The 115,343-nt window shown below is 47.7% G+C and carries 92 protein-coding genes and 5 pseudogenes (2 of these 97 only partly in view); 31 read left to right on the forward strand and 66 right to left on the reverse strand.

Features of this window, described 5'->3' with window-relative positions:
• Nucleotides 1-3,214 carry the 5' portion of a non-ribosomal peptide synthetase gene (locus tag BN2762_RS17320; protein WP_083484984.1) on the reverse strand. Its footprint begins 5,324 nt before the window's first position, so only the first 3,214 of its 8,538 coding nucleotides appear in the window; the start codon lies at nt 3,212-3,214; its stop codon lies beyond the left edge, outside the window.
• Nucleotides 3,215-3,715: 501 nt separating this feature from the next.
• Between BN2762_RS17320 and BN2762_RS17325 the strand changes: the two genes are divergently transcribed.
• The 4 genes from BN2762_RS17325 to map all read left to right on the forward strand — a co-directional run bounded on the left by BN2762_RS17325 (nt 3,716) and on the right by map (nt 6,775).
• Nucleotides 3,716-4,198, forward strand: a complete 483-nt coding sequence (locus tag BN2762_RS17325) for a MarR family transcriptional regulator (protein ID WP_055108156.1) — start codon at nt 3,716-3,718, stop codon at nt 4,196-4,198.
• A gap of 55 nt (nt 4,199-4,253) precedes the next feature.
• Nucleotides 4,254-5,285, forward strand: a complete 1,032-nt coding sequence (locus BN2762_RS17330) for a nitroreductase family protein (RefSeq protein ID WP_083484986.1) — start codon at nt 4,254-4,256, stop codon at nt 5,283-5,285.
• Nucleotides 5,286-5,420: 135 nt separating this feature from the next.
• Nucleotides 5,421-6,023, forward strand: coding sequence for a TetR/AcrR family transcriptional regulator (locus tag BN2762_RS17335; RefSeq protein ID WP_055108158.1), 603 nt, complete (start codon nt 5,421-5,423; stop codon nt 6,021-6,023).
• Between the two features lie 5 nt (nt 6,024-6,028).
• Entirely contained in the window at nt 6,029-6,775 is a 747-nt protein-coding gene (map, locus tag BN2762_RS17340) for a type I methionyl aminopeptidase (RefSeq protein WP_055108159.1), read from the forward strand.
• 81 nt (nt 6,776-6,856) lie between these two features.
• On the opposite strand, the gene BN2762_RS17345 is transcribed toward map, so the two are convergent.
• Nucleotides 6,857-8,029: a phospholipase D family protein gene (locus BN2762_RS17345; protein WP_055108160.1), complete on the reverse strand. Its 1,173-nt coding sequence runs from the start codon at nt 8,027-8,029 to the stop codon at nt 6,857-6,859.
• Between the two features lie 197 nt (nt 8,030-8,226).
• Nucleotides 8,227-8,391, reverse strand: coding sequence for a hypothetical protein (locus tag BN2762_RS26550; RefSeq protein WP_230202533.1), 165 nt, complete (start codon nt 8,389-8,391; stop codon nt 8,227-8,229).
• A 393-nt stretch (nt 8,392-8,784) separates the two neighbouring features.
• Here BN2762_RS26550 and BN2762_RS17350 point away from each other — a divergent pair, with 393 nt between their 5' ends.
• Nucleotides 8,785-9,597 (forward strand): class I SAM-dependent methyltransferase, encoded by an 813-nt coding sequence (locus tag BN2762_RS17350; protein ID WP_055108161.1) that lies wholly within the window; start codon nt 8,785-8,787, stop codon nt 9,595-9,597.
• 464 nt (nt 9,598-10,061) lie between these two features.
• On the opposite strand, the gene BN2762_RS17355 is transcribed toward BN2762_RS17350, so the two are convergent.
• The 5 genes and pseudogenes from BN2762_RS17355 to BN2762_RS17375 all read right to left on the reverse strand — a co-directional run.
• Complete coding sequence (locus BN2762_RS17355) at nt 10,062-10,358, reverse strand: putative quinol monooxygenase (protein ID WP_055108162.1); 297 nt, start codon at nt 10,356-10,358, stop codon at nt 10,062-10,064.
• Between the two features lie 10 nt (nt 10,359-10,368).
• Nucleotides 10,369-11,007, reverse strand: coding sequence for a nitroreductase family protein (locus BN2762_RS17360; protein ID WP_055108163.1), 639 nt, complete (start codon nt 11,005-11,007; stop codon nt 10,369-10,371).
• Between the two features lie 27 nt (nt 11,008-11,034).
• Nucleotides 11,035-11,493 (reverse strand): MarR family winged helix-turn-helix transcriptional regulator, encoded by a 459-nt coding sequence (locus BN2762_RS17365; protein ID WP_055108164.1) that lies wholly within the window; start codon nt 11,491-11,493, stop codon nt 11,035-11,037.
• 163 nt (nt 11,494-11,656) lie between these two features.
• Nucleotides 11,657-12,292: a Vat family streptogramin A O-acetyltransferase gene (locus tag BN2762_RS17370; protein WP_055108165.1), complete on the reverse strand. Its 636-nt coding sequence runs from the start codon at nt 12,290-12,292 to the stop codon at nt 11,657-11,659.
• Between the two features lie 223 nt (nt 12,293-12,515).
• Nucleotides 12,516-12,878, reverse strand: a pseudogene (locus tag BN2762_RS17375) (chromosome condensation regulator); the annotation flags it as partial.
• A gap of 529 nt (nt 12,879-13,407) precedes the next feature.
• Here BN2762_RS17375 and BN2762_RS17380 point away from each other — a divergent pair.
• Nucleotides 13,408-14,316, forward strand: coding sequence for an NAD-dependent epimerase/dehydratase family protein (locus tag BN2762_RS17380; RefSeq protein ID WP_230202630.1), 909 nt, complete (start codon nt 13,408-13,410; stop codon nt 14,314-14,316).
• A 462-nt stretch (nt 14,317-14,778) separates the two neighbouring features.
• Here BN2762_RS17380 and BN2762_RS17385 read toward each other — a convergent pair whose 3' ends face one another.
• Both BN2762_RS17385 and BN2762_RS17390 read right to left on the reverse strand, forming a co-directional pair.
• On the reverse strand, nt 14,779-15,729 hold the full coding sequence (locus BN2762_RS17385) for a LacI family DNA-binding transcriptional regulator (protein ID WP_055108168.1): 951 nt from the start codon (nt 15,727-15,729) through the stop codon (nt 14,779-14,781).
• A 184-nt stretch (nt 15,730-15,913) separates the two neighbouring features.
• Nucleotides 15,914-16,264 (reverse strand): DUF2200 domain-containing protein, encoded by a 351-nt coding sequence (locus BN2762_RS17390; RefSeq protein WP_055108169.1) that lies wholly within the window; start codon nt 16,262-16,264, stop codon nt 15,914-15,916.
• Between the two features lie 99 nt (nt 16,265-16,363).
• On the opposite strand from BN2762_RS17390, the gene BN2762_RS17395 reads away from it, so the two are divergent.
• Nucleotides 16,364-16,936 (forward strand): SDR family NAD(P)-dependent oxidoreductase, encoded by a 573-nt coding sequence (locus BN2762_RS17395; protein WP_083484990.1) that lies wholly within the window; start codon nt 16,364-16,366, stop codon nt 16,934-16,936.
• Between the two features lie 100 nt (nt 16,937-17,036).
• On the opposite strand, the gene ppsA is transcribed toward BN2762_RS17395, so the two are convergent.
• The 3 genes from ppsA to BN2762_RS17410 form a co-directional block, all read right to left on the reverse strand.
• Entirely contained in the window at nt 17,037-19,655 is a 2,619-nt protein-coding gene (ppsA, locus tag BN2762_RS17400) for a phosphoenolpyruvate synthase (RefSeq protein WP_055108170.1), read from the reverse strand.
• Between the two features lie 270 nt (nt 19,656-19,925).
• On the reverse strand, nt 19,926-20,390 hold the full coding sequence (locus BN2762_RS17405; protein ID WP_055108171.1) for a hypothetical protein: 465 nt from the start codon (nt 20,388-20,390) through the stop codon (nt 19,926-19,928).
• 147 nt (nt 20,391-20,537) lie between these two features.
• Nucleotides 20,538-21,017, reverse strand: coding sequence for a GyrI-like domain-containing protein (locus tag BN2762_RS17410; protein ID WP_055108172.1), 480 nt, complete (start codon nt 21,015-21,017; stop codon nt 20,538-20,540).
• Between the two features lie 110 nt (nt 21,018-21,127).
• Between BN2762_RS17410 and BN2762_RS17415 the strand changes: the two genes are divergently transcribed.
• Together BN2762_RS17415 and BN2762_RS17420 are read left to right on the forward strand one after the other, a co-directional pair.
• The gene (locus BN2762_RS17415) at nt 21,128-22,093 is read left to right on the forward strand and encodes a helix-turn-helix transcriptional regulator (RefSeq protein ID WP_055108173.1); all 966 of its coding nucleotides are present in this window, start codon (nt 21,128-21,130) and stop codon (nt 22,091-22,093) included.
• Between the two features lie 111 nt (nt 22,094-22,204).
• Entirely contained in the window at nt 22,205-23,023 is an 819-nt protein-coding gene (locus tag BN2762_RS17420) for a MurR/RpiR family transcriptional regulator (protein WP_230202534.1), read from the forward strand.
• Between the two features lie 44 nt (nt 23,024-23,067).
• Here the strand turns inward: BN2762_RS17420 and BN2762_RS17425 are convergent, their stop codons facing one another.
• The gene (locus BN2762_RS17425; protein WP_055108175.1) at nt 23,068-23,784 is read right to left on the reverse strand and encodes an N-acetylmannosamine-6-phosphate 2-epimerase; all 717 of its coding nucleotides are present in this window, start codon (nt 23,782-23,784) and stop codon (nt 23,068-23,070) included.
• 5 nt (nt 23,785-23,789) lie between these two features.
• The gene (gene ptsG / locus BN2762_RS17430) at nt 23,790-25,358 is read right to left on the reverse strand and encodes a glucose-specific PTS transporter subunit IIBC (RefSeq protein WP_074048648.1); all 1,569 of its coding nucleotides are present in this window, start codon (nt 25,356-25,358) and stop codon (nt 23,790-23,792) included.
• Nucleotides 25,359-25,581: 223 nt separating this feature from the next.
• Here ptsG and BN2762_RS17435 point away from each other — a divergent pair, with 223 nt between their 5' ends.
• Nucleotides 25,582-26,331, forward strand: coding sequence for an EcsC family protein (locus BN2762_RS17435; RefSeq protein ID WP_055108176.1), 750 nt, complete (start codon nt 25,582-25,584; stop codon nt 26,329-26,331).
• Between the two features lie 93 nt (nt 26,332-26,424).
• Here the strand turns inward: BN2762_RS17435 and BN2762_RS17440 are convergent, their stop codons facing one another.
• The 4 genes and pseudogenes from BN2762_RS17440 to BN2762_RS17455 all read right to left on the reverse strand — a co-directional run.
• Complete coding sequence (locus BN2762_RS17440) at nt 26,425-27,009, reverse strand: YdhK family protein (RefSeq protein ID WP_055108177.1); 585 nt, start codon at nt 27,007-27,009, stop codon at nt 26,425-26,427.
• Between the two features lie 109 nt (nt 27,010-27,118).
• Nucleotides 27,119-27,637 (reverse strand): spermidine/spermine N(1)-acetyltransferase, encoded by a 519-nt coding sequence (locus tag BN2762_RS17445; RefSeq protein WP_055108178.1) that lies wholly within the window; start codon nt 27,635-27,637, stop codon nt 27,119-27,121.
• A gap of 23 nt (nt 27,638-27,660) precedes the next feature.
• The gene (locus BN2762_RS17450; RefSeq protein ID WP_055108179.1) at nt 27,661-28,113 is read right to left on the reverse strand and encodes a MarR family winged helix-turn-helix transcriptional regulator; all 453 of its coding nucleotides are present in this window, start codon (nt 28,111-28,113) and stop codon (nt 27,661-27,663) included.
• Nucleotides 28,114-28,242: 129 nt separating this feature from the next.
• A pseudogene (locus BN2762_RS17455) lies at nt 28,243-28,797 on the reverse strand (radical SAM protein); the annotation flags it as partial.
• An 89-nt stretch (nt 28,798-28,886) separates the two neighbouring features.
• On the opposite strand from BN2762_RS17455, the gene BN2762_RS17460 reads away from it, so the two are divergent.
• From BN2762_RS17460 to arsC, 3 genes are read left to right on the forward strand one after another with little or no spacing between them, the layout of a single operon-like run.
• Nucleotides 28,887-29,213, forward strand: a complete 327-nt coding sequence (locus BN2762_RS17460; RefSeq protein ID WP_055108180.1) for an ArsR/SmtB family transcription factor — start codon at nt 28,887-28,889, stop codon at nt 29,211-29,213.
• Nucleotides 29,214-29,227: 14 nt separating this feature from the next.
• Nucleotides 29,228-30,520 carry an arsenic transporter gene (locus tag BN2762_RS17465; RefSeq protein WP_055108181.1) on the forward strand — a complete coding sequence of 431 codons (1,293 nt, stop codon included), beginning with the start codon at nt 29,228-29,230 and terminating at the stop codon, nt 30,518-30,520.
• Between the two features lie 29 nt (nt 30,521-30,549).
• Nucleotides 30,550-30,975 carry an arsenate reductase (thioredoxin) gene (gene arsC / locus BN2762_RS17470; RefSeq protein WP_055108182.1) on the forward strand — a complete coding sequence of 142 codons (426 nt, stop codon included), beginning with the start codon at nt 30,550-30,552 and terminating at the stop codon, nt 30,973-30,975.
• A gap of 43 nt (nt 30,976-31,018) precedes the next feature.
• Here the strand turns inward: arsC and BN2762_RS17475 are convergent, their stop codons facing one another.
• The 11 genes and pseudogenes from BN2762_RS17475 to BN2762_RS17525 form a co-directional block, all read right to left on the reverse strand.
• The gene (locus tag BN2762_RS17475) at nt 31,019-32,440 is read right to left on the reverse strand and encodes a sensor histidine kinase (RefSeq protein WP_055108183.1); all 1,422 of its coding nucleotides are present in this window, start codon (nt 32,438-32,440) and stop codon (nt 31,019-31,021) included.
• Nucleotides 32,437-33,147 (reverse strand): response regulator transcription factor, encoded by a 711-nt coding sequence (locus tag BN2762_RS17480; protein WP_055108184.1) that lies wholly within the window; start codon nt 33,145-33,147, stop codon nt 32,437-32,439. Before BN2762_RS17480 ends, BN2762_RS17475 begins: the two co-directional genes overlap by 4 nt.
• Nucleotides 33,148-33,282: 135 nt before the next feature.
• A complete protein-coding gene (locus BN2762_RS17485) occupies nt 33,283-35,484 on the reverse strand; it encodes a M1 family metallopeptidase (RefSeq protein ID WP_055108185.1) in 2,202 nt (733 codons plus the stop codon).
• A gap of 61 nt (nt 35,485-35,545) precedes the next feature.
• Nucleotides 35,546-35,917, reverse strand: coding sequence for a YxeA family protein (locus tag BN2762_RS17490; protein ID WP_055108186.1), 372 nt, complete (start codon nt 35,915-35,917; stop codon nt 35,546-35,548).
• Nucleotides 35,918-35,932: 15 nt separating this feature from the next.
• Nucleotides 35,933-37,864: an FtsX-like permease family protein gene (locus BN2762_RS17495; RefSeq protein ID WP_055108187.1), complete on the reverse strand. Its 1,932-nt coding sequence runs from the start codon at nt 37,862-37,864 to the stop codon at nt 35,933-35,935.
• Complete coding sequence (locus BN2762_RS17500; protein WP_055108188.1) at nt 37,851-38,618, reverse strand: ABC transporter ATP-binding protein; 768 nt, start codon at nt 38,616-38,618, stop codon at nt 37,851-37,853. Before BN2762_RS17500 ends, BN2762_RS17495 begins: the two co-directional genes overlap by 14 nt.
• A 313-nt stretch (nt 38,619-38,931) precedes the next feature.
• Nucleotides 38,932-40,101, reverse strand: coding sequence for a DUF4179 domain-containing protein (locus BN2762_RS17505; protein ID WP_055108189.1), 1,170 nt, complete (start codon nt 40,099-40,101; stop codon nt 38,932-38,934).
• Nucleotides 40,098-40,622 (reverse strand): RNA polymerase sigma factor, encoded by a 525-nt coding sequence (locus BN2762_RS17510; RefSeq protein ID WP_055108190.1) that lies wholly within the window; start codon nt 40,620-40,622, stop codon nt 40,098-40,100. Before BN2762_RS17510 ends, BN2762_RS17505 begins: the two co-directional genes overlap by 4 nt.
• A 203-nt stretch (nt 40,623-40,825) precedes the next feature.
• Complete coding sequence (locus tag BN2762_RS17515; RefSeq protein ID WP_055108191.1) at nt 40,826-41,887, reverse strand: suppressor of fused domain protein; 1,062 nt, start codon at nt 41,885-41,887, stop codon at nt 40,826-40,828.
• Between the two features lie 476 nt (nt 41,888-42,363).
• On the reverse strand, nt 42,364-43,158 hold the full coding sequence (locus tag BN2762_RS17520) for a DUF2935 domain-containing protein (protein ID WP_055108192.1): 795 nt from the start codon (nt 43,156-43,158) through the stop codon (nt 42,364-42,366).
• Between the two features lie 129 nt (nt 43,159-43,287).
• Nucleotides 43,288-43,689, reverse strand: a pseudogene (locus BN2762_RS17525) (MFS transporter); the annotation flags it as partial.
• A 361-nt stretch (nt 43,690-44,050) separates the two neighbouring features.
• Here BN2762_RS17525 and BN2762_RS17530 point away from each other — a divergent pair.
• Nucleotides 44,051-44,230 (forward strand): H-type small acid-soluble spore protein, encoded by a 180-nt coding sequence (locus BN2762_RS17530; protein ID WP_055108194.1) that lies wholly within the window; start codon nt 44,051-44,053, stop codon nt 44,228-44,230.
• Between the two features lie 402 nt (nt 44,231-44,632).
• Here BN2762_RS17530 and BN2762_RS17535 read toward each other — a convergent pair whose 3' ends face one another.
• Nucleotides 44,633-45,151: a GNAT family N-acetyltransferase gene (locus tag BN2762_RS17535; protein ID WP_055108195.1), complete on the reverse strand. Its 519-nt coding sequence runs from the start codon at nt 45,149-45,151 to the stop codon at nt 44,633-44,635.
• Nucleotides 45,152-45,646: 495 nt separating this feature from the next.
• Here BN2762_RS17535 and BN2762_RS17540 point away from each other — a divergent pair.
• A pseudogene (locus tag BN2762_RS17540) lies at nt 45,647-46,319 on the forward strand (SOS response-associated peptidase).
• 33 nt (nt 46,320-46,352) lie between these two features.
• Here the strand turns inward: BN2762_RS17540 and BN2762_RS17545 are convergent.
• The 4 genes from BN2762_RS17545 to BN2762_RS17560 all read right to left on the reverse strand — a co-directional run bounded on the left by BN2762_RS17545 (nt 46,353) and on the right by BN2762_RS17560 (nt 49,870).
• Nucleotides 46,353-46,622 (reverse strand): HIT family protein, encoded by a 270-nt coding sequence (locus tag BN2762_RS17545; protein ID WP_230202632.1) that lies wholly within the window; start codon nt 46,620-46,622, stop codon nt 46,353-46,355.
• Between the two features lie 104 nt (nt 46,623-46,726).
• A complete protein-coding gene (locus BN2762_RS17550; protein WP_055108196.1) occupies nt 46,727-47,521 on the reverse strand; it encodes an SDR family NAD(P)-dependent oxidoreductase in 795 nt (264 codons plus the stop codon).
• A gap of 110 nt (nt 47,522-47,631) precedes the next feature.
• Nucleotides 47,632-48,642, reverse strand: coding sequence for a helix-turn-helix transcriptional regulator (locus tag BN2762_RS17555; protein ID WP_055108197.1), 1,011 nt, complete (start codon nt 48,640-48,642; stop codon nt 47,632-47,634).
• 19 nt (nt 48,643-48,661) lie between these two features.
• Nucleotides 48,662-49,870 (reverse strand): MFS transporter, encoded by a 1,209-nt coding sequence (locus BN2762_RS17560; RefSeq protein WP_055110167.1) that lies wholly within the window; start codon nt 49,868-49,870, stop codon nt 48,662-48,664.
• A 175-nt stretch (nt 49,871-50,045) separates the two neighbouring features.
• On the opposite strand from BN2762_RS17560, the gene BN2762_RS17565 reads away from it, so the two are divergent.
• From BN2762_RS17565 to BN2762_RS17575, 3 genes are read left to right on the forward strand one after another with little or no spacing between them, the layout of a single operon-like run.
• Nucleotides 50,046-51,485, forward strand: coding sequence for a spore germination protein (locus tag BN2762_RS17565; RefSeq protein ID WP_055108198.1), 1,440 nt, complete (start codon nt 50,046-50,048; stop codon nt 51,483-51,485).
• Nucleotides 51,486-51,488: 3 nt separating this feature from the next.
• On the forward strand, nt 51,489-52,643 hold the full coding sequence (locus tag BN2762_RS17570; protein WP_055108199.1) for a Ger(x)C family spore germination protein: 1,155 nt from the start codon (nt 51,489-51,491) through the stop codon (nt 52,641-52,643).
• 19 nt (nt 52,644-52,662) lie between these two features.
• On the forward strand, nt 52,663-53,754 hold the full coding sequence (locus tag BN2762_RS17575; protein ID WP_055108200.1) for a GerAB/ArcD/ProY family transporter: 1,092 nt from the start codon (nt 52,663-52,665) through the stop codon (nt 53,752-53,754).
• A gap of 174 nt (nt 53,755-53,928) precedes the next feature.
• Here BN2762_RS17575 and BN2762_RS17580 read toward each other — a convergent pair whose 3' ends face one another.
• Nucleotides 53,929-54,636, reverse strand: a complete 708-nt coding sequence (locus BN2762_RS17580) for a sensor histidine kinase (protein WP_055108201.1) — start codon at nt 54,634-54,636, stop codon at nt 53,929-53,931.
• Between the two features lie 36 nt (nt 54,637-54,672).
• Here BN2762_RS17580 and BN2762_RS26960 point away from each other — a divergent pair.
• Nucleotides 54,673-54,768 (forward strand): annotated as a pseudogene (locus BN2762_RS26960) (DUF2306 domain-containing protein); the annotation flags it as partial.
• A 249-nt stretch (nt 54,769-55,017) separates the two neighbouring features.
• Nucleotides 55,018-56,376, forward strand: coding sequence for an MATE family efflux transporter (locus BN2762_RS17585; protein WP_055108202.1), 1,359 nt, complete (start codon nt 55,018-55,020; stop codon nt 56,374-56,376).
• A gap of 172 nt (nt 56,377-56,548) precedes the next feature.
• On the opposite strand, the gene BN2762_RS17590 is transcribed toward BN2762_RS17585, so the two are convergent.
• Together BN2762_RS17590 and BN2762_RS17595 are read right to left on the reverse strand one after the other, a co-directional pair.
• Nucleotides 56,549-57,364 carry an undecaprenyl-diphosphate phosphatase gene (locus BN2762_RS17590; protein ID WP_055108203.1) on the reverse strand — a complete coding sequence of 272 codons (816 nt, stop codon included), beginning with the start codon at nt 57,362-57,364 and terminating at the stop codon, nt 56,549-56,551.
• Between the two features lie 145 nt (nt 57,365-57,509).
• A complete protein-coding gene (locus tag BN2762_RS17595; RefSeq protein WP_055108204.1) occupies nt 57,510-59,033 on the reverse strand; it encodes a hypothetical protein in 1,524 nt (507 codons plus the stop codon).
• 219 nt (nt 59,034-59,252) lie between these two features.
• On the opposite strand from BN2762_RS17595, the gene BN2762_RS17600 reads away from it, so the two are divergent.
• From BN2762_RS17600 to BN2762_RS17610, 3 genes are all read left to right on the forward strand, one after another.
• Nucleotides 59,253-60,590: an outer membrane protein assembly factor BamB family protein gene (locus tag BN2762_RS17600; protein WP_055108205.1), complete on the forward strand. Its 1,338-nt coding sequence runs from the start codon at nt 59,253-59,255 to the stop codon at nt 60,588-60,590.
• A 268-nt stretch (nt 60,591-60,858) separates the two neighbouring features.
• On the forward strand, nt 60,859-62,490 hold the full coding sequence (locus tag BN2762_RS17605; RefSeq protein ID WP_148500032.1) for a catalase: 1,632 nt from the start codon (nt 60,859-60,861) through the stop codon (nt 62,488-62,490).
• Nucleotides 62,491-62,703: 213 nt separating this feature from the next.
• Nucleotides 62,704-63,798 (forward strand): glycerol dehydrogenase, encoded by a 1,095-nt coding sequence (locus BN2762_RS17610; protein ID WP_055110169.1) that lies wholly within the window; start codon nt 62,704-62,706, stop codon nt 63,796-63,798.
• 151 nt (nt 63,799-63,949) lie between these two features.
• Here the strand turns inward: BN2762_RS17610 and BN2762_RS17615 are convergent, their stop codons facing one another.
• The 5 genes from BN2762_RS17615 to BN2762_RS17635 form a co-directional block, all read right to left on the reverse strand.
• Nucleotides 63,950-64,171, reverse strand: a complete 222-nt coding sequence (locus tag BN2762_RS17615) for a hypothetical protein (RefSeq protein WP_055108207.1) — start codon at nt 64,169-64,171, stop codon at nt 63,950-63,952.
• On the reverse strand, nt 64,155-64,574 hold the full coding sequence (locus tag BN2762_RS17620) for a MerR family transcriptional regulator (RefSeq protein ID WP_055108208.1): 420 nt from the start codon (nt 64,572-64,574) through the stop codon (nt 64,155-64,157). Before BN2762_RS17620 ends, BN2762_RS17615 begins: the two co-directional genes overlap by 17 nt.
• Before the next feature lie 268 nt (nt 64,575-64,842).
• Nucleotides 64,843-65,733: a hypothetical protein gene (locus BN2762_RS17625; protein WP_055108209.1), complete on the reverse strand. Its 891-nt coding sequence runs from the start codon at nt 65,731-65,733 to the stop codon at nt 64,843-64,845.
• 245 nt (nt 65,734-65,978) lie between these two features.
• Entirely contained in the window at nt 65,979-66,560 is a 582-nt protein-coding gene (locus BN2762_RS17630; RefSeq protein WP_316246808.1) for a GNAT family N-acetyltransferase, read from the reverse strand.
• A 123-nt stretch (nt 66,561-66,683) separates the two neighbouring features.
• Nucleotides 66,684-69,866, reverse strand: a complete 3,183-nt coding sequence (locus BN2762_RS17635; protein WP_055108211.1) for a bifunctional cytochrome P450/NADPH--P450 reductase — start codon at nt 69,864-69,866, stop codon at nt 66,684-66,686.
• 362 nt (nt 69,867-70,228) lie between these two features.
• Here BN2762_RS17635 and BN2762_RS28185 point away from each other — a divergent pair, with 362 nt between their 5' ends.
• Nucleotides 70,229-71,056 carry a hypothetical protein gene (locus BN2762_RS28185; protein WP_055108212.1) on the forward strand — a complete coding sequence of 276 codons (828 nt, stop codon included), beginning with the start codon at nt 70,229-70,231 and terminating at the stop codon, nt 71,054-71,056.
• A gap of 13 nt (nt 71,057-71,069) precedes the next feature.
• Here the strand turns inward: BN2762_RS28185 and BN2762_RS17645 are convergent, their stop codons facing one another.
• Nucleotides 71,070-72,158, reverse strand: coding sequence for a tetratricopeptide repeat-containing glycosyltransferase family 2 protein (locus BN2762_RS17645; RefSeq protein WP_148500033.1), 1,089 nt, complete (start codon nt 72,156-72,158; stop codon nt 71,070-71,072).
• Between the two features lie 1,118 nt (nt 72,159-73,276).
• Between BN2762_RS17645 and BN2762_RS17650 the strand changes: the two genes are divergently transcribed.
• Both BN2762_RS17650 and cdaS read left to right on the forward strand, forming a co-directional pair.
• Nucleotides 73,277-73,465 (forward strand): hypothetical protein, encoded by a 189-nt coding sequence (locus tag BN2762_RS17650; RefSeq protein ID WP_055108214.1) that lies wholly within the window; start codon nt 73,277-73,279, stop codon nt 73,463-73,465.
• A 318-nt stretch (nt 73,466-73,783) separates the two neighbouring features.
• On the forward strand, nt 73,784-74,413 hold the full coding sequence (gene cdaS, locus BN2762_RS17660; protein ID WP_055108216.1) for a sporulation-specific diadenylate cyclase CdaS: 630 nt from the start codon (nt 73,784-73,786) through the stop codon (nt 74,411-74,413).
• 105 nt (nt 74,414-74,518) lie between these two features.
• Here cdaS and BN2762_RS17665 read toward each other — a convergent pair whose 3' ends face one another.
• Nucleotides 74,519-77,971 carry a glycoside hydrolase family 2 TIM barrel-domain containing protein gene (locus tag BN2762_RS17665; RefSeq protein ID WP_055110171.1) on the reverse strand — a complete coding sequence of 1,151 codons (3,453 nt, stop codon included), beginning with the start codon at nt 77,969-77,971 and terminating at the stop codon, nt 74,519-74,521.
• A gap of 268 nt (nt 77,972-78,239) precedes the next feature.
• Between BN2762_RS17665 and BN2762_RS17670 the strand changes: the two genes are divergently transcribed.
• Entirely contained in the window at nt 78,240-78,614 is a 375-nt protein-coding gene (locus BN2762_RS17670; protein ID WP_055108217.1) for a hypothetical protein, read from the forward strand.
• A gap of 57 nt (nt 78,615-78,671) precedes the next feature.
• Here BN2762_RS17670 and treR read toward each other — a convergent pair whose 3' ends face one another.
• The 15 genes from treR to BN2762_RS17745 all read right to left on the reverse strand — a co-directional run bounded on the left by treR (nt 78,672) and on the right by BN2762_RS17745 (nt 102,187).
• Nucleotides 78,672-79,400: a trehalose operon repressor gene (gene treR / locus BN2762_RS17675; RefSeq protein ID WP_055108218.1), complete on the reverse strand. Its 729-nt coding sequence runs from the start codon at nt 79,398-79,400 to the stop codon at nt 78,672-78,674.
• Nucleotides 79,401-79,445: 45 nt separating this feature from the next.
• Nucleotides 79,446-81,473: a PTS system trehalose-specific EIIBC component gene (gene treP, locus BN2762_RS17680; protein WP_055108219.1), complete on the reverse strand. Its 2,028-nt coding sequence runs from the start codon at nt 81,471-81,473 to the stop codon at nt 79,446-79,448.
• 48 nt (nt 81,474-81,521) lie between these two features.
• The gene (gene treC, locus BN2762_RS17685) at nt 81,522-83,243 is read right to left on the reverse strand and encodes an alpha,alpha-phosphotrehalase (protein WP_055108220.1); all 1,722 of its coding nucleotides are present in this window, start codon (nt 83,241-83,243) and stop codon (nt 81,522-81,524) included.
• A 272-nt stretch (nt 83,244-83,515) separates the two neighbouring features.
• The gene (locus BN2762_RS17690; protein ID WP_055108221.1) at nt 83,516-85,348 is read right to left on the reverse strand and encodes a glycoside hydrolase family 35 protein; all 1,833 of its coding nucleotides are present in this window, start codon (nt 85,346-85,348) and stop codon (nt 83,516-83,518) included.
• Nucleotides 85,349-85,414: 66 nt separating this feature from the next.
• Nucleotides 85,415-86,587 carry an alpha-L-fucosidase gene (locus tag BN2762_RS17695; RefSeq protein ID WP_230202633.1) on the reverse strand — a complete coding sequence of 391 codons (1,173 nt, stop codon included), beginning with the start codon at nt 86,585-86,587 and terminating at the stop codon, nt 85,415-85,417.
• Between the two features lie 95 nt (nt 86,588-86,682).
• A complete protein-coding gene (locus BN2762_RS17700) occupies nt 86,683-89,025 on the reverse strand; it encodes a glycoside hydrolase family 95 protein (RefSeq protein ID WP_055108223.1) in 2,343 nt (780 codons plus the stop codon).
• Nucleotides 89,026-89,148: 123 nt separating this feature from the next.
• On the reverse strand, nt 89,149-90,528 hold the full coding sequence (locus tag BN2762_RS17705) for an ABC transporter substrate-binding protein (protein ID WP_055108224.1): 1,380 nt from the start codon (nt 90,526-90,528) through the stop codon (nt 89,149-89,151).
• A 144-nt stretch (nt 90,529-90,672) separates the two neighbouring features.
• Nucleotides 90,673-91,509: a carbohydrate ABC transporter permease gene (locus tag BN2762_RS17710; protein ID WP_055108225.1), complete on the reverse strand. Its 837-nt coding sequence runs from the start codon at nt 91,507-91,509 to the stop codon at nt 90,673-90,675.
• 13 nt (nt 91,510-91,522) lie between these two features.
• A complete protein-coding gene (locus BN2762_RS17715) occupies nt 91,523-92,455 on the reverse strand; it encodes a carbohydrate ABC transporter permease (RefSeq protein ID WP_055108226.1) in 933 nt (310 codons plus the stop codon).
• 204 nt (nt 92,456-92,659) lie between these two features.
• A complete protein-coding gene (locus tag BN2762_RS17720; RefSeq protein WP_055108227.1) occupies nt 92,660-94,246 on the reverse strand; it encodes a response regulator transcription factor in 1,587 nt (528 codons plus the stop codon).
• Nucleotides 94,247-95,962, reverse strand: a complete 1,716-nt coding sequence (locus BN2762_RS17725) for a sensor histidine kinase (RefSeq protein WP_055108228.1) — start codon at nt 95,960-95,962, stop codon at nt 94,247-94,249.
• Nucleotides 95,963-96,028: 66 nt separating this feature from the next.
• Nucleotides 96,029-98,278 carry an alginate lyase family protein gene (locus BN2762_RS17730; RefSeq protein WP_083484999.1) on the reverse strand — a complete coding sequence of 750 codons (2,250 nt, stop codon included), beginning with the start codon at nt 98,276-98,278 and terminating at the stop codon, nt 96,029-96,031.
• A complete protein-coding gene (locus BN2762_RS17735; RefSeq protein ID WP_055108229.1) occupies nt 98,268-99,389 on the reverse strand; it encodes a glycoside hydrolase family 88 protein in 1,122 nt (373 codons plus the stop codon). The genes BN2762_RS17730 and BN2762_RS17735 overlap by 11 nt, the downstream gene beginning before the upstream one ends.
• Before the next feature lie 132 nt (nt 99,390-99,521).
• Entirely contained in the window at nt 99,522-100,145 is a 624-nt protein-coding gene (locus BN2762_RS17740; RefSeq protein WP_055108230.1) for a DUF1796 family putative cysteine peptidase, read from the reverse strand.
• A gap of 203 nt (nt 100,146-100,348) precedes the next feature.
• Nucleotides 100,349-102,187: a UbiD family decarboxylase gene (locus BN2762_RS17745; protein ID WP_055108231.1), complete on the reverse strand. Its 1,839-nt coding sequence runs from the start codon at nt 102,185-102,187 to the stop codon at nt 100,349-100,351.
• 334 nt (nt 102,188-102,521) lie between these two features.
• Here BN2762_RS17745 and BN2762_RS17750 point away from each other — a divergent pair, with 334 nt between their 5' ends.
• Nucleotides 102,522-103,910 (forward strand): MFS transporter, encoded by a 1,389-nt coding sequence (locus tag BN2762_RS17750; protein ID WP_055108232.1) that lies wholly within the window; start codon nt 102,522-102,524, stop codon nt 103,908-103,910.
• Between the two features lie 165 nt (nt 103,911-104,075).
• On the opposite strand, the gene BN2762_RS17755 is transcribed toward BN2762_RS17750, so the two are convergent.
• Nucleotides 104,076-104,795, reverse strand: coding sequence for a YebC/PmpR family DNA-binding transcriptional regulator (locus tag BN2762_RS17755; protein ID WP_055108233.1), 720 nt, complete (start codon nt 104,793-104,795; stop codon nt 104,076-104,078).
• 1,097 nt (nt 104,796-105,892) lie between these two features.
• Nucleotides 105,893-107,083: a cytochrome P450 family protein gene (locus tag BN2762_RS17760; RefSeq protein WP_055108234.1), complete on the reverse strand. Its 1,191-nt coding sequence runs from the start codon at nt 107,081-107,083 to the stop codon at nt 105,893-105,895.
• Between the two features lie 360 nt (nt 107,084-107,443).
• On the opposite strand from BN2762_RS17760, the gene BN2762_RS17765 reads away from it, so the two are divergent.
• From BN2762_RS17765 to BN2762_RS17780, 3 genes are all read left to right on the forward strand, one after another.
• Nucleotides 107,444-108,433 carry a Gfo/Idh/MocA family protein gene (locus tag BN2762_RS17765; RefSeq protein WP_055108235.1) on the forward strand — a complete coding sequence of 330 codons (990 nt, stop codon included), beginning with the start codon at nt 107,444-107,446 and terminating at the stop codon, nt 108,431-108,433.
• A gap of 496 nt (nt 108,434-108,929) precedes the next feature.
• A complete protein-coding gene (locus BN2762_RS17770; protein ID WP_055108236.1) occupies nt 108,930-110,378 on the forward strand; it encodes a glycosyltransferase in 1,449 nt (482 codons plus the stop codon).
• Between the two features lie 18 nt (nt 110,379-110,396).
• Entirely contained in the window at nt 110,397-111,452 is a 1,056-nt protein-coding gene (locus BN2762_RS17780; protein WP_083485001.1) for a glycosyltransferase, read from the forward strand.
• 69 nt (nt 111,453-111,521) lie between these two features.
• Here BN2762_RS17780 and BN2762_RS17785 read toward each other — a convergent pair whose 3' ends face one another.
• The 4 genes in view from BN2762_RS17785 to BN2762_RS17800 are tightly spaced (at most 15 nt apart) and all read right to left on the reverse strand, a layout consistent with a single transcriptional unit that may run on beyond the window.
• Nucleotides 111,522-112,196, reverse strand: coding sequence for an acetyltransferase (locus BN2762_RS17785; RefSeq protein ID WP_074048649.1), 675 nt, complete (start codon nt 112,194-112,196; stop codon nt 111,522-111,524).
• Nucleotides 112,193-113,299 (reverse strand): DegT/DnrJ/EryC1/StrS family aminotransferase, encoded by a 1,107-nt coding sequence (locus tag BN2762_RS17790; RefSeq protein ID WP_055108237.1) that lies wholly within the window; start codon nt 113,297-113,299, stop codon nt 112,193-112,195. Before BN2762_RS17790 ends, BN2762_RS17785 begins: the two co-directional genes overlap by 4 nt.
• 15 nt (nt 113,300-113,314) lie before the next feature.
• Nucleotides 113,315-114,001: a glycosyltransferase family 2 protein gene (locus tag BN2762_RS17795; RefSeq protein ID WP_055108238.1), complete on the reverse strand. Its 687-nt coding sequence runs from the start codon at nt 113,999-114,001 to the stop codon at nt 113,315-113,317.
• A protein-coding gene (locus BN2762_RS17800; protein ID WP_222861094.1) for a glycosyltransferase crosses the window boundary here: on the reverse strand, nt 113,967-115,343 show its 3' portion. It continues 1,125 nt past the right edge of the window; the window shows 1,377 of its 2,502 coding nt (coding positions 1,126-2,502); its start codon lies beyond the right edge, outside the window; the stop codon is at nt 113,967-113,969. Before BN2762_RS17800 ends, BN2762_RS17795 begins: the two co-directional genes overlap by 35 nt.

A 115,343-nucleotide genomic window follows, 5' to 3' on the forward strand; every position in this document is an offset into this window, starting at 1 on the left:
GCGGCAGCGTTGCAATTAGCTCTGCGGATTCGGCGCTGCTTCTATTATCTGCTGAGCGGTCTACGGGTAACTGGAATGCGGCAGAACTGGCCAGCACCTCGGTCCAATTCCTGATATGGTCGCGTAGATCCTCTTTTTGCGCATAGTCCGTGATTGCAGCCTGCCACTTTTTATACGGGCTTGGAACCGGGGGCAGCTCAGCGCCGTGATACAACTGATACAGCTCTTGAAGCAGAATCCTCCAGGAAACCCCGTCGATGACCAGATGATGAACGGCGAGGAACAGACGAGTTTTGCCGTCAGGGTGGCCTTGGATCAACCCGGCGCGAAGCATCGTTCCCGTCTCGTAGTTCAGTTGACCCTGCCACATTGCGCAAACGGCGGCAATTTCCGGATCAGGGCGCTCTGTGTCCCGAATGGAGTGGGAAGCGAGCTGCACGACGGCGTCCGTTCGGTAGCGCTGTACATAGGTTTGCCCCCGTTTTACGAATTCCGTCGCAAGCTCCAGATGCAGCCGGACCAGCCGGTTGATGGCATCCTCCAGTCTCACAGGGTCGCAGTGGTTGAGCAGCAGCATATGCGATTGATTGAAATAGTTAGGTTCTTCGAACTGCTGCTCGAAAAACCAGTGCTGAATCGGCGTCAGCCCGAATTCGCCCGCCAAATCGACGGCCTGCTCCTTTTGCTTCTCACCGGAAACCCAAGCGGCCACGGCCGCCAAATCCTTCACGGTCGGATGGTCCGCTACTTGTCTGGGTGTCACGACAATTCCGTGATCCCTGGCCATGGATACCATCTGAATGGCGAGGATGGAATCTCCCCCAACGGCATAGAAATGATCGTTGACTCCGATATTTTGCCGTTTAAGCAGGTGCCGCCAAATGCGAAGCAGCCGTGTTTCCATTTCGTCTTCGCCCGTTTCCGGCGCCTTATCGGCCGAGTGCTGCCACATCGTATTCGGATGAGGAAGCGCCAAACGGTCCACTTTGCCATTTGTATTCAATGGAAACGATTCAAGTCGGCAGAAGTAAGACGGAACCATGTAAGACGGTAGCACGGAGGACAGGTGCTGCGCCAATTCTGCCTCTTCCGGCTCCTGGGAAGAGGTATAATAAGCCGCCAGCTTCTGATAATGCCCGTCGTGCCAAGCCCGGACCAGGCATTGACGAATGCCCGGATACTGACGAAGCTGATGCTCGATTTCCCCAAGCTCGATGCGGTAGCCTCTAATCTTGACCTGATCGTCGCTGCGTCCGATAAATAATAATTCCCCGCCCGGCGTCCACCTAACGATATCCCCGGTTTTATATAACCGCTCGGTTTGCGGAGCATGTCCGTCGCCCATGACAAGCTCTTTGTAAACGAACCGTTCCCTGGTTAGCTCTTCGCGGTTCAGGTAGCCTCTGGCCAGCCCGACGCCGCCTACCCACAGCTCGCCGGGAACGCCTACCGGAACCGGCTGGCCGAACGGATTCAGGACAAAGAGCCGTTTGTTATAAACAGGCCGCCCGATCGTCACTTTTTTACCCGGTCGGCAGGTTCCCACAGAACAAATAATGGTCACTTCCGTTGGACCGTAGGCGTTTAGGAATATCCGTTCTTGTCCCCAATCCTCCACAATATCCGGCGTACAAGCCTCCCCAGCTGACACGATCGTCTGCAAATCGGGCAAGCCGCGCTTTTTCATCGTTTTTAATACGGATGGAGGCAGCATAGCGAGATTAATATTCTTTCGTTCGAGTACGTCCGAAATATCAGCATACGGGGGCAATTCCTCTTCCGACAAAACAACAAGCGTGCCACCGACCGTTAATGTTCCGATCCATTCGTAAACCGATGCATCAAAGCTGATGGAAGCAAACTGCAGTACTCGCGTATCCGGAGTCAGCCCAAACCTGTCAATAAGATAAGGAATTAAAGCAACAAGTCCGGCATGTTCAATAAGCGCGCCCTTCGGGTTTCCGGTGGAGCCGGACGTATAGATGACGTATGCCAGATCGTCGGGCTTGACCTCAACGTTCAAATTGTTAACGGAATCGCAGGGCTCTGCAAGCCAGTCGTCGATACAAATAACCGCCGGCTCCTTCATGCCGGCTTGAGAAATCACCGAATTCAGCTTCACGGCCAATTGGCTCGTTGTCACGATGATTTGGGCTTGAGCGTCCTGCAGAATAAACCGGATGCGTTCCTCTGGATATTGGGGATCAATCGGAAGGTAAGCCCCTCCCGTCTTTAACACTCCCAGCATGGCCGGGAGCACATCTGCGCTTCGTTCCATCATGATAGGAATCAGCGTCCCTCGCGGTAAAACGCCCTGCTCGTTCTTCAGATATGTATCCACAATGACGTGCGCGATTCGATTAGCCCTGCGGTTTAATTCAGAGTAGGTCAGCTTCTGCTGACGAAACTCCAAGGCGACCGCCTCCGGCGTCTTGGCCGCCTGTTCTTCTACCAAGTGATAAACGGTTTTATGCATGGGATACGACCTGTCCGTATCGTTCCATCGAATGAACTGATCCCCTTCCTTCCAAGTCAGGAAAGGGTGAAAAAGCACGGGCTGCTCTGGATCTTTCAATGCGTTGGTCAATAGTACTCCGAAATGTCCTGCAAGCCTGGTGATCTGCGTTTTGCTAAAGCGACTGCTATCATATTGAAGCGAACATTCGAGTTTGTTGAGTCTGTATCGATATACGAGTGCGATCACCGGGTGATCCATTTCGTGCATAGTAACAGATGACTTCATGCTGTCAAACGGAATCATTTCCTCTGTCTCTGCAAGGCCGAAATTGAGAAGTTTTCCGGGTTCCAACGCTATGGAACCTTCTTCGGCTTGCTTGGTCAACGTTTCGCTCCATACACCGCCGCTTCTTCTATCGATCTGCAGCTCGACCTTATGAATTAAATCAATAAGGCGGTCTTCTTTGCGTATGTCTATTAGAAGTGGGTAGCCCTGGCTGCAGTCCCCGGCTTCCTCGCGCATGATGGAATATACAACGGATACCTCGTATTGGTCAGCGTAATGGGATAGTAACACGGACCATATTGCCGTTAAACAAGTAGACATGCAAAGATGGTGCCTGCGGACGAATTCCGTCATTGCTTGTACATGTCTATCCTCTAAACAAATCTTCCGAAAAGCGTAACCACTTACAGGCCCATCTTCCGCCTTTTGATTTGCAAGTACCTGCATTCTCTTTTCAGGTGCCATCGTCATATCAGCCCCTCTTATTTGTTTTTATTCTACATGCCTCAAAAAGGCGGCTACGAGATTGTTTTGTCGAGAAAGTGGGACAGCTTAGATCTCAAACGCTGTAGAAGGCCTAATAGGGACTTCTCCTGGCTTGTTCAATTTGTCTTCGGGGTAGTCATGAGGGGATTTAAGTCTAGGACATCGCTTAGTCTATATTTTTCTGCTTGAGTAATAGGAATTAGGCCTATACCGATGGATCATCTATTAACCATTTATGGCTATATTTTACATTGACACTGTGTGTTATGCAATCTATTAAATTCAATGATCTTTTATACTCCAGAAAATCCCTCGTTCAAGTATTCGACGCTTAAATTCCGGGTTCATTTCCAGTGTCTGCATACTTGCTTTCTATCATTCGCACAAATTTGATCCACGAGATTTCCTGTTGCGGCAATTGCTGAATCCGACAAACTGTGATATTTTAGTTTCTAAGTAAACAATATGGAGTGTGATTCCGGATCAATGAATTATCCTGACAGCATCAAGGCGTTAATTTATGAACAGTTGCTCCACTTCTCTCATCTGCATGAACAGCGAATGGAACTGGAACTTAAAGAAATCAAAGAGATGGTGCAGCTTCATCAACTGAAAAGCGTACCTGGGAATTTATCGACCATCCATGTTCTGGATTGCATCGGACATCATGAACCGATTAACCATTCCGCGATTGCCGAAAAATTAAAATTGTCGAAGGCGAGCATTACCAAGATCAGCAAGAAGCTGCTTGATCTTGACCTAATTCGTCGAACACAGCTAAACGACAATCGCAAAGAAGTATATTTTCGTCTAACGCCCTATGGGAAGCAGCTGTTCGAATTGCATCGGGATATGCACGAAGCAGAGGAGCAGCGCTTTATGCGATTTTTGGACAATTATTCCGAAAGTGAGCTGCAGACGATTTTTAAGTTTTTTCAAGGGATGGCCCGGTATGTAGGCGAGAGATAAGCTAATTTTTTAATCACTTTGTTTACTAGTAAACAAAAATCAAGGAGGAGTCATATTGAATTTTCCCCAAACGATCAAAGAACGCAGAACCATCCGGAGATTCAACACAACACCGGTAGAGCCGGAACTGGTCGTATCCTTGCTGAACGATGCGGCCAGACTGTACGAAGCCGAAGGTACGCCGCGCTGGCGCTGCCTTATCGCAGGCACGCCTGAGTCGCGTCACAGGTTAGTTGAGAGCATGATGGCTAAGCTGAAGGTAAGCCGATTCGGCAAACTTCTTCCCGCTAAAATGATCGATTTTTTCATAAAACGAATAACGGATATTCCCGTTCACCTGATCTTCATCGCGGAATCCGCCTCCGATCGGCGGCAGAGCGACGAAAATTACGCTGCAGTCTGCAGTGTGATGCAGAATTTTCAACTGCTTGGCTGGGATCGCGGCCTGGGCGCGCTGTGGGACACGGACCCTATCTTTCAAAGCGAGTCGTTTCTTGCAGAAATCGGTTTGCAGGAAGGTGAAAGGTTTGCCGGCATTTTGCATATAGGATATTTCGATAAAGCGCCGAGAGCCCGAGGAAGAACGCCGGCACAGCAGAAATGGACCGCCATCGGCGGAGGCGGGATAGCGGATGGGCTTCATTCGGATCAGGCCCAGATTTCGGCGCACAGCATTCTCGAAGTGCTGAATGACGCCGTCTGGGCGCCGAACGACGGACTAAGGGAGCCGTGGCGCTTTATCTATATGACGGGCACCGAAGCGGCCGCTAAACTCCCTGATTATTCTGAAAATCCATCGTCGGCTTTCCTTCTGATTGCAGCCAAGCAAGAGGCTGATCCCCACAAGCAGGAGGAGGATTACGCGGCGGTATGCTGTTTGATCCAGAACGTTCAACTGTTGGTTAAATCCAGACCGTGGTACGTACGCCGATCGATACCGGATTGGATTTATGACCGGGATCAGTGCAAGCCGTTCGGCATTTTGCCGGAGGAGCGGATCGTAGCGCTGCTGGAGCTCGGAGTAAACGATCGATCGCCGCAGCCGGAGCCATCTCCTCCCCCACTCGTTAACATCACGTATCTATGATGAACGGAATTCAAAATGCCAATCATGATGGTCAACATCACGAACGTAAAACGAATCGAAGTCCTTGATCCTTACTTGCAAACGGAGTATATTATTTTATATCGACATTACAGCAGGTCAAAAAAAGGAGGGGCCATGTCACCACGTACCAAAGAACAGAATGAGGCGATCCGCGAGATGCGCATGAACCAAATTATGCAAGCGGCTGCGGAAGTATATTTAGAGAAGGGCATTCAATTAGAAATACGCGATGTTGCGGCCAAGGCAGAGCTCGGCTACGGAACCGTGTATCATTACTACAAAAACAAGCACATGCTTTTGGAAGATTTACTATGGGATGCCCTGTATCGAACGGAGTCGGCAGTACTGCCCGCTTTGACGGCGGACGGCGGCAGTTTGCTTAAAGCTGAGTCATTCTCCAGGCTGCTCCTGCAGAAGTGCATCGAGGACCCCTCCGTATTTATTTTGCTTAAAACGGTTGCGGATAATTTTCATCACTTCCCGGGAAACCGGTTCAGCAAGCTGTTTGCCGAATTTCAGGAACGGGTCTATTTGCCGTTTGTGGAAATGATTCGTGAAGGAGTTGGTTCCAAATCACCGGAGCAAACAGCTAATCTGATATTTGGCTCTCTTGTTGGCTGCGCAGCATTGAACATTCATCACGATCTGCGGAACGAGATGGATGTGGATGGGATTGTCGATATGATTTTTTCAGGTATTCAATCAAAGGAGAGATAAACGGAATGGTCATCCTGAAGTCTAGAGCAGAAATTGAAGAAATGAGAAAAGCCGGCCGAATTGTCGCTGCTTTTCATCAAGTAATCGCAGGTATGATCCGGCCGGGAGTCACGACGCTCGATATCGAGTCGTTCGCGGTGCAGTTCCTGAAGGAGAATGGCGCCAAGGCTTATACCATAGGCTACAACGGTTATCCGTTTGCGACATGTGCGTCTGTCAACGACGTCATAGCACATGGCTTTCCAAACCGGAAGCCGCTCAAGGAAGGTGACATCGTCACCATCGACATCGTCGCGGAGGCGGATGGCTGGGTCGGCGATTCAGCTTGGAGTTATGCGGTCGGCGAGGTGTCGGAAGAAGCCCGTAATCTAATGCGGGTAACGAAGGAGTGCTTATATCTTGGGATCGAAAAAGCTGTCGTCGGAAACCGGATCGGCGATGTCATGCACGCGGTTCAAACGCATGCCGAGCGAAACGGATTCTCGGTGGTGCGCGATTTGCTCGGTCATGGCGTAGGAAGGGAGATGCACGAGGAGCCTAATTATCCCCACGTTGGGAATCCGGGCAAAGGGTTCCGTTTGAAGGAAGGGATGGTTCTTACGATCGAGCCGATGCTAAATGCCGGAAAAGCGTTAATGATGATCGATTCCGACGGATGGACCGCCAGAACCGCTGACGGATCGCTTTCTGCGCAGTACGAGCATACGATCGCCATTACTGCGGATGGCCCAATGATATTGACCGAACAATAGCATTCAATCCCTTTATGTTCCCATTAATATACCCTTTAATCTAGTAGCGATTTCGCCAAACTATTTCTATTCACCCGCCTTTTATTCGTTAAATGTTCCAACGATAGCAGCACCGTGTTTCGTGAAAACCTTTTCTAGGTTACTCAAAATGATGTCTTTACCCCTCTCCGATAATCTCAGGTGTGATTGTCTTTGGTGAGTCGAATACGCATCCTTAAATGACTTTTTAGGTTCAGGATATAAATCAGCATAATAATTGCGACAAAGCTCCTTTAAGGAAACACCGTATTTTATTGGAGCCCTTGCGAAGCGGGTTTCTTGAAGTCTTATGTAGTATGGGTACTTTCCTTTGGTCCGAATGTAAAAAGGGTCATCCGGGCCAATAGTATGAATCTTCCCTTCTGCTCTTCCATATCCCACGATAATCGGTGTTTCTTCTTTTCCGTTATCGCTGTGAACGGCAATAAAAACAAGGTCGCCTTTCTTTATACCCCTCGGTTTATTTCCGAAAAAGGTAACGTCTTTGTGCGGGTATAGCTTGTTTTTTCTTACCAAGTAGACATCGCTAGATGAAACTCTTTCGTTCCCATTGCCTTCAAACTTGATCCAAATACCGGTCTCATTAAACCACTCTTCCACGAAATCTAGTTTTTCTTGGCCATTTGGTGGTTTGGTAGGAGCTTCCTGGTCTATTTCTGCCCCCCACCTATAGGCGTTAAACGTTTCTTTCTTTTGTACGGTCTTTTTGGATTGTTTTATGGCTTGAATCTCATTCTCCAGCTGAGTTAAAGTGATTAACCAATTGCCACTTTCTGAATTTTCCATACTGGATAACAAGCCATAAAAGTAACTCTTACATTCTTGTGTGAAGTCTGGTTCGTCCTCCATGAAAATACCAAATTCGTGGTTCTTGTAAAAACCATTAAAGGTAAAATTAAAAGATCCTGTAATCACAGAATGAGTATCAAAAACGTACAATTTAGAGTGCAGATCCTGGAGTGCATATATCTCTGCGCCTGCAGTAATTAATCTTCTCAGGCCTGAAATGCTGCTAGCTCCCTTTATAAAATCTTCACGGTAAAATCGTGTGATAACAGTGCATTTAAGTCCTTTAGTGGTTTTCATATGCTGAGCAAGAGCTATTGCAACCTTATTTCCGATGTACGGGGAAACAATAAGGAGCTGCTCAGATGTTCGCTTGAGAAGAGTGCGAAATTTATTTCCGAAGCCTTTGTCTGCTATTTTTACGCTCATAGATGATCTCACCCCAATTATATTTGAAAAAAATTATACCATGTGGCAGCCCCAGAAGAGAGATGTTTGCATACATACATATGTGAGTATAACGTTATTATTCCTGGCGCTGTCTTAACACAAAGCTTATTGCCTGAAAGCTTCTGGACGAGAAACAGGGACCCCATACTCATCGGGCGGGTCCCTGATTCATTTTCTTAAGGCTTGGCGGTTCCGTTAATCTTCTCGAAGTACGGGGCCAGCTTGGAGACGAGCTGCTCAAACCGCTGCTGTTCTTCTTTGGTCAGCTTCTCCTCATGTTTGATTCCTTTTTCATCGGTCATCTTCAGCTTTAATTGGACCATCTGCTTGAACAGCTCCATACAACTCGGGTGGGCAGCGCATCGAATCTGCCACCTGGCGAAGCTCTTCACGCAATTCCCTGTCAATGGACATACGCGTCTCCTCCCGTCATTTCAAATCGTTTCCGAAGCTCCTTCAGTGCCAGGTGATGCCTGGATTTCATATTGCTCAAGTTATACCAGACAAAGATCAACCTGAAAGACTAATTCGCCTTACATTAGAATTATTAGAGCATAAATACGGAGACCTGAAGATCATTTCTAAATGGAATATTTTAGATTGATTCGTTCGTAGTATAATGTTACATTATGAATGCGAAAGTGTGTTCGCGTTTCATGTGTATTATTCAGGATAGCGCACAAGTCAGAATACACTTTCAGACTCGTCTTATTATATCTTGGGAAGGCTTCGGCATGGACAAGAACTCTGTGTATAGAACAAACATTATAGGTGCTGGTGAGGTTGGCAGCGCCATCTCGGTCGAGATGGATAAGAATTCTATTCATAAAACAAACAGCATCTTTTGGGACACAAAAGGAAATGACATCTTAGGGGCAACCGCGCTTCCTTTCTATGGATCATATGTCTCAGAAGAAAAATGCCAGCTTTTCGGCGATGTCTCAGGGAAAAAGATGCTGGAAATAGGCTGTGGAACCGGTCATTCCTTGCAATATCAAGGGAAACGCAAAGCATCTGAACTATGGGCTCTGGATCTATCAGAAAAACAAATCGAAAAAGCAAAGCAACATTTAACGGCATGCGGCCTTTCAGCAAAATTTATCTGCGCTCCCATGGAAGAAGAATGTGGCATACCCGTGAATTATTTTGACTTTGTTTACTCGATTTATGCCATTGGCTGGACCACTGACCTTGAGGGTACTTTTTGCCGGATCGCCTCTTACCTTAAAAAAGGCGGTGTATTTATTTTCAGTTGGTCTCACCCTATACATAAATGTGTTGCTGTAGAAAATAATATGCTTGCTTTTAAAAAATGTTATTTCGATGAATCCTGGTATTCGGTATCTCTTGGTGAAGGCACGCTAAACTTATCGGATCGTAAGCTATCAACCTATGTGAATGCGCTCTCAAAAGCCGGATTTGTAATTGAGCAAATGGTTGAGGAATCCGATGATGAAATTATGAAGTCGCGGGACGATAATAGCGATTTTGCAAAAAAAGCAAAGATGCTTCCTGCAACGTTTGTAATCAAAGCAAGAAAACTATAGTGGCCCGGAGTGAAACTCAATGTGGATGCAACCTTTCGTAACGTAATCAGTTGGCGCAATTTCATCACACGATCCCCTTTAAATGGCGATCGTAAATGACAGCCTGGAAAAAAGATCGGTTCTGGATCACTTAGAGTGACTCGAAACCGATTTTTTTTGCATTAGAAGATTAGTTTACTTGCGGAGCAAAAGTAACAGATAAGGTTTCGCAACCTAAAACGCTTGTTGGCGCTTAATACAGAAGCATAGACCATCACTGAGGTCACCAGACTTACTTGTTGACCTCCTTTTTATGTAGTCGTGCTTGCTGAGCAGTTCTGCCCCGTTAGCCAAATGCGGTCGTCAGTCTAAGAGGATAGGATCGCCACATTTCAGTAAATATAAATGGAGCAGTAGGTAGATAAGCAAAGCAAAAAAAGGTCAACTCAATTATGAGTGGCCTTTCATTACTTGTAGATCGTTAATTATTTGTTGATAAGTTGACCTGAAAAAGCTTGAACCTGTAACGGGGCTGTCAAGTATTTTGGAGCTTTAGCTACAAACGCCTGAAAATGGGTGCTCGCATTGTGAGCCACTACTGCTTCTTGGTCTTTCCACTGTTCGACCATGAGATATGTGTCATCCTTATCTGTTTCCTTCAGGAGCTTATACGACACGTTCCCTGCTTCTGCACGGGATGCCTCAATCAGTTCTTTTACGGCTTCCAAAAATTCTGCCTCTAACTCACTGGTTACATTCATTTCTGCATGGATAATAATCATCGCTGTTACCTCACTTCCATTCCGCAATGCGATCTATAGGGAGACGAGTCGTCAAACGCGCTTCTTTGGCAGCTTTACCTACAGAGATGAGCATTACCGGTACATAACGGTCTTTCTCCATACCAAATGCTTCTGCAATTCGGGATTTATCGTATCCGCCGATTGGGTTTGTGTCATATCCACGGGCACGAGCAGCAAGCATAAGTTGCATGGAAACCAATCCGCTATCGATAAGGATCATTTCACGGAAAGCCTGGGCTGGAATACGTCCGAACAGATCGGTATAGTTTGCCATCATCTGATCCTTAACCTCTTGTGACATATATCCGCGTTCCACTGCACTCCCCATAATTTCATCTGCATAGTCGAATGCGTTCATATCTCCAAATACAGCAATTACTGCGGAAGAAGTAGAAACTTGTGTTTTGTTGCCTGGTGCAAGCTCTTCAAGCGTTGCTTTTCCTTCTGGGCTATCAACGACAAGAAACCTCCAAGGCTGAAGATTAACGGATGATGGAGCCAAAGTCGCTTCTTCCAAAATTTCAGTCATTTCTTCATGGCTGATTTTGACCAATGGGTCATATACCCGCACAGAGCGACGGGAAGTAATAATTTCTTTATAATTATTGTTTAGGGATGTTACAGTCATGATATTCTCTCCTTTAATCTCTATAAGTTAATTGGTCTTACTTGGTTCTTTCATCTGTTGAATCTGGCTGTTCAACTTCTGCAACACTTGAACAAACGCAAGTCGTTCTGATTCTGTAAGGTCTGCCTGCAGTTCCTCCATAAATCGATCTTTCTCCCTTCTAAACCTTGCTACTTTACATTTGCCCACTTCGGTTAACTGAACTAATGTAATCCGGTTGTCATTCTCACATCTGGTTCGCAGAAGCATTCCTTCCGCTTCCAACTGCTGAACATGACGGGTTACAGCAGCTGGATCAATAGACACTGCCTTCTGCAGATCCGACTGGCTAATTTCGCCACCCGTCAGTTTGCAGAGGAGTTCCAACCGATTGGGACTTACTCCAGCACATCGCTCAAACCGAGTCGCAATATGCTTATTCAGATGCATTAGCAAGTACAGCAGGTCTTCTGTATGACATGCAGAGATGATATAGACCCCCTTCAATTCATTGACTCATCAATGGTTGATGGGTCAATCATATACTTTTGTTTTCTAGAAATCAAGTCTTTTGAATAAAAGATAAAGCCCTTCATCCTGTATAAGGACGAAAGGTTGGGTTCCGTGTAACGGGATTTCCCCGAGAATGCCCTATTTTGCTAATAATGAGCTAATAAATTCTCTTGATTTTTGTCAGATCCCCGCTGCATAGTGTTTCAAGATTATCAAATATCTTACGAGCAGGCCAATCCCACCATTTAATGAGAAGGAGATAATCGATGAGTTCATCGTCAAATCTTTTCTTAATGACTTTGCAAGGATTCCCGCCTGCAATATGGTAAGGGGGAACATCCTTTACAACAACAGAATTGGCTGCAATAATTGCCCCATCTCCAATATGTACACCGGGCATTACGGTCACATTTTGACCGATCCATACATCGTTTCCAATCACAGTATCACCTTTAAGGGGTAAGTTTGCCAGTGTCGGAGTCGCTTTCTCCCAACCATGGCCCATAATATTAAATGGATAGGTAGTGACACTGCACATTCTATGGTTTGCCCCATTCATTACAAATTCAATACCCTTTGCTATTGCGCAAAATTTTCCGATAATCAGCTTATCTCCTATAAATTCATAATGATGTGTAACATGCTCTTCAAACTTTTCAGCCCCGTTGATGTCGTCATAATATGTGTAGTCACCGACAATAATATTTGAGCGTGTTACAACGTTTTTAATATAGCATATACTTTTAATTGCCTCATTTGGGTAGATTGCATTAGGATCAGGTCCATATTGCATATAAAAATCCCTCCTTCGTCATTCTTTGACCAATATATATAAAGAAAACTCTGTAGTTAGAGCTTTCTTTTCTTAGATTCAAATTATTCACTTTCTATTTTTCTAAATTCATTACTGTCAATAACTGGCGGCTCTTCATCTTTCTCTTTCAATTTCCAACACTGGATTGAATCATACCAACAGATTTTAATGCTTTGAGTAATGCATTTGTATCAATGAATTCTTACCACTCCTTACCGCCGGGTAGTTGGATACTGGCCCAACTGCTTACATCGCATTGGCCATATTCATTATCACCCACAGCCATCACCGTGCCGTCTGATTTAAGGCCGATGGTATGAGCGCAACCTGCCGCAACTGCTACAATATCGCACCAATCACTCACATTGCATTGACCATACTCATTCCAGCCCACAGCTGCCACCGTACCGTCCGATTTAAGCCCGATGGTATGATGACTACCCACCGCTATCGCCATAATACCGCTCCAGTCGCTCACATCGCATTGACCTACCTTATTTTGACCAACAGCCGTCACCGTGCCATCCGATTTAAGACCAACAGTATGACGACGACCTGCCGCTATGGTATTTTTGGGAGTTGCCCATATCTTGTTGAACTCAAGATTCCCCATTTCTATTCTCCCCCTTGTTTTTTCTTTCCAACTTAGACCATACAACATTCATGCAAGTGCTAAGGTATCCCCAACTTGGCCCCATCAATCACGCCCGGATATGGATTAAAAACGCTCGAATATTTCGTATTATACTATTCTCATTTGGATAATCTACCAATCATCAGTACGTTCTCCCGCTACCACTATCTTAATGCACCTAAGCAACTCATGAATACGAGCAATTATTATGCTGTTCCACTCGCAACAATGTTTGCAACCAGTACAAAATCCTCAATGGCGGACGTCATAGCCCAAAATAATGTTTTCAGCAAAACCCAGTCTTGTCCCCGGTTCAGGGCAAGACTGGGTTTTAAAAACATGAAGGCCGAGAATATCGCATGCTGCGTAAATGCAGAGTAATAAAACCATATTGTAACGGGAAGTATAACAGCGATTTAAGATGAGCTTGCTTTGCCGGAAATATGAATAAGGGGTGGAAATGATGAAGGTAGTGGTGACAGGAGCAGCCGGAAAAATCGGCCGTTGGGCGGTAAGAACCCTATTGGAAGCTGGTCATGATGTTATAGCCACAGATCGATTATTACGCGAAGAATCTGCATCAAAAAATTTTATTCAAGCGGAGCTACGTGATTATGGTCAAGTCTGTCAGCTTTTAATGGGAAGTGATGCCGTTGTCCATCTTGGGAATATCCCAACTGATGTAAGGAATACGCCCCAGGCGATATTCGAGAATAATATGCTAGTTAATTTTAACATTCTTGAAGCATGTAAAGATTTTAAAATCCCAAAGCTGGTATGGGCTTCAAGCGAAACGGTTTTGGGCTATCCGTTTGTCCCGGAACAACTGGATTACCTACCTGTTGATGAAGAGCATCCAACTACTGCAAAGTCATCCTATGCCATGGCTAAACTGCTAACAGAACACCTAACAGGCATGTATCATAAACTTACGAATCAACAGCTCGTCACTCTTCGTTTCGCGAATATGTATGAACCTGATGAGTATGAAAAAATCCCTATTATGCATTGGAATGAAGAACAAAAGAATATTCAAAAGAAAAACGCCTGGGCCTATTGCGATGTTAGAGATGCAGCTAATGCCTGTCTTCTTGCAATAGAGAAGGACAATTTAGGTAATCAGGTATTCCATATCACTGCCCCGGATACCATCATGCCGGATCTTAGCCAGGATTTAGTCAAACGATTTTTTCCAAATGTGCCCTTAAAGAGAGAGGTTCAGGGACATGAGACGCTGATGGCAATAGATAAGGCAAGGGATATACTTGGATATGAACCGCGTTATTCATGGAGGAGTGTTCTTCATAACGATGGTTCATCGAAGGCTCTGCCTGAAGATCAACTTGCTTTATCGAAAACAAACATATAAGTGGAGATATTGAAAAATACACCGCTTCAAAGAAAATGAGCTCAGGCAATGAAGTCCTAGCTCATTTTTCTTTGACTTGGGATAGAACCAGATTGAAGTCGTGGAGCGATAATAGCTATTTGTCCCTCCAACCAAGATAAATCCACAAAGATTTAAATTAAGCGGCTCGCGGTCTCTTCGCCGTTGTTCCGTGTGGATGGAATCGTTTGCCCCCTAGCGTTCTCATCAGACAGACATTAGGCTTATCGTAATCTTTAAAACACAAAAAGCCGCTGATATGCAGCTTTTTAAGCATATATGCTCTTTACATCTTGCTCATCTAGAAACTCTTGTTTTGTCTTGGACGTTACTACCCCTGTCTTCAATACCTAGTTGGCGCAAGGAGACAGCCCCTGGTATCCCCAGCACTAACACGAGATCCTGCCCGGTCAGTTCCCGCTGAAATCCATTTCAGGTCAATAGCTATATCGATTGGCGCACAATAATGTGATAAGGAATCTCTACCTTATCCCTTGACTTCCCAATGGCAAGGTCAAAGGCCGATTCACCCACTTTAACCAATTGATGATCAACCGTGGAGAGGCGCAGCCCAATTCCAACCGGCTGATTCTCTTGGCCAATAATCGCCAAATCCTTTGGCACCTCCAATTGTAAGCTTCTAGCATACTGATAAATACCTGCTGCAACCTCGTCACCGTTCGCATAGACTGCAGTCGGTCTATGATCCATATTAAGCAGTTGCTGAGCCGCTCTTACCCCGTCATCAATGCTATAGCAATCCCTAATATGGTATGCGGGCGGCAGTTCGCCAAATATGTGCTTATATGCTTTTATCGTCAGTTGAGTACTGTTGCTCTCTTCTCCCCTTGCAGTCGTAAAAGCAACCCGGGAATGTCCTTTATCCTTTAGCAGTTGAAAAGTGTCTATGAATGAAGCAAATCGATCCATATATGCACAGCCAATCTCAGGATGCTCCGTAAATTCGCATGCGACGATCGTTCCATACTTTGTATATGGAATAATGCGTTCCCAGGTGTTGGACCGTGAGGTAATGATGATCCCATCCAACTGTTTATTTTTCAGCATGTTAAAATAGCTAAGCTCTTTGTCCGGGTCATACTTTGTAGGCAGGACCACCGTGGTATAATCCCGTTCAACCGATCGGTTAAGCACACCATAAAGAAGTTGATCAAAGGCTTGATTGTTGTTGTAAGGCATGATCACACCGATACTTCTTGTTTCCTTGCGAATCAAGTCTATAGCTGAACGGTTGGGCGTATAGTCCAATTCATCAATCACACGCTGTACAGCTGCGCGCTTCGTTTCAGAAACATAAGGATGGTTATTAAGCACCCTGGATACTGTCGATACGGAAACTCCTGCACGGGACGCTATATCATTGATATTTGCCATTGTCACCTTCCCCAAATCATATTCTTCATCTTTAGTCTTACACCTTATCCGCGTGTAAAGCAACAATAGGCCGCTAGTCCTGAACGCACTTCGTTCATCGCCAAATTGTCAAACTTGACGCCGGCAAACAAATAGGAGCGCTCTTCGCAAGACCGCATGGCCGCTCGGAACACTCCCTCTTTTATTATTTACGCAAAATTTTCTCCATTGCTTTTCCCTTTGCAAGCTCATCGATCAGCTTATCTAAATAACGAATTTCCTGCATCAAAGGTTCTTCAATGTCTTCCACTCGGACACCGCAGACCACACCTTTGATTAAAGCCCGCGAAGGATTCAGTTGGGGAGCTTCCGCAAAGAATGTCTCAAAGTCTGTCTTTTGCTCCAGTTGCGCTTCTAACTCTTCCTGGCTATATCCTGTCAACCAACAAATGATTTCATCGACTTCTGTTTTCGTACGCCCCTTTTTCTCCGCCTTCGTAACATAATGCGGGTAGACACTTGCGACACTCGTTGTATAAATCCGATGTTTGGTCATGATACATCCTCGCTTGTATGTTTTTCTTTATTTTTATTATAGTAAAAATACAGTCGGTTTTAAACTTGATGCAAGATTTAACAACAGGAAGAAGTCCAGATCTGCCTTCAGCAGTACTCTGAAATAGACATTCTTATTAACAATCTTGGCATTTTTGAGCCTGTAGAATACTTTGCTATTTCTGATGAAGATTGGTTCAAGCTATTTGAAGTCAACATTATGAGTGGAGTCCGATTGACTCGCCATTACCTAAAACAAATGATTCACAAAAAAGAAGGCAGAGTCATCTTTATCGCTAGCGAAGCAGCAATTATTCCATCTCAAGAAATGGCTCATTATAGCGCCACTAAAACGATGCAGCTCTCGCTCTCCCGCAGTTTAGCCGAGTTGACTACAGGAACAAATGTGACTGTCAATACGGTTATGCCTGGCTCCACTTTAACAGAAGGAGTAGAAACGATGTTAAATACCCTTTATCCCAACGAGAAATTGACATTAGAAGAAGCCGAAAAGCGATTTATGAAAGAGAACCGGCCAACCTCCATTATTCAAAGGCTTATTCAGCCAGAGGAAATTGCACATTTTGTTACCTTTTTAAGCAGTCCACTCTCTTCGGCCATTAATGGTTCTGCGTTAAGAATAGACGGAGGACTAGTACGCAGTGTGTTCTAATTAACAGTTTTAGCAGCCCTGCTTTGTAAAGAGGCATGAACAGGTCCCCGCTATGACAGCATAGGGGGACCTGTTCACCATTACATATTAATATTAGTCATTACAACAATATTTCGACATACCCTTCTGTTCCATGCACGCGAATACGCTGCCCGTCCTTGATCAGATGGGTGGCATTTTCTACACCAACAACAGCCGGTATGCCATACTCACGCGCAATAACTGCTCCATGCGTCATCAATCCACCTACTTCGGTGACCAGGCCTTTGATGGATACGAACAATGGTGTCCAGCTAGGATCTGTAAAGGGGGTGACTAATATATCTCCCTCTTCTAAATCTGCATCCTCCATGTTTAAGATGACCCGTGCCCGCCCCTCGATCATTCCGGAAGAAACAGGCAGACCTGCAATCGCTTCGGCTGGAAGATTGTCTCGTTTGTACTCCCCTGCAATGATTTCACCATCAGACGTGATCACACGCGGCGGAGTTAGTTTTTCAAAAAAATTGTATTCGTCTTTTCGTTTATTGATAATCTGGTAATCCAGTTCATGGGTGCGGACGGCTTCGTGAAGTTCGTCAAAAGTGAGGTAGTATATATCTTCCTTGTCATGAATAACGCCAGCTTGTACAAGTCGATCGGCCTCTTTCAGTAAAGCCTGTTTATAAACGAAGTAGCGTTGAACCATGCCGTATTTGGGATATTCCCTAAACCCGCTGAAATTCCGGATGAGGTCGATTCTTTGTTTGGTTTCGCAGGCTTTTTGTTCGCCATCTGAACATTGCATTAATCGATTTAATAAGTCTTGTTCTTTGGCCAAAGCTTCCTGTCGCCCTTGCTCAAATCTACGGCGGCTTTCATGAGGCTCAAATTTTTTGATGTTAGCAAGAATGAACGGGACAAGCGCAACTGGTTTTTCGCTCCAACGGGTTCTGGTAATATCAATTTCACCGGTACATCGCATGCCATATTTGTCCAGATAAGCATCGATCGCATTTTTGGTTTCCTGCCCTCCCTCCAACTGAAGCAGCTCATCCCTAAAGTCATCCTCTTTGACCTGTTGCAAATATTCAATGACTTCCGGATAAGGACGGATCACATCTGCGACATCTAATAATGCCAAGCCCATCTCAGATGTAATATTGCCCGGTACTGATTGGGAAATCGTGTCAGCTGCGTTTTTTTCACCCAACCACTTGTTCATGTTATCATTAATCCATGTTGAAGCATCCATAGCAGCCATGATTACAGCCAAACTTTGCGGGTCAAATAAAATCCTCTTTAATTCCTGGATATCCTTGAGGATAAAATCGAACAAATCCACTCCGGATTTCGTTTGGATTTGCTGTTTTAACGTTTCAATCGAGGTTTGACTCTGCTTCATCAAATCAGAAACCATGGACGGATCGGGTTCGATTGGTGCTTGAAAATCCGCTGATGATGTACCGTTATTACTTGGGCCGGGGCTCCGGTCTTTGTTCTCATCCGGCAACATTTTTATAAAATCCCCCCGCTCTATGAGGGTTACAAGCGCATCTTTAATGAGCGGATCGGACTGGCCCAGGGAATCTAGTATGGCTTCACTGCTGGCTGGCGAAGCCAGCAGAGGTGTCACATCGACAAACAGCCTTCCGCCAGCTTCACGCATGGGTGCAGGAGTCGTTAACAGATAAAAAGACAACCCCAATGGCTTTATGGGGTCCGTCATCATTTGCTGATGACCAACGGATACATAGACGTGGTTCTCTTGATCATTCGCTTCAGGGATCGGGAATAACGTCGTGATCGGCCGGCTTTGGACAATGTGGAATGTATCGTTAACCCAACACCATTCGATATCTTGCGGCTGGCCGAAATAAGCTTCGATCTGTTTTCCGATGCGTGCCAGTTGTAAAATTTGCTCATCAGTAAGTGCTTGCGTCTTTTGCTGATTAGGATCGATCTGCTGTGTTTCGGTTCCGCCTCTTTTTTGGCCATAGACGGCCAATGTTTTGGTTGCTATCCTCTTCTCGACAATTTCCCCATCCCGTACTTTATAACCATCGGCGGAAACCAAGCCCGAGACCAGCGCTTCTCCAAGTCCGAAGCTTGCATCGATGGATAGGAGCTTTCGGTTAGAAGTGACCGGATCAGCGGTAAATAAAATTCCCGAAGCCTGCGGGAAAACCATCCTTTGAATGATCACGGACAAGCAAACCTGACGGTGGTCGAATCCATTTTGCATACGGTAGATCACCGCACGATCCGTAAACAGGGAAGCCCAGCATTTGCGAATATGCCGCAGAATGGCTTCTGTGCCGACGACATTCAAATAAGTATCTTGTTGGCCCGCAAAAGAGGCATGTGGCAAATCCTCCGCTGTCGCACTAGAACGGACAGCATAAGCCTGCTCCTTGCCAAGCCGGGAGAGATGCTCCGTCACTGCTTCCACAACATCAGAAGGAATTTCTGCTTCCATAACGGTTTGCCTGATCTTCTTGCAGATTTCCGCAAGTTGGTCTCGATCATCTACGTTTAGCATGGTTAGTTGATCCAATAAAGCATGATACGTAACGTTTTGTGCGATGGCTTGCTGATATCCCACGGTGGTCACACAAAATCCTTCAGGTACATGTATTCCTTCCATTTTTGATAATATGCCTAAATTTAATCCTTTCCCGCCAACGAGCATAAGCTGATTTTTTTCGATTTCCTGGAAACCGAGAACCAGAGAACCCATTCCACATCTCCCCTAACCATTGGATTGAGAAAAAATCTTTGACAAGAGCTTCTCGGGCATGGTATACTCGAGTTGTAAGATGCGACAATTATGCCCGCATTACAGCAGCAATGACGATTTAATTATATCATCGTGCTTCTTTATGAGCAATCACAAAAGAACCTGGCAACATTGCCCAGGTTCTTTTTTATTTTGTAAATAATTCCAGCGTCATGTTCTTGCGCTGCTTTTTTTGACTCATTCATAGGTTATAGATTATTTAACGGCAGCTCAATACTCTCCCTTAATTACGAAAAACGAGCCCCGGATTGTCCCAGCTAATTTAGATTTTTGCCTGGCAAACTTGAACTTCCCTTCCAGCTCCTTGGGAACTTCCATCCCTTCAGAAAGCTTGAAGCCAACGGCCCGCTTCTTAGGGTCATCGATCGTATACAGGACGTTAACCCCTAGACCATCCTCATAAAAAACGAAGGTCCATTTGATATTTTCCACTTGGAAACGCGACGTTTCTAATGGTTTGGCCGCAAACTCAATACCTCGTTCTTCTTTTAAAATCCGGTTCACATAATCAAGCGTCTCCTGGCTTTCACTAGCGGGTACCACCGTAAATTCATGTTTGTATTTGTTCATAAAATAACGGGCTTCATTAGCTCGTAAACCAGCAAGCGCTTCTGCTACGGGTGAAGACTCTAGACCAGCCGTAGATACGTTTTTAAAGTCAACGATATAGGACATGTTCATCTCTCCTAAAAGTTTTGTGAGCGTTACTTCTTTGAACCTACTTCGAGCAAAACTTGCATCGGAAGCATTCACTTAGTTTTGTGAGCGTTACTTCCTCGAACCTGCTTCGATTAACTCGCAGCGGAAGCACCACTGATCATTTTATTTTCGAACCACAGGAATCCATATTTCACCAAATACGAGGCCATTTCGCTGCCCCATTTCAACCGTTGCATTTGGCCCGCCAACATAGGCGAAATTTTGTGCTTCCGGCAAGACTTGTCCAAAGGCAATGCCAGTAAGCATATTGCTCAACTCCTCAGCCGTGTTCCCTTCCCCTTGTACCACTAGATATTCCCCTTTAGGAAATTGAATAACTCTGGTAGCTTCTGGTAGCGTGGCCTCTGTCATGACGCCAGCATAATACATCATTTTGTTATTCACCGCTTCGTTGACGGCAAAAATGTAGTCATTTATAGCTACGGCCTTTAGTGCGTCAAGCCTTCCATCTTGTTTGGCAGCCTCCCAGAAGTCTGCCTTCTCCTTGTTTATGCCAGCATAGTCTGTATAATCGCTCTTAAGCTCAATTCCAATACCTACAACGATAAAGCTGTCCTTTTCCTCAAGCATATAATTTGCCATATTTAAAACCTTCCTCTTATCTAAATTTATCAAATGATTTGTCTTTTCACTTGATGGGTTTATAATAACCTTAAATCATGTCAAAAAATGATACTGTTTAGGGGGGCCCGATGAAAAAAGTTGAAAGGATTAATACCATCATGCGGTATATCAACAACCGCGCCCACTTTACCATTTCTGAAATCATGCGGGAATTTAACATCTCTCGTTCGACAGCGGTTCGAGATATCCGAGAAATTGAGGCGATGGGGATGCCGCTTGTCGCTGAAGTGGGAAGGGATGGCGGTTATTTTGTCATGAGCAACTCTGTCCTCCCCACCGTCCGTTTTACCGATAATGAGATTAAAGCTCTGTTTATTGCCTTCATGGCCACAAGAAATCAACAGCTCCCTTATCTCAAGAGTCGTCAGTCTTTAGCAGAAAAATTGTTAGGCCTCATCTCGGAGAACCAGCAGGATGACCTTGTGCTCTTGAATCAAATATTGCTTTTTGAAGGGACCAACCCCCATAACCCAGATCTTCTTGATCTGTCTGACCTGCCCCATCCGATGTTAGAAAAACTGATCCAAATTCTTCTTGTGGACAGGTATTTATTGCTTTCTATCAAAGAAGACACGGAAATAAAATCTTATCCCGTTTACCTCCTGCATCTTTATCGTGAAAAAAGCCTATGGCAAATTGAAGGCTTTGACTTGGTGGAAGAGAAGAGACGGATTATTCCTGTCGACAATCTCACCAGCGTAGAACCCTACGCAGCGAAAAGAAGATTAAGTAAGAAAAAGATTTTAGAGCGGCTAAGCAAGCAGGAAGAAGTCAGCAACCTTGTCCTTGATCTTGGTCCAAAGGCGATTGCTCAGTACAAAAAATACCATCCTTTAAAATTTTCAATTTCATATACGAACCCGTATCAAACTACAGCCACCTTAAAAACTTTTATCCATGTTCATCATTCCGAAGAATTAACCGAAGTAATCAATTGGCTGCTTTTCCTAGGCGGAGATATCAGAATCAGGGAGATCCCTGAAGAAGTCTTGGCAGGTTTACAAGAGAGAGTCAACCTATACCGCCAACCATAAAAAACCTATCGTGCTGCTGATCCTAAATACTCTCTTTGCATGACAAAATCATCTGTCTTTTTACTTCAAGGCAGCTGGCTGGTAGAATAGAACATATACTAACATAATGAAATGGGGCTTTTTGCGATGTCGTCCAGTGTTATTGATATCCTGCAGCTTGAATATCAACGTTTTTCTGCTAAGGAAAAGGAAATTGCTGATTACATCATGCGAAATCGGTTATCCATTAACAATATCAATATTAAAGATTTGGCTGCGCACACGAATGCTTCCACATCGACGATCACTCGCTTTTGCAAAAAAGCTGGATGTAATACATTTGTCGAATTTAAAATCCGACTGAATCGGGAGGTTCAAAAACCTCGTAATGATGCGGACTTTTTTGTCAAAACACAAAATCTATACAACGATATCATCAATGCTACGGCCGAAATGCTGGATACCGCAAAAATTGAAGAAGTCGTTGAGCTTATTAAGGTATCCCGAAAAATCTACATTTACGGGCTGGGCAGCTCTGGGCTTTCCGCCTTGGAATTTAAATACAGACTCACCCGGATGAATATCATAGCGGATGCCATAACGGATTCGCATATGATGATCATGAGTGCTTCCCTTCTGGGAAAAGACGACCTTGTCATTGGACTATCCAACTCCGGACTGACAACGGAGGTAAGTCAGGCAATGAAGGGCGCCAAACAAAGAGGAGCCACCATTATTGGAGTCACAAATTTTGACCATACTCCCCTATCTGAGGCTTCGGATATTTGTCTATTCACCCCGGATATCGGGCGATCGGGAGACGGGAATTTCATCAATAGCCAGCTGGCTATCATTTATATCCTGGACATCCTGTCCCTTCTCTTGCTTGAAGATGAGAAATTATTACAAGCACGGCAACAAACCCTGCAGGCCTTGTACTCGGCAGAATAACAAAGAGCCAACTTCATCAAGTTGGCTCTTTGTTATTTATGAATTTATTTTTCGGAAGATGCCGGATTTAGCTTCGAGATCTCTGACACAAAACGTTCTGTTATTTGCTGCGGGCGAGTGATTGCTCCACCAACAACGACGCAATAAACGCCTGCTTTAAGACAATCCGCCGCCATCTCCGGTGTCATAACGTTCCCTTCTGCAACAACCGGGGTCTTTACATGCGACACAATGTCCTTGAGTATCGCAAAATCCTGATCATAGATTTTCTGCCCCGCTGTCTCCTCTGTATAACCAACGAGCGTGGAGGAAATCAAATCGAAACCGAGCTGTTCTGCATAAACGGCTTCCTCTCTTGTTGAGATGTCTGCCATCAAATAAAGATGAGGATATTTGTTGCGAATCTCGCTGACGAACTCCTTCAATGTCTTGCCGTCGGGTCTGGTACGCAGTGTTGCATCAACAGCCACAATTTCCGCACCTGTCTCGGCAAGCTCATCGATTTCCCGCATCGTCGGCGTGATAAATACCGGATTGGTTCCGTAGTTTCTTTTTACAATCCCAATTACGGGAAGGTCAACCTGGTTTTTAATTTCTTTGATATCCTGTGCCGTATTGGCTCGGATCCCAACTGCACCGCCTTCTGCAGCTGCAACAGCCATTCTGCTCATGATATACGGACTGTGCAGCGGTTCATGCTCCAATGCTTGGCATGATACAACAAGGCCGCCTTTTAAGCCTAATTGGTCTATATCCTTCATTGTAACTACTCCGTTTCCAAATATTCTTCAATTTCATTCTTGATCACGGTTACCTGAGGTCCGTAAATCACTTGCACGCCATTCCCGACAAAAACGACCCCTTTGGCTCCAGTTTCCGTAAATGCCTCTTTCTGTACCTTATCTTTATCGACAACGGAGACCCGAAGCCGGGTAGCGCAGCAGTCCAATTCCGTAATATTGTCCTTTCCGCCCAACGCGTTCAATATGGCAACTGATCTAGCATGTCCGGTTTGCACAGACGCACCGCTATCCTCTTGTGCACCTGACTCTTGATCAGATACGGCTTCATCCTCGCGTCCGCTCGTCTTCAGATTCAACTTGACGATCAAGACCCTGAACGTGAAGTAGTACAGCAGGAACCATATGACTCCGATGATCGGCACAAATATCCAGTTCGTTTTATCATTGCCCTGCAAAATGCCGAACAGGATAAAGTCGATGAGCCCGCCGGAGAACGTCTGGCCGATCGTAATCTCAAAGATATGAGACAGCATGAACGCCAGCCCATCGAAAATAGCATGGATAACATACAAGAGCGGAGCTACGAACAAGAAGGAGAATTCAAGCGGCTCTGTAATCCCGGTTAAAAATGAAGTCAGAGCGGCAGACAGCATAAGCCCGCCAACGACTTTTTTGCGTTCCGGCTTCGCGGTGTGGTAAATAGCAAGTGCCGCACCCAGAAGGCCAAACATCATCGTAATAAAACGACCTGACATAAATCTCGATGTACCAATGAAGAATTTCTGGGTTGAAGGATCCCCTAGCTGCGCAAAAAAGATATTCTGCGTTCCTTCATAGACCTTACCCGCAATCTCCATGGTGCCGCCGATCCCGGTTTGCCAAAAAGGAAGATAGAAGATATGATGCAGTCCAAGAGGACCAAGCATCCGTAAGAAGAACCCGTAAAACAAAGTACCGATATAACCGGTTTTGTCGACCAGGCTGCCGAGCCCTGATATTCCGGATTGGATCGTCGGCCAGATCAAAAATAGAGCAATGCCGATAAAAATAGCGGCAAAGGACGAAATAATCGGTATAAATCGAGAACCGCCAAAAAATCCGAGAAACTGAGGCAGTTCTATTTTGTTATACCGATTATGCAGCCACGCCGTCACCAATCCGACGACGATTCCCCCTAATACGCCTGTCTGCAGTGTTTGAATCCCTAGGACCATTCCTTGTCCCGCTCCGGCCAGATTGTCCTCGGCAAGCTGACCGGTATTGACCAGCATGGCATTGATGGATGCATTCATGACAAGATAGGACAAACCTGCAGCCAAACCAGCCGTTCCTTTATCGGCTCTTGCCATCCCTACTGCAACGCCAATGGCAAAAATCAGAGCGAGATTATCAAATACAATGCTACCGGCGCTGCTCATCACAGTAAAGACTTGCTGCAGCCAGTCTATTTGCAGGAATGGATACGATTTGATTGTATTCGCATTCGATAAAGCCCCGCCGATCCCTAATAATAGGCCCGCAGCCGGCAGTACGGCAATCGGAAGCATGAAGGACTTACCAAATTTTTGAGCCTTCTCAAAGTATCGTTTCACTTAGGCGACCACCTTCCAATAATCATTTTCACAACAATAATAAATATGAAAACGGTTTTCGTCAAGAAAAATCTTGAATGCCTTTGAGTTAAACGTTCCCATCTTATTTAATCTTTATGCGAGGCTGGACTTTGGTCGAGGTTCAATACCTGCTGAGGACGGTTTTTGAATCGCAAACATTTTCGTTAAAATATAGTTAAGTCTTTTGAAGGAGCGATTGATCATGAATTACGAACGTAAAGTACTGAGGGAAATTGCCGACTGGGAACAAAACATGTTCAAAACGCCGGGGTGGCTGGAAAAAACATCAAAAACCATAGGTACTCGAATTAATCATTTGATTCCCCCGAAGGTGCACAGCGTCATTACGACCACCATACGATCAATCGTTCGGACGGCCCTGTTCGGTGCGGAATATACGCCTAGCCGTCAGGTGGAATATGCTCTGGATCTGGAATCTGCCGATCAAGAAGCGCAAGAGCTGTTTACCCTGTACCAAAAAATCGCGGTTGCCGAAGGTGCTGGAACGGGAGCTGGCGGAATTATGCTTAGCATGGTAGACTTTCCGGCTTTAATTGCGATCAAGATGAAATTTCTGTTCGAGCTGGCACATGTTTATGGTTATGACACCAAGCACTTCTCCGAGCGGGTATTCATTCTCAAGGTATTTCAGATGACATTTGCGGGGCAAGAAAACCGTGCGAGGCTGCTCTATTCCATCCAGAATTGGCATATTGAAAGGGAACAATGGCTTTCTGACGCCGAATACTCCCGCAATATGGACTGGGAGACATTTCAGATCGAGTATCGGGATGCCATCGACTTCCGGAAAATGCTGCAGATGGTGCCGGGAATCGGAGCTTTTGCAGGCGCGTGGGCGAATTACACGATCCTTGAGGAGCTGCGAGAATTTGCCATGAACGCTTACCGCCTGCGCAGATTGCATGATCTTTTTGAGGCTCAGACATGGTAGACTGCATTTTTTAGTTAGAATATTTCATCTGCCCATTAACAGATTACAAAGGCTGCCGGATCCGATAGGATACGCTGGCAGCCTCTATTGTCGTTACTTATTCGAAAGTTCGTCTTCTGTCACCCATTTATGATTTTTCACATCTTCACCGGTTGCCGATGTATAATCAACCATATAAACAGTCGTTTGCTGCGCTGAGTCAATTACTGCCTTTGCCCCCTTCATACCTTCCATGTGGTTCGCTTCTACGATCACTTCATCCCCCGGCCGGTATGCTTTGTCGCTGGCATCCTTGATTTCTTCATGTATAATCCATTTATGATTCGTTACCTTTTCTCCGCCAGTGGCCGGGGTGTACGAAATGGTATATGCGATAGTGTCGAAGGCGCCGACAATGGTTGCTTCAGCCCCATTCATTCCCTCCATGTGAGCAGAGTTCATGACGGCTTTACTTCCTACTTTAAATTTGGGATTTGCCGCTTTTTTTATTCCTACCGGCAGTTCACCGGAACTTGAATGATTCATGTGATTATGGTTCATGCCATTCGTCCCTTCCTGGTTACTATTATTCTGATTCAAATCAGCAGGTTGGTTTTCCCTCTCCACCCGGGTGCAAGCCGCTAAAAATACGGCAAGAACCAAAGTGAAAATTATTAATGTTATTCGCTTAGTATTCATCTGGCCTTCTCCATTCAGTCATTTTTATTAACTTTCCCATTCGATTTAGAAGACATTCCCTCTCTAATACTTTACCCCTGTACCCTATATTTTAATCCAGAACGGATTATTATCCGATTATTTTGGTCATTATATAGTCCTTTTGTTCTTCATCACCCATGTAAAAAGAGTGGGCTCCAGTTTGGACAAAGCCCATTTTCTTATAAAAAGCAATAGCATTTTTGTTTTGTTCCCATACACCTAACCAGACTTTCTTTTTATTATGCTCCTTTGCAATTTCCACAGCTTTATCCAGCAAGAGTTTGCCAAGCCCATGTTGTTGAAATTTGCTTACTATATAAATCCTCTCGATTTCAAGCGAATCATTGCCCATCTGTTCAGACTGTGCATCATTAATGTTTACCTTTAAGTACCCGGCAATTTCCTCATTGGCATAAATTAGATAAAATTCTGATGAGAGATTGGATAGTTCTTCTTCTAGTCGTTTTAAATTAAATGCTCTTTCCATGTAGGCTTTTAGATTTTCAGGTGAATTTTGACTTTTAAATGTCTCATTAAATGTTTTAACACTGATTTCTTGAAGTAAGCCTAGATCTGCAAGCGTGCCCTTTTTTATATTCACAGTCATTGATTATCTCTCCTTTTAATAAATCAATAATTTCTCTGGTTCCCCTTTTTCACAAACTCCCAATCTTTTTCTACATTTTTTCTCACTCTCTGCAGCAAGTTAAAGATCATTTCTGCTTCATCTTCAGAGAATCCAGATAGTGCAACCCTGTTGGAATAATCGTTTTCTCTTTGTATAAAAGGATAAACAGTCTTCCCTTTCTCTGTAGGAAATAGTTTTTTAATTTTTTTGTTATATTGGTCATCCCGCTTTTCAATAAATCCATTCATCTCAAGTTTTTGAATAGCCCGAGCAGCTGTTGTTCGGTCTACCTTTATCATGTCAGCTAACTTTTCTTGAATAATTCCTGGATTTTCACATATTCGCACGAGGTATAAGTACTGTCCTTTTGTAAGATCATATTTTTTAAACTCTATATTACTTATAGAATCCAATGACCTGGCGATCATGCCAATTTCACGTAGAATTTCCTTCATAATTCATCTCCATTCCTATGCCTTTTTCAAATACAGTAAGAGAATGATACATTATTTTTGTTGCAAATACAACAAAAAGCCCAAGTTCTTGTCGTTGAATTGGAACAAGAATTTGGGTTTATAACTTTCTTACGTATTTGGAAAAGCTTCATTTTTTGAAACATGTATCATCTCTTGGGGGAAATACTTCTTAAAATATTTCTCGACTCGAGTATGGATATCTCTTCGGAACCATTCCGATAGTCCATGTGCTTCAAATAATTGAGGCATTCCAAGCCGCTCTGAACATTTACCCATCGAGCCATCCCCGATATTCATTGTATCGATCCAAATACGATCCACGTTTCCTTCCAGCAAGCGAGGAAAACCAGGGGTAAACGGCAATACAGGTGATACAGCAGCCTGCGTGGCTAACCCGGCCTCATGAAGATCTTTTAAGGCTTTTATTCGTAGCTGAATTCCAGGGGCATGAGGAGCAAATATTTGCTTCATATCCTCGCGGTCTGTTTCGATGGTCATGGATACTAAGACTTCACAGCTCACTTGCAGGGCGACTAACAAATCGAGGTCCCTAGTCACGAGCGGGCTGCGTGTCTGGATTTGAAGCAAATCCGGAGGATTCTTAATCATAGCTTCCAATATGCCACGTGTAATATTGGCCTTCCGTTCGATCGGCTGATAAGGGCCAATATATAAGCACTTGATGATATAAGCAACTGATTATATAATGATTTAGTCAATGCTTACTGTTGAAATGAAAAAGGAGTGAGAGAATGATTCAGGTCGAAATATCCATTACTGAAATGGCAGAGACGCTGAAGTTGCTTTCTGACAAGACTCGACTGAAGATCGTTGCCCTGCTCAAGGAGCGTGAAATGTGTGTGTGCGACATAGTGGACATTCTGGAGGCAACTCAGCCTAATATTAGTCAGCATCTTAAGAAGCTGAAGACCGGTGGAATCGTCAACGAGACTCGCCGCAGCCAATGGATTTACTATTCCCTTAATATGAGCGACAAGCCTTATTTAAACGGTATTTTTGACCAACTTCCTTCAATGAGGGAAGTCATCGATGCTCATAAACCAAATAGCTGTTGTTAAAAACTGGAGGTACTATGCTCGTCCTTGCTTTTATTATCTTTCTTGTTACTTTGGTATTTGTTATTTGGCAGCCGAGAGGGCTCGGCATCGGATGGTCCGCTTGCGGTGGTGCCATCATCGCTTTGATATGCGGGGTAGTCCATTTTCAAGACGTCTGGGACGTGACCCAGATCGTCTGGAATGCCACGCTCGCATTTGTTGCAGTGATTTTGATCTCTCTCATTCTGGATGAAATCGGTTTTTTTGAGTGGGCCGCCCTTCATGTGGCTCGTATGGCCCGTGGCCATGGAAACCTCATGTTTCTCTATGTCATTCTGCTCGGGGCGATTGTCGCCTTCTTCTTCGCAAATGATGGAGCTGCGCTCATCTTAACGCCAATCGTCCTGTCTATGGTCAGAGCCCTCAAATTTGATGACCGGATGATTCTCCCCTTCGTCATGGCGAGTGGATTTATTTCCGACACGGCGTCTTTACCGCTCGTTGTAAGCAACCTGGTGAATATTGTGTCGTCTGATTTCTTTGGTGTTGGTTTCATAGAGTATGCACACTACATGATCGTACCTACACTCTTCTCGGTAGCGGCCAGTCTGCTTGTCCTGTATTTATTCTACCGGAAGAGCATTCCACATCATTATGACTTATCGCAGTTGAAGAAGCCCATCGATGCCATCAGAGATATACGAATGTTCAAAATTTCTTGGATCATCTTAACTGTCCTGCTGATTGCTTATTTAATAAGCGAGTTCATCGAAGTTCCGGTGTCCATTATTGCCGGTGCCGCAGCGATCGTCTTTCTGCTTCTGGCAAACCAAAGCCGGCAGATCCAAACTTGGAAGCTTGTCAAAAACGCTCCCTGGTCCATTGTTGTCTTCTCCATCGGCATGTATGTTGTCGTCTATGGTCTTAAAAATGTAGGTTTGACGGATCAGCTTAGCGTTGTCTTTAACTGGGCAGGAGAACAAGGCTTGTTCATTGCAACCGTCGGTACCGGATTCATAGCGGCCATCCTCTCCTCGGTGATGAACAATATGCCTACGGTTATGATTAATGCATTAGCGATTGACGCCACAAATTCGGTGGGCACCCTGCAGAATGCTTTCATATACGCAAACGTGATTGGTTCGGATCTGGGACCCAAAATAACACCCATCGGTTCGCTCGCAACCCTGCTCTGGCTCCATGTTCTGTCTAGCAAAGGGGTTAAAATTTCATGGGGAGCTTACTTCAAGACCGGGATGGTTCTGACCATTCCCGTGCTGCTCGCAACACTCTGCGGCTTGTATTTATGGCTTATGATCGCAGGCTAATATAAAAAAACATAAAGGAGTAATCGAAAATGAGCAAAAAACCGCTTGTCTATTTTTTATGTACAGGGAATTCCTGCCGCAGCCAAATCGCTGACGGTTTTCTAAACGCTCTTGGAGGAGAATATTACGAAGTTAAAAGCGCAGGTCTAGAAGCACACGGACTGAACCCGCGCGCTGTTCAAGTGATGGCAGAAGCCGGTATTGATATTAGCGGCAACAGCTCTGATGTGATCGATAAGGATATCCTAAACCGCGCAGCCTATGTCATTACGTTATGTGGACATGCAGATGAGCATTGCCCCACTATCCAGAATCCGAATGTAATCAAATGGCATTGGGGCTTCGACGATCCGGCGAAGGCCACCGGTACCGAAGAAGAGATCCTGGCACAGTTTCGAGGCGTACGGGATGCGATCAAAGGCCGTATCGAACTATTTGTACAGCAAGGCCGCTAACAACAAAAGAGAGGTTCCATCCGGTCGGGAGGAACTTCTCTTTTTATGTCTGCTGAAGCTTAATTTCGATTCTTGTTCCCCGATGAAGCTCGCTCGCCACATCAATTTCCCCGCCATGCGCCTTCACGATATCATGCGCAATGGCCATGCCAAGCCCTGATCCTTTATGCAGCTCGCCCGTGTTGGTTCCCCGATAATACCGGTCAAAAATCCGTTCCAGCTCTTCTTTCTTAATTCCTTTTCCATGATCCTCGACAACGATTTGAACGAAATTCCCTTGCTTCCGAACACTGACCTGAACCGCCACACCCTCATCATTATGGACGACCGCATTATAGATCAAATTGCTAACTGCACGGCGGATTAGAATTTCATCGACATCCATTTTGATCACCTCGTCGCTGTACCGAAAGTCGATATTGCGATTACCGTAACGGGCATCATTTAGCATGTCAATGACGGCATTGCGGACAAGGCTTACAATATTAAGGTTCTTCAGATTTAGCGTCAGCTTCTTGTTTTTTAGACGCGTAGACAGGTTTAAATCCTCGATCACGTGCTTCAAATAGTGCGACTTCTGTTCAATGATTCCCGCATAATCGCGCATTTCTTCGACCGTGAAATCATAATCCTTGTCCTTCATCATTTCCGCGTACCCCTGAATCGAAGCGAGCGGCGTTTTAATATCATGCGTAATATTCGCGATCCATTCTTCCTTCATCCGATCCAGCTTTTTTCGTTCTGCCTCGCTGGCCTGCAGCTCCTCGCTCAGTACGTTCACGTTATGAAACACATCCTTATAGACCCCCTTGGTTTCATATCGGACGTTGTATTTTTTATGAGCCAGCTGCTTAATCCCGTCAATAAGGCCATGAAGCGGCCGGGTTAATCTTTTGCTGAACAAATAGGCGATGCACAGCGCGATAAAGCCGTCAACGCAAATGACGGTCACAATTCCGATTTGCAGGAACCTCCCGACCGTCCGGATATCATAGGTAAATATATTCCGCTCCAGATAAGGGTTCTCAAAGCCGATCAAATAACTGTAGCGCTCGCCGTTTCCCGAACTTTCCCCGACAAAAACGGTCGACATTAGTTCTTTCTCCATATATTTGTAGGCCTGAACGATATCTATCGGCGTATATTTGGTTTTGGCGCCCACAGGTACGCGGTATCCATACACCTCTCTGCCGTCCTCGTCCAAGATTTGAATCCAGGCTTCATTTCGCTCCAGCGTCTCCTTCCCCTCCTCGGTAATGGCTGCGCCAGATTCGGACACTATAATCTCTTTGCTGAACGAGCGGGTTAGGGACACAACCGAATCATCTTCAGGATAAAGCGGATATTTGGGTGAGTTATTCTGATATAAATACAACCCGGTCACCACCAGGATGTTAATAAAAATGACGATGACGACAATCAGGACGACGGACGCCAGATATCTGCCGGTCAGCCGCCACTTCATTGCGCAGACTCCTTCAGGGCAAGCTTGTACCCAAGTCCCTTTACGGTCACCAAATATTGCGGATTCGACGGATCCTCCTCGATTTTTTCCCTCAGCCGCCGGATATGAACCATGACCGTATTGTCGTAACCGAAGGATTCCTCCCCCCATACGTGGTCGTACAGGCTTTCCTTGCTTATGATCCGGTTCGGGTGCTTCAGGAAATGGGTAAGAAGGCCAAGCTCCTTCGGCTTCAGCTCAATGATATCGCCATTTTTCTTGAGCTCGACTTTTTGTTGATCAAGCTCAAAAGGTCCGGCCCTCAGGATATGCTCTTTCTTCTTATCCGGGCGGTGATCCGTTCTTCTAAATCGGGCCTTAATCCGGTAAGCTACTTCCTTCGGACTAAACGGCTTGGTAATATAGTCGTCGCCGCCGATCGCAAATCCCAGGATTTTATCGATTTCCTCCGTCTTGGCAGACAAAAAGAAGATCGGCACATTCGAAACACTGCGGATTTGTTTGCATACATCGTAGCCTTCGCCGTCCGGAAGCATGATATCCAAAATGACGAGATCGGGCTGCTTGTCCTGAAACAAAGTCCAGCCTTCTTCCGCGCTGCCGGCCGTGAACACATGCTCAAAGCCCTCCTTAATCAGCACGGTTCTCAGAAGCTTTACGATATCTTCCTCATCATCGACGATCAGTATTTTTTGATCTAGCAGCAATTTGGGCGGAGCCCCCTTTCTACAGGCGGGAAAGAAACGGGCGCTGCCCGTATGCTTACCATGAGCCTTTTCCCCCCGCTCTGCCATTTTACTATAACCATATTTAAAAAGCTTGCTCTCAACCGAAAGCTTGCCTCACTCCTCGGCGAAAAACTTCGCCATCGGATTGGTCGTCTTATTCTCGGCAATAATGCTGCCAGCTTGATCCCAAACATAATATTGATAGTAATCCGCGCTGATCCCGAGCACGTTTATAATCTGTCCCGTATACCGGTCGATCATGTCAGGACTCCATGCATCCCCATTCCAGAAAAAATGCAGGAGCAGACGGTTTTGATTATACGGATGCTTGATAATATAAGCGCCTGAAGCTTCTTTCAGGTTCATGATGCTTTTCCAATCGAAGCCGATGGCCTTTGTTTTTTGGATGATGCCGGGTTTTAACGCCTGAATAATTCCGCTGCTTCTGGCGCTGCCGATTACGATGATGTTACTGCTCGCCAGTTCCTTTTCCAGCTTGTTCTTTATCGCCTGGCGCTCCGTTATGACATCGGCTGAAATACCCATGATCCCGAGCATTCCTTGAAGCTGCTCCAGCATCGCCTGCTGCTGCGTCTTCGCCGTCCCGGCGGCCTGATCGCCCAGCACGATCGTCAACGGCTCGCCCTGCAGCGCTTTGTCCATGATCCGGCTCATCGTTTCCGCCGGAAGATCAGGAACCTGGGTCATGAAGGACTGGTATACGTTCTTGAACTGTTCATGCCAATATTCAATTTCTTCCGCTTCGGACAACCGGTATTCGGGCTTCAGAGCAAACTTCGGATCATGCAGCGCCTTATCCATCTCCGTACGCGCTTCTTTTCCGAGCGTATCCTCAATTGTTTGCAGCAGCCCGTCGATCGTCGCATTTTTATGAACGTAACGCTTGAAATACTCTCTCATGAACCGGTCAAATGGATCCTCGCCTACCCTACGGTACAGCTGGTAAATGGCCTGGCGCCCTTTTTTATAAAAAATCGCATCTGCTTCCCCTTCCGCTTCGGCATTCGCTGAAGCGATCGGCTTGTCTACAAAAGACATGTCCTCAATTTGAATCGCTTGGAACCCGTTCAAGATATCGCCTTGCTTTTCGGCAAAATATACTTTTGAAAATTCAGCAAAGCCTTCATCCAGGAACGACTCTTTCTCCGAATTGTTGCCGATCAGGGCATGGAACCACTGATGAGCAATCTCATGCACGAATACATAGTCCTGCTGCGGGTTGGCATTATGCTGAATTTGCCCCATCTGAATGACTCGGGAAAACTCAACGGCGACTCCTTCCACATAGGATTCCGCGATCCGAAACTCAGGATAAGGGTATTTTCCGTATTTCTCATTAAAAAAGCTAATCGCATCAAAAGCGGTATCGATATACTGGCCAACGATTTTTTTCTTGTTCGGCATGTTATCGAAATAATAATATTCAACGGTGAGTCCGTCACGAGTCACACTTTCTACTTTATAATTCGGGCTGGCAAAAAAGACGAATTCCCTCGTGTGATCAGCATTGGCGGACACGACCTTCCGGCCGGGCTCGTCCTTAGCCTCCTGCGTGGTGATCGTCCCCGGCATCAGGACTTGATAGGAAGCCGGTACGTTAAAGTGAACCTCGAAATCCGAGGATACGTAGTAGTCGGTCTCAAAGTTGGTGCTGTAGGGAGTTTTATCCCATTCATGCTGTTCCTCGTCGTAGACCGAAGCCACAGGGAACCAATACGCCCCGTTGATGATATCTTTATAATAAGAAAGCCGCTGCATGCCATATGGAATTTTTACGTCGAAGCTGAGGTCGATGGTTACCGTCTCGCCCGGCTCCAGCCCGCGCTCCAATTGTACGGTCAAAGCCTGGTTGCTGTTCGTAAAAACCAAGGATTGCCCGCCAGCCGCTGCACTCAGAATGTCAATGCCGCCAAGGAAATCCTCCGGCTTCTTCTCCGGGCTCTGCTTGCGGATCTCCTCGTTGTTTCTAACGAACATCGACGTTTGCGTCTCTTTGGAGCGATTCGCATCAGCGAATGTATGGAAGACGATCTCCTGCAGCGTGTCCTTGGACATGTTCCGGTACGTGACCGTTTCCTTTCCCCGGATATGCATGTCCTGCTCGTCCAGCCGGGCGTCGATCCGGTATTGAACCTGGGCATGCTCCTGCGCCGCTTCGGCGGGCTGTTCGGCGGATTGGACTGCCGGCCCGGCCAGAACATGGCTAGCGCCAATCCAAGGACTTGCGGCTAGCGTCACGGCCAGTGAATAGGCCAGTGCTTTGTGGGTTACAGATTTGAAAGTCGATTTCTTCATGGGTTCTCTCCTTTTTTAAACATAAGATGTATGCGCTCATAAGGCCATCCAGGCCGGGGACTCAATTCCCGGCGGCACTGTCCAGCTTATGCTTCGCCTTCTCCGGCAGCTCCTCGGCCTGTACCTCCTGGTAGGAGCTGACCTGATCTTTTTTTACATAGATTCGCAAATAAGCGTCCTTGCGCAGCTCCTTGCTTGCCGTAAAGGTCAGCTCTTTTTCTTTCCCATTGGAATCAAAGCCCTTCAGGGTGTATTCGTAATAGACATACTTCTCTCCACTGTTAAATTTATCTTCCACTCTCTTTCCGTCCAGGTTGATCTGCACGAAATATTGCTGCGCACCAAGACGGTTCATATTTACGTTTTGGATAAAAAGAACAAATCCGACCAGCACGACCAGAATGAAGAACATGGCTATCCGTGCTTTTTTCACTTTGGCTCACCTCCTTTACTTTACATTCGTAACGATTTTGTAGTAGCTGTTAACGGTCAGGAAATAATAGATTAAATAAATGCATATATAAGCTCCCATACAGGTAACGACGGGAACGGCAAGACTGGTCATTAGCAGTTTCGATAGCGCCGCGAGAGCCACCGCGCAATGCATCATGCCGAAAGCTAGCGGCAGGCCAAAAATAAACATCATCTGCTTGGCGACCGTGTTGCGGATCTCTCTTTTCTTGACGCCGATTTTATGCAAAATCAAATAACGGGCTTTGTCGCTGCTCGCTTCTGTCAGCTGTTTGAAGTAAATGATGCTGCCCGTAGCGGCCAGGAATACTAATCCGAGGAATCCCCCCATAAATACAAGTAGGCCGGTTGACTCCATGCCCCGCGCATAATCGCTGTAAAAGCTTGTAAAGCCAGCTGTCTCCGGCAAAATGCCTTCCAGCTGTTTCGTCAGCTCCTTGGCCTTATCCTGATGCGATATGCTGTAGGCTTGGACTGCCATCGTTTTGGCCTTCGGCTGAAGGGCCGCAAACATTTCGTCACTGACGACAATGGTCGAATATACCGTACCGGTATTCAGTACGCTGTATTGTTTCAGCGCTTTGAAGCGGAGCGTTTCCTTCATGCCCTTGCCCTTCAGCGTGATCGCCGAGCCCACATAATCCGGGGATATCCCCTCCATATGCATCGGCTCAAGCACCGCGGCTTCGCTGCCCTCAAGACTTACAGCATCATTCCGCCCTTGAAGCTTGGCCAAGCGGTTAAAGTCCTGGCTCGAAATTACTGTAAAGGATTGCTCATTCAAGCCGGTGTTTTGCTTCAATCCGGAGGTATCGGCATCCACTTCAAGAAGAGAAATGGATTCGTGATAAAGCACTTTATGCCCCGGAGCCTGCCGAATGGCCTGATCGGCTTTGCTGTCTGCAATTTCGCTGCCTCCGATAAACATATAGCTGTTCGGATTCGCAAGCGCCGCATTCGTTTGGTTGTTATAGTAGAAGCTGTATGACGTCCCGACCGCCGTAAGCGTCGTTGCGCTCAATACAGCGATGATCGTCAGCGTGCGCGCATTTCCCTTCATCCGGTACAATAGCTGGGATATTCCGATCAAATTCAAGCCCTTCCAGTAGCTTTTTTTGTTCCTGCGGGACAGCTTCAGCAGCGTGACCGTCAAGGTATTAAACAGCAGATAGGTGCCTAAAATGACCGATACCAAAATGACGAGCGGAGTCAGCATAAAACCAAGCGCCGCCCATGCTTTGGACGTGAGCAGATTTTGCAGCGCAAGCCAGTAACCGAAGCCGATAAGGAGGACGGACAACAAAGCGAGCAGAATGGAAGCCTTCGGCTCCTTTTCATGCTCCTGATCCGCCTGGAACAGCTCGATCAGCTTAAAGCGGTATATCAGCCGGTAGCCCTGAACCGACGTTATAAGCGTAATCATCATAAACACAATGAACGTGTTGGCCATGGCAGCCAGAGATATCGTAAAGTTCGGTACGGCGTCGTAGCCCATGACCTTCATCAGGAGCATCACAAAAAAACGGCTGAGCACGGAGCCCAATGCGATGCCTATGATCAATGCCATAACGCCCATCAGAAAGTTTTCGTAAAAAAGCATTCGCCCGATCTTTTTCTTGCGGACGCCGAGCAAGGAGTACAGTCCGACCTCTTTTTTGCGCTTGCGCGTAAAAAACGAATTTGAATACCAAATGAAAACAGCTACGAATACGATGAGCACGACCGCCGCGCCGCTGAAGGCTGAGCTGATCTTCTGCGAACCGTCCGAAGCCGATTGAATGGTGCTGTCGTATTTTAAAGAGACGAAGGTAAAATAGATCACAATACTGAAAATCATCGATGCGAAATACAGAAAATAATTGGCGAAATTTTTCCGGATGTTTTTCCCGGCGATCTTAAACAGCGTCATGATGTCCACCCCCGAGCGATGCCAGAACCTCCAGAATTCGTCCAAAGAACTCCTTCCGCGTCAGCCCTTCTTGGGGAAGCTCCTGGAACAGCTGCCCGTCCTTAATGAAAATGACCCGTTGACAATAGCTCGCCGCGTAAGCATCGTGCGTTACCATCAGGATGGTTGATTGGTTGGCCTGATTCAGCTTGCTCAAGCTCTCCAGCAGACTGGCAGCCGATTTTGAATCCAGCGCGCCGGTCGGCTCGTCTGCAAGAATAAGGCTCGGATGGGTAACGATCGCCCGCGATGCGGCCGCCCGCTGCTTTTGTCCCCCGGAAATATGATATGGGTACTTGTCGAGGATCTGGCGGATGCCGAACGTGTCGGCTATTTCCTGAACCCGCTTTTCGATCTCTGCGGCAGGCACCTTGGACAGCGCCAGCGGAAGCACGATGTTCTCCTTCACCGTTAGCGTATCGAGCAGGTTGTAATCCTGAAAGATGAACCCGAGCTTATTCCGGCGGAAATCGGACAGCTTCTCTTCGTTCATGGCGACGATATTTTCCCCGTCGATTGTGATTTTCCCGGATGTCGGTGTGTCGATGGTCGAGAAAATGTTCAGCAGTGTTGATTTTCCAGCTCCTGAGGGACCCATAATCCCGACAAACTCCCCTTCATTGATACTAAGGCTGATGCTTTGCAGAGCTGTATATTGGTTTCCTTTTGCGCCAAAGATTTTGTTCACGTTGTTAGCTTGCAGTATGGTTTTCATGACTATCTCCTTAATATGTCTAGATTAATAAACACAAACCTAATCTTAATGGCCGGACCTTACACCATGTTAGCCCCAACCTTACAGCAACCATAAATTTAGCGGAAATAGCTCAGGACGTCCTTTCGATCGTTCCTGATTACGTTAAATGAAAACTAGTACTTGCCCAAGATTTCGTGCGGGCTACTTACTCCCTGTTTACTTACTGCCTGGTTAGCTAGCCTGTTGTCTGGTCTACAATATGCAGGCACAGCAAATACTCCTTCACGGAGTGAAGGAGTAAGAATAAATGTATTCCTATCGAGTAGAATGTCTATTCAAGAATAATGACTTTGCCGTAAATAACGCCTTCTGCGTCTCTGGAAAACTGCAGGGCCCAGTTGGTTGTACCGTCCCCGCTGAAGTGAACGGCATCCGAATCCCCCGTCTGCCCTTCCGTAAACAATTCATCTGGAGAGATTGACACACTCCAGCCGTTATACTCATAATGGATGTTTCCATTGCTCTCATGGGTCACTTCTTGAACAGATTCCGGGATGACTGTACCGCCTGGAATTTTGGCTTTCAGTACCTCCATTTCGCGGAGCATTTCTGCTTCCAGATTAGCATCGGAGAGTGCTCGGTCTTCCATATAGCTCGAATTCTCCGGGATCTTCTTTGCCGCAGGTTCCGTCAGCAATTGCCGCAGATAGGCTTTACCTTTAACCGGATCCGCTTTAGTCTTATCTATAGGAAGATCAAACAGAACAGCAGCTCCATCATATTCCTTATTCGGGCTGATCTCACCGGTGCTTTCGTTATACGTAAACGCCTCATTATTATAGAAAGGAGAACCGCTGCTAATCGCCATATAAATGCCTCTGTCCGCAAACATCTCTATTCCGTCGCATTCAATTAGCCGGTACATGATTCCGTCCAGCACGACCTCGGAATATCCCCCGTTCATCGTTGCGATGTTGATCTGCCATGGCTTGAGACCTTTAATAAGCGGTGAGATGAAAAAGGACTCCTTGCCATAATCCGGATCACTTGCTGCGGGCATTGGAGCACCATCCTGTCTGGCTACAGATACGACGGCATAGCTTCTATCAGGATAAACATTTTGTTCCGGGCCGCTAAGCTCCTTCAATCCCGCGCCGGATACGATTCCGTGCAAGGTAAAATGATACCCTCCGGACGCCGCCGACTTGTTGATTTCAATCGCATCGCCGCTTTCAAACGCCTCGGCCACAATATTTTCGCCCAGGTGCTCCGCCACTTGCTTAGGACTAAAAAACTGTGCAACCGCAAAAGCCGTAACGGACATCAAGAGTGTGAAGGCAGCGGCCATTACGCCGATGGACACTCTTTTCCGGTTCATTCGCTTCATCGCCGTTCTCTCCTTATATCGATCTATAATGGCTTGGTTCAATTGCTCTTCGGGCTCCGCAGTCGAAGCTAATGCTTCTTTAAGCAGACGCTCACCGTTTTCAGTTTGCTTCACGGAGAATCGACCTCCACTAAATTTTTTATTGATTTTCTCGCTTGATGAAGCCTGCTTTTTACCGTCCCCGGCGGAATTTTTAAAACCGAGGCGATTTCATCCACAGACATTTCCGCCGTGTAGTACATATAAAGCGGTATTCGCAGCTTATCGCTTAGTCTGTCTACGGCGTTCCGGATCATGATGCGACGTTCCCGGGACAGTACGGCTTCCTCCGGTGTTGCTTCTCCCACTGCTTGGCATTGCGTGTCCACAGCCCCGGTAAGTTCCGTCGTGGGCGCAATCCGCTGCCTCCAAGCGAGTTTCCGGCGCTGGTTCTTCCGAAGACGGATCGCTATCCCGATGAGGAATGCTTTGGGATTTTGGCTCCTGTCAATTTTATGGGACAGCTCTAGCGCTTTAAGGAAGGTTTCCTGATAAAGATCATCGGTATCCGTCTTGTTTCCCGTAAGCTTGTAACAGAATCCGTAGAGAACCTTGCCGTGCTGTTGTATAAGATCACTTAACTCCTCGATACCCAATTAGCTGCTCCTTTCTGAATGGCCATTCAACTATATATTGTCATAACTCGGCAATCGGTTCATTGTTAAGACGAATGTTCATAGCCGTGACCTTTGATTTCCTAAATTCAAATAATAAAAAACCACGGAATTGTTGCTCCGCAGTTTTTTATATCAGATGGATATTCACATTCAGGCATGTTACCAACTTTTTCGTCTTTCGCTTACCCGATAGTGGATACCACGTTGCCGTCCTGATCCTTGATATGGGTTCTAACGACTTGAATAATCAAGCCTTTATATGAAGGCAGCCGGATCTCCTCTTCCTTCGGCTGCAGCTTTTGCGAAATCTCATGAATAGCTGCCTCATCCAATTTAAGGCGAACTTCGTTCTCTTCTGTCTCGTAGCCGGTTTCCATTCCAGGCTTCAGCACTACGCTCATGTCCTGACTGGCTAAAGTCAAATCCTTCCCTTTCAGAAGGCGGCCGCGAAGCAGCTTGCCGATCGTTCCCGCCTGCTTCGCTCCTAAGCAAAGCACAGCCGGCGTCTTGCTGAACAGACGGTTCCTTCCGGGCTCCCAAGCCAATTGATCTACAAATAAAAATCCGGTGCTCGAGCCATCCCGCTCTATGCCCCTTTGGACGGCTTCCGCGACAGCAGGAATCTGCAGGAGGGAATCCCGGGATAAATCGGTGATATACCCCGGCAGCGCTGCCTGACTGGCCTCCAATACGCCCAGCGTGCTCCACGTCTTCATCGCCTCCAGCTCATCCTCCGTGATCCCGATCATCTGCACAAATTCAACACGTCCATTAGGTGTATGAACGGGAGGAAGCTCGGGATCCTCCATAAAAGCGAGCGCGGTCAGCTGGGTATCCGCCCCTAGACAGATCGGTCCATTGGCATCCATATAATCGCCGGAAGCGAAAATATTTCCGCTATTGAACACATACCTTCCCATATTTTGAAGCAGGTTCAGCGCCCACATCGGGGGCTCCTCCTCGTCTTCCCCGCGCGCCACCCGAAAAGTGAGCTCAAATCCATAACCGCTATAATCAGCATCCTCCGACTCTTTCTCATAAAGCTCGGAAAATCCGAACGTCACGATATGCCAATGAGGGAACGGCTTCTCCGCTTTATAGGCGCTTAGGCCGTCCAGCGGATCCTTGCCTCCCAGCATATAAGGAACGACCGTACCGTAATGCTTAGGTTCCTGAGCTCCATACAGCTTCTTCATTTCTTCTTCAATTGCATCCCAACCGGTTGTAACTGCTTCTTCGTTCATCCTATTCCCTCCATATCCTTGTCATTTAAGCCCTGCTCGGGGGCAGCTTTCACTTCGGCAATCATCCCCAAATTTTCGCTATATCCAAGACGTTATGTAATACACTGCAGACCTGAATAGTCCATATGCCTCATTGTAAATATCCTGCTGCTCCAAAAAGCATATCAGGTCACTATGAATCTCTCCACAATGCGACTTCCTTCCTTAAATTTCGCAGAAATTCGACGATCTTTCTCATCATACACTGGAAAAGCAAGGAAGCGGTAGGTACAAAGTATTCAGAAAAAGTAAGATGATCATCGCATGAACGATGGATAACTTAGGCGTAAAGTCCTGTGGATTTAGAGAATCGTTAAAACAAAAAAAGAGCACTGACCTATTTCAGACAGCACTCTCTTAAGGCAATTCTATCTTTCATCCAACTTCCAGTCCTCTGGCAAGCTATCAAGCCCCTGAAGGACATGGGAAACTCCGCTTCAGCCTGTGACTCTGGGCTTCGCCGGATCGCAGTTTGGGCTCTGTATTTGACCTAAGGCGGCCAACTTGGACAGATAGTAGCATTCTTCACGATACATATGATCCGGCATCAGTGGATTAATCCGATCCAGCACCTCACCGCGTAATCCAAGCTCCTCGAGCTCCGACAGAAAATGCATAAACACCCTCATTTCCAGGTCGATATCCGCATGAAATTTGCGAAGAGCGGGAAAATCCTTTAAATGGGTCCGCAAATATCCGGTCATTTCCACGGCCTTCAGATAGAAGCCTTCAAAATCCTTTCTAAAGGCCATACTCTTTGCAATTAATGGCTTTTCCGCAAAATCCAAATCGGACGCCAGGCTTGCGGCGTGGCCGATGGCGTCCTGCAGCCAGACCATATCGTAATGCAGGGGGTGAAACAGAGGAACTCCCCGACCTTCATTAAGCGCCTGCAAAACTCGCTGATACTCCTCCAATTCATTAACCATGTGATTGATAAAAGAAGGGGTCAACAATAGATCAATTTTCCCAACAAGCTGCCGTTCCAGCAAATTCAGCTTAAATTCTCGCAGCTCATGCACAGCATGACTGGCATCATGCGTCAGTTTTGCGAGGAACGTGGATGCACCCGGTCTCCTCGCCTCCCCGAGCAGCATATCAAAGCTGGCTATCAAGCGTTCGGCGGTCGCGACATCCGCTTTTTCCCTGGGTGACAGAGCAGTTAAAATAAACCGGCAATGGTCGCCAAGAATCTGCAGCCAAAACCGGTGTTCATACAATGCGTCATCCATGAACTTGCCTCCTCAGCCTTTTATCCAGAAATATATGCTGCTGAAGCTGGAGTAGACCCATCGCAATCTGTCTTCTATATGATTATTGATTTTTGATGCAGCTATAATCGACCGTCCCGCTTAATCATGCTATAAATTCCCGAATTCCGGGTCATTTGCTGCATCCTCTTTAAGCAGCGGCATGCCCGCTTCGACCAACCGCTTATTGCGCGTGAAAAATACAGTCAGCAAGAGCATAAGCAATCCAGTTCCAATCAGCAGCCATTCGACTTTCACCACATCGGCAAGCGGTCCGAAGATCAGCATCCCGACTGGCATCATAGATGTCGAGATCATTCCAAAGACGCCGAATATCCGTCCTAAATAATTTTTATCCACCTTCTCCTGCAGCATAACGGTCGTCGGCGTATTAAAGATCGGCATCGCTACTCCGAACATAGCCATAATGGCCTAATAAATCCAGAAGTCAGGTACAATGCCGAGTGCAAGTGTCGACAAGGCCATCACAAAGCTGGCAATCGCCATATTGTACCAAGGAGGAGGAGCCGAACAGTATCCTCCAATGATTTTCCTTGGTATCTTCGATTTGCGGATCCTAGCCCTTTGTGTTTTATCATCCTTAAACCAATAACATTAACCAAACTTTAACATTAAATAGGACGGAGCATTTCTTCTTAATTGCTCCAATAACAATCGGCACAATGTCATACAAATGGATGCATGGATTAACTGCGCTTCGCGGAAAAAACGAACTTTTGCATAAGTTCGAACCGGTTGGTGCATTCTAGTCATTGCAAAGAATTTAAAGCACCACATGGAGGGATCAGTTCGGCTAAGAGCAAAACCGTCAGATTGATCCACCGAAATGATCTTTCGAATAAGGAGAGTTTTTATGAACAAACAAAGAGCAATTGAAATTTCAGAATCGGCTATAATGAAAAATGTAACGTATCAAGATATTCCCATCTTTATCCAACATGTTAATGAGGATGGAACCGCTCGGGTGTATCCAATCGGAAACTCAGAGCAGGAAATGACCGTTCCTTTGTCCAGTCTGACCGAGCATCCTTAGGCAGAGACTAGAGCCTCCTCTTCTATAATATTCATTCCACAATAAAACAAATGCATGAAATCTTTACGGGGCTTTAGGGTAAATTTTTAATACATAAGTACACTGATATCTTACATCAGCAAGTACCCCATTTCACGACCTCTTTATTTTAGCAAACATGGCAAAGGATACGCTACTCTAGATCTAATGGACCTTAAACAAAACAGTTGAAGCACTCTCACATGAGAGTGCTCCTTCTATTTAAATCTCATATAACTTCTATCCGTAACCGGTTTGACGACAGGAATGCTTTGACTCGCCCCCGTGATAACCTATCATGAAATAACAAATCCGTTAAATCATTCAGAATCCTCCATCTGCATGGATTGCCCCGTAATATGAACTCAGCGATCCTATACTCCCTCAGCTTGGCTGCTCGGTAACCTTATACACGTTTGTATACAAGATTTCTTTTTGATGGGTAAACTCCTCTTCCGTGAGAATTCGAGGATAACTCATAATCTTCAGCGGTAAATAGGTCTCCCCTTCTTGAAGAGGCGGCTGCAAATAATCAAAAGGATTAAGCTGGAATCCCAAGCGCTCATAAAAGGCTATTCTCCGTTGTGCTAGGTCTGTGTCAGGATACTCCACCTCCAATAGGATCGGCTTGGATGACTCTCTCATATAAGAGGCCATTAATTTCCCGCCTATGCCGCTCCCGCGGGTGTTTGGATCGACAGCAATATGTTCAATGAACCGGAACGAAGGAAATTCCCAAACTGCCATGAACGCGATTACTTGGTTGTTGCTGTTTATTTCCGTAATGAGACGGTAATATGGCTCGGCCAACAGTTCCTTCTGTCCGGCATAATTTCTTCGTTCACTTGTTGGAAAAGAGGCTTTCATAAGCGCAAAAATTTTATCAAACTCTTTGTCGATCATGATAAGATTCTCCTTTATCTAGGCTGCTTGACAATATAAATACTAGGGTCTCACTAACTTCATTTTTTGATCCCCTCTTTTCAGTCAATAACAATATGGTAACACAACACAGGCGTGTTCGAAATTAAGCACACTCTTCTCTTATTACACATTCCCAAGTCCAACAGAGGGAAATTTAAAAATTAGCCTCAGACCGCCTTTGCAAAACCGCAATCAGAATCCAACTCTTATTAATGAAATTAAGCGAATTGTCTCTTTTAAGTAGGCTATGTTATATTCTAATGTTGATATTTAACCATAAGAAAACCGTCTTGCTACCATAAATTTGCAACAAAGTGTGGATTTAAGATAACTGCCAGTTAGCTTAACAAGAATAAGCAGAAATCTCCGAAGCCTCCAATCCGATTTACCATTTCGCTTAACTCAGCTTCAGCTAAAACACATGAATAAATTCCCTTCTTATGCAAACAATACAAAAAAGGAGGCTGTTGCTTCATGTGTCAACGTTTTTCCATGGCGGCCGAGCTGCCGGAGGTTCAGGAGCATTTCCATATTGAGCGCGTGATGTACTACTACAGAAACCGTTATAACATCAGCCCCACGCAGAATATGCCGGTCGTGCTGCAGCAGAACGGGGAACGGATTCTGGACGAGTTCCGCTGGGGCTTTATCCCCTACTGGGGTAAAGATGCGATCAACGCAGATCTCAGGAATGTCCACCGGAACCCGACCTATCGCAAAATGGTGGACAAGCAGCGCTGTATTATCCCCTGTAACGGGTTTTACTATTGGAAGACAGTAGGAAAGAGATCATATCCGGTTCGGGTAGTCCTGAAAAACCGCGGCATGTTCGGCGTAGCCGGCCTGTACGAAATTTGGCGGGATGCGCATGGCGAACCGCTCCGCACCTGCAGCCTGGTTATGACGGAAGCCAATCCGCTGATTGAAGAATTCGACAGCCGGATGCCGGCGATTCTCGCCAGAGGACATAACCCGGTGGCTTGATGAACAGACGAACGATCTGGAGGCCCTGGATCTCATCCTACGGCCCCATTCGGCAGAAGAGATGCATGCCTATGCGGTTACTCCATTGATTGACAATAACAGGCATGACACGGAGGAGTGCATTCAGGAAATGGATCTGAAGCGGGCGTGGGTCAAGCGCTGATCTCCCGGCGCCCGGACCCATTTCTAGCGGTCTTTATTGTATTTCTTTGGTAAATAAACAATGATTACGTTCATTCTGAGGATTCTTAAACATATACCGAATACCTTTGCCAGCTAGCGACTCATCTTTATATCTTGGAATAATATGAAGATGGGAATGAAAAATATGTTGTCCCCCAACCTCTCCACAATTCCAACCTAAATTATATCCCTGTGGTTTATATACTCTATCGAGATATATTTTAACTTCTCGAATCAGGCAATTTTCCATTCTAATCCCCCCATTAGCTAGCTTCTCTACTATATATTTAAGTTGCTTTAGTGCTTTTCCTGCCTGATTCTCTATTTCGTAAAACAAATAAGCCGCCTAATTGGCGACTTATTTGTCAAAGCAAAATTCTTCATTATTTAAAAAATAGTCGGTACCATTCCCCCATCCATCCGTATAGGCGAACCTTTAAATGCGGATGCATAAGGACTGCATACAAATGCAGCTAGCCTGCCTATTTCATAAGGCTTGATAAATCGCTGTATTTCCGATTGAGGCAGGTTTGAGGTCATAAATTTTTTCTCTTTTTCCGAAAAAGTCAGATCTTCATTCGGGTACATCCCCTCGATGATTTGATGCACATTTTCAGAAAGTGTCGGTCCCGGCATGATCGTATTGACTGTAACTTCTGTTCCTCTAGTTAATTTAGACAAGCTTTTTGACAATGATAACAGCATGGATTTGGTCATCGCATACTGTGGCATTTGCCCCGATGGCATAATGGCTTCCTCACTCGCGATAAAGATAATGCGGCCATAATCATTTTTCAACATTTTAGGCAGATAAAATTTAGTTAATCCATTTGCAGCAAGAACATTGGTACGGAAGTATTTCTCCCATACTTCATCGAGGGCGTCCTCATATGGCATTATTTCATAAATCCCCATGTTATTCACTAAAATATCAATATGGGGGTATTTTTCAAATAAAGCTTCTCTTTGCTCTATATCGACAATATCGGCGGCAGCGTTTTGAGGAGAGGTCGCCGGAAAATCTGATTTGATTTCCTTTACAGTTCGTTCTACCTCTTCGTCATTTCGTCCATTAATGAGTACATGAACGCCTTCCTTGGCAAGTTCAATGGCAATGGCTTTACCTATGCCTTTCGTTGATCCTGTAACTAAAGCAGTTTTATTGTTTAATCCCATATCCATAATATAATCCATTTCTCCTTTGTGCTTGGATAGTGATTATATTACCTTGTATGAATTATTCGGTAACTAGCATAGAGCGCCAAAGTTCTTGTTTAACACGCCAAGTGATATCAGTTGGCCTCTAAATGTTGACTACGCCAATTGGATGGGGTAACACCTTCCCACAGTCGGAAGGCCCGGTAGAACGAATTTTGATCCTTATATCCAATCAAATATGCCACTTCTTTAATATCGAGCGAGGGGTCTGCCAGGTACTCTCGTGCCTGCTCATGTCTAGCTTGTAACAATAATTGCTTGAAGCTTGTGTTTTCGTCAGTTAGCCGGCGCTGCAAGGTACGTTCGCTCATACTGAGCTCCTTTGCGACAGCCTGAATGTTAGGACGTCCTCCAGTCAGGCTGCGTTTCATAATCCATTTGACCATCTCAGTAATGGAAAGGCTGTGCTGCTGTTCATCAAGCGATTGATCCAGAGCGGGGGTCAGGATCTCCAGCAGCTCTTCGTTGTAGGAGACAAAGGGGCGATCCAAATCGCTTCGATGCAGCGTTAACCTGTTACGCTTTGCACTGCTCTGGAGACGGCAGCCGAAGTAAGCTTCAAGGACCTTTACATCACCCATAGAGGCCGATAATTCGACGGATTGCGCTGCCAAAGGGTAACCTGTGCCCCGGCGCCCAAGCTCCAGAAGGAATGCCAGCGTGATACCAACTAGCATTGGCGGACCAGGCTGCTTGGTGTCCTGCCATTCCAGCTCGATAGTACAATGCTCGCCCTCCTCGGTGATACTTAAGCTTTCGGGAGGGCACAGCTGCTTGTACCGAGCCATTCGGTGCAGAGCCTCGCGGTAGTCACTAGCGTGGTAAGTCGCTAATACGGTCGGCGGGTACTTCGCTGCTTCAAAGGCGGTCACAAGTTTGATAATTCCTTCAGCAGTATCGCCAATGAGATCCGAATAGGCCTGCCAAATAGCGAAATATTGAGCGTTGGTCACTGCAGGTTCAGTTAGAATGGTCAGCGGCAGCCGAGCCTTGCGCGCTACGTCGTGGCCGGTAATCCCGAGTTGACGTAATCCGGCCCAAAACCCTGGCGGGATTTTAATAGGGTTGGAGGATTGAGATTTCATATGGGCCCCCTTTCTGCGCTTAAATGATTTCTTTACGCCTGGATAAATAAGCAAATAGTATGATTCCCGAAACCGCGCATAGCGCCGCACATAGTCCGATGACTCCATAGCCGGCCTGAAGACCGCGAAGCAGGCCTAACTGCGGATCTGCTCCAAAAATACCCTTAGTGATTTCAATAACTCCCCCAATCAGGTAATTGCCGATGACACTGCCAACACCCATAAGCGTAACGGTAAACGTAATTGCGGTATCACTGCCGTTCGGGTATCTTCTGGCGATAAAGGCCATCACTGTGGGATAGATCATCGCAATGCCTATGCCTGCCGCAGCGAACAGGAAAGCCAGATTCTCTCCGCCCAGGATTGCGGCAAACGTACAGCCTGCCGAGATCCCCGAGAATACAATCAAGGATAAAGTAAAGCCAATCTTGTCCGTTAACGGTCCAAGCAGCAGTCTCGCCAGCGCAAAACATAAGAAAAATGCAGATAACATGCCTGAAGCCGAGACCGTGCTCCAGCCATAAGCTTTTTCCAGAAAGTTAACCAGCCAGCCGCCGACCGCCAATTCAGAGACAACGCCAAAGGTTAAGACAAGCACCATGAGCCAAATAACTGGATCTCTAAGCAATGTTGTCAAAGGTATACGTTCTTCATGCTCGATGTCATCCCCAGGAAAAGTGCTGAACAGGGCGAATACAATCGGTATGATCGATAATAGCAGCATAACTAAATACATGCCCCGCCAGTCGAGCGTAAACCCGTTGATCGTAACCTCCATTAACCCCGTCGCGATTAGCGGCGCCACCGTCGAGCTGAGGCCGTAGAAGCCGTGGCTTAAATTCATCATCGTCCCCGTGTTTTTTACAAAGATGCGGGCACCTAGAATAGCCAGTCCGATCTCCAGCATCCCGTTTCCAATGTACATTAGGAAATAAGACGCCGAGAACAGGGAGTAGTGCTGCGAGAAAAATATGAATATCCCCGAGGCGGCCATCGCGGCAAAAGCCGCAATCGTGACTCTTTTGATTCCCCATATCTTGGTCAGATAGGCCGTAAAGGAGCATGCAATCAAATAGCCGAGCGCATTAAGGGACAACAACGTCCCCAGCTGTGATTCGTTTAGCATAAAATCCAATTGAATGCGTGGAATGGCAGGTCCTTTAATATTTTCAGAGAAGCCGAAAATGATGAATCCTATGAATATTGTAGCTAGCTGCATAACATACATTTTGTTGAATTTTCCAGATCGATTCACCACTCTAAGCTGCTCCTTCTCTATATCTTATTCTTAGTCCTTCAACGCAGTATAACTTCCCTTTGTTTATCGGTCAATCCAAGGCATATTTTCATGATTTTTCGGAATAATACAACTAGATTAGTCAGGGAAGGCGGGGCGGGAAAGCATGAGTGTGAATAGCTTGGTACTTCTCAAAGAATTACTCTCCGACAATCCAGATCTCGTATATAAATCATTTCTCATCCATGGCAGGTCATGCACGTTAATCTACATTCCGACCATTACCGATATCACTACTCTTCAAAAAAATATAGCTCACTTACTGCATGCTGAAAGTCTGTCTGGCGGCAGATGGGATGATTTCCGTACTAGGCTGGAGAACGGGCAAGCTTTTCCTATTGCCTATCAAGCGGTATCCAGTCCTAAGCATGCTTCTGAGCTCGTTGTTCAGGGAAAAGCCGTGCTGTATGTACAAGAGCTAACGGCATTTTATTATTTTGATCTCGCACAATACCAGAAAAGATCAATCACCGAGTCGCAAAACGAATTGGTCGTCACGGGTCCGCAAGAGGCTTTCATTGAAGATATTCACAGCAATATCTCACTGCTTCGCCACAAGCTTAAGCACCCTAAACTGAAATTGAAAGAATACACGATTGGAAATTATTCCAATACGTTAGTTTATGTTGTTTATATTGAAGGGCTCCCGAAGAAGAAAATTCTGAACCTCATTGACAAAAAGCTGAAAGGCATATCCACGGACGGCGTCTTTGGAATCAGTTATTTAGTTGAACAATTCAAGGATCAGCCCTCTCCTTTTCCTATTTTTCAATATACGGAACGTCCTGACGCGGTCGCTGCCTCCATTCTGGAAGGTCGGATAGGCATAATCATGGACGGTGTTCCTGACGCGGTCATCGCGCCGGTAACCTTCTTCTCGCTGTTACAATCCTCCGAGGATTATTATCAGAATTTCTATGCAGCCAGCTGGATTCGCATCATCCGCTTTACCTTTGCTTTATTATCGGTATTTCTGCCTGCCCTATATGTTGCAATTACGACTTACCATCCTCAGGTGCTGCCGGCCAATCTGTTGATTACGATCGCTGCTGCCCGGGAGAATATTCCTTTCTCGGCATTGTCTGAGGCTTTGATTATGGAGCTAACTTTTGAGGCGCTTCGGGAGGCCGGCACACGGATTCCCAAGCCAGTGGGACAGACGGTTTCAATTATCGGCGGGATTGTCATCGGGCAGGCTGCTGTTCAAGCAGGAATCGTATCTGCTCCTATGGTCATTGTGGTCTCCGTTACGGGAGTTGCCTCCTATATTATCCCTCATTTGGAGCTGGGGCTGGTCTTAAGACTGCTGCGTTTCCCGTTCCTTATTCTAGGCGGAACGATGGGACTGATCGGCATATTCGCAGGATCATTTATCATCTACGCGCATTTAGTAAGCTTAAGATCTTTTGGAGCGCCATATTTGCAGCCGGTTGCCCCGCTGGTCTTTTCCGACTGGAGGGATGCATTTCTGCGCGTTTCCGCTCCCTTAATGAAAAAACGCAGCAGCGCCTTTTCAAGAATGACTAGCCGAAGGAGAGCCAATTAACAGATGAGGAGATTATTTCCGAAATTAGCTTTCTCGCTTTTCATTTTATTTAATACTGCAGGGTGTTGGTCCAAAGTGGAGCTGGATGAGCGTGCTTTTGTAAACGGATTATACCTGGACGTCGGCGAAAGCCCTGGAACCGTGGCCGTGACCATCAGCACCCCCCTCTCCAATCGCCTTCAATCCGGTCAGGAAACCGGCGGGGGCAGCAGCAGCGAAAAACCCTACTCCCTGCTGACTCAACAATCGACCAGCATCAGTAAAGCGCTTGAAACGATACATAAAGACCTCTCGCGGCAGCTCAGCCTGTCAGAGATAAAGATTGTCATGATCAGCCAAGAATATGCCAAACAAGGGATTGCAGACCTGCTGGAATGGATTAAAAGGGAGCCCGATGTCCCGATCGGTGCATATATTCTGGTGACATCCGGGGATCTGCAGGAGACCGCACATCTAACACCGGTATTTGAACAGCTTCCTACTGCTGTCCTTCTGAGCTTTGCTTCGCAAGGCTATATGCTGAATACAACGATTAGAGACTGTATCGTATCGGAAACGGCAGGGCTCGGTTTTGCAGTGACCCAATTGAAGAGCGGGACGATCACCTCGGCCGCGGATGCCGGCAAAAAAGAGCCGTGGGCGGGCATACAGGGCGCTGCCTTGTTTCAGCAGGACAAGCTAAAGGGCACACTCCCCTATGAAGAAGCCAAAATTATCGCCTGGGCCAGAGGAAATCTTAAATCCCCTATTTATTCCGTACAATGGGATGAGGCAAAGAGCAATGCCGATGTAAAGTTCACATATACCAGCGGACGGACCTCTGTCAAAATGACGGAAAATGGCCCGGTCTTCACGGTTCATTTAAAGGGACGAGCCAGTATACTTGCTAAGAAGGATGCCCTGAACCGTCCAGTCAAGAACATAAGCGGGATGATTCTGGATGGGCTAGAACATAAAATCACAGCTGACTTTAACAAGAGCATAGCGGCCACCCAACAAGCAGGCGCTGACGTTCTTGAGCTAGGTTTTCTTTTGGAGTGGAACTACCCTCGTTTTTGGAACAAGGTAAAAGAAAGCTGGCCGGAATTCTATAGGCATCATGCCAAAATTAACTTGGTAACGAATTTTACCTTTGATGATTTCGGAAAAGAATACTGATCGGAAGGAGAGAGCAAGCATGAGATCGAACAACTGGCGGCTGGCTAGATTTGCCTTCGTTTATTTTAACTCTCAGGCCTCTATTTTTCTAATCCCTTCCTTGCTGGAAGCCTCTAGCTATCAAGGGATTGCCGGTATCGCTTGCGGCTCTCTCCTGAGCCTGATCGTTCTATTCGCAGTCGTATATATTGGCAAATTGCATCCCTCGGCATCCTTTGTAGAGTTCGGTACTCAAATCATAGGCAAAGGACTTCATCGCATCATGGTTTTCCTGCTGCTGGTATGGTGCGTGTATTATGCTTCCTACGACATTCAGAACTTTGTTATATTCTTCGGCACGAATTACTTAAAGGGAACACCGCCCTGGTTTATTCAGGTTATCATTGGCTTGGTGGTGATCTATGTTGTCAGCCGAGGGGTAAGAACCATTGTGTACATGTCTGATGGACTTTTTCTAGTTATTCTTTGCTCGACCTTGTTTATTTTTTTCTTTTTTGCGCAAAAAGCCAACTTTCAGATGCTGCCTGCTTTAGTGCGTTATTTTGAATTCCCTATCTTTTTCAAGAATACCCTGGCTACCTTTTCCGTGATTACGGAATGGGTTGTATTTCTCTTTCTCGCTCCCCAATTTAAAATTGGAAAGGGAACCTTTCTAACGCTTGCGGTTGCCTCTATCGGCAATTGTACAATCGTAATGCTTGATTGGATCTTCACTCTGTTAAACTTTAGTCCCCATTATGCTAAACAGATTCAATACCCTTTCCTCGAAATCATCAGAAGCATGATCAACGAAGGGCTGCTGGAAAATTCAGCACCTTTTATTATCGGTGTATGGACGGCTTCCATGTTCATCCATTGCTCCTTCCTGATTTATGTCGCTGCAAAATGCACAGCATATTTAACAAAGGGAAAAAGCAAAGCGGTCATCATTCCCGCTTTGGTTGCAATTGCGATTGCTATCGCTTTTTATTATGCGTATCACTTATCAGCCTACCAGACACATTACTTCTCCTTTGCCGTTGTGCTGATCTGGACTCTGATTGAATGCATACCTTTATATTATGCGATAGCGGCCATGATTAGGTTCCGAAAAAAGCCCATTTTGAAATAATATTGGCTCGCTTTCATGTTTAATCTGGATCTGTTGCGGGGATCCAACCGGTCAGCAGTGCTCCCCCCTCTCGATAATTGCTGACGGCAAGTCCCCCCATGTCAGCCTAATAATGCTTTGCGAGATCGTTAACCCTAATCCTCCGCCTCATGTCGAGCGACTTCTTGATTCTTCTCACGATATAAAATCACGGATCTCAAACTTTACTCTATTGCCCTCTCTATACCATTGGATCGTAATCTCACCACCTGAGGGCGTAAGCCTGACGGCATTGTCCAAAAGATTGTTCATGGCACGCTCCAATAAGTGCGCGTCGCCGCTAATGATGCCATCTTCAGTAGATTGGTTTGAGATGGTGATGTTTTTTTGCCGAGCTAGCGGACTCAGGCTATCGATCGAGTTCCGAAGTATAAGTTTTAAATCAACCTTGTTGCTGCTGATCTCCGTCTCCAAATACTCCATTTTTGTAAATGTGAAAAGAACCTCTACCAGACGATCCAATTGAGCCGATTTTTCTTTACAAACCGCTAAATATTTGGCTATTTTCTCCGGGGATTGAGCGATCCCCTGCTCCAATCCCTCCAAATAACCCCGCAAGGCAAACAATGGTGTCCGTAAATCATGTGCAACGGCACCAATCACGAATCGGCGTTCATCTTCCAAATCCACTTGTTTTCGGTATGAAGTCTGCAGCCCCTCCACCATAACTTCAAATCCATCGCGAACTTCAGCAATTTCTGCAATCCTCGACAAAGGCAACTTTACAGCCCAATTTCCTGCTGCAATTTGTCTTGCTGCAGCGCTCAACTTCTCAAGGGGTTTAAGCAGGAATCGTCTTATTTCAATGCCGACAATAAAGAAGGCCAGCAGCAGACCGTCCAATGCTGAAATCGCTTGAACGGTATTCGACTTCGGCGGCCGTTTATAACTATTAGAGCGCTCATTCTAATCAAAAAGAAACGTATTATACAGCACCGGAACTGGATGATTCGAAGCTATGCCTTTTGCTTTACAAGAAATCGGCCCTTATATTCTAAACGCCCAAAACGGCCGATTTAAGCAACAATAACTTCTCAGTGTATACCGGGTTTGCTCGTGATCAATCAAAAGAAACTAGAGGCTTCACAGCGCTTTAAAATGCATATTTCAAATCAATCTCCGGTATGTTACCATCGAATTTGTTCTTGTTTATGAAGGATTGTTGATATTTACTGTCCTCTAACAGAATAGGGTTCGAATAAACTAACAAGGAAGATCGTCCAAATGAATACCAATATGAATCACCGATTTGCTAATGAGAGAATTCCTAAATTAATACTCTCACTTGCTGCCCCTGCCGTCGTCGCGCAGGTCATTAATGCACTATACAATATAATTGACCGAATGTTTATTGGAAGGATACCCGTAACAGGAACGCTCGCCTTGTCTGGCATTGGCGTAGGATTCCCGATCATCATGGTGATTTCAGCTTTTGCTGGGCTTATTGGGTTTGGCGGTGCGCCTCTCGCTTCAATTCAAATGGGAGAAGGAAAGCCCAAAAAAGCAGAAGAATTGATGGGCAACTGCTTTGTAATGCTTTTGATCGTTTCAGTTGTGTTGACCCTCTCTATTTTCCTATTTAGAACTCCGTTATTAACTCTATTCGGGGCAAGTCCGGAGACTCTGCCGTCGGCAGACGATTATATGGGAATATATTCAATGGGTACGGTTATGGTTCTTCTATCCCTAGGGTTAAACCAATTTATTGCGGCTCAGGGATTTGCAAAAACGGCAATGATGACGATATGTATAGGAGCAGCCGTAAATACAATCCTTGACCCGATTTTTATTTTCGGGATGAATTTGGGGGTCAAAGGCGCGGCACTGGCTACTGTGATATCACAGGCCATCTCAGCGATATGGGTAGTATGGTTCCTCACATCTAAACGAACTCATCTGCGTCTGCGGATCAAATACATGCGCATCAACTCCAAAATAGCTGTAAGTATCCTTACATTGGGACTTTCCCCGTTTATCATGCAATCAACGGAGAGTCTTATTCAAATTGTGTTCAACACTTCTCTCGCCAGATATGGCGGAGATCTGTACATTGCAGCCATGGGAATCATGAGCAGTCTCATGCAAATCTTCACCCTGCTTTTGCAAAGTTTTGCACAAGGTGCTCAGCCGATAATCGGATATAATTTCGGATCCGGTAATTTTAGGAGGGTGAAATCCACTATAATGTATTGCAGCTTGTTTTGCGCTATTTTGGGGCTGGCTATGTGGAGTGTCGCTATTTTTCTACCCCAGCTTCCTGTTATGATTTTTACGAACAATCCCGATTTGATCGCACTGACGGTTAAGCTTATGAAAATATTCTTTCTCGGCATGTGTATTTACGGCCTTCAATTAGCATTTCAGCAAATTTTTATTGCCTTAGGACAAGCGAAGGTTTCCATTTTTATTGCCGTCTTACGCAAAATTATTTTACTTATTCCGTTGGTATACGTACTTCCTGTGTTCATCAATCCCAAAACGAATGCCGTTATTATTGCCGAGCCTATTGCAGATGTCTGTGCCGCCCTGACTTGCTTTGCGTTATTCGGATTAACCATAAAACGGCTTCTCAATGCTAAATGAGCGATACGGCGACTTTAAAATTAAACATCAATTTTTTAGCCCGGGATAAACTTTGTGCACTTGGCCAGCGCCACAGCTTCAATTTTCTCAGAAGGACTGTCAGTACAAATCTAAGCTTTACAAAAAACCCAGTCCACTTTCTGGACTGGGTTCTATCCTCAATAAACTTAGCCTAAAAGAAAATAAGCAGTAATGTGCCGACTAAAAAGCAATAATACGTAAAGTAAATAAGCTTGCCTTTTTTCATAATTCCCATAAACCATTTCATCGCGAAATAGGTCATGAACAGTGTCGCAATAAAGGCTGCTATGTATGGAATCGCGAGCTCGCCTTTATTAGGCTCATTCATAAAATCGGAAAACCCGAGTACCACACCGCCAAGGCTGACAGGAATATAGAGCATAAATGCGAAGCGAAGCGCTGTATCCTGCTTGATGCCGCAGGCAATCGCAGAAATAATTGTAGCTCCCGAGCGGCTAATGCCAGGTGCAAGCGCGACCGCCTGTCCTAAGCCAACTAAAATGGCGTCCTTCAGCGTCATATCTCCCTCGCCCTTTTTCCCCTTCATATTACGGATTAAAAATAAGGCGATACCAGTAACGAATAGCATGATTGCAATTGTTGTCATACTTACACTATCTGCAATAAAATCGCTTAGGAGTACGCCAAGAACACCTGCAGGAATCGTGCCGACGATGATAAACAGCACAAACCGAAAATCACTCTTGTAGCGTGAATCCTTGGTTTGCAAATAGCGGAGTGAATTTTTGGCTAGGCGTAGGATATCCTCGCGATAAATCCATAGAACGGCGAGCAGTGAAGCGGTGTTCGTTAAAATCGCAAACGTAAACCCTTGTTCGCCTAGCCCTAAAATCTCACTCGCAATCATCACATGTCCGCTAGACGATACAGGAATGGGTTCTGTAAAGCCTTGGACAAGTCCAATAACAATCATTTTCAAAATAAATAAAATGTCTGTCTCTCCCATAAAACCTCCATATCATATCCTTTTTAAACCCACCCTCTCTATTTTACAAAAAATTTATTAAAAAGCATTCTTTTAATATAACAAAGTAAGCCCGCAAGTGACAATTTTGTCACCTAATCCGAAATAGAGAGCAATTTGCCCTAAATTAGTACAATCTTTCTGAGTAAGTAGATATTGCTTTCTTATACCAATCCTCGTTGGCCTCCATAACGTCCTGCTTTCCGACAAACATAAGTTGAGTATATTGGCGAGAAGAGCGGGTAATGGCTACAATGATCGTGGCCTTCGTCCCATTGCTAATTCCAGTACCCTTAAAATAGATTGCATCATAATCTTGGATTTTTATAGGCTCAGGTTTTGACCATTTGGGACTTTCTAATAGTGAATCGCTAATATAATACTCATATATATCATCCAAAGTCAGAGTATCGTCCTCGGAAGCTTGTTCACCATAAGCAAAAAACAACGTATTGTCCCCCGGATGTATTGCCTGCAACTGTGCATCCTGATCTATGTTGATTTTCTTCCATTGCGCTGTAAGCTTGATCTTCATCGAGGCCAGTTTGTTATCAAATACCTCGGATTGTTCTTTATCCATTGCCACTGAATCACTTTGTTCTCCGACATGTTTCAATACCTGGAAGGATTCCAAAATACGTTTATACTCCCTTTTATATATGAGAAAATCTTCAACTGGGCTAGAGATTATCATTACATAATAGGCATTATCTTTAAGCAGCGCCGTAATTAGCAAGCCGTGGTCTTCCCTATTATATTCACATCTTCCTTCCACTTGATAAGCAGGCTGTCCATCAATCAGCAGCTGCCTCCAGCCAATCATTTCGCCTTGATGGAATTGTTTATAATTCTCGAATCTTCCATCTACAATTTCTTGAAGGGTTGTATCCTCCGTTTTTCCTGAGGCGAACTCCCGCATAAGTAACAATTCCGCTTTCCGGTCATTTTTTAAGATGAATTCACCGATTTGATTAATATTTGTTCTTGCCTCCCTCCAATTTATGGGTACAGTAATTTGTAACGACTGATCGTCATTAACCATCGTTTGACTGTTACTGGAGTCAAATACTTCCTTCTCTGCAGGCTTAAGCACTTTAAAGGTTTCAGTCATCTTCTGCAGTTCCTCTTTATTCAAGGTATACGTTGATTCAGGGATGGATATGGAGATCAGATAGAATGCACCATCTTTCTCCAGAAAGGTTTGCATCCACAAATGCTTCGACTCTACATATTTGATAAATCTCTCTCTAGCCGGTGCTCCATCGATCTCCAGCACGCGCTCATCTACGACAGTCGTTTGTCCTATGTTCGCATCGAATTCATTTTCCCACTTCTCCAAATTCATATCATCGTTTGCTTCTGAATGAAGCTCCTGAACAATGCTTAAAGTAATCGAAGCTTGATCATTATGTATAACAAGGCGGTTATTCCCATTCATTGAGACTTCTCTCGTTATCCAATCTTCAGGCACAGTAATTTGTACCGTTTCGTCTTCACTCATTACTGTTCTAGTTTGCTTGTCAAAAAGTGTGAAATCAGATATATTCGCTGCTCCCTCCCCTGAAATTTCTTTTTCAACCGTCGTGCAAGCCGCCAGCAATACTAGCATTGTAGTGACGGCAAACCACGTCTTAAGCTTCATAAACTTCATAATTTCTCTACTCCTCCTCATGCTATTAACTGAACTCATTTAATATCGGTTAAAAAAAGTAAATATGTTAATGGCTAGGATAAATATATGGGTTGTCTTGCTTACCCGTTGATGGTGTTGCAGCTAACCGGCGGATATCGAGGCAACGGCTGTTTGCTGATCCTCTCCATTCACGAAAAAATCTAAAAAGCCGATAATTTTAAAAAAGGAGGAGAACGGATGAAACTAAAAAAACTGATTCAACGGGTCATGATCATTTCCTTGTTGATAGGTAACTTCTCGGCAGCAGCAGTCACAGCAGAAGAATCGATTCATTCCACGAACAACTGGAACGGTCAATCCCCCTACGCGGCAATGACCAAACCGGAAATTAAATGGTCCGTTGATCTAAAGGGGCAAATTATCGAAATCGTTATTGATTCGAAAGGTGTACTATATGTTATAACGGATGGTTATCCATCAGCTAATCTCTGGGCGGTCGAAGCAAATGGAAAAATAAAGTGGTCTAAAGATTTGCCCGCAAATTCAGTTACTGGCCTTACCTTGTTTAACGATCAATACCTAATTGTTGCCGGTAACATTGGTACGAGCTCCTCTACAGGAATATCTAAAGATGATCCTAACAAGGTCGTCTCCGACAATCCAGATGCGATCATTTCAAAATATACTACACAAGGCGAACTCGTCTGGGAACAAATATTTGAGGAGACTACACTAACAAGGGTGAGTGGAAAAATTGCCGTTGATGACGATGGAATGGTGGCGTTTGCTGGTAGTTTCACTTCTGTGGTTCCCGGCTATAAAAGTGTCAGTGATATGATTCATATAAGAGAAGAAACGAAGCTGATTGCCATCTCACCAAACGGTGAAACCATTTTCAACATTACGCTGGATACATCCCCAAAAGGGCAAGAACCTTTGTCTAACTCTGCTCCCACTTTTATTAAAGGAAGCATATACTTAACGACTTCAAAAGGATATATGAAACCCATCAGTAAAACATCAAGTATGGGAGTATTTGATACTAGCACCTTGCATTCTATATCAAAAATGGGTGAGAAAAAATTCAGCACAACATTTTCTGGACAAAATATCAGTGCTCCTGTTTATGACAACAATATTTTATATGTTATAGGTGATAAGTCGCTATATTACTACAATACGGATGGTAAACTTATCAAAGAGTTACTATCAAAACGCCAAATAAATTACTGGACCCCACCAGTAATCAGCTCCCAAGGGTATTTGGTTTTTGGAAGACAAGTGTTTTCACCTTCAGGAAAATTACTGTGGCATTTTGACCCAAATACAAAATCGTATGAAACGAACCTTGTTAGCCTAAACAACCTTGTTATCGATAAAAACCAGAATTTGATCATGGCTTACATGGTTGGTTATACCAGCACTAATTCAGGGGTAATCGCTAAAGACTTAAAAACTGGACAAACCATTTGGAGAATACCACTATATCATCTATTAAACACCTCCCCTACTATCGGAAAAGATGGCACCATATATATCGGGGGAACAAAACTGTTTGCCATTGGACAAAAATAAAACAAGAATATCCATCCTTTCTAAGAGAAAAGCTTCATCGAACTGTTGCCAAAAAACCAACAACCTAACTCTTCTGAGGAACAGGTTGTTGGTTTTTTGACTGATCACCAAACTTAACTGCCGAATCACATATTCACCTTCCCAAAATTAATCAGCCGTCCATCCCTGAATACATTTTTTGGGTACAGGTTAAGCTTATAGTAACCATTTTGGTTAATGATGAAGATAACCACTTAAAGGAGGGGTTCATTTGGGAGAGAATAATGACATGAAGATACCTCACGAGCACGACGTGAAGCGTGAGACGTTGACAACACGCCAAGGCCATCCTGTGAAAGACAACCAAAATATCCGTACGATTGGTGACCGCGGTCCAGCTACGCTTGAGAATTACCACTTTATCGAGAAGATTTCCCATTTTGACCGTGAAGAGGTGCCGGAGCGGGTTGTACATGCTCGCGGAACCGGAGCATTCGGGTATTTTGAAACCTACGGCAAAGTCGGAGATGAACCGGTAGAGAAGTACACCCGAGCAAAGGTCTTCTCCGGCGCCGGAAAAAGAACACCGCTGATGGTTCGTTTCTCCACGGTGGCAGGGGCAAAGGATTCGCCGGAAACCGCAAGAGACCCGCGCGGCTTCGCGGTGAAAATGTATACCGAAGACGGCAACTGGGATCTCGTCGGCAACAATCTCAAAATATTTTTCATACGCGACGCGATGAAATTCCCTGATATGATTCACGCTTTTAAAGCGGATCCTGCTTCGAACGTGCCGCATCCCCAGCGGATGTTTGACTTCGTCTCCCGTTCGCCTGAAGCAACACATATGATTACCTTCCTGTTCTCTCCATGGGGCATACCAGCGACATACCGCCATATGCAGGGTTCTGGCGTCAACACCTACAAATGGGTCAATGACAAGGGCGAGGCTGTGCTGGTGAAGTATCACTGGGAGCCTAAGCAAGGAATCCGCAACTTGACGCAAGAAGAAGCAAATGCAATCCAAGCAAAAAACGTCGGCCATGCGACGCAGGATCTATATGAAGCGATTGAACGCGGAGATTATCCCGAATGGGAGCTCTTCGTCCAGATCATGGAGGACGGGTATCATCCGGAGCTGGATTTTGATCCGCTCGATGATACGAAGCTCTGGCCGGAGGATAAGTTCCCTTGGCTGCCGCTAGGCCGAATGGTTCTGGATCGCAATCCAGTTGATTTTCACGCAGAAATTGAGCAAGCTGCCTTTGGTACCGGGGTACTGGTCGACGGGATGGATTTCTCCGACGACAAAATGCTGCAGGGCCGTACCTTCTCTTACTCCGATACGCAGCGCTACCGTGTAGGCGCGAACTATCTGCAATTGCCAGTAAACGCGCCAAAGGTACCTGTGCGCACGAATCAGCACCGGGGCCAAATGGACACCCGTAATCCCAAAGAGTCCGGAGAAAATCCGCATATTAACTATGAGCCTTCCATGATCGGCGGCTATCAGGAAGCCGGGCAGCAGGATCGGCCGCAGCATCGGCCAACGTATAATGCCGCGGCTATGAGCGCACCGATCGATCGTCCCAATAACTACGGGCAAGCGGGCGATACGTACCGCGCTTTCGAAGAATGGGAGCGTGAGGAACTGATCAAGAACCTGTCCGAAGCGCTTGCGGTTTGCGACAAACGAATCCAGGAAGCGATGATCCACCATTTCACACAGGCGGATGAAGACTATGGCCGCCGCGTTAAGGAAGGGATCGGCAGGGTCATGAAAGAAATACAAGGAATGAAAAAGGACGAACAGCTCCCTGGCCGTGAATCCGGCCAATCGAAATATGGCCAAGGCTCATTAGCCGCAAACGAAGCCACCAAAGAGGCTGTAGAGAAAAGCCACGAAGCTGATCCATATTGACGTTTAAACGGCTGCAGCGTCCGTAAAATGGTCGCCGCAGTCTTTTTTGTTCCTTTTCCGCCCCAACTGCTGCTGTAACCTCAGCTATCTCCACTCTCTATCGTACTTTTAAGCGGCATTGGGCCGACTACATATCTTTAGGATGATCTGTTCATATTAATTAGGGTATATGAGATGAAGATTAAGATGAAGCTGCCCCAGGAGGAAATGATGATGGCAAATATTGTGTTTATTTCACCTAACAAATACATTCAAGGTCAGGGCGCTCTGCAGGAAATCGGGAAGCATGTTAAAGAGATGGGGCGCAAGCCCCTTGTCCTCGCAGATGAAGTTGTCTGGAACATTACCAAGGACACAATTACCGGAGGTTTAACATCGGAAGGCGTTGATTTTCACTTTGTCTTATTCAATGGCGAGGCTTCTATAAATGAAGTAAAACGAATTGCTCAGGAAGGACAAACACAAGCCGTCGATTTTGTAATTGGCGTTGGCGGAGGCAAAACATTGGATACCGCGAAGGCCGTGGCGGACGAGCTGAGGTCCAAGGTGGTCATTGCCCCGACCACGGCATCCACCGATGCTCCGACAAGTGCTTTATCCGTCATTTACAGTGACGAAGGGGTATTCGAATCCTATAGGTTCTATAACAAAAACCCCGATCTGGTGCTGGTGGATACTGCCGTTGTCGCGCAAGCTCCAGCCCGGTTATTTGCCTCGGGCATTGCCGACGCGATGGCGACGTGGGTGGAGGTTCGTGCTACGGTAAGAAGCGGCGGCACCGCTATGTCGGGCGGCAAGCCGAGCATTGCTGCCCAAGCCATTGCCAAGGCCTGCGAAGAGACATTATTCCAATACGGAATCCCCGCTTACAAAGCTGTAAAAAAAGGACTCGTTACCCGGCATGTCGAGGCAATTGTCGAGGCAAATACCCTGCTGTCCGGTCTTGGCTTCGAAAGCGGCGGCTTGGCGGCCGCACATGCTATTCACAACGGAATGACAGTGCTGTCTGGAGATATTCATCATCTGACTCACGGTGAGAAGGTCGCTTACGGAACACTTGTCCAGCTGGTGCTTGAACTCCATCCCGAAGAGGAAATTCTAAGATACATCAGCTTTTACAGAGAGCTGGGCCTTCCAACGACCTTGGAGCAGCTGCATCTGGAGAACGTTGCCTATGAGGAGCTGCTGAAGGTTGGCACAGCCGCCACCCAACCGAATGAAACGATGGTTAACCTGTCCAGGGAGATCACAGCCGAGCAAGTGGCTAACGCTATTCTCCTAGTAGATGCCCTGAGCAAACAGACTTGAGATGCAGTAAGTCCGCCGGCCGGCGTTCCCGGCGGACTTATTTTTTAGCGAGTGCAGTATATGCCTCGTCAGAGCGAATGCTGCGAAAAACCCGCGAAGGTTCTGTTTCACAGGCCTTTCGCGGGTTTGCTGCTCCCCGGTAACTTGATATTCACTTAAAAGGAATCGAGTGAATAATTTTTGCATCGCCCGACAGTTTGTTGAGATCAACCTCTTTGCCGTCCATCCATACAGACGGGCCGGATCGCCCTTTCTCCTCAGCTGCGTTGTGCACAACGATCTCGCATTTAGAACAGGCCCGCTTTTTCACCAGCTGAATGATCGATTTGCTGCGATCGGTTCCATCCGAGTACACTTCAATTTTTTTGCTCATTTGATGTCCTCCCTTGCTTAATGGTTTGAAGGAGCGGACAAGTCGAAAGCGACTCGCTCGAGTGACGTGCTGCACGCTCAAGAAGAGCCTTCATCTCCTGAAGCTGCTCAATCCTCTGCTCGATTTCGGTTATCTTCTCCTCCGCGTAGCAGCGCAGCTCCGCTTCTGAGCTTGCAGCGCCGTCTCGCAGCGCCTTCAAATAGAGAATTTCCTGCAGTGTGAAGCCGATGGCCTGGGCCTGGCGAATCCAGCGGATATCGTCCACGACAGATTCGTCATACATGCGATAGCCCGCTCTCGTCCGAGGCGGCTCCGCAATCAATCCGCGTTTTTCATAATACCGTACGGTTTCCAAGTTCACACTGGCACGCTTCGACAATTCCCCAATGGTTAGATATGCCATGCACTGCTCCTCCTTCATAATCCGATCTTAGTCCCTGTACTTAGGTACGGAGTCAATACATTATTTATGTTTTGTATTCGATAACCGCTCCTCGTTTTTTTATTCATTATACGCAAATGCGCACTTCTCCACATCATCCCATCCTCAGGGATGCCCGTTAAAATAATGGCTATTGCCTATGCGAAAATAAATAACAGGCCTCCCCTTCCCCAAAGAGACACCTGTTATTCATTTCCGCTAATGAACTAAGCTGTGACCTGACCCCGTTCTATCCATTCAGCCTCTGCTGAAGAAATGCTGCCAGCTCTTCGGCTGTATCCCAAACGATTGGACGGATCTCTTTGAATTTCACGGACAACATTTCGGCATCGCTGCTGTTTACGATCCATATCACCGGAATGTCCAAGCCTAGTGCATATCCCGCTGCAAAATACATTCCTGGGGATTGACCGGTTAAATCCGCGATAACCAGCTTACTGTCCGCTATTAGTTCTAAAGAGTACACTTCAGCGTTTTCTGTTGCAGCTGGTGCAAGCACGCGCGGCAAATAACCGTACTGCTCGATTTTAGGCAGCAGCATTTGCAGCCAATCCGTTCGCAAGTCCTTCGCGTCCGGAACCAAAACGGCGCAGGGCTTCAATTTTTTGCCTTCAGCGCTCGCAGCTGCTTCGCTCCACCCCTTCTCCGTCAGTTGAAAGCTCATCCCTTCCCTGATCAGCAGCTGTTCGCTTCTCAGTTTATCAATGATATAGACCAGCTCCTGCAAATTTGGAGAATACGTCAAATTATAGCTGCTGGAGAGTGGATGAATGACCACCGATTCTCCAGGTCCCTCAGAATGCCTGTACAAATATTGCAGGAGACGTTTTCCTTTATCATCAATGGTCACAGGAATTTTAGGGGAGTTTATAATCGATTCTAAATCGCTCGCTGATAGAGCGACTTTGTCCTTGCAATCGGTTAGCTCCCGGATATATGCCGAAACTATATGAAGCATGGTGCGTTTTTTCTGGTGCGGAAGCGACAGAATAGCTTCGTAGCTGTCTCTTTGCAGGCTGTAGAATCCGTCGGGTGAACAGGAACAGCCTATAAATCTATCATATTCGCCTTCAGCTTGCGTGGGGACGATTTCATCGCAGAACAAACAGTGCTTCTTCATGCAGCTCATCACCTCTTGTCAATTGCTACCCTCTACCTTACCAAGTTTTTTTTGAAAAATAGACAAGAAGATTTTTCCTTTGACGACATGGCCCTTCCCATTTGCCGGTTTTTTTCGGACTCAAGAGCCTTCTCCCCATTTCGAAATGTAAGCAATTGACCGCAAAAAGACCACCGCTGGCTAGCGATGGCTTTGCTCCTTCTACCAAATATAGGCTGCCGGTTCTCTCGGCTTATGGGATACAGTCAAATAAACTCAATTTCCTTTTCCATCACGAAGTCATCCATCACGAACCCGTTGCCAATATCGGCCACCTGGGTGCGGATGATCCTAAATCCTTTCTTCTCATATACTGCGATCGTGGATGCGTTATGCCGATTCACCGTAAGCCAGATCGCGCCTAAATTCCGCTTTCGGCCCATCTCGACCAGCAGTTCCATCGCCTGGCTGGCATAGCCTTTGCCGCGATGCTCCTTCTGAATATAGAACTTGCTGAGAAACAGTTTGCCTGCATCCTGCTTGATGCCCAAATAACCCATTGGATCGCCCTGGCTGGTCATAAAATAATATTCGTATCCCTGGTTCGTTATTTGATCCGTCAACGCCGGAACAGATTGAAATTTCTCCACCATGTAGTCGATTTGTTCCTTGGAGATGATCGTGACAAAATATTCGTGCCAAATATCCGACGCCAGCTGCGCCAAGGACACAATCTCCTTCTCGCTCTTGATTTTCGCTAGAGACAGCTGCATAGTAAATCCCCCATCTGTAAATGACGGCCCGATCCATTCCAATCCCCTGTCATGGGCAAGCCGTTTGAATTCCATTTTATACTAAGCTATCTGAGGAGCCATGGCAAGGAATTCCTAACCAAACAAAAAAGCCGACACCCCTTAAAGGTAGCCGGCTATACGTTGCTTTCAAGCATGTTCTTTCTAGTCCATATCCCGCTATATCCCGGTCCATACGTCCTTGGCGTATTGTCCCTTGCTGAGCAGCCCGTCAAGCCATGCCGCAGCCTCTTCCTCGGTCGTCTGGTTAATTTCCCGGTACGCATTACGGATCGTGGCTTCTACATCCGGAGCCATGCGCGTGCCGTCTCCGCATATATACAGCCGACCTCCCCGGTCTAATAAAGAAATAAGAGTCTCCCGATCCTCGTGCAGCTTGTGCTGAACGTATTCCTTAGCTAAAGGATCCTGTCTGGAAAAAGCGGTGTGCAGCGTCACAATGCCGGAGCGGTCATAGCTTTCAAGCTCCTGCCTGTAGATATAATCTTCATCGGGCCTTCTGCAGCCAAAATACAGATGAGCCTCGCCAAGGCTCACACCCTCAGACCGCAAAGCCTCACGGGCCTGCAGAAAGCCGATGAACGGCGCTACGCCTGTTCCCGGTCCAACCATGATGATCGGTGTTTGCGGATTTGCGGGAAGCTCGAACCCTGCTCCAGGTCTTCGCAAGAAGACAACTACCGATTCACCGGGCTGCCGGTCGCGCAAATAATTCGAGGCGATTCCCCGGTATTGGCCGCTGCCGCTGCGCGCAGGACCTTCCACTACACCGACCGTAATACTAAGCTTGTTCCCCAGCAGCTTGGGGGAGCTGGAGATCGAGTAGTATCGTGGCTTCAACGGCGGGAGCAGCTCCAAGAACCGGTCGAACGGCATCTCGCAGGCCGGATACTTCTCGATAAGCTCAAGCATGCTGACTCTTTTGTGGAGCACCTCACTCTGGTAGGTCTCTTCCTCCAGGAGCGCTTCAAGCTCCTTCTTATGTGGCGGGCACGTCGTGTAAGCAATGATTTCGCGCAATTGCGAACGGCTGGCGGCATCCTGCAGTTCGACGCTGTACCCGAGCAGATCCAACACGCTGATCGGTCTGCCGAGCGGCAGATGAGCGATGCTTCGCCCGCCGCCCTCCAGCAGCAAATGATCATCCGTGCTCAGTCGGAAACGGTCAACCACCCTCTGAATCAGCGAAGCGGGATTTCGCGGCAGCACGCCCAGATGATCCCCCTCCTGATAATCAGCGCCCTCCGGCAGCTCAATCTCGATATAGCGGGTGCTTCTAGGGCTGTCTGGACTCTGCAGCTCCTTATTCTGCACGATCGCGGCATGGAAAGCATCGTAGCTTGCCGCCAAAGGCATGCCGGCCATTCCGCTGACGAAGCTGATCGAGAGGGAGCTCTCTCTTTTATCCACCTTCTTATATGTGAGCCCAAAAGCGTCCATCATGCCGGACCACAGCGTCTCCCGCCACTCGTCATACTGCTTCTCGAAATCGCCGCTGGCGTCTCCCTCGCCGCGTTCAACCAAGCGCGCAGCGCCAAGCTCCTCAAGGCGTTCATCGATATATACCGGAATCCGCTGGTATGTGCTCGTCCAGTTGTGGTCTCCGCAGCCAAAGACGGTATACCGTACCCCTTGCAGCTTCCCTTCTTCCTCCCCCATCAGCCATTCCACGAACTGCCTGCCGTTATCTGGAGGATTCCCGTTATAAGAAGCAGATACGATGATAACCGCCCCTTCCGTGGGCAGCTTGCCGATTCGCGAATCCATGCTGGCGGCTTCGCTCTTGAAGCCGAGCATCTTCCCATGCTCAGCCAGCTCGCGCGCTATGCCTTCTGCCGTCCCGAGATTGGAGCCATAGAGGACTAGCAGAGGCGTATCATGCCCCTTCAACTGGGGGTTGGCCGCGATATTCAGCGTGCTACCCTTCTCCTCTGGTGCCTTCTCCTCCGTGACCGCGGCAGCCATCGGCTGCTGTCTAACCTTCACCTGAATCGTGAATTCATCCGGCTTCAGCGTCAAGGTCTCTTTGACTTTAAGCTGGTAATTCGTATGGTCGACCGGGATAAAATGCTTGAGCACCATCCCGAGCGTCAGCGTCGCTTCATGCATGGCGAATTGCTGGCCGATGCACGCCCGCTGGCCATTGCCGAAAGGTTTGTAAGCATGGTGAGGAATCTTCTCCTCGTTCTCGAACCGCTCGGGACGGAATGCTTCCACGTCTTCCCCCCATACCTCCTTATCTCGATGAAGCTGGGGAATTAATACTGTGAGCGTGTCATTTTTACGGATGCTATACTTCCCTGCGATGACCGTATCCTCTTTGGCGTACAGAGAAAACGCCGGAGCGGTCGGCCATAGTCTTAAGCTTTCGCTCAAAATCATGCGAACATATTTCAATTCCCGGACCTGCTTGTAGGTTGGAACGGAGCCGGTAAAGATACGGTCGACCTCTTCCTGGGCTTTCTTAAGCTTGTCCGGATTTTTCAGAAGATAGTAGAGCGCGAAGGACAGCAAGCCGCTTGTTGTCTCATGACCTGCAATCAAAAAAGTAATGATTTGATAACGGATATTCTCGTCATCCAGCATTTCCCCGGTTTCCGGATCCTTGCTGCTTAGCATGTGGGCCAGCAGATCGTCCTTGCTGTCCGTCTTTCCGCTGCGGCGCTCCGAAATGATTTTGTCTACGGTCGAGAACATCGATTGAATATCGTGCTGGAATTGATGCTTCGTAATCAGCATGAGCTTATTCTGAATTCCGAGCCGCTGTCCCTGACTCATTGCTTCATCCAGTGCCCGGGTCATACTTACGACAAAAGGATGCGGTTGATCGCGATAAAAACTGTTGAAGCGGAAATTAAAGCCGCATAGCCCGATCGTGTCAAGGGTCAGCCGGGTCATGTCTTCCGGAACATTTACAATCTCATCCGGATTGAGCCTTGCCCATTTTTGGATAAGCTGCAGAGCAATGTCCACCATCATAGTGTGGTAACCCTGCATGGCTCTTTGACTGAAGCTCGGCAGCAGAATGTGGTGCGCTTTTTGCCAGTTCGGTTCATAAGTCCAGCTGGTGAACAGGCCATCGCCTGTGAAGGCGCGCACTCTTTGCAGGGGGCTCCAAACGTTCTTGTCGAACCTGGATTGATCGCAGGCCTCCTCGACGAGCCGATGTCCTGAAATCAAAGTAAGATGTCCCCCTGGGAGATCTACCCGAAATATGGGTCCATACTCCCCGGCAAGCTTCACTAAAGATTGGACGGGCCGATCTGTATCAATGTCGGGAAGATTGCCGAGAATACCTTTGGTCTTAGGTTGAGGAATGGTTTCATTCGTTTGATTATCCATTCTTGATATCTTCTCCTTTATGTAGACTCGCTTGGATCTCCTATCGCCATAAAATTATACACTTATTTACAATAAATGCAAAAAAAGCCCTGGTTTATGTAACAACCTCAAGGGCTTCGAGGAAATGCCCGAGCTTGATCTTCAAGTCGCACGGGGATGAACCGTCATCTTTCATTCGAGTGTGATTTCCATAACCCTGTTTAGGGCATAAAATTGCACCTTCCATACTATACCCCAAACACGGGAGGCTCTAACACATGGGACTAGGCCTTTGTAAATCCGCTTATGTCTCTGAGATAAACGTCCATTCCGCTTCTATATGTTTGCCATAGTATATATAAACCTACAGGAGGTGCTAACCATTGAATATCAGTGTTTTTAAAATCAGAAAAAAAAGAAAAAAAATCAGTCATTTTAAACGAAGAAAAAAACGTATTATTGTTAAAAAGAGAGTATGTCCGCCACCTAAAGTTATCGTCAATGCCCCGATCGGCCCGGCAGGGCCTGCTGGAGCCGTAGGACCCGCCGGTCCCCAAGGCGCTACGGGAGCTCCTGGGCTAGTCGGACCTCCAGGGCCTCCGGGACCCCAAGGTATTCCAGGACCCGTGGGAGCTACAGGCGCTCCCGGATTAGTCGGACCTCCGGGACCTCAGGGGCCGCAAGGACCGCAAGGTATTCCAGGACCCCCCGGTGCTACAGGTGCCACTGGACCGGCTGGAGGGCCTCCCGGACCGGCAGGGCCGGCTGGACCCGTAGGACCAACTGGGGCAACTGGCGCTACGGGAGCCACTGGGCCGGCTGGACTCCTGTCATCATTTGACTGTGCCCGATTTGCCGGGATTACCTTAACCGCTGCTGCACCGACGGCAACCCTCGGCACCGTGACAGTCAACGTGGCTGCAGCAACCAATGCCGTATGGCTGGTAGCTTCCTCGACATGGACGCCAAGCTCGGCCAACCCGACGATTACTTTTCGTATTTTGCGCGATGGAGTCACGATTATCGATACGGCCAGCGACACCCCAGTGTCTGCCAATAGTCCGATTACAACGGCCTTTACGACATGCGATGAAGCACCGCCAACAGGAGTGCATACCTATACTCTGCAGGTGACGGGCAACGCCTTGTCAGGGGGTCAAACCATTACGATCAACAACGGAGCTATCACAGCGGCGGTTATTAATAGCTAGCCTTCCATCGCAATCAAGGCGTTACATCGGGAGCTGTGGCGCCTTGTTTCAGAGAAGGCTGGACCCCCTCCAAATACTCCTTGTTATGAATAATCTGCGGATCATTCGGACGATATTCTCTTGCTATTTCATTGTGCTTATAGGCTAATTCATACTCTCCGATATTCGCATAGCATACGCATAGCTGCAGATGCGGCAGCCATGTCCAGCATGCATAATTGATGAATCCTTGCATCTCTTTGGGCAGATCGAGCGTCGCGGCGAGCTTATACCAGAAGATCGACTGACTCCATTGTTTGTTTTGCATGAAATAATATCCTGCCCGACAGCATTGATCTGCCCGGGGGGCAGCGTAAATAAACGACCGGAAGGCCCATTCCAGTGACTTATCATGCTCGCCTAGAAAGTGGCAGCAATCGGATAGCTTCCCGCAGGCATTTATGTTGTCCTCCACCCAGCCCTTTCCTGTTCTCAGGAACCGGAGATAGAACCTCTTTGCCCTTTTATAGAGGCCATGATCATAGAGTTCATTTGCAAAATAATACAAATCCCGCGGGGAGAATGTCTTGCCCTCTGCATAATTCTTTTCATATATTTTAAGGTTGCGGTCGGAATTTCCCTTGGCGCTTTGATGAAAAACCTCGATGTCGGACTCGACAATATTACCACCGACCTCCAGATATTCATGGACAATCCCCTTCCAAACGAACCCCCTTTCTCTTCGAACCAATCTATTCCTCTTGACGCTAAAATTCGGCTTGCCGTATTCATCCCGACCCAGTATATATTTCATCATTACCGAGTCCACCGAGGGAGGGAGCGTTTCCTTCAACAGGAGCAGCTTGTCGGCATTTTCCACAGACAGCACGTCATCGGCGTCAAGCCATAAAATATAATCCATGCCAGCCTTGCTAAAAGAAAAATTCCGGGCAGCGGCAAAATCATCCGTCCATTGGAAATGATATACGTTGGGAGTAAACTCTTTTACAATTTCTATGGTTCTATCGGAGGACCCCGTATCTACTATAATTATTTCATCAACGATACGTTGGACGGACGCAAGGCATCTTGCAATGGTTTCTTCTTCATTCTTTACAATCATGCAAAGGCTTATCGTGGCCAAGCTATCTACCTCCGCTATATTTACTCCAATCAGTATATGAACTATTTAGTAAAAATGTGAGTACATAAATGCGATGGATGGATCTGGGGATGGATCTGGGGATGGATCTGGGCTTGGATCCGGCCATCTGGTGTACAGATGACGAGAGTCGCCACACTCGGCATCTACCGTTCGATGCGCATATAACTGTAAAGAGGCTGTTCCAAAAGTATCACCCTCACCAGCAAAATTGGTTGGTACTCGGTTGAAAAACAACAGGAGCTATGCCGTTTCTTCTCGCCTATCTCTTTGGCTTTTGGCATCGACAGCGGCTCTCTTAAGCAGAGTGGGAGCAAGTGCAAGCCACCCGACCTCCAGACTTATCGACCTCCACACTTACTTTTGGTAAGCCTCGAAACAGGAACTTTTTGAAGCTTTACACTTTGCACGTTTGTTGGAGTGTCTGATATATGTTTCACAAGTACGTTTTACAATTATTTGTGGAAAAAACGCAGAACGCTGGCTTAATACTCAAAAGACTTAGAAGCTGGTCTTTAAGAAAAGGTGTGCGGTAATTATATTTCAAATACGTCCAAGTTAGATAAAGAAGAATTATACCATGCCTATTCGAATGCACTACAAGTTGAAGGGACACTTCTTATACTTGCTGACTATTTTCAATTTGATATGCATCTAATGTTCTTAAAAATGGCATTCTCATTTATGGAACGACCGGTTGCCCTTGATGTGACCCAACACACTTGCCACCTACGTTGCATTAACGTGACCCAACACACTTGCCACCTACGTTGCATTAACGTGACCAAACACGCTCGCCACCTCCTCTTTATGCCTAGCATGAATCGTGGGTTTCACGTTCTAAATGGATTTATTGTAGTTAGTTTCTGCGGCAAAGAAGGGAAAGCAGATTTAAATGGATTTCATGTCGTTAGAAGAAGGGATTTGTCCTTTCTGGGCGGGATTGTGGATTTTAGGTACATGAAATCCATCTACTCCCCTGAAACATTCGTTTAGAGCATAGTTAGTTACATGAAATCCATTTAGCGTTCGAGTTCGACAGCTTATATTCGACAGTTTATAGAGGATGAGTTAAAGAAATGGGATACAGACAAGGCGGAGTTGATTACCAAGAGGTTGATTTCATAGAGTTTGATTCAACAAAGGTTGACCCAACGCAGGTTGATCTAACAGAAGTTCATCCAACAGAGGTTGATCCAACAGAACTCGATCCAACAGAGATTGATCCAACAAAGGTCGACCCAACAGAAGTTGATTCCGCAAGATAACTATCCAAAAGAAAGGGCGCCCCTCAATCTATGATGATTTCTGGGACAGCCCCTTCGTACTATTAGGTCAACCAGATCTAAAGTATTAGCTGATTTTACACTTTTGAACATAATGCGCGTATTAATGATTTCCTGATGCTATAGAGCAGCTAGCGCTGCTCGACAACCTTCCCTCCATAGCAGGAGAACATGGACCTGAACCAGCGTATTCGCGACGGTAACCGAAGCAGCCATAGGCGGCATCAGGATGATAAGTGTCCCTTCTGGACAAGCTAAGTTTTGAATAATAGCCATATCCTTGGAAGCGAGGTATAGAATATGATCGATCATAATTGCAATTCTTCTTCGTTAAAGGAGCATTTAGAAAAACGCCTACATGAGATCATTTCATTAGCTCAGCATAATGTCGAGCTACTGAACCATGAACATGTCTGCCCTGTACAGCAATTCGAAAATATGCGGAATATGATGACCGACATTGTAGAAAGCGCCGCATCCTTTTATTTGAAATGTTATTTATCTCCCTACACCTCGAAATTCGAGGATCTGACCATAAGCGTGCGGAATTTATCCGAGCGGAAGCATGGCGCGCTAATCGTCGTGGAACGGCAGGATTCCCTAGAATCGTTCATCCGCTCCAATATTCCGATTGGAGGGACAATATCTCATGCCTTGATCGAATCGATATTTTATCCAGGAAACCCGCTGCATGACGGTGCTGTTCTGATCCGCGCCGAAACGGTGGTGTCGGCTGCCAACGTGCTTCCCCTGTCCAACATTCATGCAGCGGACAGAAAGTTGGGGACGAGGCACCGCGCGGCGATCGGACTGACCGAGCGATGCGACGCTATCGTCCTTGTCGTATCCGAAGAAACGGGGCAAGCTTCCTTCGCCGTCAACGGAGCTCTGCACCCGATTCATGTGGAAAGCGATCGAGCTCTGGTGTAGTTCGGGTAAGCCGTATGAGACAAAGCCAAAGCCGTTGATAGCCTGACCCTTTAACCTTGTCTCTTCCAGCACCGATTATTGGCGATGCTTCTACTGCAACTCACATTATCTCTCGAACCGGAACCAGCCGAAATCAAACTGGCTACCCGGCAGGAAGATAAAGGTCACCTTGCCCTGGCCAGTTATTTTCTTGATATCAAATACTCGCTCTTCATATCCGTCGGACTGCGTAAACTCAACAAGCTGATTGCTCTCCCCCTCCTCGGACCCGAACCGGACATGAATCGTATTCTTATCGATCGGCGAACGGCCGTAAATCACAAGCCTCGTCGCTCCTTCACTGCTGAAATCCATCTGCTCGAACACCAGGGAGACGTTGTTGCCGATTCCTTCTACGCGGTTATCCGCAACCGTGTACGTATCGCCGTAAATACGGTCGCTATGGGCAGCGCTGTTGCGCTCGAAGGCTCTGTTCCTCGGTTCAAAATAGAATCCCTTGATATGCACCTTCTGCCGCAGCACGAAGCAGAGCGAGGTCACTCCGCGAAGCGGCTTGGACAGGCGATATGTCTCCTCCTGATAGACGTTCCACCTGGTCTCCTTCTGGTAGATCGCATCAGCGAGAAGCTGGCTGCCTTCCTCTCCGGGCATTCCTTCCCATATTTCAAGGGGATACGGTTCACTTGACAGGGCAAAGATCGGGATCGTAATCGTATCCGAGCCGTATGGGCCGAAGTCGATATCGCGGAAGCCGACCTGCGTCTCGCCGTCCCTGCTCGTGGCTACGCCCCTTTCATTGCCGTTGCCGAGCTCTCCCTTGCTATAATCATAGAGTCCTGCTGAAATGAATTTATAAGGATCCTTATATGCCGCGCCAAGTCCCGACGCTGCAAACTCCAGCTGGGATATAAGCTTGATTTTGTCCGTACCGTTCCTGCTCATGCAGCGCAGCCTGAATTCCCCGTCTCCAAGTGCGGTGATTCTTGCTTCGAGCCCATCTGCCTCTACCTTGGCGATATTGGACTCGATCCCCGCATCGTTCACGACGGACCATTCGACGTCGCGGTACGAAGTCTCCGGCGGATGAAGCTGGGCTCTGACCACCATCTCTCGTCTGGACGGATCGAACTTCTGCCCGGCCTCGCTGATCAATTCGATCTTCCGCAGCGGTACTTCATCCGGAGCTCCCATGACGCAAGGCAGCTCTTTGTTCTCCGTCCGGGCGCAAATTCCGGCAGAGACTGTACCGGCCCCGGCCGGGATGGACATGAAACGGGCGGATTGGCCCGCCAAGCCCCGTGAGGTCACTTGCATCCGAATCTCGCCAGACTGCGTGGTAGCTCCGATGATGGCCATGAGCTTGCCGCTGAACAGCCTGCGGCTTTGGCCTTTATACGGATCGTAATCCGTACTGTCCCCATTGTCGAGCCCGATCAGCCTCCCTGCGCCCGTAACCTCGACATGCACCCGGTTATTGGCATTTCCCACGGGACGGCCGGCTTCGTCTTCCATCGCAATTTCAACGAAAATAAGATCCTGTCCATCGGCCAAGAGCTGCTCCTTGTCTGCCTTCAAGCTAATTTTTCTGGCGTCTCCGAAAGAGGTTTTAACGTCAGTAGCAATGATGCGGCCGGTCTCATCATAAGCGATAGCCTTCAATTCCCCTGGAGCGTAAGGGATTGTCCACCAGCCGACAAGCTCCGCTCCATGCTCATGGTCGATATCGTGGGTGCCGATCGTTTGGCCATTGAACAGCAGCTCGATTCTCGGCGCGTTCGAGCAGACCCGCACGTCGATCATTTGCCCCGGATTGAAATCCCAATAAGGCAGAATATGCACCATGGGCCTCGTTCGGTAGTCGGTCCAGGCAGATTGGTAAATATAATAAGAATCCTTAGGGAAGGTAGCAGTATCGATTTGCCCGAAATACGAGTTCTTCGTATGATACGGAGTCGGTTCGCCGATATAGTCAAATCCTGTCCAAATGAATTGCCCCAGCGAAAAAGGCGTATCCCGGTCGGCCAGAATGCAGGCCTCCGCGGATTTCGCTCCCCAGCTCGTGGAGCTGTTGCCGAGTGCCGAGCACTGCTCGTCGTCATCAGCAAGAATGGATTTCCCGAACGGGAAATGATAAATCCCCCGGCTCTGCACAACGGATGCCGTCTCGCTGCCATAGATGATCCAATCCGGATGCTCTTGGTGGTGCTGCTCATAATATTTTTCCGCATAATTATAGCCGGCAACCTTCACGATATCGGCACATTGCTGTGCGTTCTCCCAAGGCATGTAGTTCGAGCCGATCGTTACTCTGGCGTTCTGCTTCGGGTCGTACTCCAGGACGGCATCCATAAGCATCCGGGTAATTTCCTGACCCCGTTCATCAGCGTGGGTATCATAGATCTCATTGCCGATGCTCCACATGATCAGACTCGGATGATTCCGATCCCGCATGACCCAGCTTCTAACGTCCCGGTGCGCCCAGTCTTTGAAAAATCTTGCATAATCATAAGGGGTCTTCGGTCTCTCCCACATGTCGAAAGCCTCCGAGACAACGAGCAGCCCCATTTCGTCCGCCAAATCCATCAGCTCTTTGGCAGGCATGTTATGAGCGGTACGTACCGCGTTGACTCCCATGTCCTTCAGAATGCTAAATCTCCTGCGCAAGGCCGCTTTATTAAAGGCTGCGCCCAGAGCGCCCAGATCATGATGCTCACATACCCCGTTTAACTTCATCTTTTTTCCGTTGAGGAAGAAGCCTTGGGTAGGATCAAGCCGAATATTCCTAAATCCGATAGGATGGGAAATGGTTTCAATCATATGGTCCGTGTCGGCCTGCGGGTTCTCTTTCTGATCCGCTACATCTGAACGCAGTCGGGTGATTAGCTGGTAAAGATAAGGCTCATCCGGGCTCCACAGCCTGGGCATCTGAACCATCAGATTCTGCCGGCTTATGGTGACAGCCCCGGCAACTGCTGTAATTTTGTCTGTCACTTCAGCGATGACTCGGCCTTGATCCAAGAGTATATGAGAGACATATACATCCTCATGCAAGCTCAGCTCCGTGTCGATCTCGATCTCCCAGCCCTGATCCATTTGCTTGGTCGAAATATAAACGCCATCCGTTACGATGTAATTGCAGGCCCTCTCTTTTAACCAAACATTCCGATAAATGCCGGCCCCCGAATACCATCTGCTGTTAGGGCTTTGGTGCACAACCTTTACCAGGATTTCATTTTCCCCCTCGGTAACGGCACCCGTGATTTCAAGCTCAAAGGAGGAATACCCGTACTTCCACTCGCCTACAAATTGTCCGTTGACATAGACCGAAGAATCCATGTAGATCCCATCGAAACATAGCAGAAGCTGTTTATCATTCTTGGTCCATCGAAATTTTTTGCGGTACCAGCCAATGCTGTCCTCATAGAGATTCAGTGTATTGTAGATCAGCCAGTCATGGGGAATGTCAACAGGCTCGAACGGAAGATCTGTATAATTCGCCGTCTCGAGACCGCTTTTTGCAAACTCCCATCGATCATTAAAAAGTATCTTCTTATTCATGGTCGGCATGCTCGCTTTCTTCTATATCATTAATAAACGATTGGATAGCATGTGTTCTTTTCACCTACTATAGCACGATTATCTACGGGATGAGGACGATTTGAGAGGGTTCTAAGTTTTTCAAAGCATTTTCTTTAAGTACTTCCTTAAGAATTGGAAGCTGGGCCGGGAATCGCCAAAAACAAGCGATTACCCTGCTATATCTGTCTCTTACCGCATTCAAAGATTCGCATAAAATATACTATTCTACGAAAAGGAGTGATTTAATTTGGCAAATAGAGATGTGCGTCTGGCTCTTTGGTCTGGCAACAATTTTTCGGTTCGTCGAATTCTTCTCAGACGGGGAGGAGTTGCGATCCGTGATTTAGGGGCGTTCCGGTTTAACAACGCGCTGTCGAGCTTCCGACTGAGAAATGTTGCTCAGAGCTCTCAAGTCACCCTGGTACTGTTTTCGCAAATTAACTTCCAGGGATCGTTCCGCGTGTTCCGCGGCAGCCAGAACGTAGCGAATTTAAGCAATTTTAACTTTAACAATGTCACGTCTTCCTTAGTTCTGGTAGGCCGTAATCTTACAAATGCTGAAATTTCCCAAATTCAAAGCTCAGGCAGACCGCCGCAAGACGTACTCATTATCAGACAATAATACCGAAAAAGGGTGCCCAGAGGGCACCCCTTTCTTTAGTATTTAAAACATCATTACCTAGGCTTCTACCCTGGAGATTCTTCTTGCAAAATCAACGAACTGAAACTTGTCCAGCCGGTGTCTCGACTCCGTGTATTGAAAAAGCGTTGTATCCTCCAGATGTACATAACCCCGGACGACGACGACATGCGTATCATCTTTTAAATCCATGTACTGATGATCCATGTTCGTAGCCCGTTCGACGCTAATGACCTTCTCTGCGTAGCTGATTTTCAACAAAAGCTCCTGCTCCAGATATTGATATATGGAATCTGCCGCAATGTCCTTCGTTAAATTCGGTATGATTTCGGCAAGCAAATAATCAATATCCAGAATGATGCGCTCTCCGTCGATTTCCCTGGAGCGAATGACCTTCCAGACCGGCTGGTTTGCCTCGATTCGCAGCTCTTTTGCGATGTCGCCCCCTGCTGGCACGCGCTCGGTGGCATAGACCAGAGTTCGGCTCTTTTTGCCTAATCGCTCGGAGAGCTCCTTGTAGCTGACCAGACCCGATATCGGAAACTTCAGCCTCCCCGTATCCAGGACGAAGGAGCCCTTCCCTTTTACTTTGTTGATATAACCGTTCTGAGCCAATAGATTCAGGCCCTTGCGTACCGTCTCTCTCGAGATCTGATAGGCCTCTGCGAGCTCATTCTCCGAGGGCAGCTTGCTGCCGGGACGGAGCGCTCCCGTATCGATCTGTTCGGCGTAATCCTTGTAAAGGCTCATAAAAATGTTGTTCTTCATCACCTGATCACCAACATTATTGTATCATGATTTACGGCAATGTCATTAAGTCCCGGTCTCTTCACCTGCGGCTCCCAGCGTAACCCGCATCACCGGGGTCTTGCACTGAACCGCTTCTCCTTCATATTCATCCACCTTAAGAACGGCGTCCTGCCCGTCCGGGACGATAACCGGGGTAATCACGGGAAGACCGGCCTGCTCGATCCGCTCTTTATCGAATTCAAGCAGCAGCTGCCCTTTGGAAATGGCAGCCCCGCTCTCAACGTGAGCGGTGAAGCCGTCGCCTTTTAAGGATACGGTGTTAATGCCGACGTGAATCAATATCTGGATGCCGTTCGTATCCGTTAGAACCAGAGCATGCTTGCTCTTGATCAAATGAGCCACCGTACCGTCAAAGGGTGCGTATACCTTGCCTTCCGACGGAATGATCGCAATGCCCGGGCCCATCTGCTTCTCTGCGAATGCCGGATCAGGCACCTCGGACAAAGGCACGATAACTCCGCTAAGCGGTGCCGGAATATCAATCGGAAGCATCGCCACTTCCTTTTGAGCATCTTGGGCATCTTGGGCATCTTGAGCTTTTTGAGTCTCTGGAGCTTCCTGAAGCTTAACTGCCGCTTCCCCCTGCACTCCCTGATGATCCTTCATCGCCGGACCTGCCTGCGCCATCCGGTATTTTCCGTACAGCAGCGTCCCCGCAAAAGGAACCACGAGTACAATCGCCATGCCAAGGAAGAATACCCCCCATTGATTCGGGAAGATGGATAGGAAGCCGGGAATTCCCCCTACCCCGATGGAAGAGGCCAGTACATTGTTGATTGCCAAGATGACACCCGCAATTCCGGAACCGATCATCCCAAAAATAAAAGGATATCTGTGACGCACGTTCACACCGAAAATAGCCGGCTCAGTCACCCCCAGGAAAGCGGAAATCGACGATGTTACGGCAAGGCCCTTCGCTTTCTGCTCCCTGGCAACGAACATCATAGCGAGCGCCGCAGCGCCCTGAGCGATATTCGCCAAGGCCAGCATCGGCCATAGGAAGGTTCCGCCTTGGCTGCCGATGAGCTGGATGTCAACGGCCAGGAAGGTATGGTGCATTCCTGTAATGACCAGCAGCGAGTACAAGCCTCCGTAAATCAAGCCGCCAAGCGCGGCAAAGGAGTCAAAAATGCCGACCAGCCCCGATGTCAAAACGTTTCCGATCGCAAACGTGATCGGCCCGACGGCGATAAACGCGAGGAAGCCGGTCACCAGCAATGCTACGGGAGCTACGATAAGCAGCTTAATCGAGTCATGCACCCGCTTGTTCAGGAAGCCCTCAATTTTAGCCAACAGATAAGCGGACACCAGCACAGGAAGCACCTGGCCCTGATAGCCTATCTTCTCGACTTCAAAGCCGAAGAGGTTCCAGACGGGAACCGTGCCTGCCAGCTTGGCATCGGCGTATTGATAAGCGCTCATGAGATCGGGATTGACCAGAATAAGGCCAAGCACGATCCCGAGCAGCGGGCTCCCGCCGAATTGGCGCACCGCGGACCAGCCGATCAGCACAGGCAGGAAGGCGAAGGCCGTGCTTGCAATCAGATTGATGATCGAAGCCACGTCCGCCCACTGCGGATGAACCTCAATGAGAGATTGGCCAGCATAGAAAATGCCGGGGCCCGTAAGGATGTTATTGATGCCGAGCAGCAGGCCCGCCATAACGATCGCCGGCAATATCGGAATGAAAATATCAGCCAGCGTCTTAATCGCCCGTTGAAGCGGATTTTGCTTCTTGCTGGCCAGCGTTTTTACATCGTCCTTGCTCGCCCTGGCGCCTCCGGTAATTTTCAGCATTTCATCATAGACCTGGTCGACCAATCCCGGTCCGATCACCACCTGAAATTGGCCCTGTGTAGAGAACTGCCCTTTGACAAGATCATTTTCGTCCAATGCCCTGGAATTCACCTTGCTTTCATCCACAAGGGCAAATCTTAACCGGGTCACGCAATGCGTAGCGGCTTCGATATTGTCTTTGCCGCCAACGGCTTCGATGATACGCTCCACGTTTTTGCGATCTATATTCGCCATCGTCATCCGCTCCTGACTATTAGGATTGATAATTCACCATATTAAACATTATGAGTTAACGTTATTAATAATCCACATATATGAGCCGTATGGCGGCAGCTTGATCGAAGCCGACAGCTCCGGCGCTTCCTCCGTATTGCCTAGAAGTAGCTCTTTGGAGCCAGCGGCAGCAAAGCTTGCCGCCCATTGGCCTGGAAGCTCGAATTGCGTCTGCTCCCGGCTGAAATTTGAAATAACAACCAGTGTCTGCTTCTCGTTCTTTCTTGCATAGGCATAAACCCGGGGATGTCCCTCATCGAGCCGTTCATATTCTCCGTCCGTTAGTATCGGCAGGCTCTTGCGCAGCTGGATTAACCGGCGATAGTGATGATAGATTGAATTGGGGTCTTCAACCTCCTGCTTCGCGTTGATGAACGGATACCGTTCATCGATCTTGATCCACGGCGTTCCGGTCGTGAATCCGGCTTGATCGCTGTCATCCCACAGCATGGGCAGCCGGGAATTATCCCTGGAGCGAACCTTCACGATGCAGGCGGCCTCCTCCGGCGTTTTTCCTCGCTGGATAAGGATTTCATACATGTTCCGCGATTCGATGTCACGAAACTCCGAAATGTCGCCCCACTTCGGATCAGGCATCCCGATTTCCTCACCCTGGTATACGTAAGGCGTTCCTTGCAGGCCGTGCAGTGTGGTGGCAAGCAGCTTGGCGCTCTCTGCCCGGTATTCATGATCATCCGTAAAACGGGTCAGCGCCCTCGGCTGGTCATGATTGTTCCAGAACAGCGCATTCCAGCCTCCTCCCTGCTGCATGCGGGTTTGCCATACGGAGAGCAGCCTCTTTAGCTCCTCGAAATCATACGGCTTGAGCTCCCACTTCTGCCCGTTCGGATAGTCCACCTTCAAATGATGGAAATTGAATGTCATGGAGAACTCATTCTCCTCCGGGTTTGAATAACGAATACAGTGCTCCAGCGTAGTGGACGACATTTCTCCGACTGTAACCAGGTTATAGGGCCTGAACACTTTGGCGTTAAGCTCTTTCACAAATTCATGCACCCGGGGACCGTCGGTATAGTACCGGCGCCCATCCCCTGGCGGAACTGACCCGTCATCCATCGGGAAGGCCTGGTCCTTGGAAATGAGATTAATGACATCCATGCGGAATCCGCTTACGCCCTTCTCCGCCCAGAAGGTAAGCAAGTCCACAACCTCCTGCCTGACCTTCTCATTCTCCCAATTCAGATCGGCCTGTGTCTTATCGAACAACGTCAGGAAATACTGCCCCGTGCCCTCATCATACTGCCATGCCGAGCCCCCGAATTTGGACTGCCAATTGTTCGGCGGCCCTCCACCTGCTGCCGGGTCCCGCCAAATATAATAGTCGCGGTAGGGATTGCTGCGGGAGGACCTCGCTTCCTTGAACCAGCGATGCTCCGTGGACGAATGATTCACCACGATATCGATCATCAGATGCATGTCTCTTCGCTTCAGCTCCCTAACGAGCTCGTCGAAATCCTCCATCGTCCCGAATGCGGGATCGATGTTATAGTAATCCGCAACGTCGTAACCGTTATCATTTTGCGGAGATACATACACCGGCTGCAGCCATACGATGTCGATCCCCAGTCCTTTTATATAATCCAGCTTCTCGGTAACCCCGCGGATGTCGCCGGTACCGCTGCCTGTTGTGTCCTTGAAGCTCTTGGGGTATACCTGATAAACCGTAGAAGTTCTCCACCAATCCCGAGGCAGATTTCCTTTGGTTTCCATGAAACTTCCCCCTCCTTATCATCTTGTATATACAGGTTGTACGTAAATCATAATACTTGTATATACAGGTGTCAACCTTATAAATATTAATACCCTTTTCTTGCTAAATAGACGCTCTGCAGCGCGTACTTGATCTTTGTTTTGTATTTATAAAACTAAAAAAAAGATCCCCCCTTCCAGTTGAAAGGTGAGATCTTATGACTCATGTTATGCTGTTGCCTTGCTTCATATACGTAAGCTAATACTGCTTTGGGGAAGCCCCTCTTTATGGACTATTCCTCCTCATCATTAGCAAAATTCAGTACAGCGTCGTCTACCTGAGCGACCGTTCCTAAATCAGGAGTATCCGTCAGCTCAATTTCACAGTTGACCGGGCCGGAATGAAGCTCGAACAGGACGATCTCATTCCGTCCCTGCTGCAGCAACGGGCCTGGAACATACAAGGTACGCTGCGGACCGGCGCTCCAGTAGCGTCCCAGGTTGAAACCGTTCACCCAGGCAATGCCTTTGTACCAGCCATCAAATCGCAGGAACGTATCGCCAGGCTCCTGCACCTCGAAGCTTCCGCGGTAAAATGCGGGCCGTTCCTCCCCATTCTCCCCGTCCGCTGCCGCGGCATCAAGCGCATCATATTTGAGTCCGGCCAGAGTCTCCGGCTGCAGAGGCAGCGGCCGAACCGTCCAATCAAATTGGAACTGATTATCGATTCGTACTCCCTCCGTAATCCCTTTCGGATCACGAATCAGCGGCCCGTAATTGACTCGGCCCATATTCTCGACGAGAATATCGAGCTTCACTCCCTCGGCTGGCACGGAAATTTCCAGCGGCTGCGGATTCCAGCGCTCAATAACACCGAGCAGGCGGCCATTCAGGAATACCTGAGCCCGGTCACGCACGTCCTGGATGTACAGCTTCTGTCCCTGACGCGGTCCTTTGACAAAGGTGCTGTACAGAATGAATCCGTAGGACTGTCCGAATTTCTCCATCGGCCGCACGTTGACGCTATGGATCGGCCCGGACAGCTGCTGCAGGGCAGCATCCGTGAACAGCTCCGCCTTCTCCGTCAGCTGCACCTTCCCGTAAGCAGCCTTCGGGATCGGCTCCGGGAACGGACAGCCTGGTGCAAATCCGTGCTTGGCAAGCACTTTCCTGACCGCCTCCAGCTTCTCCGTGCTGTCCCCCCATTCGGTCAGAGGAGCGTCATAATCATAGCTTGTCGTTGTCGGTTCATACGTGACAATATGGTTAGCTCCGTTGTAGAAGCCGAAGTTGGTTCCGCCATGGAACATGTACATGTTGATGGATGAGCCTTGAGCCAGCATTTCATCGAGCACTTTGGCAACATCCGCTCCGTCCCGGACATGGTGATCCTCCATCCAATGGTCGAACCAGCCGTTCCAGTATTCCATAACCATCAGCGGCTCGTCTTTCCGGTACTCCCGGTATTTCTGGAACGACTCCTTGACCCGGGAGCCGAAATTAACCGTGGCATGCACATCGGGTAGCGTGCCTCCAAGGAGCATCTCATCGGTAGGCCCGTCCGAGGTGAAGAGGAGTACATCGATGCCCCGATCGATCAATCCTTTGCGCAAATAATCAAGATAAGCCGTATCATTCCCGTAGCTGCCGTACTCATTCTCTATTTGCACGGCGATAATCGGCCCGCCCTTGCTGGAGAGGTAAGGCACAAGCCTAGGAATTAACTGGTCATAATAGCGGTCCACCTTGGATAAATAGAGAGGATCCATACACCGAAGCTGGAGATCGCTATACGATAACAGCCAGGCAGGCAATCCGCCGAACTCCCATTCCGCGCAGATGAACGGGCTTGGCCTTACGATGACATGCAGCCCAAGCTCTCCGGCCAAACGAATAAACGACTCAACGTCTGCCATCCCCGTGAAATTAAACGCTCCTTCACTTGGCTCATGTACGTTCCAAGCAATATAAGTTTCCACCGTGTTGAATCCGCTAGCCTTCAATTTCAATAACCGGTCTTTCCAATATTCCGGGACCACTCTGTAATAATGGATTGACCCCGAAATAATCCGATAAGGCTGTCCATCCAGCAAATACTGGCCTTGATTCCAAGTAAGTAAGCTCATGAATAATTTCCTCCGCAAAAATAGATGATGAATAGGTTATTTTGAAATTCATCCGCTGACATCGAATTAAATTTGAGCGCCATAAATAGCCATTTTACGAATCATCGGATCAGCGGCAGCTTCGGTGATCTGCAGACGAATTTTTTCGGCTAATACTGGAGTTACCGCATCGATCTTCTTGTGGCCGATAGCAGTGCCATCCACGATCTTCCTCCAAGCTCCATCCGTATACGCCTCAAGAACGTATTGTCGCACTCTTTCCCCATATGCAATATCTTCCATAAGCACGATGTGATCAACCATCGCGGGTACAGGCAGCTCCAGCTCGATCTTATGCTCGCTGCCCGTTGTCTCAGCCAAAGGATCGTCCAATCTGCGCCGGATCTCCTCTCCGAATTCCAGCAGGCGCTTCACATCTGCTTCAGGCAGAAGACCGCGGTTATCCGGAGAGACATTAAGCAGAAGCGTTGCGCCGTGGCCGACCGAGCGATAATAAATATCCATCAGCTGCTCCAGGGATAACAGCAAGTCCTCTTCATTCGGATGCCAGAACCAGCGGTCCCTGCGAATCGGCACATCGCATTCCGCGGGCACCCATGCCGGAGTCTCAGGCAGCCATTGCAAGGAGGCTTCGCTAAACATACTGCCTTTGGCGGTCGTTGCAGTGTTCCAGCAAGGATACGGGGCAAGCCCGTCTTCATTACCGACCCAGCGGATCGTAGGGGCGCCCATATTGAAGACCATGGCCTCTGGCTGATGCTGCTTGACCAGATCCATGATCCGCCGCCAGTCATATTCGCGCCCTTCGGAGCCGGCGCCGTCGAACCAGATTTCTATCAGCGGACCGTAGCCGGTAAGCAATTCCTCCAGCTGCCGGCAGTAGAAATCATCATACCGCTCAGGATCCGAGTAGCATGGTTCATGCCGATCCCAGGGGGATAAATAAATGCCGAAATCAATCCCTTCCTCACGGCAGGCGTCGGCACATTCCCTGACTACATCACCATTTCCGTTCCGCCAAGGGCTGGAAGCCACCGAATAACCGGTCGTCGAGGTAGGCCACAGGCAAAAGCCGTCATGATGCTTCGCGGTCAGAATGAAATAGCGGAATCCCGCCGTTTTGGCTGTTCTGACCCATTGTCTGGCATCCAATTGCAGCGGGTTGAATCGTTCAGGGGAATCCTTGCCCTCTCCCCATTCCTGATCACAAAACGTATTTATCCCGAAATGGCAGAACATCCCCAACTCCTTGTCCTGCCACGCCAGCTGCTCGGGGGTTGGCAGAGCCAACAAATCTTCCAGATAGCGTTTGTTCAAAGCTTTACTCCTCCTTATCATGCTTCCACTCGTTGATGTTGACTGCTGCATTGCAGCGGCATAATGCGATAGCGCTTCCCCTGCTCTGCGGTAAATGTATATTGATAGCCCGCGCCTGCACTGATGCTTGCATTCGGTACAGGAGAATGATCGGAGCCGAGGACGGCCAGCTGCAATCCATGGTACAAAACGCAGCTCCCCGTATGCTCGGAGTAAATCTCTGCGGCCTTGAGCTTCCCATTCTCCCATTGAATATCAACCACATAGCCGCCCCTGGCGCGCAAGCCTTTAACCGAGCCGCTTGGCCAAGCGGATGGCAGAGCGGGCAGCAGGCGAAGTTCACCGCCATGGGATTGCAGCAGCATTTCCTGAATCGCAGCGGCTCCTCCGAAATTCGCATCGATCTGAAACGGGGGATGATCACCGAACAGATTAGGATGCACCGCCTTCTGAAGCAGCTCGCGAAGACTGTTATACGCCCGTTCACCATCACCGAGCCTGGACCAGAAGTTAGCGATCCAGGCCTGGCTCCAGCCGGTATGTCCCCCGCCAAACTTCAAGCGGCGCTCCAGTGTTGTACAGGCGGCGGCTCCAAGCTCAGGCATTCTGTGAGGCATAATCTGTTCTCCAGGATGAAGGGCAAACAAATGCGAAATATGGCGATGCCCCGGCTCTTGCTCTTCATAGTCGATAGCCCATTCCATAATCTGACCATGCCGGCCGATCTGAGGCTTCGGAAGCTTCTCCCTTGCATCTGTCCACTGTGCGATCAGTTCATCATCAAGCCCCAGGCATTCAGCAGCCTCTATACAGGCCGTGAGCAGCGCATAAATAATTTGTGAATCCATGGAAGGGCCGGAGCATAAAGAACCCGCCTGCCCTTTTTCGTTAACATAGCTGTTCTCCGGTGAAAGCGAAGGCGAAGTCACGAGATAGCCGTTGCCATCATAGATCAGAGCATCGAGGAAGAACAGCGAGGCCTCCTTCAGCACCGGATAAGCCCGTTCCCGCAGAAACTCCGCGGACAGATTGTACCGGTAATGCTCCCATAAATGCAGGGCCAGCCAGGCCCCTCCCATCGGCCAAAAAATTGCCGGCGTCCACGCTCCGTACAAGCCGCTCTCCGCCCACAGATTTGAGGAGGAATGTGCCACAAAGCCCTTCGCGCCATACAAGGAGGCCGCTGTTTTGCGTCCATTAACAACCAGCCGATCGATAAAATCGAATAATGGCTCATGGCATTCCGGCAAATTGCCCGCCTCGGCGATCCAGTAATTCATTTGCAGATTAATGTTCAGATGATAGTCGCTCTCCCAAGGCGGCGTGAAGCTCTCATTCCAGATGCCCTGCAAGTTGGCCGGCAAGCTGCCAGGCCTGGAGCTTGCCATCATTAAATAACGGCCATATTGGTAGAACAGCGCTTCGAGCCAAGGATCCTCCCTCCCTTGCCTATAGTTCAGCAGCCGTTCCGAGGTAGGCATATGGAACTCCTCTGCTGATTGATCACCCGGATGCAGCTTCAGGCTCACCCGATCAAATAAAGCCTGGTGATCGGCCTTATGCTCATCCAGCAATGCCCCGTACGGCAATGTAGCAGCAATTTCTGCCTGCCTTATAGCTTCGGCGTACGGATCTTCGCAGCGGAAGGACGTTTGGGCTGCGAGCAGCAAAGTGACCGCATCCGCTCCCCGAATGTCGAGATAATTAGCGCTGGCCTGACAACCCCCGCCAATCACGCATGCGCTTAGTACAGCTGCATACTTTACGCCGTCCGCCCCGCAAGCTCCCTCCATCGCCAAGGTATGTTCATTCTCCTGCCTCATCTCTCCATCGAATGGACGCCTGCTTAGCCGCGCGGTCAGGCTAATGGCCCCCGGCCTTGATGCTGTCATGCGGACGACAAGCACTTGATGGGCGGCGCTAGCGAAAATTTCCCGGCCATAGCGAATACCTGCAGCTTCATAGCTTACGGAGGCAACACCTGTCCTAAGATCCAATTCACGGCTATAATCCGCCGCCTCTGCCGTATCATGACCGAACTGAAGCAGCAAATCCCCCAGCGGCTGGTAAGGGCCGAAATACTGCGGTGAGTTCGTAAAATGCAGGAGCATCTGCCTTTCGGCCTCCTGCACCTCACCCTTGTGAAGCAAAGCTCTGATATCGCCCAGCTTCCTCCATGCCTCAGGGTTGTCGCTTTGCTTCGGCCCGCCGTACCAGATCGAATCCTCGTTTAATCCGATTCGTTCCGAGGCTGTGCCGCCAAATACCATTGCGCCAAGCATGCCGTTGCCAACCGGAAAGGCCTCCGTCCAGACCCGGGCCGGCTGCTTCTCCATAAGCTTGTTGATCTCATTCATCATCGCCCTACTCCTAAATAGATAGTCCGCAAGTAGATAGCAAGGGCCGTCTCTCATGTTCAAACGATCATTGAGACGGCCCTTGCGTTCAATTACTAGTCAATACTTCAGCATTCAGTATTCCTGTTACTTGATGACACCTTTCTCGTTGATGATCTTCGTGGCTTCATCAACCATCCATTGCTGCACTTCATCAATCGGCTCATTGCTTAGCATAAACTTGCTAAAGCCGTTGTTGATTACCTTGGTGATTTCTGAAGTTGCAGTTGTCATTACTTCTGCAGCATCCAGGAATTGGATATCTTCGCTGAACAGCGTATATTTAAGCGATTCAATATCATACATCTCTTCCTTGCCGGCCACCAGTCTTGTCAGCAGCTCTTCGTTGTTGGCCTTCTTATATCCGGAGAATTCTTGTCTGTTCTCCGAATCCGCAGTCGTCATGAATCTCATCAGCTTATAGGCAGCTTCCTTGTTCTCCGAAGTAGAACCCATAGCGATTTGCGAACCGCTGGTGAAATATTTGCCTTCGTAGCCTTTAGGCTCTGCCCCCTTCGGAGGCACCGGTACTGGCGCGAACGCCGTCTTGAACGTATGCGGATATTGCTCCGTATTGCCTGGATCCGGAATCGTGAAGTTGCCCGTAAGAATCATTGCGGCATCTTCATTGAAGAACTCAGTACGATAGTTAAGCTTTGCTGCAAGAACATCTGCGTAGGTTTTAGCCGACTTGTCAACCTCTTCCATGTCTTTGCGCAATTGGAAGAAATATTTATACGATGGGTCAGACAGAATCGTCGTACCGTCATCATATACGAACGGATCCTTCATCATCGTCTGGGCAGGGGCATTCATATACAGCTCCCAAGTATGGAAGTAAGAACCGTAGCGTTTGTCCACGCCTTCGCCCTTCGTCAGCTTCTTGGCATATTCACGGTAATCATCCCAGGTCCAGCCGAATTTAGGGATTTCCAGTCCAGCTTCATCGAGCGCATCCTTGTTCAGCATGACGTAGTTGATGCTCTTGGTGTACTGCATCCCATAATATTTGCCGTCTACCTTCGTGTTAACATAGTACTCATCCTCAGGTACGACGCCTTCCTGCTCATAGAACTCGTTCAGCGGCGCAAGCGCCCCGCGGGTAGCGCGCTCGAGAGCAGCTCCCAAGCTTGGCAGCTGTACAACGTCAATCGCTTCCCCGGAAGAAATAAGGAAATCGAGCTTCTTCATCATTTCCACGGAATCCCCAGGTACGAGAATGACATGCTCGACCTTGATATTCGGATTTTGATCCATAAATTCCTTCAGCATAGCATCGGTTCCCACGGCTTGAGCATCGTTATCCCAGTTGTAATACTTGATGGTAACCGGCTTATCGGACGAGCCGCCCGATGCGTTTCCTTCAGATCCGGAATTTCCGGATTTGCCGCATCCGCTGATCAGCAGGCTGATGGCAAGGATCGTGCCGAGAATGATGGAAAATCTTTTTTTACGCTTATGTGTCATCTTACTTCCCCCTGCACTGAAATTTTAGTGTAGTGCTTGTACATGTCTCATTATAGGCGGTCACCATAAAGGTCAAGTGCAAAATTTTGATGTTCTAGGAATACATTTTTGACTTTTATGATAACGCTTGCTCCGATTTAGAAATCAGCCTTTTACGCCTCCCAGTGCAATACCGTTTATGACCTGCTTCTGCAGCGCGATGAATATGATCAGCAATGGAATAATCGCCGATACGGCCGCCGTCATCATAATCGCATAGTTGTTCGTGAAGTCGTCGCGGAACAGCGTCATCCCGAGCGGAATAGTATACAGATCTTTATCCAGCAGGAAGATCAGGGGATTCTGATAATCATTCCAGGTCCAGATAAATTTAATGATAGCTACGGTTGCTAACACCGGCTTACAGAGCGGAACCATGATCGAAGTAAAAATTCTAAAATGCCCTGCCCCGTCAATTCTCGCCGCCTCTATAAATTCATCGCTGACTCCGGCCATAAATTGCCGCAGCAGGAAAGTGAAATAGATGGAAAACATGCTCATCAAGATAATCGCTGCATGTGTATTGTAAAGGCCAAACCAGCGAATTAGCAAGAAACGCGGAATCAGCGTTGCCTGATCCGGAATAATCATGAAGGACAAGAGCGCCAGGAACACAAGATTGCGCCCTCTAAAATTGATCTTCGTCAGCGAATAAGCCGCCATGGATGAAATTATCAGCGTAATACAAGTGGTAATAATCGCAATCTTGAATGAGTTGAAGTAGAACTCATAGAATGGAACCTTTCCCATCCAGACCATTTTGAAATTATACGCTACATTAATCTTCTCGGGAATCCATTGGATCGGGAAGCGCATAACATCCTTCTCATATTTAAATGCTGCCGAGACCATCCAGATGAGCGGTATGAGAAACACGACGGACAAGGCGCCCATGAAGACGGTGATTATCGCTTTTGACATGTTTTTACGAATTAGCTGCATTTTGATATTCCCCCTAGTCTTCGTTTCTCATTTTCCAGGTCAGCGCCGTAAGCAGACCGATGATCGCGAACAGCAGCCAGGAAATGGCGGAAGCGTAGCCCATATTGTAGTATTTGAAGCCTTCCTCATAAATCCGGTAGACCAGCACCGTCGATGAATTGTTCGGTCCGCCCTCCGTCAAGTAAGCGATAATATCGAACACTTTAAACGATCCGATCAGCATCGTGATCAGCAGGAAGAAGGTGGTGGAGCGCAGCATCGGCACCGTAATGGAGAAGAACTTCTTCAAAGGACCTGCCCCGTCTATTTCCGCCGCTTCATAAATTTCATTGGAAATGTTCGTCAGTCCGGCCATATAGATGATAATCGTATAACCGAGGCTCGCCCACGAGCTGATAATAGCGATGGACAAGAGTGAAGTCTTCGGATCAACCAGCCATTTCGGAGGACTGGAAAGTCCGAGATCCATCAAGAACTGGTTAATCGGTCCAAGCGAAGGGTGGAACAATGCGCTCCATACCGCTGCAACCGCGATAATCGAGGAAATATACGGAATGAAGAACGCTACCTTAAAATAATCTTTGAAGAAGACGCTGTTATGAATCAGCACGGCCATGACCAGAGCGATCGCAATCGGAATCGGAACCGTCATAATCATGTAGAACACATTGTTCTTCACAGCTTGAATGATCGTCGGGTCCTGGAACAGCTTCAAATAGTTGTCAAGCCCGATAAATTCGATCCCTTGCACCCCGGACAACAAATCCCATTTCGATAAACTCAGGTATAAAGAAAATCCAAGCGCGAATACGTTAAGAAATAACATACCGATAATTTCCGGAGCTAGGAAGAGCCAGCCGATCAGGGCATCCTTCCGGTGAGGAGTCAAAAATTTCTTCCGTGGTTTTCTGTGGGTGCCTGGTACAGGTTGTTTTACTGCCTCCACGTTATATCACCTCTACAAATTAATAAGTTGTCATTATAGTAATACATCGGGAGACAGGATATAGGAGTGATTATGACCAGCCGCGTGCATAATTTTGACCTTCTTATTTTAGGGAGAACATGCCCTCTTCCCCCAGCTTGCAAAAAAAAAGCGTAACAAATTGTCCATTCAATTTGCTCGCTTTCTTCAGCCTAAGCCCTATGTTCATTTGCGCGCCGAATGCTTTGCCTTATATTCGCTTGGCGTTAATCCGACATATTTCTTGAATACTTTGGAAAAATAGGTTCTGTCCGAGTACCCGAGCCCGATCGCCATCGATTCCAGATTCTGATTGGACATCTTCAGCATTCTCGTCGCCAGCTTCATCTTGTATTGATGCACGTAATCCGTGAAGGTAACCCCGGTCATCCGCTTGAAATAGCGGGAGAAGTAGCTCGGGTTCAAATACAGATAACGTGCCATATCGATCGAAGTGATGTTGTCCGCGAGATGCTGCTCGATATACTGCTGGATCACCTGGAGCTTCGGCTCCTGTGTCGCATTCGATCCCTGAACGTCCCTGCTCTCCATGATCTGAATCAGCTTTCTTTCCACCAGTTCCATGGAATCGCTTAACGTTCGCGACAATGTCAGGTAATGGAACAAATCCTCCTCAAACTTCAGATTCGAGAACATCAGCTCAATGCCCCGCATCATAAAGGACAGCTCCCGGGCGAAATCCCCCGGCTCAAGCATCAATTCCCGGGCATGATCTGCGATTTCAAGCAGCGTGCTGCGGATCGTATCCAAATCATGCTTGATCACAGCCTGCTCCAATTGCGAGATGCAGCTGCTGAGGAAGCCTTGGGGAGCCGGCTGGAACATCAGCGCAGCATTCCGGGAAGCATCGGTTACAGCGTAGTCGGAGCCTTCATAGAACTCGATCTTGTGCTGCTGAATTTGCTGATAGACTGAGCCGATAGAATCCAGCTCCATCTTCTCCGTAACCGTGACTATACTAGGCTCAATCTTAAGAAAATGCGCACATTGGGAACGCAGCTGCTCTAGAAAATTGTTGAAATGCAGAACCGCATTCTGAGCCAGATTCATCCGGAAATTGTACAGAATCGTAATATGGTCCTTCTCCAAAAAGGGCGTAACCCCTTCATACGATTCGGACAGCTCCAAGGCTATATTATAAATAGCGTACATAATCAGCGAATATTCACTCTGCTTATAGCGTTTATCGAAGCTGGAGAACTGAACGTTGATGATTCCCAGCAGAAACCACGGGTAATTCCAGGAGATCCCGATTTGCGAGGCATAAGCCATCGTCATCTCGGACGGGGCTCTGTCAATCACTCTTTTTAACAGATCCTGACGAAATAGCTGGCTGTTATAGTTCGATGTCTTCCAGCGAATCAGACCTGTCCGGGATTTCAATATCGTTACCGATTTCTCCAGGCTCTTCTCCAACTGCTCCGGAGTAAGCTGATCCTTGATCAAATAGTCGTCCGCCTTAAGCTTGAGCGCTTGCTGCGCGAAATGAAAATCTTCGTGGCAGGTCAGAAAGATCACGCGAATATCCGGCTTCATGGAGGTGAACATGCTGGCAAGCTCAATCCCGTTCTTTTGCGGCAGGCCAATATCCGTAATTAGGATATCCGGCTGCACCTCTTCAAACATATGCATCGCTTTCACGCTTGAATAGGTGGAGCCGACAATTTGCAGATGATTCCCCTCCCAGTCTATCATTTGCTGCAGCACTTTAAGCATGGGAACATCGTCGTCGATAAGCATGACCCTGTACATCTATTCATTCCCTCCTGGTAGAAAATCATGGTTAGCGCCTAAAGGCAAATACAGAGATGCGGAGATGCCGCCCTGCAGGCGGTTGTTCATCGACATGGCGGCTCCCTCTCCGTAGGTCAGCCTCAGCCTCTGAAGGACATTGATCAACCCGACTCTTTGATAGGAGCCGTCATGATCATCCTCAAACATCAATCTTCGGTTAAGCCGCCCCAGCGTATCTTCTTCTATACCGATACCATTATCCTCAACCTCAATGAGGATTCCGCCGGCCTCCCGCCGCGAGCGGACCGTAATGATTGGCGATGGATGATCTACCAATCCATGCACGATCGCATTCTCTACCAGCGGCTGCAAAATGAGCTTGGGAACAATGAGTTTTTTCGTCGCAGGATCCAGATCCATTTCAAGCTTCAGCGGGATTTCATTGCGGATTCTCATAATATCAACATAGTGAAGAAGAAGCTTGCATTCTTCCTCCAGGCTGGTCGGTTCATTGACCTTCAGATAGGCCCGGAGCAGGTTCATCAGCGAATCGATGATTCCGCTGTGCAGCTTGTCATGCGTAAGGATCAAGCTGCATTTGATAGAATTGAGCGTGTTGATCAGAAAATGCGGACGAATCTGCATAAACAATGCTTCCAATTCCATGACCCGCTTCTGTTCCTGCTCCTGCTCGACATCATAGATCAGCTGCTGCAGCTGATCCAGCATCGTATTCAGCGTCTGGCCAAGCTCTGCGATATCATCCCTGCCCTTGACCTCAAGCCTTGCATCCAGATTCCCCGTTCCGAATTGACGAACCACTCGCTGCAGCTTATGAATCGGGCTGTGCAGTCTTTTGGCGATCAGCATCGAGGTCGCGGAGAAGACGAGGAACAGCAGGATGACTCCAATCAGTCCAAAATAGAAGGTCCGGGAAATTTGCCCCGACCAATCCTTTGCCGATGCCTCATATACGAGCTTCCAGCTTGACTTGGATATATTACGGACCGTTCTGACGCTCCCTTTGGAGTCCGTTGGATCCAGCGTCAATTCTTCATTGCCGGCGATCAGTTCCCCGGAAGCGTCAAACAAAGCGACCTTGCCGAACTCTATAGGACGGAGCTGCTTCTTGAAATAAGCCTCCCCGATGGAGACGAGCAGCACGGATACATGCTGCTTCTCGCTGCCGTCATAAATCACTCTGGCAATATAATAGCTTTTTTTGCTGCCTGCTCCGCTGTCAGCCATGCCAAGCCATTGCAGCTTCTGAGGCTCATTCAGATCAACGCGCTTCATGAGCTGCTCTACCGTGGTTCTGATCCCGGTCAAATCCTCCGTTCCGGAAGAGATGACAAAATGCTCGCGGTTTACGAGATACATGCGGATATTATGGTTCAGCGGCTTACTGTTAATAAGGTTGAATAAATCCTGGATCTGCGTAAACAGCACATAGTCAGTGAAGTTTTCGAGCCGTTTCGTGTCAGCAAAAGACTTCAAGTTCGCCCGGACATTGGTATCGTTTACAATAAAATGCGAAGCAAACGTTACGTCATCCACGGTCTTGTTCATTTCTTCAGTCATGACGTTCAGGAAATTCTCATTGCTTAACTGCAGCTTCTCCACCATCGAGCTTCGGATCAACAGAAAGGATACGGTCGACACTGCGATGAGCGGAATAAAAATAAGCAAAAGGAATGACAGCTGAATTCGTTTATAGTAGGTTAGTTTGAACATGCACTTCCGCGCCTCTCTCGTACTATTATTTTTAATTCTAGCAGGTTGTCATCCCTTAAGCATTTGTTAATTGATTACAGTGATTGTCCTCTCTTCTGCTGTACCGGATATAAGCACCACTTCGCCAAATATCTGCACGCCATCCACGACATAGGAATCAAATTGGCCGGATGGAGCCCTGTGGCTGACAACTAGAATATGCTCGCCGTCCAGCTCAGGATGTGCAATGCGGCAAGCCTCTGCCTGCTCATCATCCACCTGTTCGCCCGTATGGCGGAATACGGGGATCTTGGAGACTTCCGGTCGATCCGCCATCCCAGGGCGCAGCGGGTACAGCACCTGCATCATAGTTGTCAGCCCACTGCCGCTTCGTGAATAGGTTACTTGATGATTAGACTCTAGCAAATTGTATTCGCGGGAAAGAACCCCCTCAGTAATTTCAGCGCTCAGCCCATGGCCGTTCTCCTCCGTGCCAAACACCGGGATAATCAGCAGATTGGCTTCATCTTTGTGGTTCGTGAGGCAGACGAGCGAGCCCTCCTCAAGATCGATAACCCCTGGGACAAAATGAAAATGCTGTCTGAACACATGCGCATCTTTGCTGCGGAAGCGGTCGACCAGAAGCCAGTAATACGGCTTAATAAAAATAATTCTGCGGTCCGCAAGCACCGGATCGTCCAATTGAAGATAGCCGTCATGGCTGCCTTCGACATAGTCATAGGCTGGCCGGCTGATCCATTTGCTGCCTAACGGCCCGGCGATGCGGTGATAGGACCAGGTATCCGCGATTTCTGTAAATCCAAGGCCATCGACGGTTGTTGTATTATGCGCTGCACTTTCTTTTAATGCCTTTCTGAGCGGCGTATGGTCACTATAATTGTACCTGCCTAAATCCGTCAAAAATTCCTTCCCATATGCATACAGATCGATATGCAGCAGATCCGCATGTCCATGTCCTCCGCCCAACGGCCCGCAGTGAAAATACATGTATAAATCCCGCTCACTCCAGCCTGAGCGCATGACATAGTGCCCGGAATGGATGAAGCCATGGGACACCTCCTGCGGCTCAGCAGATGCCAGCCTATCATAGCTGCGAATTCCTTCGATTCCGAGCAGCCAGGCGCTGTCATAGTCCATTCGCAGATTGGCCCCGAAGCGCAGCGTCTCATCCTTGAACAATGCAGCCGCAAAGGTCAGCAGCGAACGGACGTCATTATCGTCGCTGTCGCCAAACATAGGCTGTCTGTGATTCGGCTTGGCCCAATACAGGGAAGCCAGCGCCATCTCGCATACTTTGCCGCAGAAGCCTTCATCCAGCTTCAGTCTATTAATTTCGGCAAAATAAATGCAATCGAGATAACAGCTCATCACCTCGTGGTGATAGGTCGGCGATTGCTCCCAGTGTATTCCGTCGGCCATCACCTGGATTTGCGCCGTCTCCTTCAGCCTCTGTTCAGCGAGGCTGCGCCACTGCCCGGCAGCTGCAAATTCCGGAAAGAACAGGGCGATCTGGAGCAGCCCACTGGTCTCCAGCACGCCCCAATTGCTAATTTTCTTCCAGCTTGTAAATGCAGCGGCCAGATACTGAGCATGCTCAGCCAGCGATGCGAGCAGCTTCGCCAGCAAGGCGGGTGTAAGCTGCGGGCAATCCCAGACGTAGCGCAGCGTCTTGATCCAGTTGCTGCCGCGCAGCCCGGCCTCGATGGTACGCCAGGCCAGGTTGTCGCCTGTCGGCGCCTCCGGCACCGGGTTGCTGTCGATCCAGGCCTCGAGCTGGCGGCAGAACGCTGCCGCGTATTTATCATCTCCGGTCATGGCATAGGCTTGACCGAGGGCAACCCAGTATCGGTGACGATTCAGCATATAGGCCCATTCCGGGTCAATATCAGGAATATAGTGCCAGTCGATCGCCTCTTCGAACGTTACCGGAACCTGTGTTCGTTCCATGTCCCACGGGAACTGGAACAGAAATGTCTGACCGACGACCTCATCCGCCGTTCTCATGACCGCCGCCACTTCATCTGCGCAGTGCTTTTTTACATATTCGGCAATTTGTGCCGTCTCCTCTGTTGTCCATCGGCAGCCAGGCACTTGGCGCTCTCTATAATAGCGATGCAGTGCAAGCAGCGCCTCATCCTTGCGATTCTGCCTGACCGCCTCAGCCACATCAGCCAATTCAGGAGCCTGCAAATTCAGGAGCGAAAAGAGCAACGGCGCCTTGTCCTTGCCAGGGGCGCTCAGGCCGGAAGCGTTCAGGTCAGCGGCGTTTAGATGAGCAGTGTTCACGTCGGCGCCCTCTGTACCATTAACGTTCATACCAGTATCCCCTAAGTCCTTTCTCCAGACGCATCAACGCTTCCAAATAGTAATAGTCGCCCCAGATCATATAATCATCCGGCGATAGTCCGCCCCGTACGAAATAGGAACCGCGCTTCAAGAGTCCCTCGGCATCCTCTCCCATCGTGGAGTAATTCTCCACCAAAGAGGTCAAGGATTCGGCAAGTCCCTGCTTGAAGCAATCCCGGTCCGGGTCCTGCTCGCCCAGATGCTCGAGCAATTCCAGCAGACCGGCGGCAACGATAGCGGAGGCCGAGCTGTCGCGGTAGGTGTCACCGTCTACCGGAGCATTGAAGTCCCAATAAGCGACGTGATCCTCCGGCAAATGCTTAAGGAAATAATGCGCCATCCGCCTGGAGGTTTCCAGATATAAGGGGTCCCCTGTATAACGATAGGCCAGCGCGAACCCGTATACTCCCCATGCTTGTCCCCGCGTCCAGGTGGATCCGTTCGTATAGCCTTGATGTGTAGCGCCTCCAATGGGCTCTCCGCTGCTTGGATCGAAGAAGAATGTATGATAAGAGCTATCGTCCCCACGAACGATATAACGTCTTGTTTTATCAGCCTGAGCGATCGCAACCTCGCGATATTTCGGGTCTCCCGTCTGCTGCTCCGCCCAGAACAGAAGCGGCAGATTCATAAGGCAGTCGATAATAATCCGGCCTGCCTCCTTCGGATCTCCCTCCGGACCCCAGGCCTGAATATAGCCCCCGGCCGGACGCCAGCGCTTCAGCAGCAAATCCGCAGCCTGCAGCGTCAGCTGCCGGGCGCTCTCCTCTTTTTCAACGATCCATTGCGCCTTTGAGGACAAGGAATACAGAAAGCCGATGTCATGATGGTCCAATACGGTCCTAGCCTCGAAGCGGCGGCGAAAATCCTTAACCGTCTCCACGGCTTTCTGACGGAAAGCCTCATCTCCCGTGTATTCATAGCACAGCCAGAGCATGCCGCTCCAGAAGCCATTCGTCCAATCGTCGTTATCATTCAATTGATAGACGCCGCCCGTACTTACATGCGGGAATCTTGTTCCGAACCGCTCCATATTCGCCCTGACTTTACTTACCGCATCCTCTATCGCCCTATTCCACATTGTTGCAGCTCCTTTCAAACCTAATTCTCTTAAGCTTATAATAAGAAGTGCAGTATATTACTAATAGGGGCTATTTTTGACCTTCATGTGCATAATTTTGACTTTCAGTCAGGGAGGGCGAACGATCCGCTATTAGCGAATCAAAGTCACACCTCGAAAGGCATCATTCCAGTATGAATCCCGCAGGTTCTCATCAGGTACATCAAGATTCACACTGACACAGCAAATGCCCTCGTCCGGCCAATCATGATCTACCATGCTGCTTCCATTCGTATAGTTAATAATTAGAAGCTGCGGATTTCCGCTTACCATGGAGGACAAGCTCTCTTTTAATCGTATGGCCTCTTCACGGGTGCAGCGCTCACGTACAAACAACGAAGATTGACTGTGGGCGGCTAAACTCAAAAAGTTGCTGATTCTTCGATCCCTTTTTTCTTTAAACTCAGCGTAATTTGTAATCATCGGCTGTTCAGTAAGGATCGGAAAATCATGAAAGGAATACATTTGGTATTCCGTATCCATGACTGAATAAAAACCATTATGCGTTCCCAGAATAGTTAGGTTGGGTTCATCCATATACCCGTGAAAGCGACGATCCAGCAAGCGAATAAGTTGATCCGTATTCTCGGAGATTACCCAATCAATAGGGCCGGAAAAATTGCGGAGCGTTAGTCTCTTCAACTGGTAAGCAACCATGCAGTTATAACCAAGGCTCATGATGAGATCATAGGGCCGGTGCAATCCTGATTGTCTCATTTCGTTATACCTCCCTAGCAATCTTGTATATTTCTAGTATTATATTCACGCTATTTTCTATGAACTGGATATTCACCAGGCAGCAAACATATATTTATAAAAATAGCTCCCGTCTCTTCAAGAGATAGGAGCTTTTCGGTTCACCTGGTGCTGCTTCGGCCAGAGGATGAAATCTATTCTTCTATTCTAGCTTTAATTCCGCCCTATCCTATCTTCATCCCGCCAAGACTCGCTCCTTTAACAAAGAGACGCTCGATGCTCTTCTCCACCGCCGGATCAGGAATGAGCGGCGGCGCTTGATGGGGCTTGCAGCGGGCATCAATAATGACGTTGTCGCAGGCCCAATGCTTGTTGTCGTAATAGCTGTTTACACCATAAATATCATGAGAAGGGTTGCTGCGCGTAAAGGTGACCCACAGGAAATTGTTAAGCGATGCACTCAGAAACTCGCTGTCGTCACAGAGAATAATCATTGGGCAGGACAATAGCTCCCCTCTTGCAGCGATGGCCTTGCTTAGCTCCTCCAGCTCCCGATTCGCGCTGGCGTAGTCCTGAAACGCCGGTCCCTGCATAGCGACGATGCCTGGCATGATGAAGCGCACAGCTTCATAGCCCCGGATCTCTTTGAGGCTGTCCGGCACCTCTGTGCATAGTTCCCTCTTCTTCTCGCCGTATGCGGCAAACACAACCTTGCTTCCGGTATTCAGCCCTGTTCCGGAATAATCAAGCGTATCGATCGTCGTATTCGTATGGAAATGAATATCCCGATGCAAATCGATGCGCTCTAGGATATAGCTCAGGAACTCGACTTCCCGGTACGTGCTGAGCGGCTGCTTCTCTTCGGCGGTGATAAACAAGTATTTGGCCAGGCTCAGCTGATTCGTTCCGAGAATATGATTGGCAATGGTAAGCAGCTCTGCCGGCCGTTTAACCTCCTGATACGGCGTATACCGCTCGCTGCCGATCGCGAACAGCAGAGGATGCACGCCCGCGGCATCGACCGCCTGAACCTCCTTCACGCCCGGAACCTCCAGCTTGACGGCATCTCCCGTCAGCTCGTGGATCAGCTCGCCAAACGCCGTATCCTCCTGCGGCGGCCGGCCAACGACCGTAAACGGCCAAATTGCATTCGGCTTGGCATACACTTTATGTATCTTCATCACCGGGAACGGGTGAATCAGGCTGTAATAGCCCAGATGGTCGCCAAAAGGGCCCTCCGGCTTCGTCTCGCCGGGGTGTATTTCGCCCGTGATGACGAAATCGGCATCCTGGCTGATGCAATACCCGTCCGCATAGCCATAGCGAAAACGCCGCCCGGAGAGCAGCCCGGCGATCATCAGCTCGCTCATCCCCTCGGGAAGAGGCATGACGGCGGCTAAGGAATGCGCAGGCGGACCGCCGACGAAGCAGCTGACCTTCAGCGGCATCCCCTTCTTATTCGCCTTATCCTGGTGGATGCCGATCCCGCGATGGATTTGGTAATGCATACCGACTTCCTGATTCATCTCGTATTCATTGCCGCTAAGCTGTACGCGGTACATCCCCAGATTGGAATTCATGATGCCCGGCTTGTCCGGATCCTCCGTATACACCTGCGGCAGCGTGATGAACGCGCCTCCGTCCATTGGCCAATGCTGGATTTGCGGCAAATCGGAGATTTGGATCTCCTCCATGTTCGCAAGCACCCCGCCCCGCTTCTTCATCGGCAGCGCGGTCAACGCGGCCAAGCCCGTGCTTATGCTTCGAAGAGGCTTCCTCAGAGCTTTCATCGGATCATTGCGCAAAGCGATCACGCTCTCGGCTGCCTCCCATGTGCTGCGAAAAATAAACTTGCTCCGTTCAATGGTCCCGAAGAGATTAGACACGGCACGATATTTCGTACCCTTAATATTTTCGAATAATAATGCTGGCCCCCCTGCCTCAAAGACGCGCAAATGAATTGCAGCCATCTCCAAATAAGGGCCTACCTCCTCGCGAATCCGGACCAAATGTCCGTGCCTCTCCAAATCAACGACACATTCTTCCATGTTGCGATACTTCATATGTTAGCTCCATCCATTCTCAAGAGATATTCGTAATCCATCTGATGTATTTGACTATTACTGCTTCCTATCATGATACCATATCAAGCGCTAGCGGTAGTAGTTTAGTAGCATACTCTCTTGTGAACAATGTCGAAAATAAACCTTGAGTGCTTTCAAATGCCGCGTACACTTTTCGGAGGGGATATGCTATAATGGCTTGGTATTTTTTCTCAATCCTTAGATTTGGAGGCGTTTTAATATGCGGCAATGCCATTATGCAAGGGTACATCATTTAGGGGAATACGCATCATTGACCCTATAAACTGCGGTTCCCCTTAACTAAAGGGGTTACATGCAAGTGCAGCACTACAATAAAGTTCAAGCATCGCGATTTATTCTGTGGCTCGGTGTTTTAACCTTTTTCAGCGTAATGAACGAAACCATGTTCACTGTTTCATTACCGGATATTTCAAATTATTTTGGCATTACGCCATCTGCGGCCAATTGGACGAATACATGCTTCTCGCTTTCCTTTGCGATTGGCGTAGCGGTATATGGGAAGATATCCGACCATATCGGCATGAAGAAGCTGCTGCTATTCGGCATGCTGACCTATGGCTTTGGCTCGGTAATTGGCCTGCTGTGCCATGCCTGGTATCCGGGCATGCTGACCGCTCGTTTTTTTCAAGGTGTAGGCGCTTCGGCCGTCCCATCCCTAATTATGGTAATGATCGTCAAAGTAGTTGACCCAGGACAACAAGGAAGAGCATTTGGCCTGATCGGGTCCGTCGTTGCCTTTGGCGAAGGGCTGGGTCCCGTTGTTGGAGGCGCGATTTCCGGTTATATACATTGGTCTGTATTATTTGCGCTGCCGTTGGTGTCGCTGCTGGCTCTACCTTTCGTGTTAAGGATACTTCCTGACGAAAAATCGAAAAGAAAAGCGTTTGATATGACCGGGGCAGTTCTGCTGTCCATCGGCATTCTGATGTTTGCTCTGTTCACGACGCTGTACCATTGGGTTTACCTGGCTGCAAGTCTGGCTCTGTTCGTGCTTCTCGCCTTTCATATCCGCCGAAGCCAGCAACCGTTTCTGGAACCGTTTCTGTTTCGGAAAAAAGCGTATGTCGCCGGGGTGCTTACGGGTGCTTTGCTTCTCGGTACAGTCGCCGGATTCATTGCCATGGTACCTTATCTGATGAAGGCCGTATACCATATGCCGACCAGCCTCATTGGAGGTTCGATTCTATTCCCCGGCACGCTTAGTGTCATCCTGTTCGGAATGCTCGGAGGGATACTCGCTGACCGGCGGGGTCATATCATAACGATGCTGTCCGGTCTCGCCATGATTGCAGCCGGTTTCTTGATCATACTCTTCTATTTGGATCGGGGACCTTGGTTGATTGCAGTCTCGATGATCCTGACGTTTGGCGGACTCTCGTTCGTGAAGACCATCGTATCCGCCGGTGTCGCCAAAACACTGGAGCCGGATGAGGCGGGCTCCGGGATGGGCATGCTTAACTTTGCCTGCTTCCTGGCGGAAGGCATTGGTATTGCCAGTGTAGGCGGGCTGCTGACCAGGCCGTGGCTAAACGCTCGTTGGATCGGAACTGTAACGATGCAAGCGGCCTCGCTTTACAGCAATATGATGCTGATTTTTATGGCACTGGCGGTGTTCGGCGGCACCCTGTTCCTCCTCGCGTATAAGCGGACTGCTAATAAAGATCAGACTGGCAATTCATAACGATGGGGAATGAACGTGAAAAAGCAGCTTGGATCTCTATGAAGAGAATCTAAGCTGCTTCATTTATATTTTGACACAGGCATTCAATTTAGTCGTCTTAACACAGGCATAATTTAAACGTTTTGACGCAGGCATAGCTTTAACGTCTTGATGGAGGCCTTCAATTTAGTCCTCGAATTCAACATTGTGGAACACTTGCTGAACATCCTCTAAATCCTCAAGCGCATCGATCAATTTCTCGAATTGGGCCTGCGCTTCCGGTGAAAGGCTAACGTAGTTCTGAGCGAGCATCGTCAGCTCCGCCACGGTAAATTCCGAAATCCCTGCGCTGCGGAAGGCCTCCTGCACGGCATGGAATTGATCCGGCTCTGCATAGACGATAACGTTATCCTCTTCCTCGATAATATCTCTTACGTCCAGGTCGGCTTCCATCAAAATTTCAAAAACCTCATCGATCGTTTTATCCGCTACACCGATCACAGCCGTGGCATCAAACATATAGGACACTGATCCGCTGACTCCCATGCTTCCGCCGTTCTTGTTGAAGGCCGAGCGCACCTCCGGCGCCGTCCGGTTTACGTTATTCGTCAACGTGTCTACAATGACCATCGAACCATTCGGCCCAAAGCCTTCGTAGCGCAGCTCCTCATAAGTTTCTTCCGCACTGCCCTTCGCCTTGTCCAGGGCACGGTCGATGATCGCTTTCGGGACGTTATACGTTTTCGCCCGTTCAAGCACAACCTTCAAAGCGCGGTTCGATTCAGGATCCGGCTCGCCCTTCTTGGCTGCGACGTAAATCTCTACGCCGAACTTTGCATATATACGACTCGTATTTGCATCCTTCGATGCTTTCTTCTCTTTAATATTATTCCATTTACGACCCATGCTGTTCCCGCTTTCTTTTATTATTTTACGTTCCTATTATAACATCTTCCTGCAGTTTAAAAAATTGCAGTTGATCATATTTTCAGAGTAAAGCACGAAGAAGTCCCATCATACGTTCTATCCTATATTCCATCCTATATTCCATCCTATATTCCATCCTATATTCCATCCTATACTCCATCATATATTCCATTCCTCCATGGAAATACGCGTCATGCTTACGGACCTTAGTTCCGCTATTTCTCCAAAACCGGCTTTTTTCACCAACTAACGGACACAGGGGCCGTTATTTCAACAAAATGACCATCGAAAGCAGCGATTTACCTCGAATAGCGGAACCTGGGTCCGTAAAGTACACAAACTAGTCTCGTTTCATACAAATAAGGGCTCTCAAGTCCGTAAGAACCCGCAGGGCGTGGAATTCCGAACCAAAAACGACACATCCGTAAGTGACGAATGTGCCGTGATACCACGTATTGATTTAACCACGTATGAACGCATATTTATATGCTTATAGCCACGTAGGAGCGCACATTACTGTATTTGACCCAACATAGTCACGTAGTAGTACATTCACCGCATTTGACCTCAATAGCCACATAGAACTGCATATAGCCTGCATCTGCACTCCAATAGCCAACAAAGTGCCACATTTACCGCTCCTGACTACATTAACCACTGGGGCGATTTATGCTGCGCCTAGCCAGACCTAAACACCTGACTACATTTGGCCACACTTGACCACACTAGACCAAACCTAGCCACACCTTGCTACACTTAGCTACATCTGCACATTTACTATATCTATCTATATCTGCCCGCTCCTGCAACATGCAGCCACACTTAGGCACGCCTGGCCTCACCTACCAACATCTACCTACATCTATCTACATCTATCTACATCTATCTACATCTACCTACATCTATCTAAATCTGCTACATGAGCCACACCTAGCCCACCTAGAGATACACGGACTACATCTGACCGCATACGGCCGCATGCTGACCATACTAGAAGCATATTGACCATGAGTCAACAGACATTATTGCAATGCCCATTTACTCCTGAAGTATCACGGCTTCTAAAATATTGCGGTCTATGCCAAATACAGCGGGATTTCCTTCACGCCCCGCACGATCATACCCGGGCGCCATTCGAGCTCGCTGGCATCCCCCTTTAGCCGTATGTCGGGGTATCGCTTCAGTAAAGTATTAATTGCGATTTCCCCTTCCAACCGGGCAAGCGGAGCGCCTAGACAGAGATGGATTCCTTTGCCGAAAGCAAGATGAGGGCTCTTCTCCCGGGTAATATCGAACAGATCGGGATCATCGAACTGTTCCGGGTCACGATTAGCCGAAGAAAGAGCGACAATAACGACATCTCCCTGCTTCATCGGTACGCCCCGGAATTCGAGATCCTCCCTGACCCATCGGGAAGTGCTGAATTCAACGGGGCCGTTGTACCGCAGCATCTCCTCGATCGCCGTATGAATGAGCTCGGGCTTGCTCTGCAGCAGGCGAAGCTGTTCCGGGTGCTGCAGCAGCGAAAGTATGCCGTTGCCGATCAAGTTGACCGTAGTCTCATGACCGGCAATGATGAGCAGCATGATGAGATTGTACAGTTCGACCTCCGTAAGCCGATCCCCTCTCTCTTCCGCTGTAACTAATTGGCTGATCAAGTCGTCTCCGGGCTGTTTCCTCACCTTGGCAATCCATTCCTCTAAATAATTTCTAAACTCCATAATCAAATCGTTTATTTCTTCGTCACTTTCTGCTCCCGAATGCTCAATAAGCGCGTTAGACCATCTGCGGAACTTATCGCGGTCGGAATGGGGTACGCCCAGCATTTCGCTAATCACAATGATTGGCAATGGAAAGGCATAATCATCGATCAAATTTATGCTCTCCCGATCTTCTACCGCGTCCAGCAGTTCATCCGCGATTTGCTGAATTCTGTCCCTCATGCCGGAGATCAACTGCGGCGTAAATGCTTGTTGAACCAGGCCTCGCAATCTTTTATGATCCGGTGGATCGGAGAACAGCATATTATCATTTATAAAGAGCGCCTCGACGTCAATTCCCGCATTTCTCATATCCTTGACAAAGCGTTGATCCTTCAAAGCATCGACGGCATCCTCGTACCTGCTAATGATCCAGCCTTGCTGCCCGTCCGGGAACAGCATACGCATGATCGGCTCTTTGTCTCTCATCTCCGCATAAACAGGAAAAGGATTCTGTGTGAATGCTTCAGTAAACAGATTCACGCTTAAAGACTGATTGGCTTGCACTGGAATCGTCCCCTCTCTCCATCGTTTAGAAACAGCTCAGCTACAAGAAAATCTTACCATGCGGCTCCTTTAGATAGCAAATTTGCTCATTTTTTCCTATTTTATATAACACCTCATCTTCAATCGCTTATTCTGTGGACCACCTTTTGTCCGGTATGGTGTTCAGACGATCGAACATTTGGTATTCTTATAAGGAGACAAAATATGAGGATATACGACATTATTAATGACATTAATTGAATATAATTAATATGATTAAATAACCAGGAATTCCTCATAATAAACGCATGTTCAAGATATAGTTAATGTGATGAATCAAAATTGCAACTCACCTAACTCAATCGAAAGGAGCAATCTAGAATGAATATTGCAACGATAGGTACAGGATTTATTGTTGATACATTTCTAGCAGCTGCAAAGCAAATCGAAGGACTTAATTGCGCGGCCATGTATTCACGCAGAGAGGAAAGCGCCCAGCCATTGGCTGACAAATACGCCATCCCGACCATCTATACAGAGCTCGAGGCTCTCATGGCGGATCCGAAAATTGATTTCGTATACATCGCTTCCCCAAACAGCTTGCATTTCGAGCAGGCTCATCTGGCCCTTGAACACGGCAAACACGTCATCTGCGAGAAGCCATTCACCTCCACTGTAGCGGAGCTGGATCGTCTCATTGCTCTAGCAAAGCGGAAAAACCTCATGCTGTTCGAAGCCATTACAACGCTGCATCTGCCGAATTATCAGCTAGCGAAGGAACAGCTCGATAAGCTGGGTTCGATCAAATTCATACAGTGCAATTACAGCCAATATTCGAGCAGATACAATCAGCTGTTAAGCGGTGAGACGCCAAATGTATTCAGCACTCAATTCTCCGGCGGCGCGCTAACCGATATTAACATTTACAATCTGCATTTTGTCATGAACATGTTCGGGGTGCCTCAGTCGGTAAGCTATACGCCGAACAAACATCCTAACGGCATTGATACCTCCGGAATCCTGGTGCTAAAGTATCCTGACTTTATTGCGCAATGCGTAGGCTGTAAAGATACGAACAGCATGAATTTCGTGCTCATTCAAGGTGAGCAGGGATACCTTCATGTGGAGCAAGGAGCAAATGGCTGCCGCAGGCTGATTTTGCATGCGGAGGGCCGGGAGACCGTCCTCAATGCGCAAACGAACGACAATTTGCTCTATTATGAGCTGGCCGCGTTCAAGCAAATGTACGAGGCGCAAAACTTGGAACGGTGTTACCAGCTGTTGGAGCACAGCCGTTCGGTCATCGAAACGGTCGTACAAGCCCGCAAGGATGCGAATATCGTCTTTGCTGCCGATACGCAGGACGTATAACTGCCCCGAGCAGAGCGTAGAACTGTCCCTGCACGGACAAGTATTTTCGCTTGGCCAGTCCATGACATGACCTGCCCATAACGAAGGATGGCTCTGCCGGCCTCGCGTAGCTCCCCCAGCTCGTGATATTTCGCTGCGATCCGGCATCTATCCTTCTCCCCTTCCTTATCAATTGCCTCCCTCTCGCACAACACTTCAAGCGTGCAAACCGCTTTAGAGCCTTTCCATAAATCTTTCTCAGGGTACCGCTCCTTTGGCCGCTCAGGCCCCTATATTGATTTACTGCCTCTTTCATTCCGTTTAAGCCGCTAGCCTTTAAGCACAATATTTAATGCAAACGTCCCGCTAGTCCAGGCATGCCCCCTTGTCATATCGCTCGCTTCCGTTCTCTTTGCCCAAAGCATTCTCATTTCATAATAGATGGTCTAACAAATAAGCACACTTGGAGCATTCATCATATAAAGATATATAGAGGTTCATCAATTAGGAGAGGAGAATGAAGCCATCAACCATGGATCCGCATAAAATCTGCTTCATTTATTGCGTTAGCCAACAGGATGTTCTGCAAGAGTCGATCCGACATCTTTCGGCTCTTCACGTTCCGGATGGATACGAAATTGAAATCATTTCGATTCCTGGAGCTAGAAGCATGACCTCCGGCTATAACCGAGCCATGTCCAGTTCCAATGCCAAATACAAAGTATATTTGCACCAAGACGTGAACATCACTCACCGAAACTTTCTTGCGGATATGATCCGGATCTTCAAGGAGAATCCACAGCTTGGATTGATGGGCGTCATCGGCTCTGCCTATGTCCCGCCAAACGGAATGTGGTGGGAAGCCGGGGAGAATTACGGCCAGGTCTACGGCAGCCACTCCGGACAAATGGAGCTGCTGGCCTTCAATAACAGTCAAGCAGGGCATTCCTATCAGCCTGTTGCTGCAGTCGATGGCTTGTTAATTATGACTCAGTCGGATATTTGCTGGCGCGAGGATTTGTTTCCGGACTGGGATTTCTATGACTTATCGCAATGCATGGAATTTGCCAGGGCCGGTTATAAGGTAGGCATCCCTTTTCAGGATACGCCTTGGGCAGTTCATGATTGCGGGGTGGCCGATCTCTCCAAATACGAAGAAAATCGCATCCGTTTTATTCAAGAATATGATGAGGATATTCGTCAGGGCTTTATTTCTTACTATGAGACAAAATCGCACGAACCTGTACCAGACACTCCCATCGAAATGAACTTGCCCTTAATTGAGCAGCATTCGCGAGAATACAAGGTAAGCAACGCCCATAAGAAAGAAAACGTAAAGGAGCGCTGTCCAATAATGGATTTTAACGATAAATATCAATTTTCCGAACTGCTTGAAATCGTCAAGAAGACTGAAGGTTACTTGATGGAACTGGAGATTCTTGCCCTCCTTCATTTACCATTACTCGTTGACCATCTTGCCGGCGAAATTGTTGAAATCGGCACCTTCAAAGGTAAAAGCGCAATAGCTCTTGGCTTAAGCAGTCAATATCTGACTGCGCGCAAACGTCCCGTTCACATTATTGATCCATTCTACCACCCTGCATTGCCTGCCAATTATGAAGATGATTTTGACTTGAACATCCGCAAGGCCGGCCTGGAGTCCCACATTATAAAAATCAAAAAACCCAGCCAAGAGGCTTACAGCGACTGTCCTGCCCAAATCGCAGCGCTCTTCATTGACGGTGACCACAGTTATGATGGAGTTATTCACGATATAGTCCACTATGCATCAAGGGTCGTTCCTGGAGGAATTATAGCCTTTCACGACTATTCCTATAGCGATTGTCCTGGGTATGAATGGGCGGAGCTGCCTGGCGTAACTAGAGCAGTTGATGAAATGTGCACAAGGGATGAGTACGCTTATTTGTGCGACTATAACAGCATGCGGTTAGTCCGTAAGCTGTAAAAGCCCAGGGCACTAATCATGTCCTCTAAACCGCGCCTTGCTGTTATTGATACCAAATTCCCCTGGAAGCTCAGCGGGTTCCGCTATTGGGAAAATGTCCAGATGCATGTTCAGCGTCCGGACACCCTTTTTTTTGCCACCGAGCCGTATTCGGATGATTTCCCTGCGGTCGTGCATCCCTTCTCTCGATTTAAGGAGCTGGCTGTTAGTGAAAAAATTACCGATGTCTATTGTGTTTTTTTGAACCTGGTTTTAAGTTTGCTAGGAGCATGCACGCTTCCTGACGGGACTCACATGCCTGGCTCTAACCCTTATTTGGATATTCGCTCATTTTTAAATGAGCGGCAGATCAGGCTGCACACGACACTGTACCCCGGCGGAGGGCTCATCCACGAAACAAGACAGGAATTTCTCGACATCGTGGCCGGCCAGTGCTCAACAATCTTTACTAATTTTGAAGATGTTCTTCTAAAGATTAAAACGAGCATCTACCAGCCTGTAGTCATAAATACGGAGCTGTATAACTATGCCGCGAGATCATGGGAAGGTCCTATTCATCTGGTTTTTAGCGCTTTTAACTTTCCAAGAAAAGGATTCCCATTGCTTGTCCAAGCATACAATCGCCTCCATTCGGATGATTTTCACCTCCATATTGTCGGTGACTGGGAGGATCAGCTTGCTCTGTTGACAAATAAGCGCTTTACCTTTCATGGTGTAATGGCCCCAGAACAGCTTAAGCTGATGTACCAAGGCTGCCATGTATTTATAAATTGCAGCATTACCGATCATATGGCATTGGACGGGTTTCCCACTACTGCCGCCGTTGATGCTATGGCTACCGGATGTCTTCTGGTGACGACCAATCCCCGCAATGACCAGCTTATCCTGAAAGAGGGGATCGACTATATCGGAATAACCGACGAAAGCTCCTTACTCCGCGCCCTGCACTGGATCAGGGATCATTCCCATACAGCCCAGACTATAGCGGCACATGGCGCGCATACAATCAGGACCCATTTTCAAATGGAAAAGGTCGTCCAAACGAAGCTGGCTCATATGCTTGGTCATCGATAAAGAAAAGCCTTCCCGCAAAAAAATCCCCCTACGCGAACAATGAATTTAACCATGACAATGGTTCATTAATCATTGTTTATCGCAGGGGGATTCATTATGAGGCCATGCCCTGGTTTTCTTATATACGGCAGGAACTCCCGCATAAAGCACTTGTGGCGGAACGTCATTTTTTACAAAGGAGCCGCCACCCACCATCGACCAGGCTCCTATGGACACCTTTTCGCGAATGGCCGATCCTGTACCGATAAACGCGCCTTCCTCTACGGTGACATTGCCGCTGATGTTTACTCCCGGGGAAATCGTGCAATAGTCGGAAATAGACACATCATGCGCCAGCGTCACATTCGTATTTACGATAACAAAGTTGCCGATGTTAACATTAATGCTTATGATCGTTCCGGCGCAAAGAATACTACTAACTCCGATCCGGCTGCTGGGGGGAACATGAACGGATGGATGAATCAGGGGTGAGGCTATTTGCAGGCCGGCTTCCCGCGTTTTACGCACAAACTTTCTTTTAAGAGCCGGCTCGCCCACCCCGCTGCATATGATCTCAGCCTCATGCCTGTACTTAGCTATATCCGCGATGTCTCCGAGCACGGGAACATCGTCTATGATTTGCCCATGCATTTCTATGCGTTCGTCAAGAAAGCCTATTACATCCCGGCCCAATATTTCGCACAAGGCAGCAATTTCCCGCCCCATGCCGCCGCAGCCCCAAATAATCAGCTTTGCATCTTTCACTCTCCCAGACTCCTGACAATCCGGTCGACTTGCTCCTGGCTGATATCCTCCCAGACAGGCAAGCTCAGAATCCGCCGGCTTATCTCCTCCGTAGCCGTGAGCGATGTCCGCGGGTGAAGCCTAAACATCTCCTGCCGGTGACACGGAGGCGAGAAATAAGTTCTCACTTGGATCGCGGACGCCCGCAGCTTATTTACATAATATATATTCTCTTGTTCAGGAGGACATAGCAGAGGGTAAAACTGATATGTGATTTTGCCCGTTGCGGCCTGAAGCCTCCACCCGGCTTCCTCGAGCTTATAATCCGACCAAGCTTTCTTATACCATTCTCCGATTTTCTCGCGAATCCTAATCTTCTCAGAGAACACATCTAAAGTCGCCAATCCTATGGCAGCCGTATATTCCGATATTTTTCCATTGAGCCCCAATTGCGATGATACCCGCTCTTCGTTAAATCCGAAATTCGTGGCGCACCGTATCCGCTGAATCAATTCCCGATTTCCGCTATAGACAATCCCCCCTTCTCCAATACCAAAAGATTTCGTGGCATGAAAGCTGTATACCATGGCTCCTTCAAAACGGGTTATATCCTGCTGCTCCATGGTCGTACCGAAGCTTGAGGCCGCATCGATGACTACGGGAATGCCCCGCTTGATCAGCGAACTATAATAATTCAGATCCAGCTGCGTGCCAAACGTTGCGTAAGGGACAACGACGGCTGCTTCGTCCCCCAGTTTCTTCAGTGTCATTTCAAGCAGATCCTCATCCATGCACCAGCGATCCATATCGATGTCGACATAATAGGGCTCAAGCCCGCACCATATAGTACTGAGCGGGGTTGCCGGAAAGGTAAAGCTGGGCATCAGTGCATATTTGCCCGGCCGCTTCATTTGGGAAATAGCCAGAAGAAGACCTATCGTCGCATTGCTCACCGTAACGACGTCCCCTTCGCAACGAAAGTACTCCTGAAGAATCCGCGCTTCGAACCTCTTATTCAGGGGCCCGTTGTTCGTATATAATCTTGAAGCGTCAATTTCGTCCAAATAACGCTGATAATAGGGTCTAGTGACGACTTTCGGCTTCAGAAACGGAATAAGCTCCATAAACTTCACTACTCCCTAATGCTTCTTAGTTAAAGGTTCTGAATATCTTGCCGTTTTGATCCCAAGCTCCAGCATGCGTCTGACTTTATTCCAATCCCCAGGCTCATTGAGCAAGTAGGATTGGGGGTCCCAAGGAATGCATTTTAACCATTGATGATAGAACATCGACGAGGTCGTAATTTTGGCGCACATCAGCGGCTCTGCATCATTCAGCGACCATTGTTCCGGAACAACCTGGTAATAAAATGGATGATAGATCAAGTCGGCGCGGGTTTCTTTGGCGAAATTAACCAGCTTCTCGATCCGATCCTTAGTGAACTCATCATCATCGTCCAAATGAGTAATGAAATGGCCCGTAGCCAGCTCAAGCGCGCGATTCGTCGGGATACTACCCGCCACGAGCCAGCGTTGATACGTCTCTTCGGGATACTCCCCACGGGCCGCCCTGTTTTCGAAGATGATGCGGGGATCATTGAATTCGCGGATTACATCCTCGGTATGATCGGTACAGCAATCGCCGATGACAATGATCTCCAAGCGGGTATAGGTTTGCTGCACGGCTGATTTCAAGCTGAGGTTCAATAATGAATCAGCACGATTATACGTAGGGATGCAAATCGTGACCAGCGGCTGCTCCAGCTCGTATATTCTTTGGTACTCCACGGTGCTAGACGCCTGCAAGAAGTCTTCGCTCGTGACCAATGAGTTCACCTCCAGGCTCAATATCCCTGAAATTATAAATATATTTGAATGGTATCTTCTGAACCAGCATCTCATTATCCGTCAAATATAAGTTCGGCCCCATTTTGCGAATTCCATGAATCGGCGTGCCTAAATAATTCCCTACACGGGCAATGACCAGCGTTTCATCATTGCAAATCTGCAGCAGCATCTGCTGCCATTCTTCCTTTGGATATTGCCAGTCGTCAGGACAGGAAGCATAGATTACGGTTTGATTGCTGGCCGCCGCGATTTTGGCAATTTCGTCCGGGTCGGCGATATTTAAGAACAAGGATAAAGGCATCTTTGGCGGGGTCCATGCGGTATTCCATTTCGACTCGAAGTAGGCCTGATTGTGCTGGAACAAACTGTTTTTCCGCTCCTCATCCCATTGGCTGAACGTTGCGCTGCCCTGATGATAAACAAAAGCATCCTCCGCTATGGCCAGTTTATAGTCGGCCAATCGCATCCGCAGGCAGTAATCATCATCTTCAAACATGCCGCAGCCGAACTTCTTATCCAGCGGTCCTATGCTCTGAATAACTTCCCTCTTGATCGCAACACAGAAAAAACCTAGCATTTCCGAATATCTGATTCTTTTGTCGTACAATTCGTAGAACTGTTCAAGCCATTTTTCGTTGGCACCGCGGAATTCATCTCCTATAAAGAAATCCAACTTCTGATCATTCCCGACATGATTGGACATAGGGCCCACGGCTGCGATTTGGGGATCTGTCTTGAAAGGACGCAGCAAACGAGGCAGCCACTCCCTGGATACAATCGTATCGTTGTTCAATAGCACGATATAATCCCCTGTAGCATTTAACACCCCAATATTATTTCCTCCGGCAAAGCCTTCGTTTTCGGATAACAGAATCGTTTTAATATTCGGGTTGTTTAAATCGAGCAAGTGATTTGGCGTCTCGTCCGTAGAAGCATTGTCTACTACAACGATCTCAAAGCGAGGATAATCGGTATGCTGCAGCAGGCTGTCTAAGCATCGCTCGGTAAGCTCCCAATGATTATGAGTTACGATAATAATGCTAATCTTCGGATACAACACCGAATAGATAACGGAATGAAATTCCCTGTATCGGTGCTCCCACGTATTCTGAGCCGCAAACTGCCGTCGCTTCTCGATCACGCCGGTCTGCTCTTGATACCTCTCCTGCAGCGCCCTTGCAATGGCTTCCTCGAACTCCTGCGCTCCTTTGGCAGTCGACACATATTCGCTCATAGAGGCAAGTTCAGGCAATGGCGTAGATACGACGGGTTTGCCCGCAGACAGATATTCGTACACCTTTACCGGATTAGTCGCTAGTGT

It is taken from the genome of Paenibacillus ihumii (assembly GCF_001403875.1).
Taxonomy (GTDB): Bacteria; Bacillota; Bacilli; order Paenibacillales; family Paenibacillaceae; genus Fontibacillus; species Fontibacillus ihumii.

Coding starts and splice junctions, on each gene's coding strand:
- BN2762_RS17740 (WP_055108230.1), bottom strand. CDS start 100,145: ATGAGACAATCAGGATTGCACCGGCCCTATGATCTCATCATGAGCCTT.
- BN2762_RS17520 (WP_055108192.1), bottom strand. CDS start 43,158: ATGGATGACGCATTGTATGAACACCGGTTTTGGCTGCAGATTCTTGGC.
- treR (WP_055108218.1), bottom strand. CDS start 79,400: ATGAAGAACAACATTTTTATGAGCCTTTACAAGGATTACGCCGAACAG.
- BN2762_RS17700 (WP_055108223.1), bottom strand. CDS start 89,025: ATGATGAATGAGATCAACAAGCTTATGGAGAAGCAGCCGGCCCGGGTC.
- BN2762_RS17370 (WP_055108165.1), bottom strand. CDS start 12,292: ATGCAATATGGACCTGATCCTAATGCAATCTACCCAAATGAGGCAATT.
- BN2762_RS17555 (WP_055108197.1), bottom strand. CDS start 48,642: ATGAAATCTCAATCCTCCAACCCTATTAAAATCCCGCCAGGGTTTTGG.
- BN2762_RS17420 (WP_230202534.1), top strand. CDS start 22,205: ATGGGGCTTTTTGCGATGTCGTCCAGTGTTATTGATATCCTGCAGCTT.
- BN2762_RS17415 (WP_055108173.1), top strand. CDS start 21,128: ATGAAAAAAGTTGAAAGGATTAATACCATCATGCGGTATATCAACAAC.
- BN2762_RS17590 (WP_055108203.1), bottom strand. CDS start 57,364: ATGGGAGAGACAGACATTTTATTTATTTTGAAAATGATTGTTATTGGA.
- BN2762_RS17500 (WP_055108188.1), bottom strand. CDS start 38,618: ATGAAAACCATACTGCAAGCTAACAACGTGAACAAAATCTTTGGCGCA.
- BN2762_RS17770 (WP_055108236.1), top strand. CDS start 108,930: ATGAAGCCATCAACCATGGATCCGCATAAAATCTGCTTCATTTATTGC.
- BN2762_RS17575 (WP_055108200.1), top strand. CDS start 52,663: ATGAGATCGAACAACTGGCGGCTGGCTAGATTTGCCTTCGTTTATTTT.
- map (WP_055108159.1), top strand. CDS start 6,029: ATGGTCATCCTGAAGTCTAGAGCAGAAATTGAAGAAATGAGAAAAGCC.
- BN2762_RS17630 (WP_316246808.1), bottom strand. CDS start 66,560: ATGGAATTCAAACGGCTTGCCCATGACAGGGGATTGGAATGGATCGGG.
- BN2762_RS17710 (WP_055108225.1), bottom strand. CDS start 91,509: ATGCAGCTAATTCGTAAAAACATGTCAAAAGCGATAATCACCGTCTTC.
- BN2762_RS17695 (WP_230202633.1), bottom strand. CDS start 86,587: ATGTTCTGCCATTTCGGGATAAATACGTTTTGTGATCAGGAATGGGGA.
- BN2762_RS17440 (WP_055108177.1), bottom strand. CDS start 27,009: ATGAATACTAAGCGAATAACATTAATAATTTTCACTTTGGTTCTTGCC.
- BN2762_RS17380 (WP_230202630.1), top strand. CDS start 13,408: ATGATGAAGGTAGTGGTGACAGGAGCAGCCGGAAAAATCGGCCGTTGG.
- BN2762_RS17615 (WP_055108207.1), bottom strand. CDS start 64,171: ATGAGCAAAAAAATTGAAGTGTACTCGGATGGAACCGATCGCAGCAAA.
- BN2762_RS17790 (WP_055108237.1), bottom strand. CDS start 113,299: ATGGAGCTTATTCCGTTTCTGAAGCCGAAAGTCGTCACTAGACCCTAT.
- BN2762_RS17405 (WP_055108171.1), bottom strand. CDS start 20,390: ATGTCCTATATCGTTGACTTTAAAAACGTATCTACGGCTGGTCTAGAG.
- BN2762_RS17610 (WP_055110169.1), top strand. CDS start 62,704: ATGGCAAATATTGTGTTTATTTCACCTAACAAATACATTCAAGGTCAG.
- BN2762_RS17465 (WP_055108181.1), top strand. CDS start 29,228: ATGCTCGTCCTTGCTTTTATTATCTTTCTTGTTACTTTGGTATTTGTT.
- BN2762_RS17705 (WP_055108224.1), bottom strand. CDS start 90,528: ATGACACATAAGCGTAAAAAAAGATTTTCCATCATTCTCGGCACGATC.
- BN2762_RS17450 (WP_055108179.1), bottom strand. CDS start 28,113: ATGAAGGAAATTCTACGTGAAATTGGCATGATCGCCAGGTCATTGGAT.
- BN2762_RS17620 (WP_055108208.1), bottom strand. CDS start 64,574: ATGGCATATCTAACCATTGGGGAATTGTCGAAGCGTGCCAGTGTGAAC.
- BN2762_RS17475 (WP_055108183.1), bottom strand. CDS start 32,440: ATGAAGTGGCGGCTGACCGGCAGATATCTGGCGTCCGTCGTCCTGATT.
- BN2762_RS17530 (WP_055108194.1), top strand. CDS start 44,051: ATGAACAAACAAAGAGCAATTGAAATTTCAGAATCGGCTATAATGAAA.
- BN2762_RS17730 (WP_083484999.1), bottom strand. CDS start 98,278: ATGAACGTTAATGGTACAGAGGGCGCCGACGTGAACACTGCTCATCTA.
- BN2762_RS17345 (WP_055108160.1), bottom strand. CDS start 8,029: ATGAGCGTAAAAATAGCAGACAAAGGCTTCGGAAATAAATTTCGCACT.
- treC (WP_055108220.1), bottom strand. CDS start 83,243: ATGGAAACCAAAGGAAATCTGCCTCGGGATTGGTGGAGAACTTCTACG.
- BN2762_RS17625 (WP_055108209.1), bottom strand. CDS start 65,733: ATGAAGAAGCACTGTTTGTTCTGCGATGAAATCGTCCCCACGCAAGCT.
- BN2762_RS17350 (WP_055108161.1), top strand. CDS start 8,785: ATGGACAAGAACTCTGTGTATAGAACAAACATTATAGGTGCTGGTGAG.
- BN2762_RS17325 (WP_055108156.1), top strand. CDS start 3,716: ATGAATTATCCTGACAGCATCAAGGCGTTAATTTATGAACAGTTGCTC.
- BN2762_RS17570 (WP_055108199.1), top strand. CDS start 51,489: ATGAGGAGATTATTTCCGAAATTAGCTTTCTCGCTTTTCATTTTATTT.
- BN2762_RS17750 (WP_055108232.1), top strand. CDS start 102,522: ATGCAAGTGCAGCACTACAATAAAGTTCAAGCATCGCGATTTATTCTG.
- BN2762_RS26550 (WP_230202533.1), bottom strand. CDS start 8,391: ATGGAGCTGTTCAAGCAGATGGTCCAATTAAAGCTGAAGATGACCGAT.
- BN2762_RS17665 (WP_055110171.1), bottom strand. CDS start 77,971: ATGAATAAGAAGATACTTTTTAATGATCGATGGGAGTTTGCAAAAAGC.
- BN2762_RS17335 (WP_055108158.1), top strand. CDS start 5,421: ATGTCACCACGTACCAAAGAACAGAATGAGGCGATCCGCGAGATGCGC.
- BN2762_RS17645 (WP_148500033.1), bottom strand. CDS start 72,158: ATGATTGTAAAGAATGAAGAAGAAACCATTGCAAGATGCCTTGCGTCC.
- BN2762_RS17460 (WP_055108180.1), top strand. CDS start 28,887: ATGATTCAGGTCGAAATATCCATTACTGAAATGGCAGAGACGCTGAAG.
- BN2762_RS17565 (WP_055108198.1), top strand. CDS start 50,046: ATGAGTGTGAATAGCTTGGTACTTCTCAAAGAATTACTCTCCGACAAT.
- BN2762_RS17410 (WP_055108172.1), bottom strand. CDS start 21,017: ATGGCAAATTATATGCTTGAGGAAAAGGACAGCTTTATCGTTGTAGGT.
- BN2762_RS17495 (WP_055108187.1), bottom strand. CDS start 37,864: ATGACGCTGTTTAAGATCGCCGGGAAAAACATCCGGAAAAATTTCGCC.
- BN2762_RS17600 (WP_055108205.1), top strand. CDS start 59,253: ATGAAACTAAAAAAACTGATTCAACGGGTCATGATCATTTCCTTGTTG.
- arsC (WP_055108182.1), top strand. CDS start 30,550: ATGAGCAAAAAACCGCTTGTCTATTTTTTATGTACAGGGAATTCCTGC.
- BN2762_RS17720 (WP_055108227.1), bottom strand. CDS start 94,246: ATGTACAGGGTCATGCTTATCGACGACGATGTTCCCATGCTTAAAGTG.
- BN2762_RS17355 (WP_055108162.1), bottom strand. CDS start 10,358: ATGATTATTATCCATGCAGAAATGAATGTAACCAGTGAGTTAGAGGCA.
- BN2762_RS17755 (WP_055108233.1), bottom strand. CDS start 104,795: ATGGGTCGTAAATGGAATAATATTAAAGAGAAGAAAGCATCGAAGGAT.
- BN2762_RS17735 (WP_055108229.1), bottom strand. CDS start 99,389: ATGTGGAATAGGGCGATAGAGGATGCGGTAAGTAAAGTCAGGGCGAAT.
- BN2762_RS17650 (WP_055108214.1), top strand. CDS start 73,277: ATGGGATACAGACAAGGCGGAGTTGATTACCAAGAGGTTGATTTCATA.
- BN2762_RS17550 (WP_055108196.1), bottom strand. CDS start 47,521: ATGGATATGGGATTAAACAATAAAACTGCTTTAGTTACAGGATCAACG.
- BN2762_RS17435 (WP_055108176.1), top strand. CDS start 25,582: ATGAATTACGAACGTAAAGTACTGAGGGAAATTGCCGACTGGGAACAA.
- BN2762_RS17595 (WP_055108204.1), bottom strand. CDS start 59,033: ATGAAGTTTATGAAGCTTAAGACGTGGTTTGCCGTCACTACAATGCTA.
- BN2762_RS17360 (WP_055108163.1), bottom strand. CDS start 11,007: ATGACTGTAACATCCCTAAACAATAATTATAAAGAAATTATTACTTCC.
- BN2762_RS17765 (WP_055108235.1), top strand. CDS start 107,444: ATGAATATTGCAACGATAGGTACAGGATTTATTGTTGATACATTTCTA.
- BN2762_RS17385 (WP_055108168.1), bottom strand. CDS start 15,729: ATGGCAAATATCAATGATATAGCGTCCCGTGCAGGAGTTTCCGTATCG.
- BN2762_RS17390 (WP_055108169.1), bottom strand. CDS start 16,264: ATGACCAAACATCGGATTTATACAACGAGTGTCGCAAGTGTCTACCCG.
- BN2762_RS17635 (WP_055108211.1), bottom strand. CDS start 69,866: ATGGATAATCAAACGAATGAAACCATTCCTCAACCTAAGACCAAAGGT.
- BN2762_RS17605 (WP_148500032.1), top strand. CDS start 60,859: ATGAAGATACCTCACGAGCACGACGTGAAGCGTGAGACGTTGACAACA.
- BN2762_RS17585 (WP_055108202.1), top strand. CDS start 55,018: ATGAATACCAATATGAATCACCGATTTGCTAATGAGAGAATTCCTAAA.
- BN2762_RS17425 (WP_055108175.1), bottom strand. CDS start 23,784: ATGAAGGATATAGACCAATTAGGCTTAAAAGGCGGCCTTGTTGTATCA.
- BN2762_RS17780 (WP_083485001.1), top strand. CDS start 110,397: ATGTCCTCTAAACCGCGCCTTGCTGTTATTGATACCAAATTCCCCTGG.
- BN2762_RS17485 (WP_055108185.1), bottom strand. CDS start 35,484: ATGAAGAAATCGACTTTCAAATCTGTAACCCACAAAGCACTGGCCTAT.
- ppsA (WP_055108170.1), bottom strand. CDS start 19,655: ATGGGTTCTCTGGTTCTCGGTTTCCAGGAAATCGAAAAAAATCAGCTT.
- BN2762_RS17535 (WP_055108195.1), bottom strand. CDS start 45,151: ATGATCGACAAAGAGTTTGATAAAATTTTTGCGCTTATGAAAGCCTCT.
- treP (WP_055108219.1), bottom strand. CDS start 81,473: ATGGCGAATATAGATCGCAAAAACGTGGAGCGTATCATCGAAGCCGTT.
- BN2762_RS17725 (WP_055108228.1), bottom strand. CDS start 95,962: ATGTTCAAACTAACCTACTATAAACGAATTCAGCTGTCATTCCTTTTG.
- BN2762_RS17515 (WP_055108191.1), bottom strand. CDS start 41,887: ATGAACGAAGAAGCAGTTACAACCGGTTGGGATGCAATTGAAGAAGAA.
- BN2762_RS17690 (WP_055108221.1), bottom strand. CDS start 85,348: ATGAGCTTACTTACTTGGAATCAAGGCCAGTATTTGCTGGATGGACAG.
- BN2762_RS17745 (WP_055108231.1), bottom strand. CDS start 102,187: ATGAAGTATCGCAACATGGAAGAATGTGTCGTTGATTTGGAGAGGCAC.
- BN2762_RS17560 (WP_055110167.1), bottom strand. CDS start 49,870: ATGTATGTTATGCAGCTAGCTACAATATTCATAGGATTCATCATTTTC.
- cdaS (WP_055108216.1), top strand. CDS start 73,784: ATGATCGATCATAATTGCAATTCTTCTTCGTTAAAGGAGCATTTAGAA.
- BN2762_RS17445 (WP_055108178.1), bottom strand. CDS start 27,637: ATGACTGTGAATATAAAAAAGGGCACGCTTGCAGATCTAGGCTTACTT.